The sequence below is a fragment of the Pseudomonas sp. DC3200b2 genome (assembly GCF_049895785.1).
GTDB lineage: Bacteria > Pseudomonadota > Gammaproteobacteria > Pseudomonadales > Pseudomonadaceae > Aquipseudomonas > Aquipseudomonas massiliensis.
Genome location: NZ_JAFCTA010000002.1, coordinates 510890 through 626232, shown reverse-complemented (window position 1 = coordinate 626232; position 115343 = coordinate 510890). Strand labels below are relative to the sequence as shown.

The following is a 115343-nucleotide window of genomic DNA, read 5'->3' as shown; positions in this document are numbered from 1 at the left end:
ATAACGAAAATGGCGTGGACACCGGCTACTTCAGTGTCATCGGCGGCAGCGTGTCGGAAAATGGCGGTGATGGGGTGCGTGTGCGCGGCATCGAGTATGGCGGCGTCTATCGCATGGAGATCCACGACAACGGCGGTTCCGGGGTAGACCTGCAGGGGACGACTCATGTGGAAGTCGCCGACAACATCATCCATGACAATGCCCAGGCCGGGGCCACCGCGGAAGTGGCCATCCGCAGCCAGGGCACGACCAATGGCAGCCAGAACTTCGTCTACGACAACATCATCACCGGCGGGGCCAACGCGACCTGGGGCGTGGCCGAGATCCCTTCCAACAGCGCCGGAGTGGATGGCAGCCTGATCTTCGGCAACGTGATCAACGGGGCCCAGGCGGGCGACATCAACGCGGTCGGTAGCGAGAGCCAGGTCACCAACAATAGCGATGTGCTGATTCTACGAGGCAGCGCGGGTGCCGATGCCCTGAACGGAAGCCGTTCGGCCGAACTCATTTCCGGCGGTGATGGCAACGACCGTATCAACGGGGCGGCCGGTGATGATGTGATCAGCGGCGGCGCGGGGGCCGATCAGCTCACCGGCGGTAGCGGTAGCGACGTGTTCCGCTTCAGCCAGGTCAGTGACAGCTACCGGGCCGGCAACACCTCTTACATCGACCGCATCAGCGATTTCGACGATGCCCGTGATCGGCTGGATCTGACTGCCCTGGGCCTGACCGGGCTTGGCGATGGTCACAATGGGACGCTCAAGGTCACTTATAACGCCAAGACCGATACGACCTATCTCTCCAGCCTGGATGCCGATGCTGACGGCAATCGCTTCCAACTCGCCTTGAGCGGCAATCACCTGGCTACCCTGGGGGCGGACAACTTCTTCAGCCTCACTACGGGCACCGCCCACAATGATACCCTGGTGGGCACCACCGCCGACGATACGCTGGCCGGCGCGGCGGGTCGCGATTCGCTCTCCGGTGATGGCGGCGCCGATCGCTTGCTGGGCGGCAGCGGCGGCGACACCCTCACCGGCGGCTCCGGAGCGGATACCTTCGTCTACACCAGTCTGAGCGACAGCTACCGCAACGATGCCAGTGGCAGCTATGCGCAGCGCGACCTTATCGTCGACTTCAACAGCAACGGCCACGACCGCATTGACCTCACCGCCCTGGGCTTCACCGGTTTGGGCAACGGTTTTGACGGTACGCTCAAGGTGGTCCTGAACCTGGCTGGTGACTATACCGCGCTCAAGTCCCTGGAGCCGGACGCCAATGGCAACCGTTTCGAGATCCTGCTCAAGGGCAATCACCTGTACGACCTTACCGCGACCAACGTCCTGTTCGCTAACCCGGACAGCACCCAGACAGACAGCTCGCAACCGATTCCTCATCTTGACCTGAGTGGCACGTCCACCGCCGATACCCTCTATGGGGACTGGGGCGATGACAGCCTGTATGGGCTGGCGGGCAACGACACCCTTGGCGGCAGCGTTGGTGACGACCTGCTGGTGGGTGGGGCGGGCAGCGATCGCCTCACGGGTGGTTCGGGCGCCGATACGTTCCGCTTCGACAGCGTTGGCGATAGCTATGCCGGCTCCGCGGACCTGATCACCGACTTTTCCGTGCAGCGGGACCTGCTCGACGTTTCGGCGCTGGGCTTCACTGGGCTGGGGGATGGAACCGATGGCACGCTCAAGGTCACCTACAACGCCAGCAGCGACCGGACCTATGTCCGCAGCAGCGAAGCGGACGCCGATGGTCACAAGTTTCAGGTGACCCTGGTCGGGGACTACAGCCACATCCTGAGCGACGACCAGTTCGTCTTCGCGTCGTCCGACACCACTGCGCAAGTGCAGCTGCTGGGCGTGGCGGCCGAGACGGACCATACGGCCTGATCAGCTCCGGACCGTCCGGCGTCGGGTCGCTGGCCTGCCAGCGGCCCGGGCTTGTGCATGTTCCTCGGCGTCAAGAGGCGATCAGGCTACGGATGCGTCGGGCCAGACTGTCCACGGAGAACGGCTTGGTGAGCACATGCATGCCGTCCTGGGGATTGCCGTTCTCGAAGACGCTGGACTCAGCATAGCCGGTGATGAACAGAACCTTCAGGTCGGGCCGTCTTACCCGGGCGGCATCGGCCATCTGCCGGCCGTTCATGCCGCCCGGCAAGCCCACGTCGGTGATCAGCAGGTCGATCTTCAGGCTCGAATTGAGAATCTGCAGACCCGAGCGGCCGTCCGCGGCTTCCACCGCCTGGTAGCCCAGGTCCTCCAGTACCTCGGTGATCATGATGCGCACAGTGGGTTCGTCATCGACGATCAGCACGGTTTCGCCGACTTCGGCCCGCGGCGGTGCGCCCATGGGCAGCGTAGGAACCTCCTGGACCTGCCCGCTATGGCGCGGTAGATATAAGGTTACGACGCAGCCGCGACCCGGCTGGGAGTGGATGCGCGCCTGTCCGCCGGACTGTCGAATGAACCCGTAAATCATCGATAGGCCCAAGCCTGTGCCCATGCCGATGGGCTTGGTAGTGAAAAAGGGCTCGAAGGCCTTGGCCGCCACTTCGGGGGCCATGCCCGTGCCGGTGTCCGATACCGCCAGGGCCACGTATTCTCCGGCCTCCAGGTCGAAGGTCTGGGCGCCACGCTCATCGATGCTGCGGTTGCGGCTGCTGATGGTCAGGGTGCCGCCGTCGGGCATCGCGTCTCGCGCGTTGATGCACAGGTTGAGCAGCGCGTTTTCCAACTGGTGGGGGTCGATCAGCACGTTCCACAAGTCAGTGCTCAGGTCGCTGATGATGCTCACCGACGGCCCCATCGTCCGAGAGATCAGTTCTTCCATGCCCTTGACCAGGCGATTGACCTGGGTCGTCTTGGGCGCCAGCGTTTGTCGGCGGGAAAACGCCAGAAGCCGGTGTGTCAGCGCGGCGGCCCGTCGGCTGGCGCCCTGCGCGGCATTGATGTAACGGTCCAGATCCTGGGTGCGACCCTGGGCGATGCGGCTTTGCAGCAGTTCGAGGCTGCCGGAGATTCCCGTCAGCAGGTTGTTGAAGTCGTGGGCGATGCCGCCGGTGAGCTGGCCCACCGCTTCCATCTTCTGTGACTGCCGCAACTGCTCTTCCGAGCGCAGCAGCTCCCGTGTGCGCTCGGCCACCAGTTGTTCGAGCCGCGCATTGAGTTGTTGCAACTGGTGTTCGGCCCGGCGCCGTTCGATGGCGGTGCGGGTACGTTCGCCCAGCTCGCGGGTGAATTCGATGTCTTCCTGGCTCCAGCTTCGCGGGTGGGCGCTGTCGGCGAACATCAAGGCCACCAGGCGCGCATCCTCCATCAGCGGCACATTGAGGAAGGCCCGCGTCTGGTAGCGTTCGAAACGATCGGGGTAGGGGATGCGCGAGTCATCCAGGACATCCGTGACCGCGATCGACTTGCCCGTCATCAGCTCATCGACGTAGGTGCCCAGGTCATGCAGGTTATGCGGGCCGACCAGGGACGGGCGCCCATCGCTGGACCAGTCCCGCTGCACGTCCACCGTGCCGGACTCGGCGGATATCAGGCAGTAGCCGGCGCGGCTCGCCTCCAGCACATTGCCCAGGATCTCGGCGGCCACGGCGGCGATGTCATCCGGTTCGTCGAGGCCACGGAGCTGGTCGCTCAGATGCAGCAGCCCTTCTCGCCGCTGAGCCGCGCGGCGCAGTTCGCTGACGTCCTGGAAGATCACCATGAAGCGGTCCCCAGGGAGCGGATGGAGGCGGCCTTCATACCAGCGGCGCACATCATCGAGGGGGCGGATGAAAGGGCGCGACTGCCCGCTTTCAGCTACCCGTGCCGCGTCGGCGATCCAGCCTGGCGCCAGGTTCGGGAACAGTTCGCGCAGGGTACGGGCGCGCACGCCCTCCGCTGGACGGCCGAGCAAGGCGCAGCAAGCCGGGTTCACGTCCAGGAAACGCCAGTCGATGGCCTGGCCGGCGTCATCACGGATGACTTCGGCCAGGGCGAAGGCCTCGTCGAAGTGTTCGAACAGGCCACGCCAGTGGCGCTCGCTCTGCTCCAGGGCCTGCTCGGCGAGGCGCCGCTTGGTGATGTCGGTAAAGAGGATGGCGACCCGATGCTGCGAGGGTTCACCGATACGGGCTGCCTGGACCATGAAATGGCGCCCCATGGCCCTGGCTTCGTTTTCGAATTGCGCGGGCTCGCCAGTAAGGGCCACCCTGCCATACATCTCGAACCAATGGGCATCATGGTCCGGTACCAGGTCTCGCATCCAGCGACCTTCGGCCTGAGTCAGGCCGGTATGGGCTTCGAACGCGCGGTTGACGCTGAGAAAACGGTAGTCACTGGCCTGCCCCCTGTGATCGAAGCTGACTTCGATGATACAGAAGCCGATCTGGCTGGCATCGAACACATCACCCTTGAGCGCGCTGACTTCCGCGCGCAGCGTGGCATTCTCCGCCAGGAGCTGATCCCGAATCCCTTGCGCCGCGCGTACGTCCATAGGCTTCAGTGACTGTGCTTTAGCGGGATGCGTTCCCGGGAGTCGGTCGGCCCGCTGTCCTGGCCTACCATTTCGTCATACACGGCCGGCTGAACCACGTAGAGTTCGACCTGGTCGGGAACGTCCATCAGCAGCTTGCGGGCTTCATCCACAGAGGCTACATGGACCGTGTCGTCCTTGTCGTTGAGTATCCGCTGGGATGCGCCATCGACCACGGCATGGAGGGTGTAGGAGCCTCCTTCGACCGAGACCAGGTTCAGTTCCTGCACGGTACCGGCCTTTACCTGGCCTGCCAGATCTTTCAATTTCATCGTGTTGCCTCCTATGGGTGCTTCTCCATTCGAGGCAAGGGCCGTTCGTGAGTTCAGTGTAGCCTCCGTGCCGAGCGTGGCCAGTTCACAAGGCCAGGCGTGAGTCATTCGTCGGGCAGGGAGGGCGAGTTTGGCCAGGTGCATGCCGGACTCCTTTCCATGGTAGCGGCGATGGCCCGGTCATTGTGCAGGGTAAACGGGCCGTCGGCTAGCCGTGGCATGGAGAAAAGCGAATCGGCCAGGGATGGATGGCCGGCCGGCGCCTGGTGTTCGACAGGCACCGGCCGGCGCGGTGAAGCAGGGGTGGCTGGCTAGTAGTAGCGATCGATCAGATGTACCCCGTTTGCTTGCCTGGCGGTCTGCCATTCCTGCTTGAGGGTGTGCAATACCCGACTGACGAACTCTCGGTCCGCCGCGGCCTTGCGCCCCACGTAGCCCAGGCCGCGTCTGTAGGTCCGCAACCGCGCCCGCATGCTGGGGCGCTTGGTCTCGAAGTCCGCCTCGCCAGCATGAGGCGACAGGCCTTCCACATGGACCTGGCCGGACTCGCAGACCCAGAGGATATGGCTGTCGTTGCGGTCTTTGCGCCTGGCCAGCAACTGGGCCAGCTGATCGATGGTAGGTTCGTGGTTCAGATTCATATTCATAGTCCCTTGACCGCTCGTTGGTCTGTCTGGTGGGTGGTTTGAACCTGATGTAGCAAGCGGTCAATGACACTACACGTACATCGCGGGCGCAGGGCTTGACGCGGCTCGAACGGCGAACGGGGCAAAGGCAGAAGGGCCCACAAGAGTTCGAACATGCGCCAATGCCCGTGCCCGGATGCGGGCGCGATGCATCAGCCGAATCATTCTGCCTTGTGGGCAGGTACATCAGGAACAGCCCGGCGGCTCGCCGGACAGGCACAGAGTCGTAAACCTGCTCTCCCGATCAGGGAGACGGCCTAACTATGCAAAAGCCCAGGCGCGCCGTCAACGATTTTGTAGTGATATTTTTCATGCACTACATATTGTCGGACAATAGGGCTCGCTATTGTTCCTCGGGCTTCAGCAATGGGAGCAAGGCATGGCGCAATGGCGCGGGCAGGCCGGCAAGCGGTCGTCGGGCGCCTGCATCCACGTACACATGAATGAACTCTCCCTGGGCGGCCGGCTGATCGCTTCCTTGAACGAAAACCCCCAGCTGGTAGCGAACGCTGCTCGTGCCCAGGCTGCCCACGCGCAATCCGATCTCCAACTCCTGTGGGAAAGCCACCGAGGCGAAGTAGTCACAGTGGGTATGCACCACAAGGCCTACCCATTCAGCGTCCGGCCCTAGCAGGCCGCGCTCGAGCAACAGGCGGTTCACCGCGCTGTCGAACCAGCTGTAGTAAACGACATTGTTGACGTGTCCGTAGCAGTCGTTGTCCGCCCAGCGTGTCTGAACGGGCTGCCAGTAACTGAAGGCGCTACGAGGAAATGGTTGGGCTCGGTCTATCATAAGTGGGCCTTGTCTGCGTTCTTTCCTGCATCAGGTTAGTCGCTCAGGAGGCCCGGACAAGCTGCAAGCGCCAACCCTGAGCGGTAGGGCCAGGCAAAGGCCGGGCCTTTCGTCGCCTGCCATGGCAAACTCGGCCGTAAGCATGGCGGCCAGTCACCGGCTGTGCCAGCTTGAATATACCGGTGGGGGCGCAGATCGCCGCCGGACAAGCCGTTTTCATTAAAGTAGGGTTACCTCGATGTCCGACCTTGAGCTTGCCGCTGCCGCTGTTGATCTTTCCCTGCCAAGCAAGGCGTATCAGCGCCTCGATGAGTTCAGCCATTCCTATGACCGGGGCTCGGGCACGAACCAGGGGCATCCTTCCTATACCGTGGACGAGGCCGCGGCCCAGATAGACCGCTTCGGCTACCGCTTCAAGGACACGAACGCTGACGGTACGGTAACCCTTACCTACAGCTTCACCCAGGTACAACCCGCCAACTTCGATACTCACCTGGGCGAATTCATTGCCTTCAATGCTCAGCAACAGGCCCAGGCGAAGCTGGCGATGCGTTCCTGGGCCGACGTGGCGAACATCACCTTCACCCAGGCTGCCAGCGGTGGCGAGGGGCATTTGTCCCTGGCCAGCTATTCGGTGTCCAGCGGCGAGGCCGCCTTCGCCTACTATCCCACCAATGGCGCCCGGGACGGCGAGTCCTGGTACTGGGTCAGCGACCAGTATCAGTACAACGCCCAGGCCGGACTCAACAACTACGGCGGACAGACGCTGGTTCACGAAATCGGGCATAGCCTTGGCCTGGGGCATCCGGGCGATTACAACGCTTGGAACGGCATCCTCAGTTACCGGGATGACGCGGCCTATGCCGAGGATTCCCGCGCCTACAGCGTCATGAGCTACTGGGATGAATCCAATACCGGGCAGGACTTTGCAGGCGCCTATGCTTCAGCCCCGCTGATGGACGACATTGCCGCCATCCAGCGCTTGTATGGGGCGAACGAAAACACCCGTAGCGGAGGCACCGTCTACGGCTTCAACTCGAACAGCAACCGCGCGGAAAGCACGGCCACCTCGGCGTCAAGCGAATTGATCTTCTCGGTCTGGGATAGCGGCGGGGTGGATACCCTGGACTTCTCTGGCTACAGCATGAACCAGCGCATCGACCTTCACGCTGCAAGCTTCTCGGACGTGGGCGGGCTGGTGGGCAACGTCTCCATCGCCCAGGGGGTGACGCTCGAAAGGGCGATCGGTGGGGCGGGCAATGACTACCTGATCGGCAATGACGTGAGCAATACACTGACGGGTAATGCCGGCAACGACCTGCTGGCCGGCGAGGGCGGCGCGGATAAGCTCTGGGGTGGCGCGGGTGCGGATGTCTTCGTCTACTTCGCTCAGTCCGACTCCACGGCGGCATCGGCAGACCGTCTGATGGACTTTACCAGCGGGGAAGACCGCATCGACCTCTCCGGCCTTTCAGCTGTCGATGGTAGTCCGATCCATTTCAGCAACACCCTGGACGGGGCCGCCGGGGCGGCGGTGCTGCGCGATGCCAGTTATGGGACCCGGCTGTCAGTGGATTTCAATGGCGACCATACGGCCGATTTTGTCATCAAGATCCTTGGGGAAGCTCATAGCAGTGACTTCCTGGTCTGATGGCATCCGCGCCTGGGCAACCAGGGTGATCATGCTGGTCCCGCTGGGCATGACCGGCGCGTGGGCCAGCAGCCTCGCGCCGGCCAGTGTTACGACGATCGTGGGCACTTGGCGCATGGTGCTGGAGCAGCAGGGGCAGGCGTGCATGTTGCATCTGGCCGGTGATGGCTCGGCTGTCGGCGATCCGGCTGGATGTGAGGCCAAGGCCTCGGGGCGCGCGGGCGTGGCTCGATGGCGGAGCAAGCCAGACGGCCTGGCGCTGGTCGACGGTGAAGGGCGGGCCCTGTTGTTTCTCAGCCCGATCCCTGGGGGACGCTACCAGGGTTACACTCGGCAGGAAACGTCCGTTGTGCTGGAGCGCGTGGCGCCGTAACGGCGCTGGCGCTACTTCAGTTCCTGGGCGAAACGGTTGACGGCGTCCAGCACCTGGCGCGCGCCGTCCTGAATGTCGACGATCACCTCCCCGGCCTGGGTGGCCAGGGTCAGGCCCTGGACGGCTTGCTCGTTGCTCACCCCCATACTGCGGATGGCTTCATCCACCAGTTTCTGGTTCTGCTGTACCACCGTCACGATCTCTTCCGTGGCGGCGCTGGTACGGCCGGCCAGCTGCCTGACCTCGTCAGCCACCACGGCGAAGCCCCGCCCCTGTTCCCCGGCCCGGGCCGCTTCGATGGCGGCATTGAGTGCCAGCAGGTTGGTTTGCGCGGCGATACCGCCGATGGTCTGCACGATCGTGGTAATGGCCACGGATTGTTTGCCGATGGCGCCCATGACTTCGGTGGCATCGCGCAGGTCCGAGGAAATGCGCTCCATGGTAGCGACGGTCTCGCTGACTACGCTGGCCCCCTGGCGCGCGCTGACGTCCGTGCGCCGCGAAATGTCATGGGCTACGGCGGCCGCGTCACGCACTTCGACTTCACGAGTGACCTGGTCAGTGATCAGGGTCGCGAACTTGACCACCTTGCAGAGGCGATCCTGGGTGTCATAGACCGGGTTGTAGGTGGCCTCCAGCCAGACCTCTTTGCCTCGGCTGTCCATTCGGCGAAAACGTCCGGAGACGAACTCTCCACGATTGAGCTTCGCCCAGAACGCCTGGTAGTCAGGGGATGTCACTTCATCGGAGAAGCAGAAGACCTGGTGGTGCTTGCCGCGTATCTGCTCGACGGTATAGCCCATGGTGCGCAGGAATTGATCATTGGCGGTGACCACAGTACCGTCGGTATGGAACTCGATCACCGCGGTCGAGCGCAACAGTGCATCAATGAACGCGGCGTTTTCCTTGTTGCGCTCCTGCTCGGCGCTGACGTCAGTGCCGTAGCCTTCCACGTGCAAGAGCTTGCCATGGGAGTCGCGTACCGGCTGCCACTGGAAACGCAGCCAGGCGAGGCTGCCATCAGCGCGCAGGAAGCGGTAGTCGTCGGCGACCATTTCACCCTTGGCCACAGCCGTACGGAAGTTGTGATAGCAAGGCAGGTTCTTCACATAGGGCGGAACGATCTCGGCCATGAGCCGATCTTGCAGACGGTCGGCGGTATATCCCAGGGCGCGTGTGAAACGCTCGTTGAAAGTGATCATGCGAAATTCCGCGTCCAGGGTCACGGCGATCATGCCGGCGCGCATACCGTCTTTGAGTTGACGCAGCTGCGCCAATTCGACGGCCTGGTCTTGCAGCTGTCGCTTGAGGTGTTTGTTGAACATCAAAGTGTCACTCCTGTGCATGGCCAGGCTATCGGCAGGCACAGGAGTTCTTTAGGCGAGGCCCGGTTTTAGTGATCCAATCGTCAGAAAACGTTGCCGCGCTGCCTCAGCGCCGTTGCCCGAAGGTGGCATCCCGCGTATTGACATAGAGCGCATACAACGAATGCGAGCTTGTCATGAACAACCGATTGCCGGCAGCGCCGCCAAAACAGAGATTCGGGCAACGTTCGGGCAAGTGGATATGCCCGATGGCCTTGCCTTGCGGATTGAATACGCGTACCCCGTCAAGTTGCTCGGGCTTGGCTTCGCGCGCGCCCGTGCTACCCCAGCCGCACCACAAATTGCCGTCTTCGTCGCACTTGAGCCCGTCAAGCGCGCCGTAGTCCAGCCCTTCGATGTGCTTGCGACGATCGCCCAGCGTGCCGTCCGGGTTGACGGCGTAGGCCCATACCAGTCGGTTGGGCTTGGCCCGCCCTTCGACCACATAAAGGGTTTTCTCATCCGGCGAGAAACACAGACCGTTGGGGCCGGAGAAGTTTTCAATCACCCGGGTCACTTCAAGTGTCTGGCCATCGATGCGATACACCGCATCCGGCAGTTCAGGTGTGATCTTGTGGCCTTCATAGTTGTTGCCGGTCTGGAAGGGTGGGTCGGTGAACCAGATAGATCCGTCCCGCTTGACCACCACGTCGTTGGGGGAGTTGAAGCGCTTGCCCTCGAACCGCTCCGCCAGGACGGTAGTGCTGCCATCCGGTTCTGTGCGAGTGACGCGGCGACCTTCGCTACTGGTGGTGCTGCCCTCGCATACGATAAGGCGTCCCTGGAGGTCCCGGGTGAGGCCGTTGGAAAAGTTCGAGTTGTATCGGTATACCCCCAAGGAATCGCTGATCTCATCCCAGCGCATGATGCGGTTGTTCGGTACATCGCTGAACAGAAGGTATCTGCCATCGCCAGACCAGACCGGGCCTTCAGGCCAATGCAGTCCGCTTGCCAGGCGCTCGACGCCGGCGTTGAAGACCCGATAGGCCATGAAGCTGTTGTCCAGGATCTCGATCAGCGGGTCAGGATAACGTTGGCTCAGCGCTTCGGCGGCGTCCGCATTGCGAGGAAGCAGCCCAGCCCCTGCGCTGGCTGCCGCCACCGCCAGGGTGTGCTTCAGGAAACGACGGCGCGAGCTTTCCTGCGGGAGCGAAGGGGCATCTACGGAGTCATGCATTGGTAACCTCTGCTGTTGTTTTTATAAGCCACCCAACACTAGCACAGGTTATACGATGTCCTATCAGGGCGTAGAAAGACCAGTCACTCACTGGCACTGCCGGGTCCGGTTCGGCTCTTTTCCTCTGGGGCCGGGTCATCCAGCAGTCCCAGCGCGCGGCTGCGCAAGAGGCTGCCGGCCTGGAAATAGCTCATCACCGTATTGACGCTGCGGTGCTCAGTCATTGCCATCACTTCGCCAAGCGGTACGCCCTGACGACCCGCCTCGGTAACGAAGCCCGAACGCAAGCTATGGGCTGCCCAGTCGCCAACGAGCCCGGCCAGCCGGGCGCGGCGCTGCACAATGCGCGCTACCTGGTCCGCCGACAGGCCGGCGCTGCCCACTCGGCCACCTTTGTAGACCCGCCGAAACAGGGGGCCGGTCTCAGCCGGCGCCGCCGCCAGCCAGGCGGCCAATGCACTGGCGGCGGGGCCCGCCAAGGGTTTCTCCCGACGCCGCCCGCCCGTGTCTGTCTTGGTCACGCCGAGCGCGTAGAGCCAGGTGCTTTCGTCCAGGCGACGCACATCGGTCACTTGCAATCCCACCACCTCCGAGCGTCGACGGCCACCGCCGCTCCAGGCCAATAGCAACAGGGCGCGGTCGCGAATGCCGCGCACGCCGTCGGTGCAGGTGGCGAGCATCGCTTGCAGCGGTTCGCGAGCCACAGCGGTTTTCTTGCGTACTTCACGGCCATTGCGCACCTGGGCCTTATGGGCATCGCGCAGCAGTGTCCTCAGCGCGGCGCCTTCGGTCGGGCTCGGCCAGCCCTTGAGTTGATGCCATTTGCCAAGTACCGCCAGGCGATGGCGCACCGTGTTGTGGGCCAGGGGGCCGGGTCTGGCCTTGACCCCCGCCTGTACAAGGGCTTGGTCCACTACCGGTGGAAGAAGATGCAGCCATTGGCCCTCGCTCGGCCGCGCCAGATGATCGAGTACGAACTGCATTGCCATGTGCTCCGGTACCGGACTGTCGTGGAAGCCGCGGCCGTAGCGCAGTCGCAGCCAGCCCTCCCAGTACGCTACCGCCGACTTGTAACTGCGCAAGGTGTTCGGCGCCGTTCCTGCGGCCACGAAGCCGGCAATCGCTGCCTGGGCCTTGGCGTCCAGTTCCGTGGCCTCGAGAGGCTTTGAATCAGCTTCGAAAACAGGTATCGTATTATTCATTACGTTCAACGTATTTTAATTAAGATCAAATAATTGATGAGTCGGATAATACTTCATTATCAGACCTAATTTATCGAGGGTAGGGGCGTGGCGGTAGGGGTTCCAGAAGAAGACGTCTATGCCGCAGCTGACGCTGTGCTGGCACGAGGGGAGCGCCCCACCGTGGAGCGGGTTCGCCTGGAGCTGGGCCGGGGCAGCCCTGCGCGGGTCGGAGCCTTGCTCGATCAATGGTGGGACCGTCTCGCCCAGCGGCTGCGCGGCGAGACCCGCTTGCCCGCCTTGCCGAGCGAAGTGTCGGAGGCGTTCGTTGCGGTATGGCGTCACGCTGTCGGCTTGGCCCAGGCAATCGCTGAACAAACCCTGGAGCAGCAACGGCAGCTCCTCGCCCAGGAGCGGCTGCAACTCGCCCAAGCCGAGGATCAGGCCAGGCGAGAGGTGGCCGGCGCCCGGCAGCAGGTCAATGCGGCCGAGTCTGCGCGCCGCGCTGTAGAGACCCGCCTGACAGACCTGGAACGCTTGCTGGAAGAGCGACAGGCGCAGATCGACGATCTGCATGCTCAGCGTGAAGCGCTGCAGCAAGGGCAAGCGCTTGCCGCGCAACAGATACAACAGATGCAGGCCACCTTGGACACCGCCCGGCGTCAGGCCGAAGAAGCCCGTCTGGCGCAGGAGGCCTACGTGCGGGGCGTAGAGGAGCGCGCCCATCGGGAGGTCGATCGAGCTCGCGAAGAGAGCAAGGCACGCGCGGCAGAGTTGAAGGAGGCGCGGCTGCAGCTGGCTGATTTTCAACAGCGCCAGGCCTCGATCCTTGTGCAATTGACTGAAGCCCAGCAGCAGGCGGTGATCGCCCAGGGCCAGGCCACGCAGGCGCGAGAGGAGCGGCTTCAGCGCGCGATGGAAGCCGAGCACGCGCAGACGGCCCTACAGGCACGCCTGAGCCAGGCGCAAGAAGCCTTGGAAGCGGCTCGTCGGGAGGCGGCTGTGCAGCACGCTCGCGCCGATACGCTGCAGGCCCAGTTCAGCCAGCTGAGTGAGCGCCTGGCCCGGCGCAAGCCGGCCAGCCCTCGCTCGGGTGGCTAGCACGCACTAGCACTGGCTACCTAAAACGCCGGACAATACATGGCTGCAAGCTATCAATTCACCCTGGGGGACCTATGGCACGTGGCGGTATCGATAAGGCATCGGTGGACAAGGCGCGCAAGGCGCTCTTGGCCAAGGGGCAGAACCCCAGTATCGATGCCATTCGGATCGAGCTGGGCAACACCGGGTCCAAGAGCACCATTCACCGCTACCTCAAGGAGCTGGACCAGGCTGAAGGAACCCTGGCCGAAGGCATGGGCAGCATCAGCGACACGCTGAGCGAACTGGTCGGCGCCTTGGCCCAGCGGCTGCATGATGAAGCCCAGGCGCGCATCGACACGGCCCAGGAAGCGTTCGATACACACCGGGCTCGCCTGCAAGGCACCTTGAACGACCAGGCCGAGCGACTTGCTCAGCTGGAGCGGACTCTCGCCGATCGTGACCTGGCCCTGGCTGGCGCCGGTGAGCAAATCACGCGATTGCAAGAAACCATCCAGGCTGCCCGCCTGGACAATGCGCGGTTGAGCCAGGCCCGAGAGGACTTGCAATCCCGGCTCGCTGACCAGCAAAGTCAGGCAAGCGCCTGGGAGGGCAAGCATCAGCAGGCCGTGGAGGCGTTGCGGCAGGAACGGCTGGACAGCCAGGCACTGCGTGAGCAAGAGCGGCGCCGTCATGAGGCGATTGCGATGGGCTTGCAGGAAGAGTTGCGGCAGGCTCAGGCCGGGCTAAAGGCGGCACAGGAGGCACTCACCCAGCGGGACAGCGACTCTCGGCACCTGCGCGCAGCCTTGGAGCAGGGTGAGGCGCGGGAGCAAGAAGCACAGGCTCGGATCGCTGCGCTCCAGGGAGAATTGGCCAAGCTGGCAGCGTTGCGAGGTCAGGCCGAAGGGTCGCGGGACGCGCTAAGCCAGCAATTGGCGCAAGAACGTGAACAGGCCAGGGAGGCAGCGGCAAAGCACCTGGCGCACACCAGCGAACTGGCTGAAGCGCGCGCGCGTATCGGCTGGCTCGAGCAAGCCCTTGCCCAGGCGCATGCCCAGGCGCAAGCGCAGCGGGCCAGGAAAGGTTCAAAGACCTGAGGCAGAAAAAATAGCCACCGCGCCATGGGTGCGGTGGCCAACTTATCACCAAAGGACGAAGGAGAAAGGCGCCGGACGGCGGGGGGTATTTGCCGGCGACCTCAGCTTCGGGGTAAACCTTAACACTGATCGATCGCCCTACTTAATCAGCCTTGTTGATAGCAGTTATCGGTCGTATGCATGAATTGCGCTAGTATTGCCCGGCATCGAGCAGGCAGAATTCTGGAGAAAAGTGTTTCAAAATCAGTAAATTAAGATCATTCCGATACAACTGGATACAGGTGCGACCTAAAGTGCCTGCCTGTTCTACGGCAAGCCTTCGGCACGGGAAGCATGATCCAGGGTTTCTCCGCTTCGGTCTTCAGGCTAAGCTCTGAAAACAGGAGCTGTCCCGAGCCAAGCCTTCCGGCGAACTCCCTTAAGGAGCGCCTTCAGGGCGCCATGAACCGAAAGTTTCGAGGCTTGGCAGCATGAAAGATTCCGCACCTGTACCGCACACTCAGGGCAGTCCCATCCCAAGGCCGGCCCAAGCGCCTGTTTCGCCGAGGTGGCTCGCATGAAGAAATATGCGGCGCCCCTGCGCCTGATGCTGCTGGATGACCATGAATTCATCCTCCACGGGATGTCGCACCTGCTTGGCGACCAGCCCGACCTCCGCGTTCTGAGCACCCATACCAACAGTCATTCGCTGCTGGCCGCGCTGCGTGCCAACGAAGTGGACATGGTGGTCATCGATTACGCACTAAGCCCTGGTGAAGTCGATGGCCTGAACCTGATAAAGGCCATTCGCACCCGGTATCCCAAGGTGGCGGTGGTGGTGATTTCATCCCTGCACACACCGGCCACGGTCGCGCTCTCGCTGCGTTGCGGCGCTACAGGGTTCGTCGGCAAGGAACTCGGCGCCCAGGAATTGCTCAAGGCCATTCGCACCGTGGCGGGTGGCGAGATCTACCTGCACCCTGACATGGAAGGGGAACTGCTGCGCAACAATGTCGCTACCTTGCCCCTGGCGGCCCAGGACGACACGGAAACCCCACCCGCCGCCGCATTGGTTTCCACCCATTCATTGACCCCCCGTGAACGCGAGGTGTTGCGCTGCTGCCTGGACGGTCTTTCGGTGACGGCCATCGCATCCAAGTTTTCTCGCAGCATCAAGACGATCAGCGCTCAGAAACAGTCGGCCTACCGCAAGCTCGGCCTGCGTACCGACCATGAGTTGTTCAAGATCAGCTCACAGCTGGAAGGCCGGTAAGGTGTTCCGGTGGTGCGGCTGCCTAGCGGCCGCCATTCTCTGGCCCAGCATGGCGAGCGCGCAGCTGTTCACGGAGCAGGAGCAGGCGTGGATACGCGAGCACCCGGTAGTCCGTTATGCCATTGACCCGTACTGGCCCATGGAATACCGCGACAACAAAGGTCGGCATCAAGGCCTGACCCGGGAATATATCGACTATGTGCAGGAAACCACGGGGCTGGTGTTTCAGGAGGTGCCCAGCCCGAACCTGCAGCACAGCCTGGATATGATCGGGCGCGGCGAGCTGGACCTGCTGCCCGCCGTATCGACGCACCTCCTGGATGATGAATTCGGTCACCGCCTGCTCTATAGCGACCCCTATTTCGTCGGGGCTTCGGTCATCATCACCAAGGCGGCCAGCCCCATCGCCTACAGCCCGGCCAAGCTGGAGGGTCAACTGGTAGCCGTCAAGCGGGGCGGCAATTATGAACGCTACCTGAGCCGACACTATTCGGGCATTCATCTGTTGCTGCTCGACGAAGCCGAGGACGCCCTCGCCGCGGTAGACGAAGGCACCGCCGACGCGGTCGTTGGCCTCGATCAGGCGCTACGGCCCCTGGTGCGACGCAAGTACTTCGATCAACTGCACTTGTCCGGCGTGATTTCCGAGATGCCCGCGGTCATCGCCATGGGCATTTCACCGCGCGAGCCTGTGCTCAAGGCGATCATCGACAAGAGTCTTGCCACCCTGACCTCCCGAGCCACTGACCAGATGCAGGCCCGCTGGATCGCGCAGACGGATTTTGGCGCGCCCTCGTGGTCAACCCTGCTGCGTTACTATCGTGGCGAGCTGCTCGGGTTGGCGCTGTGTGTACTGTTGCTGGTGTTGTTCGCTCGCAATGCTACCCGGGCCCGCCGCGAGGCCCAGCGCAGCGAGGAAGCCAAGTCGGCGTTCCTGGCGATGATGACCCACGAGATCCGTACACCGATGAACGCCATCCTGTCGTCCATCGAGCTGCTGAGGCGCACGCCCCTGCAAGCGCGACAGGAACAATTGGCAAGCCTGGCGGCATCCGCCGCTGGAAACCTGCTGGAATTGCTCGATGATGTGCTCAGTCTGTCCCGCTTGCAGGCTCGCCAGGTTCAACTCGACCCGCAACCGACCGAACTCTGGGCCCTGGCCGAAGCTGTCGCCGACATTCATCGGCTCGGCGCGAACCAGAAGGGCGTCGCCCTGGCGTTCGTGCACGAAGGGCCCGCACCGGCCCTGGTGCGCATCGACCCCGTGCGTACCCGCCAGATCCTCAACAACCTGCTGTCCAACGCGGTCAAGTTCACCCATCAAGGGCGGATCGAATTGCGCATGCGCCTCACCTTGGGCGCTATGCCGTGCCTTCATGTGGAAGTCGCTGACACCGGTATCGGCATCGACCCGCAACGCCAGGCCCAGGTATTCCAGCCATTCGTGCAAGCCGAGAATTCCACCAGCCGCCGCTATGGAGGCAGTGGCCTGGGGTTGGCCATCTGTAAAGACCTGGTCGCCTTGATGGAAGGCGATATCGGCTTGCGTAGCCAGGCGGGCGAGGGGACGACCGTCTGGTTCAGGGTGCCCGTGCAGTGGCTGGGCGATGAGAAAGAGCCTGGCAACTCGGTCGAGGTGCCCGCGGATGACGTCGCAACCGTTTCCAGCCAGACGGAGCGCAAGATACTGCTGGTCGAAGACCACGTGGTGAACCAACAGGCCATCAGCCTGCAGCTCGAAGCCCTGGGCTATGGCTGCGAGCTTGTGGCCGACGGGCCTGCTGCTTTGGCCAGGCTGGAACATCAGCCACTGTTCGACGCCATCCTGATGGACTGCCACTTGCCTGGCATGGATGGCTATGAGGTGACCCGGCGGATTCGCGAACTGGAGCGTCGGGCAGGCCGGCGGCGCACCCCGGTGCTGGCCATCTCGGCAGCCACCGATGATGCTCATCGTGAGCGGGTCTTTGCCAGCGAAATGGATGGCAGCTTGAGCAAGCCCTTGCGCCTGGCCGAGCTGGAGTCACTGTTGGACCTCTGGATCAGCGAGCCGGCCTCCGACCTCCCCGGTGTACCGTCGGTGGACAGCCGGCTTGTCCAGGTATTCATCGACAGCACCGAGGCGGACCTGCTTGGCCTGGCGGCCGCCCTCGAGGCCGGCGATGCCGCGCAGGCAGCCCACCAGGCACACCGCATTCACGGCGCGGCGCTGATGGTGGGCGCCAACGAGGTCGCAAGCCTGGCGGCGGCCCTGGAGGCATCTTTGGCCGAGCCTGGGGGCGGCTCCAGCGGCCCGCAGCCTCTGGATGCGCTGCGTGCCGCCTTGCGTCGGTACAGGAAGGTCAGGCCGGCGGAGCAGGTGTCAGCCAGCGAACGGCTGTGATTTCAGGCTGGACAGTACGGTCGCGGCGCCCCTGTCACAGCCTGAAGCGCAGCAGCGTGCCATTGAGGGCTACCGCCAGACGCGACAGGTCATTGCCGGCGGCCGCGGTCTGCTGCGCGCCGGCGGCGGTCTGGATCGACAGATCGCGGATGCTGACCAGGCTACGGTCCACTTCCCTGGCGACCTGGGCCTGCTGTTCAGTCGCCGAGGCGATATTCAGGTTACGGGCGTTGATCTGCGCAATGGCGTGGTTGATATCGACCAGGGCAGCGCCGGCCGCTTCGGCCACGCTTACGCTGATGCGTGCCCGCTCGCTGCTGTCATTCATGGACTTTACCGCCTTGTCGGCACCGGCCTGAATGCCCACGACCATTTCCTCGATCTGCGCGGTGGACTGCTGGGTCCGATGGGCAAGGGCGCGTACCTCATCGGCGACTACCGCGAAGCCACGTCCGGCTTCACCGGCGCGTGCGGCTTCGATGGCGGCGTTGAGCGCCAACAGGTTGGTCTGCTCAGCCACACCGCGAATCACTTCCAGTACGCCGCCAATGCTTCGCACCTGGCCGGCGAGGGCATCGAGTTCCTCGGCGGCGCGGTCGACCGCGCCTTGCACGTCGTTGATCGCATGCACGGTCTGGCCCACCTGACGTTGACCGTGCTCGGCGGCCGTGCTCGAGGCTCGCGCCGCCTCGGAGGCCAGCACTGCATTGCTGGCCACTTCTTCCACGGCGGCCGACATCTGGTTCATGGCGGTGGCGGACTGGGCGATTTCGTCGTTCTGCCGTTGGATGCCGCGCAGAGCATCGTCAGTGACGGCGGCCATTTCCTCGGAGGTGGAGGCCAGGCGGGTCGAGGAATCCCTCAGCTCGCCCAGGGTCACTCGCAGGTTCGCCTGCATCTGTGCCAGGGCGCCCAGCAGGCGACCCGGTTCGTCCTGTGCGTCCGCGGCCACGGGCTGGCTCAAGTCATTGTCGGCGATGCGCTCGGCCACACCCAGGGCACGGCTGATAGGGCTCACCAGGCTACGGGTGAAGAATGTCGCCAGGGCCACGGTCGCCGCCAGCGCGAGCAGGATCACGACAATGGTGACTTCCTTGGCCTGTTGGTAGGTAGCCGTGGCATTGACCTCCTCACGTTTGACCTTGCCGTCGATCAAGCCATTGAGCCGGTCGATCAACCCTTGGACCTGCTCGGCGGCCAGGGTCATCTCGCCACCGCTGGCGGTCAGGGCGACGATGGTCGCGTCCTGGTTGGCCCGCACAGCGGTAAGGTAGCGGTCATGTACCTCCAGGTAGGTCCGGGTCGCGCGTACCAGCTCCGCGTAGGCCGCCTGGCCCTGCTGACTGATCAATAGCGGGCGCAGGACCTCCAGATCGCTGTTCAACGCTGCCCGGGCACCTTGAATTCGCTGCTCGGCGGAGGCGATGGTGGCGCTGTCCTTGGCCAAACGCAGGCTGCTGTTGAACAGGCGGATGGAGAGCAGATCGTTGCGCAGTTGGTCGATGGTCTGCACGCTCGGCAACACATTGAGTTGCAGAACCCGCTGGGATTCCCGTATGGCAGATACCTGTCCCAGGGAGAACAGGCCGAAGCCCAGCACCAGCAGGGCGAAGAAACCGAAGCACAGCAACGAACGTTGAGCGATGCGCAATTGACGTAAGAACATACAACCCCCAGTCGATAAGTACTTCTATTATCGGCTGAAACGCTACAGCTTTAATGTGGCACGGCACACATCTGGATAATAGCTATGTGCCATAGCCGATCGGCGGCTGCGATCATGGAGTCTGGGTTGGGGACAATGCAGGGGCGGGGAGATCCTGAGCCTCGGACTGCGAAGCAAGATAGGCCATCAGATCGGAGAGCTTCTGATCGCTGCCAATCCACCAAAAGTTCATCCGCGTGCCCGGCACCACGCCCTTGGGGTCATCGATGTAAGCCTTGAGCTTGTCCGGCGTCCAGACGAAGCCGGCATTCTTCAAGGCAGTAGAGTACTGGTAGCCCGGGTCGCTGCCGGCCTGGCGACCGACCACTCCGGTGAGGGCCGGGCCGAAGGCCGACTGCGCGCCCGGGCCAATGGTATGGCAGCCACCGCAGCGGCCCTTGAACAGCGCGCGACCGGCTTCCACATCGCCTTCGGCCATCGCATTGGCTTGAACGCCAAGCAGAAACAGCAGTAGGGCAAGGCTACATCGGTTGATCATGGCGGTATCCGTGGCGGAAATCGCAGTCATAAATACGATGGATGCTCGCCGCTTGCAAGCAGCAGGCTCGTGACCGGATGTCGCAGCCGGGCCCGGGAAGGATGCCTGAACCCCTGTCGGCCGCGGATGGTCTACCCAGGGACTCTTGCAATCAGGCATTACGATGGAACGACAGCAATGGATCGAGCTGCTGCAGAAGCTGTTGCTCGCGCGTGGCCCTGGAGGCCAGGAAGATGAAGTGCGCCAAGTCTGCGCTGAGGCGTTGGAAGGCGTCTGTGATGAACTACGAGTGGACCCGGCCGGCAACCTGATCGGGGTTATCCGGGCAGTCGCCCCGGCGCCGCCGGAGTCAGCCATCAAGCTAATGGCTCACCTGGATGAAATCGCGATGGTGGTCAAGCTTGTCGATGCCGATGGCACTCTTCAGGTAACCGCGCTTGGCGGTGCCCAACCCATCAGCTTCGGCGCCTGCCCGGTGGACATCCTCGCCGACGGAGACAGCTTGCCCGGCGTGCTTTCATTCGGCTCCATGCATAACAGCGGCGCGAGCCAGCAGGGTCGCGACGTGCTAAGCGGCCAGGTGGCCTGGAGCGACGTGCACGTGGTCACTCGGCTCAGTCGTGAAGCCCTGGTCGCGCGCGGCGTGCGGCCAGGCAGTCGGGTAGTGCTGAGCCAGCATTGGCGGCAGCTGTTTCGCGTCAATGATGCCTTGGCGGCGCACTTCATGGACGACCGGGCGCCACTGGTGGCCCTCATATTAACGGCGCATGGGCTGGCCAGGCGTCGCGAGGCGCTGCGCCAGGACGTCTGGTTCGTATGTACGACCCTTGAGGAAGAGTCCAATGCCGGCGCCATGTACGCGGCGGCGCGCCTGCCCGGCGAGACCACCATCGCCGTGGAGGTAGGCCCGGTGCTGGAGGAATACGGCACGCGGCTGTCAGCGGAGCCTATCATCAATACCGGGGACCAGAAAGGCTATTACACCCGTAGCCTGGTACAGGGGCTCGTCGCCGCCACGGAGGCGGCCGGCGTTGGCTCGCAGGTCGCCCTGCTGGTGGATTTTGCCTCCGACGCCAGCGCGGTCATGAGTGCGGGGCACTGTGCCCGAGGTGGCTGCATCGCCATTCCCACCGAAAATACCCATGGCTACGAGGTGGTACTGGAAGCGGGCATCGAGGCTTGCGCCGCTACCCTGGTCGAATTCGCGCTGGCCAACCCAGCCGCAACATAAGGAGGTTCAGGATGACCAGGCTACGGTTCAGGTCTCTCCATCACACTCGCCGGCTGGCTTCCATGCTGGGCTTGAGCCTGCTGGTCGGGTGCGCCGGCCATGATACCCATTCAGATGTCACCGCGCCGGGGGCGCCCGCCAGCCCCTCCACCCGCGCCCTTGATGCAGGCGCCGACCTGCTGCAAAGCCGTCCGCCCGTCGACGCCTTGAATGCCTACCTCGATGGCTTCCACTTCTACAATGGCCACCCCGGCATGCAGATGGAGGCTCATCACTATTGCGCCGTGCTCAACGAGGAGCTGATCCAGTGCGTGATCTATGACGGCAACCAGAAGGATGCCAAGCTGATGGGCGTGGAATACATCATCAGCGCCCAGCGCTATGCCAGCTTGCCATCGGCCGAAAAGCCCCTATGGCACAGCCATGTCCACGAAGTGAAATCAGGCACCCTGGTAGCGCCCGGCTTGCCGGCGTCGGCCGAGCATGCGCTGATGGAAAAGCTGGTCGGTACCTATGGCAAGACCTGGCATACCTGGCATACCGATCTGGACAAGCAACTGCCGCTGGGAGTGCCGCAGTTGATGATGGGCTTTACCGCGGACGGGCAGGCCGACCCGGCCATGATCCAGCGCCGCGACCGCCGGCTGGGTATCAGCAGCGTCGATGAGAAGCGAGCCCGGGCCGATATCCCGGCGCCGGCGGTGGACCCGGGCGCTGATGCCTGGCAGCGTGGCAAGGTGGTTCAACTCGATGATCCTACCGGCCAGCACCTCAAGGCCTCGCAGGCCATGGAGCAGTCGCCCGGCAGTAATGCCCATTCCACTCACCCCTGAGGATCGTCGTCGGGAGATATCTCATTACCGTGAAGATGGCGCTTTGCCAAAGCGCCACTTCGTCGTACAGTCAGCCTTACTGTTGCCATGGTTGTCTTCCGTTGTCGTGGCCCTGAACGTTACGAGGGGAATGACATGCAGGACCAGGATCACGGCGCCAACGGCGGTGCCGCGGAAGCGATCAACCGGTTCTTCGACGAGTTGGCGGCGGTGCGAATGCCTCATGGAATAGCCTGGGGACACCAGACCCAGGTCAGCGAGTTGCGTGCCAAGGCCCTGCAAGCCATCGGCACCGATTACCTGAGCGAAGAACTGGTGGGCTACCTCAGCGGCCTGGCCGTGAGCGGCGCACTGACAGCGGATCAGGTAAGTCATTTCTCTCGACATCTGCGCACGCTCAAGCAGCATGGCTGGCTATAAGCCAATTCGGTGATGGCTTTCGTCGAGGCTGACCCCGCCTGACCGTTGGCGACTCCCGCGGTTGCGCTGAACTGGGCGGCCCCGTACCCTGAGCGCACCCGCCTCAATGGCCATTTGCCCTCAAGCGTTATGCCCCTGATACCCTCCAGCGTCCCGGAATGGCGGGCATCCCTGTCTGCGCGTGCCTGCGGTCGCTTCGTCCAGGGTTACGTCGGCGGCCACGTGCTGCGCCTGTGCGCGACCACCACGGCAAGCCTGCTGGCGGTGTTCGCGGTTGATATTCTGACCCTGGTCTATGTGGCCATGCTTCACGACCCCTTGCTGCTCGCGGCAGTGGGCGTGGCCAAGACGCTGGTGTTCCTCAACAGCGGGGTCATGTCCGGGCTGGTGACCACTGCCGGCGCCCAGTGGTCCGGCCGTATCGGCCGGCTGGGGCAGCACGTGAGAAGCCGCTGGGCGGCAAATCTGCTCTGGCTGGCCCTGGCGCTGTCCGGCGCCCTCGGTCTGCTCGAACTGGCCGTGGCGGAGCCGGCCATCGCCTGGTTCGGTGCCGACCCGGCTGTCTGGCAGGCCGGCAAGGCCTTCGCGATCTGCGCGGTACCCGCCGCCGCGCTCAGCTGCGTGATGCAACTGTGCGCCCAGTTGCTTAGGAGCGAAGGGTATCATCGCACCGCCCTCATGGTGGTTCTCAGCGGCGCGCTGAGTCTTGCGGCACTCGACCCGCTATTCATTTTCGCCTTTGGCATGGGCCTGCGCGGGGCTGGCATGGCCTATGCACTGTCGGCCGCCGTCGCTGCGGTCACCGGGATCACTCTCGTGGCTCGCCATATAGGACTACGCTGGGCGTGGCGGCCGGTCCTGTTTGTTGTGCATGCTCGTCCAGCCTTAAGGCTCGCCGTGCCCACGATGTTGGGTACGCTGGCCATGCCCTGCGCCGTTACCTACCTGATGCTGACGCTTTCCGGCTTTGGCGCCCCGGCCCTGGCCGCCATGGCTGTCATCGATCGTCTCCTGCAACTGGGTTATGCCTTCTACTTCGCCTTGCCCAATGCACTGACACCGGTGCTGGCGCAGAATCTTGGCGCGGGCCATTGGGAGAGGGCGCGACAGGCCTCGCGCTTTACACAGGGGCTCGTTGTGCTCTATGGTCTGGCCGCCTGGATACTGTTCACGGCCCTGGCCACCCCACTGGCCCGGCTGTTCGAACTGCCCACGGATGCACAGCCGCTGTTTCTGCTGTTCTGTCACTTCGGCGCCGGCCTGTGGGTGTTCTTCGGCCTGGACTTCGTCGCCCTGGCCAGCTTCCTGGCCCTGGGCAGGCCCTGGTGGGTCGCCGGGTTCGCCTGGCTACGCGCCAGTCTCGGCACCTGGCCGTTCGTGCATTTCGGCGCTCAGGCCTGGGGCGCGGGCGGGGCATTGCTGGGGATGTGGCTCGGAAATGCCCTGGTCGCCGCGCTGGCTGTCATGGCCGCCGGCATACTGATGCGGGCAGTCGCGACGCGCAACACTTCGGTTTCCATTTACTCCTAGCGGATCACCATGGCTGTCAAGGATTCACAAGCTCCAAGCGCCGAGCAGGCGACGCCCAAGCGTCGGCGCGCCCCGAAAGGCGAACAGCGACGGGCGGCCCTGCTGGACGCCGCGACTGTCATAATTGCCCGCGATGGCTTCCAGGCGGCGTCGATGCGCGACATCGCGGAGCTGGCCGGCATCACCACCGTTGGCCTCTTGCATCATTTTCCAAACAAGGTTGCGCTGTTGCGCGCGCTGCTCGACCGCCGAGACCAGCGAGTGGTCGAGCGTTTTGGCGACCTGCTCGACGCGCCCACGCTCGAAGGGTTCATGCGCTTTCTGCGCATGGGCATGACGTTCAGTGTCGAAACGCGGGATGAATGCCAGGCCGCGGTGATGATCAATACCGAGAGCCTGTCGAAGAACCACCCGGCCTGGCCGTGGTACAGAGAAAAGTTCGAGATGACCCATGCCCACGCCCAGGCACACCTGCAGTCGCTGGTGGACCGGGGTGAAATTCGCGCCGGCGTCGACGTCAGAGCCCTGGCCCAGGAAATCTTTTCCGTGATGGACGGCCTGCAGATTCAATGGCTGCGCGGGCCGAAGGACGTGAAAGTACTGGCCGTGTTCGACCAGTACCTTCAGCGATTGGAGCGGGACTTGCGAGGCCCGACCGACGCTCAAGCGCCCCGGCCGGCCCCGCAGGGTGTGACTCAGTAAGTCTGCTGCGCCGTTACCTGCACCGCCTTGCGGATCGGTGCGGGCAATGGGTTGCTGTCGCGGGTGGTCAGTTGTTCAGGATAGAGCGTGACCAGGGTACGCACCAGCGCCAGGTCTTCGGAGTTGGTGCCGACGCGGATCTTGAACTTGCCTGCATCGACGTTCCAGCTGTCGGTGTTTTCGACGTAGTAAGCCAGGGAGCGGGAGTCGATCGGAATACTCACGGTCTTGCTCTCTCCGGCCTTCAGGTACACCTTGGCGAAGCCCTTGAGCTCTTTCTCCGGACGGTCCACGGCCGAGGAAACCGGCTGCACGTACAGCTGCGCGGTCTCGTAGCCTGCCTTGTCCCCGCTGTTGGTCACCGTGAATTTCACGGTCACGGTACTGCCTGGCGTCAACACGTTGCTGGACAGCTTCAGGTCGCTGTAGTCGAAGGTGGTATAGGACAGCCCATAGCCGAAGGGATACAGCGGCTTGGCGTGCTTCTTGTCATATCCGCGGTAGCCCAGGTAGATGCCTTCGCTGTAGGTCATCTCGCTCAGGGCGTTATCGCCACGGTAGGCCGCCGGGTCCGAATAGGAGGCGTAGCTAGGGTTGTCTTCTATCTTCTTGTCGATGGTGATCGGCAGCTTGCCGGACGGATTCACCTTGCCGAACAGGATCTCTGCCAGTGCCTGACCGCCTTGCTGGCCGGGGAACCAGGCATGCAGGGATGCGCCCACCTTGGTTGCCCAAGGCTGCATGTTCAAGGAACCACCGCTATGCAGCACCACGATGGTCTTGGGGTTGGCCTTGGCGGTGTAGGTGATCATGTCCGACTGATACTCGGGCAGGTCAAAGCCGTGATCGATGGACTCGCCCTCGTATTCATAGGTATTGCCAGCGGCCACCACTACCGCGTCGTAGTCTGCCAGGTTCTTCGGCGGACGCAGCGAAGCCCAGCTCATCTGCACCCCAGCCAGCCCGCCGAGGAAGGTGGTGTAGTCGCCGCGAGTGCGACGGTATTCCAGCTTGACGCTGTATTCCTTGCCGGCGGTGAGCTTGGCTGTCTTGCCGGAACGCGATACGGGGTTCAGCAGGTCGGTGGCAAGGGGCACGCCGTCGCTTTCCAGCACCAGCTCATCGTTGACCCAGAGCTTGAACGGCCCGTCCGCGCGGACCTTGAATACCTGCTCGCCACTGATGGTCGGCTTGATCTTGCTGGTGAAGCGGGCGGAGAAGGCTCCGGCGGTCGGGGTGAAGCCCGAGACCGTGGTGCTTCCGGAATTGGTGACGTTGTCGCTGGTGGTCCAGTCCAGGTTGACCCCAGGCTCTACGCGCGTCAGCACCGGATCGCCGGCGAACTCGGTATTGCTGAAGTATTCGGCCTTGACGCCACTGTTGCTAATGCTGTTCTTGCCACTGGTTGGCTGGTACCAGACCGAGGCCTTCGGATTGAGGCTCATTTCGGACAGGTAGGTTACATTGCCGCTTGCCGAGGCCAGTTGCTGCAGGCCGCTGAGTTCGGTCACATAGGTGTTGGGCGGCGAGTTGGCGGTCCCGAACGGCGAAGAGGGCGCTTCCAGGGCCAGGTCACCGATCACCGCGATCCTGGCGGTGCGCGCCAGGGGCAGGAGCGGCTGGCTACCGTCGACCTTCTCGTTGCGCAGCAACACGATCGATTCGCGCGCTACGTTCAGAGAGGCGCGCTGGCCGTACTCCGGGTGCTCGAGGGTCTGGGCGGTATTGAGCTTGGTGTCGAAGCCGTAGCTGACCATGCCGCGCAGGTTGCGCCGGACCTTGTCGTCGATCACGTTCTGGGTCAGCTGGCCGCTCCACAGATAGGGCAGCAGCTTGGCCTCGGTGAACTGCAGGCCGGACGGCATGTCGATGTCGGTGCCGGCCCAGGCCCCTTTGAAAGCATCGGTGACCGAGTTGAAGTCACTGATCACGAAGCCCTGGTAGCCCCATTCACCCTTGAGCACGTCCGTGATCAGATGATGGTTTTCGCAGGCGAAGTCGCCGTTGATCTTGTTGTAGCCGCACATCACCGAGGCCACGTTGGCATTCTTCACCAACGACTCGAAGCCAGGCATGTACAACTCGCGCAGGGTGCGCTCGTCCACCTTCACGTTCAGGTTATGCCGGTTGGCTTCCTGCTCGTTGGCGATGAAATGCTTGGCTCCGGCCTGGATGCCCTGGGCCTGGATGCCGTTGGCGATAGCCGGCCCAAGCGCCGCGCCGAGGAAGGGGTCTTCCCCGCTCACATACTCGGCGGCGCGGCCGCCAAAGGGCGTGCGGAACAGGTTCAGCCCCGGGGATAGCATCTGCTGGCCGCCGGCGATGCGGGTCTCGTAGCCGATGGCCAGGCCGAATTCCTTGGCCCGGTTCAGGCTCCAGGTCGCGGCCAGCGCGGTCTGCGCCGGGTACTGGGCGCCGAAGGTGGCATTGTTGACATGAACCCCCATGGAGGAATCGTAGGCGACCGTTCCCTGCATGCCGAATTTGCTCAGCACCGGGATCATGTGGCCATCATCCACTCGGGTGAAATTGATCTTTTCCGATTGGCTCATGTTGTCCAGCACGGCGCCAACGCGGGCTTCCACGTCGTTGCCGGTCTTGGGCGTCACAGGCGCGGCGGCATGGGCCTGGGCCACGCTGAAGGCGAGCAGGCTCAAGGTGAGTGTCTGTTTAAGTGTTGACAAGGGATACGTCCTTTTAGGCGACAGTCGAAAAGCCGGGCTGCTCAGGGCTGCTGCGCCTGGGCCGGGTCGTCTTCAGTAGCGATGGGAGCATCGAGCACAGCGCTCGGGCCGTTGACCTGGGGCTTGGCGATCTCGCTGACGCCCGACGCCTGATCGCGTTTCTGCTCGAAAGCCTCGCGCGCTGCCTGGCTCACGGACGCCCCGGCGCTCTGCGTCGAATCGTCCGCCAAAGTTGGTAAAGAATGCGCGCACAGAAGTGCAGCGCCTACTACAGACAATAGTCGTCTGGTCATCGATAGGCTCTCGATAATAGTTTGGGGATGAACAGCCAGCAGCGTCCGATAACAAGATGTATCGGAAATACCGCTGCGTAAGTGGGATGATGCCGTTAAAAGTTCAATGGACGCAAAAAAATTTTAGTTTGGGGCCGCGGATCTGAAAGAAAACGGTGGAACTGCCCTTTGCCTGCGCTCTTCTCGCCGAATTTCTTTGGAGATAATTGCTTAGCTATAGGTTTATGTGGTTTCTGATGGCGAATATCTAATAATTTTAGCTATTAAAACCCAGAATAGCGACAATTCTGAGTTAAATGTGCCCTTACTTAAACCTAGTTGCAGGTAGGTTTAAGGTTCTGTTAAGCTGCCGCGGCATCGAGACCCGGTCCGCCTTCGCCTAGTGAAAGTTGCTCCCTTACTTAGCCCTTGAATACTCCGTGAGTTTGAGGTGAATAGGCCTGGTCAGGCCGTTGATCACGGTTTTAAGTCCGCCCGACTATTACTGGTCTTGAGCGCGGAAGCATTCAACGAGAGAAAACTCGCCAGAGTCTTACGGTATGTTCAACTTGGATATCGCGACATGGCCCAAGACCAGTTCCGTTCTGGACTGGCTGTTGGAACATACCGACCTTGCCAGTGGCGACATTGCCCGTGCGCGTAAGCTGGCCGAGCGTTCAGTCGACCATGATGACGAGGTCGTGCGGGTCCTGCTGCGCCTGGGCCTGCTCAGCGATGAGCAAGCCGCCACGGCCTATGCCCAGGTACTGGGCGTACCGCGCTACCAAGGCGGGATGCCTGATGAGGCCCCGGCGATAGGCACCGAACGCTTTCTTCGTCAGTACGCGGTGGCGCCGGTCGAGCACCGCGAGGCCGGGCTGCTCGTCGCCGCCGCCGCGCCCGTCAGCGCCTATGCCTTGCGCGCCCTTGAACACTGTGGCGGTCGGCCCGTGTCGTTGGTGGTCGCCACGGGCCAGCAGGTGCAGGCGCTTATCGAACGCAGCCACGGTCAGGGCCGCAGTGCCATGGACGCGCTGATCGACAACCTGGACGAACCCGGTGACCGGGATGACGACGTGGAGCACCTGCGGGACCTGGCCTCCGAAGCGCCGGTGATCCGGCTGGTCAACCTTATCTTGCAAAAGGCCGTGGAATATCGCGCATCCGATGTGCATGTGGAGCCCTTTGAAGACCAGTTGCAGGTGCGCTACCGGGTCGACGGCCTGTTGCTCAACGGTGAATCACCGCCCCCCGGCTATGCGGCGGCGGTTGTGTCACGGCTCAAGATCATGGCACGGCTGGATATCGCCGAGCGACGGCTGCCTCAGGACGGTCGCATCATGATGCGCCTGCAGGGCCGTGAGCTGGACCTACGGGTATCCACCGTTCCCACCAGTTTCGGCGAGTCTGTGGTGATGCGCCTGCTGGACCGGCAGAACGTACGCTTCGATTTTTCCCACCTGGGTATCGACGGCCCGCGTTTGCAAGCCTTGCTGGACCTATTGGAGCACCCGCACGGCATTCTCCTGGTGACCGGGCCGACCGGTTCCGGGAAAACCACCACCCTGTACACGGCGCTGTCGCGGCTCAACACCCCCGAGCGCAAGATCATCACCGTGGAAGACCCGGTCGAATATCAGCTCGAAGGCATCAATCAAATTCAGGTCAAGCCTGCCATCGGCCTGGATTTTCCGACGGCCCTGCGCTCGATCGTACGGCAAGACCCGGACGTGATCATGATCGGGGAGATGCGCGACCTGGAAACCTGCCGGATCGCTATCCAGTCGTCCCTGACCGGTCATCTGGTGCTCTCCACGCTACACACCAACAGCGCGGCCGCCAGTATCACCCGTCTTTTGGACATGGGCGTGGAACACTACCTGATCGCCTCCACGGTGCAGGGCATCCTGGCCCAGCGGCTGGTCAGGCGCCTGGACCCCGCCACGCGGATCGCCTTCCAGGCACCGCCAGAACTCATTGCCCGACATGAGCTGCACCGTCATACGGACGAGCGCCCGATTCGGCTCTACCGCGCCGATCCCACCGCGCCCGGCGGCGGCTACCTGGGCCGCAGCGCGATTACCGAGCTACTGGTGATGAACGATGAACTGCGTCAGTTGCTGACCCGACAGGCCGACGCCGCCACCCTTGAGGCCTGTGCTCAGCGCCACGGCCTGGTGACCCTCTACGAAGATGGCCTGCGCCAGGCGCTGCAAGGCATCACCGCCCTGGAGGAAGTGCTGCGCGTCACGCGTGGCGATTGATATGCCGGTCTATTCCTTCAAGGCCCTGGCTGCCGATGGCAGCATGCACAGGGGCGAAATCGACGCGGCCGATCCTCAGCTCGCGGCCACCCGCCTGCAGGCCCGCGGGCTGCTGCTGCTCAGCCTCAAGCCGGGTATCGGCGGTTCGGTACTGGGGCGTAGCCGTCGGGTGTTCAAGGCCGCCGCCCTGGTCAGCTTCACCCAGCAGCTGGCTACCTTGCTAGGTGCCGGCCAGCCGCTGGAGCGGGCCCTGGGCAGTCTGCTGCGCCAAGCCAAGGAACCACGGGTACAGGCATTGGTACAAAGGGTCCGCGAACAGGTCAAGGGTGGCAAGCCCTTCTCCCAGGCCCTGGAAGAGGAGGGCGGCCAGTTCTCCACGCTCTACCTGGGGCTGGTGCGCGCCGGGGAAGCCGGCGGCACCCTTGACACCACCCTGGCCCAGTTGGGTCAGTACCTGGAGCGCAGCCAGGCCCTGCGCGCCGGTGTGGTCAACGCGCTGATCTATCCGGCTTTCCTGGTCTTCGGCGTCTTGGGCGCGCTGGGGCTGTTGCTGGCTTATGTGGTGCCACAATTCGTGCCGATCTTCCGCGACCTTGGCGTCCCGATTCCGTGGATCACTGAAGCGATCCTGGCGCTCGGCACCTTCATGAGCCAATACGGGTTGGCCCTGCTCGCGGTCGCGATAATGCTGCCCTGGGCCGTGTCGATGAGCCGCCGCCAGCCAGGGCTTCGCGAGCGCCAGGACCGCTGGCTGCTGCGTGCGCGGGGCCTGGGCCTCCTGCTGGGCAAGATCGAAGCGGCGCGCCTGGCCCGCACCCTTGGAACCCTGCTTGACAACGGCGTGGCGCTGCTGCCGGCGCTGCTGATCGTACGGCAGCTGAGCGCCAACCATGCCATGCGTGCCCAGGTAGGCGAGGTCAGCGAACGGGTCAAAGGCGGCCAGCGGCTGACCGCGGCCTTCGAGCACGACCCACTGCTGCCCGAGCTTGCGTTGCAGATGATCGCCGTGGGCGAGGAGTCTGGCCAGCTCGCCGCCATGCTGCTCAAGGCCGCGGATGTCTTCGATGTCGAGGTCAAGCGCGGTATCGACCGTTTGCTGGCGGCGCTGGTGCCCAGCCTCACCGTGGTCATGGCCGCCCTGGTGGCCGTGATCATGCTCGCCGTCATGCTCCCCCTGATGAGCCTTACCAGTCATATCTGAGGAACCTCCATGCAACGCTTCCGTTCTCGTCCAGCGCATCAGCGCGGCTTCACCCTTCTTGAAATGCTGGCGGTGATCGTCCTGCTCGGCATAGTCGCCACCATCGTCGTTCGTCAGGTAGGCGGCAACGTGGACAAGGGCAAATACGGCGCCGGCAAGGCTCAATTGGCCAGCCTTGGAATGAAAGTCGAGAGCTACGCCCTGGACGTGGGCGCGCCGCCTGCCAACCTGAACCAACTGGTCACCCGCCCGGCCAACGCCCGCCAGTGGGCCGGCCCCTACGCCAAGGCATCGGACCTGCAAGACCCCTTCGGCCACGGTTTCGGCTACCGCTACCCAGGTGAACATGGCAGCTTCGACCTGATCTTCTATGGCCAGGACGGTGTTCCGGGTGGTGAAGGCTATAGCGCAGACCTGGGTAACTGGGAATAAGCCACATGCCGAGCCTGCCTGTCTCGCTGCCGCGTAGCCGCGGCTTCACCCTGTTCGAACTGCTGGTCGTCTTGCTGCTGACAGGGGTCGCCGCGGGGCTTGCCGGCATCGGGATGCAGCGAGGGCTGGCGCGGGCAGCGGAACAGAACGCCCTGAATCAGATGGTCAATGCCCTGCGCGCCGCACGGGTGCACGCCATCGTGACCGGTCAGCCAGCACAGACACGCTTCGACCTTGACGCCCGCACGGTACAAGGCCCGGTTGGCCCGGCGAGCCAATGGCCGGCGTCGTTGCACCTGCGCCTGCACACTGCCCAGGCCTTGGGCGCGGCTTATGAGTTCTATCCTGATGGCGGCGCCAGCGGCGGCAATATCGGCGTCAGCGATGGCGCCCGCGCCTGGCGTATCGATGTGGCCTGGCTGACCGGCTCCGTGAGGCTGCGCGAGCTGCCATGAAGCATGTACGCGGTTTCACCCTGCTGGAGATGCTTGCCGCACTGACGGTATTGGCCCTGTGCGCGGCTGCCGCGCTTGGTGGCTTCGCCCAAGGCGCCCGCGCGCTGCAACAGAACCAGGGCAGTGATCGCCTGAGCCTGGCCGCGCGCTCGCTGTTCGAAGCGCTGGCTGAAGGACCCCTGCAGCCAGGACAGCAACAAGGCATATGGGACGGTGTGGAATGGACCCTGCAGGTTCGCCGCGAACCGACGGCACCCGGCCCCGCGCTTTACCGTCTGGAGCTGAGCGTAGCGGCCCAGGGCCGACAGCAGGTCTTTTCCAGTTTGCGCGTGCGTACCCAAGGGGTGAGGCCATGAACGGCCAGCGGGGTTTCACCCTGTTGGAAATCCTGGTGGTCCTGACCCTGATGGGCTTGTTCCTTGGGCTGGTGGGCGTGGCCATCGTGGGCGCCAATCGTGCCCTGGCCAGGGTCGAGGCCTACGGCACACAGTTGGACGAGGTCCGCGCGACCCAGGCGTACCTGCGCCGAGCGCTGAGCCAGGCGCTCCCGCTGAGCGCGTCGGCCGGTGAAGGCAGCCAGCCCCAGCGCTTCCTGGGTGACGCCACCACCGTGATGTTTTTCGCCCCCATGGCCGGCACAGTGGTGGCCGGCTTGCAACAGCAACGCGTTTTCCTTGACGACCAGTGCCTGATGGTGAGCTTCGCGGAATTGACAGGAGGGGGCCTGACGCCTCTGGGCGATGCCCAGGTGCTGCTGCATGGCGTCACTGACTTGGCGTTCAGTTACCAGGGTATGAACCCCTTGGGCCAGCCTACCGGCTGGATAGCGCAATGGCCTTGGCCGGGACGGCTGCCTCGGGCGGTGCGTATCGACCTTCGCCTGGCCGGCGCCGTGCCTTGGGTGCGCCAGCAGGTCGGCCTGCGCATGGACCTTTCCAGCGAGCCGGGCCTATGAGCAGGCAAAGGGGCATGGCGCTGCTGGTGACGCTCTGGGTAGTGGCACTGTTGAGCGGCGTGCTGGCGGCGGTAGCTGGGACGGTGCGCCTTGAGCTGCGCCAGGCCCGCTGGCAGCGACAGTCCACCCAGGCCGTGCTCGCCGCGGAAGCCGGAATCAGCCTCGCCGTGCTTGGCCTGCAGGCGAATTCACCGCGGCTTCGTTGGCTGGCGGACGGCCAGGTTCATGAGCACGCTTTCGATGGTGCCATTCTGCGGATCAGTGCGCGCAGTGAACGGGGCAAGCTCGACCTCAACAGCGCCCCGGCCTCCACCATGGTGCGTTTTCTCCAGGCCTTTGGCGCTGACGGGCCCAGCGCTGCCCAGCTGACGGCCGCGCTGGCCCACCAGCGTGAACACAGCCCCCTGCGCACGCCTGAAGAGCTGCGCCCGCTGCCAGGCATGAGCGCAACGCTCCACGAACGCATCGCCCCATTCATCACGGTGTGGTCGGGTCAGGCGCAGCCGGATGCTGCCCTGGCGGCAGCGCCCTTGGCGCGGGCCCTGGGCCTGCCACGGGTCGCCGGCATGGCCTTGGAGCCAGGGCAGATTTTCACCATCACCAGCCGTGCCCACCTGCCCAATGGAGCCCGGGCCACTGTGCGAGCCACCTTGCTCATGATCACTGCGAAGGAGGGCGCTAAGCCTTATCGGGTTTTGCGCTGGCAAACATGACCTCACTGTTTATCGCCTGGCGCTCGTATCGCGCCGCGCTCGGCACCTGGTGGCAAGCCAGCACCGCGCGTCGTCTCTATCACGCCTGGCTGGCGGAGCTATGGGCGTTGCTGCCAGCTTTCCTGCGCGCCAGGCTGAATGTGGTTCCCGACACAAGGCGCATCGACTGGCCGCTGGGCGAGGCACTGGAGCCGGGCACGCGGGTCACCCTGGTACTGCCCGCTCGCGAGGTATTGTGCCCGCCGGTCAGCTTGCCCGCGGCGGCCGCTCCAGACCTGGGAGCCGTACTCAGGTTCGAGATGGATCGTTATGTCCCGTACCCGGCGCAGCAGCTTTATTACGACGCCCGGGTGGTAGAGCGGCAGGGCGACAGGGTGCGCGTTCAACTGGTCGTCATCCCGCAGGCGCGCCTGGATACGATCATCCAGGCCTGCCACGGGCAGGGCCTTACCCTGGCCGGAATCGACGCGCGCGCCGATGATGGCCGCCTCCTGGCGGTTGACCTGCTGCCGCCCAGTCAGCGCCCCCGACCAGCGCCCGGCCGGTTCCTGGATCGCGGCCTGGCCCGGCTGGCGGCCGCGCTGCTGTTGCTGGCAATGCTTGCGCTGTTGCACCAGCGTGCCGCCGAGCTGGAGCGGATGCAGCAGGCCGTCCAAGCGCAGCGTCAGGCCTTGGCAAAGCTGGAGGCCGTGCGCCGGGAACTGCTCAATACCCAGGGTGCCGCTACCTACCTGGCCGGCTTGAAAGCCGCTCGCGCGCCCTTGGCCAGTGTCTTGGCCGATCTCAGCCAGTGCCTTGACGATGACACCTGGCTCGAGCAGCTGGAAGTCAGCGAAAACGGCGAGCTCTCCATGAGCGGACAAAGCTCGAGGGCCAGTGGCCTGATCAGTCAGCTCAAGCAATGCCGGACCCTGGGGGAGGCACGCTTCCAGGGTGTCATCCAGCCGGACGCCGGCACGCGCCGGGAGCGCTTCTCCCTTATCGCACAGCTCACCAAGGAGCCCAGCCATGGCGCGTCCCCTGACCAACCGTGAACGCAAGGTAGCTGCGCTGCTGGTGGTTCTCGTCGTGGCCTGGCTGGCGTGGACGCTGTTGATCGATAGCTGGTTCAGCGGCCCGCTGCGCGCAATGTCCGCGCAGGCGGAGCAGTTGCGCGAACAGCAACGGCGCTATGCCCGCCAGCTCAGCCAGGTGCCGGAGCTGCAGGCCCGGCTGGAACGTGCGCGCCAGCAACCTGCCGCCCAGGGCAGCCTGCTGGCCGGTAATGATCCTAGCGTGGCCGCGGCTGAGCTGATGCAGCTGGTGATGGACCAGGTCAAGGCCGCCACTACAGCCGGCCTCGGCTGCGAAGTGACCCAGCGGATGCCGATGGTGGCTCCGCCCGAAAGCGGCGAGCCCTACCAGGCGGTGAAGGTTAGCCTGACCCTGGAATGCGCCATCGAGCCTCTGATGAAGCTGTTCCAGGCCCTCGAGTACCGCCGGCCCTATCTGTTCATCGACGCCCTGAGCATCCACCGCCAAGCTGGCGCTGCCCAGGGCAGCCCAGGAAAGCTTCAGGTTCACCTGCTGGTACGTGGCTACCTGGCACCCACCGCCGGGGAGGCAAGTCCCGAATGAAGCCAACTCCGGCCCGCCTGGGCCTGCTCGCTCTCAACGCCCTGTTGGCCCTGACCCTCGCCCAGCTATGGGCGGATGGCGCTGGGCCTCTTCGCTGGCTGCCTCAGGGCACGGCCGATACTGGCGCGAAACAGGTGGCGGACCCGGTGCCAGCCTTGCCGGTCGCCACGCTGGCGGATCTGGCCGTTGCCTGGAGACGCCCGCTGTTCAGCCCGACGCGCCAGCCCGACCCGGGCCCCGCGGCGGCTGTCGCGCCAGGCCTCGAAGGCCTCAGCCTAAGTGGCGTGATCATCGATGGCGATGCTCGCTGGGCGTTGCTGCGACAGCACGATAAACGCCCCTTGCGGCTAAAGCGTGGCGACCGCCTGGACGGCGATTGGCTGCTCGCCGAACTCGACGCTACCAGCGTCACCTTCACCCGCCAAGGCCAGGTTCGCCGCCTGAGCCTGCCCTTCGCCCGCTTGCCGGTGCCAGGGGCCTGGCCAACACCCAAACTCTCAGATGTACAGCAACCATGACCGAACACAGTCGCGCTTCTTTTTCCTCCCTGCGCTTACGGGCGCCCTTGATAAGCCTGGCCGCCGCGCTGGCGTTGGCCGGCTGCGCCGCCGACCATGGCCTGGAGAACGACCCCGGGCTGATGGGCGAAGCCCTGGCCGGCACCGGAGCCTCGCGGCCAGCTTTGCCGGTGGACAGCGAAGAACCTCCGCTGGTCGCCGATGCCACCACCAGCGTGCCGACCCCGCCGCAGCGCCAGGTCAGGGCCGGCACGCAACGCTTCGTACGGCCGGCCAAGGCCGTGTCAGCGTCGACGGACAGCGAGCAGGGCGAGGTGGTCTTCAACTTTACCGACCAGCCCATCGAAGCGGTGATCAATACCGTGCTCGGTGACCTGCTGCACGAGAACTACAGCATCACCCAGGGGGTGAAGGGCAACGTGAGCTTCTCCACGTCCCGTCCGGTGACCAAGCGGCAGGCGCTGTCCATCCTGGAAACCCTGTTGTCCTGGACCAACAACGCCATGATCCGCCAAGGTACGCGCTATGTGGTGCTGCCAGCGGACCAGGCGGTGGCCGGCAAGCTGGTCCCGGAAGTGGCTGTCAGCGCGCCCGCCAGCGGGCTTTCAGCGCGGATGTACCCGCTGCGCTACATAGGCGCGGCGGACATGCAGAAGCTGCTCAAGCCGTTCGTGAGGGAGAACGCCTTCCTGCTGGTGGACCCCGCGCGCAATCTGCTCAGCCTGGCGGGTACCCCAGAGGAGCTGGCCAATTACCAGGACACCATCGACACCTTCGATGTGGATTGGCTAAAGGGCATGTCCATCGGTGTGTACGGGCTGCAACGGGCATCGGTGGCCGAGCTTATGCCGCAGTTGCAGAAGCTGTTCGGCCCCGACAGCGGCATGCCCCTGGCCAGCATGGTCAAGTTCATGCCCAACGAGCGCACCAACTCCATAGTCGCGATTTCGCCACAGCCCGAATACCTGCGGGAAGTCGGGGACTGGATTCGTACCATCGACGAAGGGGGCGGCAACGAACCGCAGCTGTACGTCTATGATTTGCGCAACATGAAGGCCGCGGACCTGGCCAGTTATCTGCGGCAGATCTACGGCAGCAGCCAGGCCAGGCAGGAAAGCGCTGCCAAGGTAGCGCCCGGCGTCAAGACCACCACGCTAGGTTCGCTGAACGGTACTAACGGCACTACCATGGGCGCCAGCGCCGACACCTTGAATGGCGCGGCCACCACGGCAATGTCGGGCGGGCTATCCGGGGCCGCGGACGAAAGCGCCGACCAGGACAGTGCCGAGCAGGACGGCCAGGACGCCAGCAAGTACAGCGGTACCAGCCAGGCGTCCCAACAGACCCACGGCTTGCAGGAGGCCGTACGTATCAGCGCGCAGAAGGGCACCAACCAGTTGCTGGTACGCACTCGGCCGGCTCAGTGGAAGGAAATCGAAGCCGCGATCCGGCGTCTGGACACCTTGCCCCCGCAGGTCCAGATCGAAACGCGCATCCTGGAGGTCAAGCTCACCGGCGAGCTGGACCTGGGGGTGCAGTGGTATCTCGGCCGTCTGGCTGGCAACTCGTCGAGCACCACCGTGGCCAACACCGGCGGCAGCCAGGGCGCGCTCGGCAGCGGCGGGGCGGGGCTCGGTTCCAGTGACTCGTTGTTCTATTCCTTCGTGAGCAATAACCTGCAGGTCGCCTTGCATGCGTTGGAAACCAGCGGTCGCACTCAGGTGCTGTCGGCACCGTCCCTGGTGGTGATGAACAACCAGCAAGCGCAGATCCAGGTGGGCGACAATATCCCCATCAGTCAGACCACCGTCAGCACTACCACCTCGGATACCACCTTGAGCAGCGTCGAATACGTGCAGACCGGCGTCATCCTGGACGTAATCCCGCGCATCAACCCGGGCGGGCTGGTGTCCATGGAGATCCAGCAGCAGGTCAGCGACGCCGACAGCAGCAATGTCACCACCAGCCAGCCGAATCCCGTCATCTCCACCCGCTCGGTGTCCACCCAGATCGCCGTACAGAGCGGCCAGACCATTCTCCTGGGCGGATTGATCAAGCAGGACAACAGTGAAAGCGTATCGAGTGTGCCCGGACTTGGCCGGGTGCCTGGCCTGCGCTGGTTGTTCGGCAGCACCAGCAAGAGTCGCGATCGCACCGAGCTGATCGTGCTGATCACGCCGCGGGTGGTCAGCAACACCAGCCAGGCCCGGCAGATTACCGATGACTACCGGCAGCAACTGCAATTGCTCAAGCCGGGAGCAAGCGCCCAGGCCTGGTAAGGAGTCATTCAAGCCCGCCTCCAGCCCGGACCCTAGCCAGGCGTTCGACCTGAAGATCCCGCTACACCGGTTGCCTCGACGTTGTCCGAGGCAAGCGCCTGGGGTAGCGTTGCTCCTTTGTCCATGTCTTTGCGAGGAACTGCAATGAGCGCCGCTACCTGGCACGCCGAACCCCTGACCTGGGGCCACGGCCCGCGTACTTTCGAAGTTTTCCTGGAACCGACCTGCCCATTCTCGGTAAAAGCCTTCAACAAGCTTCAGCCGTTGCTGGCCCTGGCAGGCGAAAACCGACTGACCATCAAGGTGCGCTTGCAGTCGCAACCCTGGCATCTGTATTCAGGCGTGCTGGTGCGCTGCATCCTGGCGGCGTCCACCTTGCCCAATGGCAAGGCGCGCGCCTGGGACGTGATGGCGGCCATTGCGGCCCATCGGGAGGAATTCGAGTTCGAACATCATGCCGCTGGCCCCAACCTGGATGCCACGCCAAACCAGATCATCGAGCGCCTGGAAGGATACAGCGGGGTACCGCTCAAGGCAGCCTTCGCCATTCCCGACCTGGATCGGGAAATCAAATGGCACTGCAAGTACGCCCGGCAGAACGGCATCCATGTGTCGCCTACCTTCATGATCGATGGCCTGGTCCACCCAGGGTTGAGCAGTGGCAATTCGCTCGAAACCTGGCTGGAGCACCTGCGCTTGAGCTGATCCGCGCGTCCTTGGCTCATGTACCCCGCAGTGTTGCCGATATAGGGACATTACACCGAGGCAGCGGCTGCCCGGTGTGCTCCTACTCCAAGGTAAAGCCCAGCCATGCGCGACGCGTCATCCGTTCGTTCCAATCACATTCACGCCACAAGGCGGTTCGCTTGGGGCTTTGTAGCCTTGATGGCCGCGCTTTTCGTCATTGCCGCGGTGGCCCTTGTAGCCATCGCCCGCGAGCAGAACGCTCGTCAGGCGGAACATTCGGTGGCCGACGTCGGGCGGGCCTTCAAGAGCAACGGACGCTTGCTCAACACCGCCTTGACAGACTATGCCTTCTGGGATGATGCCTATCGCTATGCCGGCCAGCGCTCGGTGGACCTGGACTGGGCGTTCGAGCGCGATAACATGGGGGCCTCTCTGTTCAGCAACTATTCGCTGGAAGGGGTATTCATCCTCGACACCACGCTCAATACTCGCTATGCCGTGGTCGATGGCAAGCTGAGCGACACCACCGCCGCCCGCTACATCAACGCGGACCTGACCGCGCTGGCGAGCCTGGCGCGGATCCGGGCCGAGGATGACCAGACAGCCCACGGCTATTACCTGATCCAGGGCCGCCCCGCACAGGTCTACGCCGCCGCCATCAAACCCTCCGAGATGGACGACCCCAGGGCCCTGGCCAAGACCTGGGTGCTGGTCTACGTGGACATACTGGATCTGCCCCGCATGGCAACCGATGAATTCGCCGTGCAGGGGCTGGAAGCGCATATCGGCCAGGCGCATCCGGCGACGGCAACGTCCTTGCGGGTCAAGGGCGACCTTGACACCCAGCTGGAGCTTGGCTGGACGGCCGAGCGTCCCGGCGATGCCTTCATCCGGCCCCTGCTGCCGGCGCTGGGGTTGATCCTTGCCGTGTTCGGCCTGCTCATGGGGGTATTGCAACGGCGCATGCTGCGCTCGGCGGTCGCGTTCGATGCGGGACAGGCCGCGCTGCTGCGAAGCGAGGAGCGGTTTCGTTCGATTACCGAAGCGTCCTCGGACTGGATCTGGGAAACCGACGGCAAAGGCCTGCTTACCTATCTTTCCGAGCGCTTCAGCGTCATGACCGGGTTCCCCCGAGAGCAATGGCTGGGCCGGCCACTGTGCGACCTGCTCCAGGTGCCCTGGGAGCAGTTCTGCCGGGCGGCGGGCCACGAAGCCGATGCCGCGTTACCGGCAAAGCGGCAGTTGGAGTGCAGCTATGCCGATAGCGAAGGGCGCCTGCGCGACTGCATGCTTTCGGTACGTGCGCTCGGTCACCCGACAGGCGCTTCGGGCTATTGCGGGACAGTGAACGATGTCACCCAGGAGGTGGAAGCCAAGCGCCGGATCAAGCACATGTCGCAACATGATGCGCTCACCGGCCTGGCGAACCGCGCCTACCTCTATACCCACCTGCAGACATTGCTGGCTGATCGGCGCGAGCCGCTGTATCTGCTCAGCCTGGACCTGGACCGTTTCAAGCCTATCAACGATACCCTGGGCCACCCCACGGGCGACCGTGTGTTGTGCGAGATCGCCAATCGCCTGCGCCTTTGCGTGCGTGACCGCGACCTGGTCGCCCGACTCGGTGGCGATGAATTCGTGGTGGTCGTCGAACATCTGCCTGCGGGCTATTCGGTGGAAAATCTATGCGCGCGCATCCGCGATGCGCTGGGTCAGCCGATCATGCAGGGAGAGCACGAGCTCACCGTGGGGGTAAGCATGGGCGTGGTGGTTGCGCCTCGAGACGGCACTCATCCAGGCGACCTTTTGCGTTATGCCGACATCGCTTTGTACGAAGCCAAGGCTGCCGGCAAGAACAATTGGCAGTTCTACGCCTCGGAGATGAACGAGCGCGTACTGGAGCGGCGCCAGGTTGAAACGGACTTGCGCAATGCCTTGCGTCGTTCGGAGCTGCTGCTTGAGTTCCAGCCTCGCTATGCAGTCAACGGCCAGACCCTGAGCGGCGCCGAGGCCCTGGTGCGCTGGAACCATCCTGGCCGCGGGCGGCTGCCACCGGCGCAGTTCATCGGGGTGGCCGAGGAAACAGGGCTGATCGTCCCGCTCAGCGACTGGGTGCTGCACACGGCCTGCCAGGCAGCGCTTGGCTGGAGCGGCGAGTTGGTGGTATCGGTCAACCTTTCGCCGGTGGAGTTCCAGCGTGGCGACCTGGTAGCTCGTATTCATCGGGTGTTACAGCAGACAGGCCTGCCAGCGGCCCGGCTGGAACTGGAGATTACCGAAACCGTGTTGCTGGAGGATTCCGCGGCGGCCTTGACCATCATGCACAACCTGAAGCAGTTGGGCGTGCGCCTGGCCCTGGACGATTTCGGTACCGGCTATTCATCGCTCAGCTATCTGCGCACGTACCCCTTCGACGGCCTGAAGATCGACCGCAGCTTTATCGCGGACCTGCACGGCGAGCGTCGCGGTACGGGCTTGGCGATCGTCGAATCCATCATCGGCCTGGGCCGCGCGCTGACCATGACGGTGACGGCCGAAGGCGTGGAAACCGACAGCCAGCTCAGCGACCTGGTCCAGGTGGATTGCGACGAAGCCCAGGGCTATCTTCTCGGCCGGCCACTGCCGATGGCGGATTTCCAGGCCCTGGCCGAGCAAGGCCAGCCTACGCCGGCGTAAACGTCGATAGCGGATGCGCGGGAGCCCGGGTTTCAGGGCCTGGCGCTCGTGCCTTCCCCGCGCCGGCCGGTGGCTACCAGGCTGAGCAGTTCATCCAGATCCGCCGGCTTGGTCAGATGCATGTCGAAGCCGGCACTCAAGGCTGTGTGCACGTCCTCGGCCTGGCCCCAGCCGGAGACCGCGATCAGATAGGGCACATGGCCGTCGGGCAGGGCTCGGATTACCCGGGCCGCCTGATAGCCATCGAGGCCTGGCATGCCAATGTCGAGGATGGCCACCTCGGGCATCGCCGCCTCGCAGAGGCTTACGGCCTGCGCGCCGTCGAACGCCAGACGAACCTGGTGGCCCTCCATTTCCAGCAACGCCTGCAAGGTGGTGGCGATGTCGGTATTGTCGTCGGCTATCAAGACCTGCCGGCTCGCTGAGCTCCGCGAGGCCGAGGGCGGCGGAGCCTGGACCTCGACAGGCGTGCCTCGCAGCGCCGCCAGGGGCAGCCTGGTCAGGAACTCGCTTCCCTGCCCAAGGCCCGGGCTATGGACACTCAGTGTTCCGCCATGCAGCTCCACCAGGCGTCTGGCCAGAGCCAGGCCGACGCCAAGGCCACCGGCGTCGGAGCCAAGACTGGCGACACGTCCGAACAAGCGGAAGATCTCTTCCATCTGTTCGGGCGCCAGACCGCGGCCGCTGTCGACCACAGCCACCTCGACCTGCCCGGCGCTCACCAGGGCAGTCAGCATTACCTGCCCACCCGGCTCGGTATATTTGACAGCGTTATCGAGCAGGTTCACGAACAGCTGTTGCAGACGAAGGGCGTCGCCGTCCACATAAGCTGCCGCTTGTGGCAGGCTCTCGCTCAGCAGTATGTGTTTTTCCATCGCTTTTTCGCGGACAAAGCCCAAGGCGTCGCGCAACAGCGCCACGATGTCCAGGCGCTCGAGCCGCAGGGAGATATCGCCGAAGTTGAGCCGAGCGGCGTCGAGCAGGTCGTCCAGCAAGCGCGCCATATGCCCGAGTTGTCGGTCGATCACCGCCAGGTTCCGCGCACGGGCAGGCTCGCTCTGAGGGTGGCGTAGAAGCGCGGCGGCCTGGCGAACAGGCACCAGGGGGTTGCGCAACTCGTGGGCCAGCGTGGCGATGAACTCATCCTTGCGGCGGTCCGCCTCCATCAGTTCCTGGTGAGCGGCGGCAAGGTGCGCCAGGGCGTCGCCACGCGCCTGCTCGCTTGCTGCCAGGGCCTGGGCCGAATGCTCCAGCGCCTCGCCGACGTCACGAACCTCCTTGATGTCGCTGGCAATGGCTGTTGGCGTTTCGCCCCGGCCCACCGCCTTCGCCGCCTCGCGCAATTGCGCCATGGGCCGGCTGATGCCCCGCGCGGCGAACCAGGCGGCCAGACTGGCCAAAAGCAATGACAGCGCCAGGCCGCCGCCATAGAGCAGCATCGCCCGGCTGACAGTGGCGGAAACTTGCCGGGTGGGGATGCCGGTGGCGAGGGTCCAGCCACTTTGCGGCAAGCGAACATAAGCGGTATAGACTTCTTCACCGGCGGAGGTATGGGTGATCCCACTGCCTTCCTCGGCCTGGCTGCGCCTGACGAGCGCAAGCAGGTCCGGTGATACCTGGTCGCCCAGGGCGAAACCCCGTTCGGGTACCCTGGCGATGCGCCGCCCATTGTTGTCGAACACCACCACTGTCCAGCCTTCAGGAAGCTTCTGTAGCCCCAACACCTCTCCCAGGGTCGTCGGCAACAGCGGGGTGGTCAGTACATAGCGCAGCTTGCCGTCGCGTATCACCGGCACCCGCAGAGGGATGGCCCAGGTTCCGGACGGGCCCTGGTCAAGCTGCCCGACCGTCGGAGCGGGGCGCTCCACCATTTGCGCGAAGCTGGTAGGCTCCGCGGGCCGGCGGAAGGTCACTTGCGGGCCAGGGGATGCCCTGAGCAGCAATTGCCCGTCTGGCGCGGCCAGCAGCAGCGAACGGGAGCCAGGCATCACGGGCAGTACCCGCTCCAGCATGGCGGCAAAGGGGGCCAGATCCGTTCCGTCGAGCAGCGGTGACTGGGCCAGCGCGTCGAGCACCGCGAATGAGCGATTCAAGGTGACCTGGACCGCGATCGCGGTTTGCCGGTTGGCTTCCAGGGCTCTGGAAATGGCCTCGGACTCTTCGTTGCGCAACAGCACGGCCAGGGCCATGGCCGCGCAGCCAGCCAGGGGCAGGGTGCTTACCAGTACGAGGGTTGTCAGACGACCACGCAGAGAGGACAAAGGATGGCGCAAGCTACAACTCCGGGTGGGCTGGGACAGCACTGTCCGCGATGGGCAGCGCGAGCATAGCAAAACGCTTGCTCGGGCACGACTGGGCAACCGACAGACACTGCAACCTACAGCGGTCCGTCGGCCTAGTCAGCGCGTTGACAGCTATGCCAGAGGCGTTTCCTGAACAGAACAGGGTGGGCAGACGCCGATAATCGCCCCATCCGCTATCAGGAGCATGCCCATGGAAACCGCCGCCAACACAGAGGCAACACCGGCCACCCTTCGCAAAGTCGTCGCCGCCTCGGCCATCGGCAACTTCGTGGAGTGGTTCGACTTCGCCGTCTATGGCTTCCTGGCCACCCTGATCGCCAATCAATTCTTCGCCAGCAGCGCGCCCGGGGTGGCGCTTCTCAAAACCTTCGCCGTATTCGCGGTGGCTTTTGCCCTGCGACCACTGGGTGGCCTTGTGTTCGGGGCGCTGGGTGACCGTCTTGGCCGTAAACGCGTCCTCTCGCTGACCATCCTTTTGATGGCGGGCTCGACTACCCTCATCGGGCTATTGCCGACCTATGCCAGCATCGGCGTCTGGGCACCGGTGCTGTTGACCCTTGCCCGCTGCGCCCAGGGCTTTTCCGCCGGGGGCGAATATGCCGGCGCGGTGGCCTATCTGATGGAGCATGCGCCCAGACACAAGCGCGCCTGGTATGGAAGCTTCGTGCCAGTGTCGACTTTTTCGGCCTTTGCCGGGGCGGCCGTGCTGGCCTATGCATTGGAGGCCAGCCTGGCGGCCGAGGCCATGGCGGACTGGGGCTGGCGGGTTCCCTTCCTGGTTGCCGCGCCTCTGGGCCTGGTCGGCCTGGTGCTGCGTTGGCGAATGGAAGAAACCCCAGCGTTTCGCGTTGCCCAAGCCCAACAGGCCGGCCAGCATCACTCGCCGCTGCGGGAAACCTTCACCCGGCAGGCCGGCACCATGTGCTGCCTGGGCGCATTCATTTCCCTGACCGCCTTGTCCTTCTATATGTTCACCACCTATTTCTCCACCTACCTGCAGTTGGTAGGCCACCTGAGCCGCGCACAATCCCTGGGCGTGACCACGATAGCGTTGATCTTCGCGGCCATTGCCTGCCCCTTGGCAGGCGCGTTTTCCGACCGGGTCGGACGGCGCAAGACCATTGGCTTCACCTGCCTGTGGCTGATGCTGACCGTATTTCCGGCCTATTGGCTGGCAGGCAATGGTAGTGCGGGGCCAGCGATCGTCGGAGTGCTGCTGCTGGCCGTCGGGGCCGTGCTCTGTGGCGTGGTGACCGCCGCCTTGTTGGCCGAGAGCTTTCCCACCCGCACCCGCTACACGGCGTCGGCCATAACTTACAATGTCGCCTATACCCTTTTCGGCGGCACGGCACCGCTGGTGGCGACTTGGCTGATCGGTGTCACGGGCAGCAGCCTGGCCCCAGCGTTTTATCTCGTAGTCATCGCCTTGCTGGCACTGGCGGGCGGGCTGGCGTTGCCGGAGACTTATCGCATTTCTCTGCACGAGGAAGGCGACTGTAATGATGCGGTCATGGCCAACAACGTCCGGGCCCTGAGTCGAAGCGGCCTGACTTGAAAGTGCCCGGATGGCTTGGCATCCACAGGCCTTTTTGCCAGGCGCGTCGGGCGGGACTCGACGCCTGGTGACTCAAGAAAAAATGTGAATAATGGGCGAAACTCAAGATTTTCCTGGAAGGCTCAAGAAAAATTGAGCCCTGGGAGCTTATCTCAAGGATTCCTGTTGTGAGTTCCGTTGGTTACGCCCATCTGCAAGCCGCTTTGTCACTCTCGGTTTTCCCGCTCTCGTGCCCGGCGCGCATACAGCCTGTAACGCGTATTCACCGGATAGGCGACATATTGGCGGTGCCGCAGCAGAGCGCGCCTGGTCCAGAAGATCTGATTGGCCACGTTTTGTTCGCCCTCAAGCACGAGGGCGTCCATCTGGGTATTCTTGCCCAAGCCCTTCCCAAGATCCCGCCCCTGGCTTTCGAGACGCAGCTGGAACTTGCTCCAAACGGCGTCTACGTACGCAAGGCATGTTTTCTACGCGAGGCGTTTACAGCTGAGAAGTTGCATCAGAAAATGCCCGTGCGTGGCGCGTTTATCCCGTTATTCGACCCCAGGAGTTACATCACGATGCCCGGCGAGCGCAACTCCCGCTGGCGGGTCGAATTCAATGGGCTGGGCAACCTGAGCTACTGCGCCACAGTGATGCGCACGCCAGACATCGTTGCGTTGTTGGACTATGACATCCTCGGCCGCGCGCGGGAGTTCATCGATAACCTTCCGGTTGCGATGATGGATCGGGCAATCAATTGGGCCTACCTCCATGAAACGCAAGATTCATTCGCCATCGAAAAAGAAGCCCCAAGCGAAGACAAGGCCAGGCGTTTCATTCAGCTTTTGCGTCAGGCACATGAGGGCGCCGCGCTGAGTGAGGAATATCTGGTACAACTGCAAAACGCGACGGTCTCCAACCCGCTCGATGAAGCCGTCGCTTTCCGCCATGAACAGAACCATCTGGCCAACGGGCTTCAGGGCGCTGTCGGAGTGACCTACATTCCCCCAGCGCCCGGTCTGTGTCGTGAACTGATGGAGGCGTTAATGGCCTGGGCCAATAAAGCGGGCGATGGAATCGACCCCTTGGTGGCGGCAGGTGTGATTTCCTTCGGGTTCGTGTTTCTACATCCCTTCATGGATGGCAACGGTCGGCTTTCAAGGTTCCTGATCCATCAAACCCTTTGCCGGGCAGGCGCCCTGGATAAAGGGCTGGTCCTGCCTGTATCGGTGGCAATGAAGCGAGAAGAGCGGTTCTATCTGGAAACCTTGCAGGCATTTTCCAAACACGCCCGTGAATGCTGGGATGTGAGATGGATCGATTACGGGCAATATGCATTGGACTTCACTGGCGATGCCGCCATCTACCGCTTCTGGGATGCGACGCCAGCCGTTCGATTCACCATGGAGATGGCCAAACGCGCACTGGAAGTCGAGCTGCGTGAAGAAACCATTTTTCTTCAGAACTACGATCAGGTTATCCGGACGGTAAACGAGGCCTATGATGTACGCGGCAGTGACCTGGCTACGCTGGTCATGATGTGCCTGTCGAACGATGGGGTGGTGTCCAATAATCGTCGTAGACAGTTTCGGTATACGGTGCCAGCGGCAGTGATGGACTACATCGAGCAGGTTGCACAGGCCTGTCTTCGGCAACAGCATGAACAACGAGACGGTAGAGCTGACATAACGCGGGCTGATATTTGAGATAAATTTTCAGGATTGGCGTGATATCAGCGGATATCGCACCATTGGGCTCCTTTCCATCATGAAGATTTGACCATGCACGCAATCATCTGGCCTGAAGGCTACACCCCCGGCTTCACCGATAACTTCGTCTCCAACGAGGTGATAGTCGCCGGGCTGAGCGCCATTGAAGTCTGGCCATTGCTCGCCGTCCCCGCTCGCTGGCCCACCTATTACGCCAACTCGGCCAATGTCCGTTTCGTAGGTAACGCCGGGCCAGAGCTGTTTGAAGGTGCCCATTTCTATTTCGAAACCTTCGGTTTCCCGGTACATGCCCGCTGCACTGAATATGTGGCGCCTGCTCCGGGCCAGGCTGGGCGTGTCGCCTGGCACGGCTGGGCTGGGGAAGAGGGTAGCGAGGACCGCTTGGATGTCCATCACGCCTGGCTGATCGAGGACCTGAGCGGAGGCCGTGTGCGCATTCTCACCCAGGAAACCCAGATCGGTCGGCCTGCCCAGGAGCTGCGCCTGGCCAAGCCAAACCCCATGCTCAACGGCCATCAGGATTGGCTGGACGGCCTGGTGTTGGCCGCCCAAGGCACCGTCTGAGCACTAAGGCGTGACCTGGTCACAACTGGCGAATAAAAGCTGGCGCAGCCAGCGGTGGCCAGGGTCGGCATGGGTACGTTCATGCCAGGCCGCTACCTTGGTGAAACCTGGTACCGCCAGTGGCGGTTCCACCCAGGTCAAACCTTCCAGGCCCACAACCAGACGGCTTGGCAGCACGGCTACCCGATCGCTGGCGCGCAGAATCTCCGGCAGGATCAGAAAGCTTTTCACTGACAGGCTTACAGCGCGGCTGCGACCTAGGCGGGCCAGGGCCTCGTCAGTCACGCCTTCGAAGGCGCCGGCGGTATACGACACCAAGGCATGGTCCAGCGCGCAGAAGGCATCCAGCGTCAGCGGCGTGTCGGTATCAACTACAGGATGCCCCTGCCGTGCCACACACACGTAATGCTCGTCGAACAGCACCCGTGCATGCAGGTCGGCCGGCGCGCTCTGCGGGGTGACCAATGCAAGGTCCAGGTCGCCGCGTTCGAGCTGACGCTGCAACCGATCCTCTTCGACAGGCACCAGCGCAACCCGGATGCCTGGCGCCTCTGACTTGAGGCGAGCCAGAAACGGTACGGTGATGGCACGCAGGGCATAGTCGCTGGCGGCCAGGGTGAACGTCATCCGAGCACTGGAAGGCGTGAAGGTCGCGGGCGCCAACAGGCCCTCGACCCCAGCCAGGGCCGCCTTGAGCGGGGCGGCCAGTTGCTGCGCCCGCGCAGTAGCGACCATGCCGCGCTGGGCGCGCACGAAGAGCGGATCGTCGAAGGTTGCCCGTAACCGTGTAAGCATCCCGCTCATGGCCGGCTGGGTTACCCCCAGCCGCAGCGCCGCCCTCGTGACATTGCGCTCGTCAAGCAAGGCGTCCAGGGCCTTGAGCAGGTTGAAATCCAGAGCTTTCAGGTCACGCATGGAGAATGGCGTCAGATTGAAAGGGGCCAGCTTAGCATCACCCAGGCATTGCCTTGCCAGAGACCGCGCTGCTGCTCAGCCCCTGGCTTCAAGACAGGCCGGGGCCTTAGCGGTAACGCTCCAGCCAGTGGGCGTAAGGCGCCGGCAGGGTCCAGGAGGCTTTCTCGACGCCCAGTTCCTTGGCCGCGAAGTAGGCCCAATGGGGGTCAGCCAGGTGAGCGCGGCCTACCGAGACCAGGTCCAATTGGTTGGCGGCGACGGCCTGCTCGGCCAGCTGTGGCGTGCCGAAGCCCCAGGCGGAAGTGACCGGCAGGCCCGCTTCGCGGCGTACACGCTCAGCGACCGGCCCCATGAACGCCGGGCCCCATGGAATATTGGTGTCGGGAATGGTGAAGCCCACGCTGACGCTGAGCAGATCCAGCCCGCCGGCCTTGAAGCGGCGCGCCAGCTCGATGGATTCTTCCAGGGTCTGCTCGTCGCGACCATCGTATTCGATCACGCCGAACCGCGCAGTCAGGGGCAGGTGCTCAGGCCATACCTCGCGCACCGCGGCCAGAGTTTCCAACAGGAAGCGGCTGCGGTTTTCAAAGCTGCCGCCGTAAGCGTCGGTGCGCTGGTTGGAGTGCTCGGAGAAGAAGCTCTGGCCCAGGTAACCGTGGGCGAAGTGCAGTTCGATCCACTCAAAGCCTGCGTCCCGCGCGCGGCGGGCGGCATCGACGAAGTCCTGGCGAACCCGGGCAATGTCATCCAGGGTCATTTCCCGAGGTACCTTGGGCAGGTTGGCGCCGAACGCGATCGGGGAGGGCGCTATGGTCTGCCAGCCTTGCGGCGCGCCTTCAGCGATATGGTCATCGCCCTCCCAGGGGCGGTTGGCGCTGGCCTTGCGCCCGGCGTGGGCAATCTGGATGCCGGGCACCGAGCCTGCCGCCTTGATGGCTTGCACCGCGGGCACGAAGGCCTGGGCCAGCTCGTCGCTCCAGATACCGGCGCAGCCGGGGGTGATGCGTCCTTCAGGCGCAACCGCAGTGGCTTCGACCACCAACAGGCCGGCGCCGCCACGGGCCATGCTGGCCAGGTGAACCAGGTGCCAGTCGTTGATCAGTCCGTCCTTAGCCATGTACTGGCACATCGGGGGAATGGCGATGCGGTTGCGCAGAGTGACGTCTTTAAGCTTGAACGGTTGGAACAGCGCGGACATGGATAGGCTCCATCGGTTAAGTACGATAGTTCGATAGTATTCGAAATATAGCCGTGAGCGATAGCCCCCGGTATCATGTTCGTCATGCGAGCCTACAAACACCCGGAACCTGAAGCCTTTGTCCTCGAGCGTGTGCTCTACGCCTTGAGTGACCCCGTGCGCCTGGAAATAGTTCGACATCTGGCCGCCGTGGCGGAGGCCAGCTGCGGTGAACTGGACGGCGGAAGGCCCAAGTCCAGCGTTTCGCATCATTTCCGCGTGCTGCGGGACGCGGGCCTGGTGCATACCCGCAGCCTGGGCACTACCCATATGAATTCGCTGAGGCGTGATCAAATGGAGGCCAGGTTCCCTGGCTTGCTCGACGCCATCCTGGCGCAACGCGGCTAGGCGTCGGCGCCAGCTGGGAAAGCCTTGAATCAAAGCCTGCCCGTCAGTGGATATTCCACGGCCAGGCGGAGCTGATTCGTATCCAGCTCCGCCTGGGCCCTGTTTCCCCTGTGCACGTTGTGCCGCAGCGAGAATACGGCACCCTTGGCCTTGCCGCTCTGGACCACATAGCGGGCTTCCAGGTCACGCTCCCAATGCTTGCCGCCTTGACCATAGCCCAGATAGGCATAGCCGCCCCGCGGGTCGACCTGGCTGCCATCGATACCGAAACCGCGCACATAGGCCGCGCTCAGTTGTAGCCCGGGGGCGCCATACAGGCTCATGTCCAGGTCGTACCGCGCTTGCCACGACCTTTCATGAGGCGCGTTGAAGTCGGACAGTTGCACGGCGTTGGCCAGGAAGATCGCGCCCCGGGTGACATAGTCGAAGGGGCTGTCGCCGTTCACTTGCTGCCATCCCAGGCTCAGGCCATGGGCCCCTTGGCTGTAGCGCGAGAGCAGGCTCCAGGTGGTATTGTCGATACGCCCGGACAACGCCCGTCCGGTGTCCTGCGTTCGGTAGAGGTTAAGGTCAAGGCTGAGGCTGCGGCGGTCGTCCAGGGCCCGCACCAGGGTGGCGCCCAGGTAATGCTGGTTCCAGCTATCCTGGTAGCGGGCGCTGTAGAAGCTGGCGCGTAGCCCGGGGGATGGGTTCCATACCATCCCGGCGAGGTCGAAGGCATTGCCTTTGGGCGCATTGGAATAGTTGACTACCAGGCCCTGGTCGTGACTGCTGGCGTTGCGATCCGTGCTTTCGGTGAAATGGCCAGCCACCAGTCTCAGCGAATCCACTGGCTGGCTATTCAAGAACAAGCCTGTGGCGGTCTCGGGCAGCAAACGGCTGTCAGAAGAACTGAACACAGGCGTTTTCACCCGCTGTTCCCCATAAGTCAGCACGGTGTGCGCATAGCGCAGCTTGAGCGCGGCGCCGCCGCGGCTGTACTCGCCCTTTGGATGGCCCTCATTATCCAGCGCCAGCAGGCGCGCCTTGCCGGCCCGCCCGCCGCCGCTGTCCAGGCTGGCACCCAGATAGGCATGGGCATCGAGGCCCACGCCTAGTACCCCTTGGGTAAAGCCGGACTGAAACTGACCCATCAGGCCATATGCCCATTCCTCGGCTTTTCCATTGCGCTCGCGCCGAGGCTTGTAGGCATTGCGCGCGCCACCGTTGACGCCACCGTGGCGGTAGTCGCGATGATCGAACACGCTGCGATTGAGCAGGCTCCAGGTACTGTCTTCGAGCCAACCGTTGCCCCCGGGCGGTGCTGCCTCAGCAAGGGCCACCGGGCTGAACAATAGCGCAACGCCGAAGTTGCGAGCTGAATTCACGTTCATACAAACCTTACCGGGCTGGACTGCAGAAGGGTACGTCCCCAGCGGGCGAGGCCTGATCGACGGGGCGCTGCGCAAGGGCGCCCAGGTGTAGACGCTGGTCAGACACCGCCTCGATCAGCGCCTGGTCATGGCTGACCAGCAGCAGGGCCGTGCGGCTCTCCCTGACGGTTTCCACCAGCAGTTCCAGCATTTCCCGTTGGGTGATCAGGTCCAAACGCGAACTGGGCTCGTCAGCGAAGATGAACGCAGGCTCTACCAGCAGAACGCGCAGCAGCGAGAGCCGCTGCAGTTCGCCACCTGATACATTGCCGGGCCGGCGGTCGAGCAGCGCCGGCTCCAGGCGTAGGCGCTCCAGCAAAACGGCAATGCGCCGTGGGTCCAGGCGATGTCGCCGCACCAGGTCCGCCAGGGTACGACCGAGGGTCACGCTTGCAGGGAAAGCAGCGACCGGATCCTGGAACAATTTCTGGAAGGCGATCCGAGGCGCCCCGGGCAGGCGCGTGACGGTGCCTGAATGAGGGTGGATCAGCCCCAGAAGCGCATCGCCCAAGGTGGACTTTCCGCACCCGGACGGCCCAGTCACGCCAAGAATCTGCCCGCGATGCAGGCTGAAATGCAAGTCACGGAACAGCGTCTTGCCGCCGCGCGCCAGCGCAAGATCGCGCACCGCTATCACGGGCTCGCCTTCGGGTGTTCGAACCGGCGAGCGTGGCCACTGGGCGGGCTCCGCAGCCAGGAGGGCGCGGGTATAGGCGTGACGAGGTTCATTGAGCACCTGCTCAGCGCTGCCGGTTTCGATGACCTTGCCTTTGAGCATGATCATTACCTGGCCGCCCAGCCGGCGGGCCACCTCCAGGTCATGAGTGATGACCAGAAGCGCGCCGCCGGCTTCGGTGCCGGCCTTGAGCAGGTCGACGACCTCGCCGATGCGGGCGCTGTCCAGGCCCTTGGTGGGTTCGTCGGCGACCATGATGGACGCGCCGCCGCCATGGGCGGCCACGAAGGCCAGACGCTGGGCCATCCCGCCGGACAGCTGAAAGGGAAATTGCCGCCCGGCCTTTTCCAGGCCCACTTTCGCCAGCGCCTCGCGGGCAGAAGCTCGGGCCCTCATCCTCGGTTGGCCCAGCACATGCTGGTAGGTTTCGGTCACTTGCTCCAGGGCGGCCATGGTTGGGTCCAGGCTTAGCCAGGGTTCCTGGGGTAACACGGCCACTTGCCGGCCCCATAACGCCCTGCGGCCCTGATCGCGTCCGTCCTCGCCGAAGCCATCGGCGAATTCGACCCGGCCTTCGGCATACAGGCCTGAGGGAAGATTTCCCACTACCCCTTGGGCGAACAAACTCTTGCCTGAGCCCGTCTCCCCGATGATGGTCAGTACCTGGCCCGGTAGCAATTCGATGGACAGGGGCTCGACCAATTGCGAGTGCGCGGTGCGGATCTCCAACGCCTGGGTTTTCAACAGGGGCTTCATGGCTTTTGCCTCCCGGCAATCAAGAGCAAGGACAGGACGATAAGAAAGATCACCGCGATGGGCAGGGCCAGAGCCTGGGGTGCTTCAGCGAAATAGGGCAGCAACTCGGTGATCATCAAGCCCAGCTCGGCGGTCGGTGGCCGCACCCCCACGCTGACGAAGCCCAGGGCGGCGATCGCCATGATGGCCGAGGCCGCGCCGAACGCCGCCAGGGTGGTGATCACTGGCGCCAACTGCGGCCACAGGTGGCGCTGGAAGATGTACAGCGGCCCGAACCCGAGCAGGCGACTGGCGGTGACTGCCTGGGAGGCCAGCACGGTACGCGCCAGCGCCCGGGTCATGCGGAAGTACTCGATCCACAGCACCAGCGCCACAGCCCCATACAGCGCCAGGAAAGAGCCCGGATAGATAGCGACCACCAGTAACACCAGCAGCAGCCCAGGCAGGGCGAGAAACATTTCAGTCAGCAGGCCCAGGCATTTATCGGTCAGCCCGCCGCGCCAGGCCGCCAGAAGGCCCAGCAGGACGCCCGGCACGGCCGCGCTGGCTACGCTGACCAGGGCCAACCCCAGGGACAGGCGCACCGCGGCCGCCAGGCGGGCAAGCATGTCGCGTCCCAGATGGTCAGTACCCAAGGGATGGGCGCCGCTGAAAGGTGAGAGGATGGCGTTGTAGTCCTGGCGGGCGATATCGCCCTGCCACAGCAGCGGAACCAGGAAGCCGAAGCCCGCAAGGGCCACGAGCAACGCCATGCCTGCGATCCGCGCCGTGCCATGGGCGCTGTCACGCACATTGCCCAAGGGTTCCGGCGTTGGGTCCAGCGTAAGGGATCGAGTGTTCATGCCGCGCTCCGTCGAGGGTCGATCAGGTGGTTGGCCATATCCACCAAGGTGTTGAGCAGCACGAACATCAGCCCCATGGCCAGGGCCGCGCCCTGGACCATCGGCACGTCGCGCTGGACGATGGCGTGTACCAGGCCGTGGCCGATGCCCGGCCAGGCGAACAGGGTTTCAACCACCACTACACCCTCGATCAGGTACACCAGCTGGACGCCGAGATAGGTGACCAGCGCAACGCCGATGTTGCGCAGGCCATGGCGCAGGAACAGTCGTGCCTCCCCCAGGCCCTTGAGCCGGCCAAAGGCATAGAAGGGAGACGCTGCGACCTGCACCGTGGCGTCCCGGGCGACGCAGGAGGACACCGCCGCCAGGCCCAGCCCCAGGGTAAGGGTGGGCAGTACGGCATGCGCCCAGGTGCCATGGCCAGCGGAAGGCAGCAGCCCCCAGGACACGGCGAACAGCAATACGAGGATCACCCCCAGCACGAAGTGTGGCAGGGCCCGGGTGGCGGTGCTGAGCATGAGCAGGGCACGGTCCAGCAGGCTTCCTGGGCGCAGCCCGGCCAGCACTCCCAGGGGTGGGCCAAGGATGACGGACAACAGTACCGCGCCGAGCGCCAGGCGAACCGAGCTGCCCAGTTCATGCCGGATCACCTCGCTGACGGCCATGCCGGAGACAAGGGATTTGCCCAGGTCGAGGCTCATGAGGTTGCCGATCCAGTTCAGGAAGCGCCAGGCCACGGGCTGATCCAGCCCCAGTTCGGCCCGTACGGCTTCGGCGGCGGCGCCGCTGACCATGTCGTAACCGTAGCGGCCGGCCGCGATCCGGTATGCCGCGTCGCCGGGCAGCAGCGTCATCAGAAGGAAGGTAAGGGCGCCTACCAACAAGGCAACCATCGCCGCTTGCAAGAGCCTGAAGCCCAAAAGTCGGATCATGGTGCCCACCTCATGGTGCTCAGGCCGAAGGTCCGCTCCAGGGGATCGATGGCAGCGCCTTCCACGGTCTTGGCTACCGCGATGGATTGGCGGTACCAGGCCACGGGTATGATCGGCAGTTCGTTCTGTACCTGACCGACGAGTGCATAGCGCAGGCGTTGCTGCTCGGCGGGGTCGCTGCTCGCCAGCAGGGCATCGAGCGTTTGATCGAAGCCTGGGCTTTTCCAGCCCAGCGGGCCCCATTCAGCCCCACCGTTGGCGAAATCGCCGTAGAGGGTGACCAGGGGATCTGGCGCCAAGGCGTAATTGCGCGAGAACAGTGCCAGCTGCAGGCTGCCGTCCTGGTACGCGGCGGGGATGGCGCTGGCGTTCTCGACCGCCACTTCCACCTCTACCCCCACCTCGCGTAGTTGGGCCTGCAAAGCGGTGGCAATCAAGGGAAGCTCTGGGCGGTCGGCGAAGGTCAGCAATTTCAGGCGCAGGGGCACGCCGTCCTTGTGCAGCACGCCGTCGCTGCCAGGCTGCCAACCCTCGGCCTTGAGCAGCTCGCGCGCCGCGGCCGGGTCGTAGGCCAGAGGGGGCAGGCTCGGGTCATGCCAGGCTGCCAGGTTGCTGGCGAACATCTGGGTCGCCCCCGTACCTGGCGCCCTCAATACCGCAGCAGCGATGCCCTCACGCTGTATGGCCAGGCTCAGCGCCCTGCGCGTCTGGGTCGAAGCGGTGGCACCCTGGCCGGCGTTCAGCGCCAGCATGACCACGCGCGGCACCGGCCCCATGAGCACTTGCAAGTTCTCGGCGCGGGACAGGCGGGCAATGCTGGGTGGGTCCAGCTGGAACACCAGTTCGGCACCGCCGCTTTGCGCCATCAGCGCGCGGGTTTCCCCGCGACCGGCACCCAGGTAGGTGGCTTTCTCGATGCTGGGCTTGGTGCCCCAATACTGTTCGAAACGTTGCGCGGTGAGCCTTTGCGGCGGCTGCACCAATGTGGCCTGGTAAGGCCCGGTGCCGACGATGCTTCGCACGGCGCCGCTGGTGTCATAGGCGCTGGCGGCCAGGATGCTGGTGGAAGAGTGGGCAAGCAGCGCGGGCAGGGGCGGGAAGGGCTGAGCCAGGCGGATGACCAGTTCGTTGCCCTCGGCGCCGATGGCTTCGATACGCGCGCTACGCAGGATGGATGCCTTGTCCCGTGCCAGCTTCAAAGAATGAGCCGCCGTCTCGGCGGTGAGCGCCGTGCCATCGTGGAACCTTACATTGGGCCGTATGCGCAGGCGCCAGATTCTGCCAGCGTCCGAAACGCTCCAGGCTTCGGCCAGTCCCGGCATGGGACGGCCGTTGGCATCAGCTTCCAGCAACGTTTCGGTGATCTGCATGCGTTGGAAGATGTAGCCGGATACGGAGGGGTCCAGCCCGACGATTTCGAACGGGGCTACCACATCGAAGACCCCATCGTGGGCCTGAGCCTGCCCAGAGGACACGGCCAGCCAAGCCGCGAGGGAAACCGCGAGCAGCTTCAGGGGCCGCTTCACTACCATTGCCATGACATTCCTTATGACGACCTAGATGAACAAGACTTCACCTGATGAAGGGGGTCGGCATCAAAAGCAATGTGATAATGTAACGTCCATTGGGGAAACGTTTTGTAACAACGGAACGGCTAGCGAGGAAGGCATGACAGCGGCGAAGCCGGCCCGTGGTCCAGGCCGGTTCGCTGCAAAGGCAGGGCGCTAGCCAGCAGGGAAGATCAACGCCCGCCTTTCATCCGGCGGGCCAGCCCGTATACGGCCAGGCCGACCAAGGCTGTGGCTGCGCCTATATAACCTGTGCTGGTCCAGCCGAAGCCCGCGGTGATGGCCATCCCGCCGAACCAGGGGCCCAGGGCATTGGCCAGGTTGAAGGCCGCATGGTTGGAGGCCGCGGCCAGGCTGGGGGCCTCGTGGGCGATGTCCATCAACCGGATCTGCAAGGGCGCGGCGAGGGCCACCATGGTACCGACCAGGCCGATCGCCAGCAGAACCGACCAAAGCGCGCCCGCCGCTACCGTGAAGAACAGCAGCACGGCGACCGACCAGGCCAGCACCAGGCCCACTGCGCGGAACCCGAAGCGATCGAACAGTTTACCGCCAGCCAGGTTGCCAGTGATGCCACCGACGCCAAAGGCCGCCAGGCCGAAGGGAATCCACTGGGCGGATACGCCCGTCACCTCCAGCATGGTGGGCGCGAGATAACTGAACACGCAAAACATTCCGGCAAAGCCGATGGCGGCAATGGCCAGGGCCATCCACACCTGGGGCAGGCCAAAGGCTTGCAGTTCCTTGCGCGGGTCGCTGCGAGGCTCGTCCGCCGGCTGCGGTACGAAGCGCCATACCAAGGCAATGGTGCACAGTGCCAGCCCCCCGACCAGGATAAAGGCCGAGCGCCAGCCGAAGAACTGGCCCAGGAAGGTCGCTACCGGGTTGCCCAGCAGCATGGCCAGGGTAAGCCCCATCATGACTCGGGCTACAGCACCGGCACGTTGGTTGCTTGGAACCATGCTTGAAGCGACCACCGCGGCGATACCGAAGTAGGCGCCATGGGGCAGGCCGCTGATGAAGCGGAAGGCGACCAGGCCAGCGAAGGAAGGGGCGAAAGCCGTGGCCAGGTTGCCCAGTGCGTAAAGGGCCATCAACAGCAGGAGCATGTGCTTGCGCAACAATTTCGCGCCCAGGATGGCCAGGCCAGGCGCGCCCACCACCACGCCCAGGGCATAGGCGCTGATGGCGTGGCCCACTTCCGGCTCACTGAGTTGAAGGTTATGGCCGATGTCAGGCATCAAACCCATGATGGCGAACTCGCCGGTACCTATGGCGAAACTTCCCAAGGCCATGGCGGCTTCCATTTTTCCCACCGAGGTTCTTGACGCGGCGACGGGTGACGGTTGTTGGAGGGACATCGGGTTCCTTAAGGTGTGCTGAATCGATAAAAACCCGTAAGTTTAATTAATATGTGTTCATCGGCACAGCTTTCCTAAGTGACTGCCCAGCCTCCTTGAAAGGGCCGAAGCTCTCGAATGGGCGGGCATTGATCTGGCGCTGCCCCCCTTTCCGAGCTACGCCTTTGAGCTCCTTCCGCGTCGTACCTGTGTTACTAAACGGCTGTGTCAGCCGCCAACTTCGAACCCCATCTTCACCGCATCGGGCCGCCAGTACTCCAGGTCGTATTCCACGGGCGTGCCCTGGGCGTCGCGGCATAGCCGCTCGAGCATGAGGCCACTGGAACCGGCGGCCAGCTCAAGTAGCTGACCTTGAATTTCATCGAGCACGCAGGGCTTGAACGTGATCTCACTGCGCGCCTGAACGCGCCCGTAACGCTGGCGGAGCAATTGAGTCAAGGAACTGCCCAGCGGCTGGTCCAGCAGGCCTGGACACCACTGTTCGGTAAGGATGTTGGTTTCCAGCAGCACCGGGCGGCCATCGACCCAACGGCGACGCTCAAGGTGATACACCCAAGCGCCCACGTCCACTTGCAGCCGAACGGCCAGCCAGGCGGGCGCCTGGCGACGCTCGGCCAGTAAGTACTCGGTACGGGGTTCACGGCCCTGGGCCGTGACGTATTCCATGAAGCTGGTGACGCGGCTAGGGTCATAAGCGACAGGCGCGCTGGAGACGAACCAGCCGCGCTTGTGGCCACGGTAGATGGCACCCTCGGCCTCCAGCCGGGCAAGTGCCTGGCGCAGGGTCACCCGGGTGCAGCCGAAGCGCTCGGCCAGCTCGCGTTCGGTTGGGAAGCGTTCGCCGGCCTGAAGCCTGCCTGAGTCCAGGTCTTCAGCCAGGGCATCATGGATGCGCAGGTACTGTGAGTTGGCGGGCTTGATTGTCATGGCAGGGCGGGCGCTGCTTCGGTGTGTTGCTTTCCAGCCTGCAGGTTTCGCTGCCAGGCGCGCAGCCCATATAGTGCCAGAATGATGAAGCCGCCATACAGGGCCGCGGTCAGTGGCAGGTCCTTGTGGTAATAAAGCCCGGTGTAGACCGCGTCCAGCACGATCCACAACCACCAGCTCGCCACATACTTGCGCGCGGCCCAGTAGCTGGCCACTAGGCTGTAAACCGCGAGGGCCGCATCCAGCCAGGGGACCTGGGCGTCGGTGAACTGGGCCATGCTGGCGCCTAGCAACAGCGCCAGGAGGCCGCCGATGACAAGGCCCTTCCAGGCCAGGGGCATCGGCAAGCGCTCCACGTGCACGCGGCCGGCCTCCACCTTGCCGCAGCGCCACTGCCACCATCCATACCCCTGCATGAACACGAAGACGATTTGCAGCAGCATGTCCGAATAGAGCTTCACGTCGTAAAAGATCCATACGTACAGCAGTACCGCGATCACATTGACCGGCCAGCACCAGGGCGTGCGCCTGGCCGTAAGCCAGACGCCGAGCATATTGATGATCACCGCGATGATTTCCAGGTCGGACATGGCCGTGCTCCTTAAAAGTTGACGGTTGCCGACAAGCGCGCCGTACGTGGCGCCCCGGGGAACAGGTAGCCGTCGCCCATGTACTCGCCCACGTCCCGCCAGTATGCCTTGTCGAAGAGGTTGTCGATGCTTAGCCTGAACACAGTTTCATAGCCGTCGATCCGGGTGCTATAGCGGCCGCCGGCGTTGAATACCGCATAGTCCCCGACCTTCACCGTTGCGGCGCGGTTGGCGTAGCGGCGCCCGCTGTACTGCACGCCCCCAAGCAAGGACAACCCTTGGACGCCAGGCACGCTGTAGTCGCCGTAGAAACTGGCCTGTACCTTGGGCACGTTGATCGCCTGGTGGCCGTCATAGGCCTCGGTGCCGCTACCGCTCACCCGGGCGCGGATCGCCGCCATGCTGGCGGTCAGCTGCAAGTGTTCGCTGGCCCGGCCGGTAGCGGTCAGTTCCAGCCCCGTGTTTTTCTGTCGGCCTTGCTGTACGAAGGTAAGGCTACCGTCGCCGTTATCGCGCGAGTACTGGTAACCCTGCTGCAACTCAAAGAGCGCCGCGCTCAGGCTCAGGCGTTGCCATTGCTGCTTCACGCCCAGCTCCAGCTGACGGGAGATCGTCGGGGCCAAGATATCGCCAGCGTTGGTGGTGTACCAGTCCGCTTCCCGGCCCAGCGCCAAGCCCTTGCTGTAGCGGGCGTAGAATGAGGTATCGACCCAGGGCTGGTAAATGACGGCGACGTCTGGCAGCCATTTCCACTGACGGGTATGGCGGGTGGTATCGCCGTCGCTATCGAAGATCTTTTCATCCAGCAGCACCTGTCGACCGCCCACTACCAGTTGCCACCGGTCATCGAGGTGCAGGCGGTCGCTGATTGACAGGCCGTACTGGCGGCTGTCGAGGTGACGATAGCTGGGCGCCAAGCTTGCACTCGAGGGTGACACACGGGTTGCCGCGCCATGGATATTGCCGCTGCCGACCCACTCGTTGATCTCCGGATGGCTGTCCAGGGTCCGGCGCTGGGCACTCAGGCCCAGCGTGAGTTCGTGCAACAACCCCGCTGTGCTGAACCGGCCGTCCAGAGAAGCCTGGGCTTCGTCCACCCGCCGCGTGTCGCTGGGGCTGCGGAAGTCGTAGATGTCATAGTCACCCTCGCGGCTGAAATGGTTGGGCACCGCGTCATTGGCGCAGCTGACCGCCCCGTAGCAGCCCCAGGGAAATGCACTGTAGTCGTCGATCACAACCTGGCTGTGCGCCAGGCCCAGGTGGGCTGACCAGTCGTCGTTGAGCGTATAGGTATAGCGGCCGCTGGTGTTGAGCGAGTCCATACGTACGGGCTTGGCCCAGCCCTGGTCGGCCAACAGGTCATGAGGGTCGATGCCATGGGGCACCTCGGTGCCGCCGAGCAATTGGTAACCGGGGACCGAGCGCTGTTCCCGGGCCTGGTACTCGAAGTCCAGTTGTAAGGTGGAGCGAGGGTCGATCATCCAATCGACGGCCAAGGAGGCGAAGTCCCTTTGGCCGTCGGCGTGGTCCACATAAGAGCGCAAGTCGTCGTGGGCCAGGTTGGCGCGCACCCCGACCTGCTGCTCGACGCCAAACCAATGACCCAGGTCCAGCGCCAATGAGCGTTCGCCGTCCTGGTTGGTGGCGACGCTGACCGACCGCACTTCCCGAGGGCGCTTGGTCACGTAGTCGATGAGGCCCCCGGGTTCGCTCACCCCGCTTTGCAGGCCGGCCAACCCCTTGAGCACCTCGACCTGTTCCTTGTTTTCCAGGGCAACGTTCTGCTCGCCGGCGATGGTGAAACCGTTGATCTTGTAGCTGCTGGCGGCATTCAGCGAAAAGCCGCGCAGTACGAAGTTCTCGTAATAGCCTACAGGCGCATAGCTTAGGCCCGCGGCGGCCTCGTTGCGCAGCACGTCGCTGAGCAGCCGGGCCTGCTGGTCTTGCAGCAGGGCGGCGTTATAGACCGATACCGAGGCCGCGGTATCCAGCAGGGGAGTATCAATGCCCCCGGCCACCGACGCCGTAGGGGTTTCATACCCGTCGCCGGCATTGCCGACCACCGTAACGGTGCCAAGGGTCGTAGTCTCATCCGCCGCCGCAGCGCCGGCCGAGGCCAGGGCGATACCGGTAAACAGCAGACGGGCCGGAAAAGGAAGTTGATGCAACATCGAGGCAGCTCCAGTGAACGAGTCGTTGCGGTGCGCGCACGCCGGCCCCCGTGGGCGGGGGCGAGTGAGGGTGCGAAGTGTACGCGTGCCTGTGGCAAGCGGTCAGGCCGGAGCTGCTCCGGTGGACATTGGCAAAGCGGGGTCGGCGCTCCACTGCTGCAAGGAGCCGTCATACAGGGCCACGCGCTCGCGGCCGAGCAGGATCAGCGCCAGGGCGGTGGCGGCTGCGGAGATGCCGCCGCCACAATACAGAACCAACGGGGTATCGCTGGCCAGCACGACCTCGCCCAAGGCGGCCCGCAGGCCAGGTGCGGCCTTGAGTCGGCGGTCGGCCTGATAGAGGTCGCGAGCCGGTCGGCTCAGGCTGGCGGGAATGTGCCCTCGGCGCGTGTAGCGGGTAACGGCGCTGCCCTCGAAGACCGCCGTGGACAGGGCGCACAGCAGCTGCCCCGGCGCCTGCCCTTGGGCAATGGCCAATACCTGAGCCTGGCTCGCCCAGGCCTGGGGTCGCGGCCGGGCGACGGGTGCCGTGGTCGCAGGCACGGGCGAGCCTTGCCCACGCTCAAGGGGCAGCCCCGCTTGCCGCCAGGCGTGTAACCCGCCATCGAGGACAAAAGCTGGGATGCCGACGCTATGCAGCATCCACCACAGTCGCGCGGCCCAGAAGCCTTCGCTGCTGTCGTAAACCACCAGGGTGGCGCCAGGCCCCACGCCAAGCGCCTGCAGCTTGCGTGCGAAGGCGTCAGCCGCTGGCATGGCGAAGCTGTAGCCCGCTGCCGGATCGCTCAGATCGTAGAGCAGATCGGCGTGACCTGAGCCAGGGATATGGGCTTGGAGCCAGCCGTCCTGGCCGCTGTGAACGTGGTAGTCACCGTCAAAGGACGGAGCGCGCAGGTCCACAGTGGCGTCCAGCAGCACAAGGTCCGCAGTGCCGAGGCGCGCGTAGAGCTCGGCCGCGCTCATCAACAGGTCCAGGGCATATCCGCTCATGCCCAATCCCCTCGGCGCTCGCGCAAATGCCCCAGCAGGCGCTGGCCGTCCTCCGCCTCGAACCAGCGTGCGTGACGCAGAAGATAGCCCTCCCAGGCCAGGTCTGCATTGGCGCGATCTTCCAGCAAGCCTTCAAAGTACGCGACTTCCGAGAGCGCGAAGTCCAGATGCACCATAGGCAGCACAGCGACCAGCGCATCGACCTGCGGCCCGGTCAAGGGCCGGGCCTGGGCGTAGCCTGCGAGCAGATGGTCGACGGTGGCCAGGTCGGCCCTGGCCGCCCTGCCATGGTCGAGCTCCAGCCACGCAATAGCGTTGCGCTCCAGAGCGGTGGCCAAGTCGTAAATCGCGCAGGTGCGATCGCACAGGCCGAAATCGAGAACGCTGGCAACTCCGTCAAGGTCGCCTTGCCGGTTCCAGAGCAGGTTGGAAGCATGCCAGTCGTTGTGGGTCCAGAGCGGCGGCTGGCGCCGCAGGTGCTCACGAGCGACCCGCTGCAAGGGAACCAGAAGCGCTAACTCGCAGCGCCAGTCACGCCCGGCCAGGTAACGGCCCAAGGCCGGAGAGCGCTCGGCCTGAGCCTCCACCGCGTCGAGCAGATTCACACTGTTCAGGCAGCTCGGTCGGCTCACCAACGCCTGGGCTTGGCGCCCGGGGGCCAGGTAGCCCTGAGCGGCCTCGTGCAACCTGGCCAGGGCCAGCCCCGCCGCCTGAGCATGAGCCGGCCGCTGGAAGGGTTCCCAGGACTGAGTGTCACGGTAAAGGTCCGCGCCTTTGGCCCGGGCGTGGACCTCATAGGTCCAGCCGTCACGTTCGATGGCGCTGTGGCCATCGCCGTCACGCTCCACCTGGGGGACGGGGCAGCCCTGTCGATCCAGGTGGGCGATAAAGCCATGTTCTTCCTGCAGCTCGGCGGCTGTGCGTACCCGGCGATGATGTCGCTTGACGAACCATTGGCCACCGGTCGTGGTCACCAGCGCGGCGGCGGAGAACGGCCGCGGGCTATGCCATTGCACGGCTTGCAGCGAGCCTACCTGGGGAAAGCCGCGCAGTAACTCGCAAAGCTCTTCCTGCCTGAGCAACGGCCAGACGGGTGGGACCGAGTCGCCGCTCATGCCATGGCTGTGGGGCGCTTGACTCATGGTCGCGGCTCCGGAAGGAATTCGTTGGTATAGGCATCGGCCCAGACGGCGGCGTCCGCCAGAATGCCGTGCTGGTGCAGCCATCGGGCATAGGGCTCGATCAGCGGCTGACGTTGTTCGCCCCAGCGACCTTCGTGAAGCCAGGTCGGGGCTATCCGCGTCAGGGATTGGTCGATCAGGTTCCGCGAGAAGTAGGGGATGACTCGCTCATAGGCCGCACGGGCAATGCTCGGTTGTTCAGCGGCGGCGAGAAAGCCCCGGGCCGTGGCTTCCAGAAACGCGCGCAGCAGGTGCGGATGGCGTTCGACCCAGCCTTCATGGCCCCCTAGCTGATAACTGTGATAGGCCGGCGCGCCCCATTGGCTGACTGGCCAGACTCGACGCCTATGGGTGGCGATCGGGCTGTCCATCAAGGCTTCCCACGCCCAATAGCCACCGAAGCTGGCGTGCGCGAGCCCCGCCGCCAGGTCTTCCGGGCGTAGCTCGCGGCTGCCGGCATCGACGATCGACAGGGCATCGGGGTCGCCGCCATCCTGGCGCACCAGGTGCCTGACCATGGCCAGGCCGCGGGGTGTGGGGTTCATGGCAAGACGCTTGCCCACCAGGTCTCGGGGACGTTCGATGCCGAAGTCGGCCAGGGTCTGTATGGCTTCCAGCCCGGTGTGGTTGATGGCGGCGACCCCGAGCAATGGCTGACGCTGGTCGCGGCGCACTAGCAGGCGATTGCCCGGAAAGATCGCCAGGTCCACCTGGCCGTCGAGCAGGTATTGCAAGCTATCACCGCGCTCGGGGTCCGGCACTCGCAATTCGACGTCCAGGCCCGCTTCGGCGTACCAGCCGCGTTCACGTGCGACATAGAAACCGGCCGAATTGGGCCAGGGGTGGAAGTACTCCAGCATGACTTTGAGCGAATGCATCGAACGGCAACCTTGGGTGGCGAGGTGCCGTCTTTATACGATGAGGATTTGGTATAGACCAAATACGGAAAAGGTCTATGCTTAGGCCGGGTTCTCTGACTGCCCGACAGATCGCGACCCTACCTTGCTTAGGGAATCAGCCGACGCTCGCGCATGCCTTCCAGATGCCTCAGCAATACTTCGTCCGAGCGCAGGGTCATGCCATTGAAGCCGGCCTGGCGCGCCTTGGTGACATCGAAGATCGCGTCGGTCTGTACATGGAAGATGAAATCCCCAAAGGCCCCCAGGGCAACCCTGTCCGGGTCCGGTTCGGCCAGTTTTCGCTCTTGCGCCAGCGCTTTCCATACCGGTTGCAAGGCCTTCAACCGCTGCTGGAGAGAAATCGGCTGCGGTTCACCGACCTCCAGCCCGAACCAGTCGGCCAGCTTCGGCCAGATGTGGCTCCAGCGCATCACATCCCCGTTGGTGATGTTGAAGGCGCCGTCTGCTTGGGCCTTGACGGCCCACAGGGCAGCTTCGCCAATCAGCGGCGCGGCGGTGAGGTTGACCAGGGCGTCGCGGTAGGCGCGGTCGGGGCCGGGGAACTGCATGGCGGTGCCGGTCCTTTTGCAAAGCGCGCCGTAGAGGCCGATCAGGTTGCCCAGGTTCATCGGTGACCCCAGCGAGTGGCCGATGACGATGTCCGGGCGCAGGGCCGTCCAGCGCACGCCTTTGCTTTCGAGCGTACGAGCGAAATCTTCATGGCGGAAATAGAGGTTGGGTGGGAAATGGCGGCTGTCGTCTTCTCGGGCTGGGGTTTTATAGACGCCCAGGTGTGCGCCGTACACTTTGCCGCCCTGAACGAAGGTCACCCTGCCTAGGGGCGCACCCGTCTTGAGCAGTCGATTGACCAGGTGCTCGAACATCGCGGCGTTTTCGTCCGCCTCGATGCCGGGGTCCGGGTTGGGTTTGAGCGCGCTGTAGAACAGGTGTGTGACGTCCTTGAGCCCCGCTTCGGCGCCGTCCAGCGACGCGCTGTCCAGAAGGTCGGCCTGGATATGCCCATGTCCTGAGGACGGGGCAGTGGCGCCCCGCCCGACCGTGGTGATTCTCCAACCGTCGTTCTCAAAGGCGCTAAGAACAGCTTTGCCGATGACGCCGGTGGCGCCTGCGATCAATACATGGTTTTCAGCCATCTCAAGTCTCCGCGATGTTCGGTTCGTTCAGCAGTGACAGTCCCGGTGGATCAAGGTGCGTTCGGGCAGATACGGCGCTCGGATGACGACGCCTGTGCGATCATGTACAGGCGCCGGGTTCTCAGCCTTCCAGCCCAGCGCCAATCCCTTTGGCTTGTGTCGAGGAAACCTGATGTCAATGCACGCTCCGAGGCTTGAAGCCCATACGTTCAAGCAGCCATGTCCGGCATGAAGCCCCTGTTGTTCGTGTCCCTGGACGGGCCCAAGGGCACCGGCAAGACGACCTTGCTGGAAGCGGCTACTCAGAGGTTGAGAGCGCAGGGGCACAAGGTGATCCGTCTCTGCGAAAAGAAAAGCGACCCTTACAGGGGCCAGACCATGGCATTGGTCAACCAACTCGCCAGAAGCCCCTCGCTGGCGCTTGAAAGGCAGGTGTGCGAGCGCCTGGCCGAGAGCCGCCGCTGGATCTCGCAGCAGATGCTGCCTAAACAGCCGCCAGGCAGCGTGATTCTGATAGACCGGTGGTACCCCTCGGATGCGGCGTTCCGTCGGCTGGTTCCGTTCGAAGATGTCTTGGCGCTCAACATGGCGAAAAACGTGCGGGTGCCGGACCTCCACCTGGGAGTGACCACCGCCGCGACCGTCTCCTGGGGGAGGGCGGCGGCCCGGGGACGGGGCCTCGGTAGCACCGTGTTGCGCGGGCTGGACGAGCACGTCGCCTCTACCGAGGCGTTCGAACAGGCTTTCAGCGGCCGCGGCTGGGTGCTCTGTCGCAACGAAGGCACGCTGGAAGCGGCGACCGAGCAGGTGGTCGCGCATATCCGGCGGTTGCTGTGAAGGTGAGCAAGCCGAGCGACAGTGACGCACCCGCCATGCCCCAGCCAGCCGGCTCAGGCCTCTACCGCCATCCAAGGTCCACGCGTACGGGGAGTGAAGCGTTGTGGCACGGCCGTGAAGCCCGCTTCCTTGATGGGATCGGGCGCTACCCAGTCTCGCGGCAGGCTCTCGAAATCCCGGCGCCTACCCAGCCGCGGAACGGGAACCGCTGCCAGGAGCCGCCGAATATAGGGATGCTGGGGTTGTGCAGAACCTGATCGCGCGCGCCGATCTCGACCAGCCTGCCGGCATACATGACCGCGACCCGGTGGTAGATCCGTTCTACCAGTGCCATGTCATGGGAAATGAACAGGTAGCTCAAGCCATGCTCGGCCCGTAGCCGTTCGAGCAAGTCCAGCACCTGGGCCTGTACCGAGACTCCAGGGCCGAGACGGATTCGTCAGCCATGATGACCTCGGGGTCCAGGGACGTCGTCGGTTCCTGGAAAACCATACCGATGCGACCTCGCTGAGTCGGTGTCGAGCGCCTAAACGAGAAATAAAGGATGAGTATCACCGGCACGCGCAATGAAGCTTCGCCAAAGACGCGACACTGAATGTTGCGCACTTCGCACAGCTTCTTTGCTTGGGCTTTGTATTCTGTAATTAAAACAGGGGGAATAGGCTTGGCCAGAACTTCATACCCACGTAGAGATGCCGCCATGTCCAGCAGCCCTCAAGTTTCAATCTCCGCGCAGACCCAGGCCGACGCAACACCTGTTCTATCCAGGGCGCTTATTGCTTTCCTGGCGTTTTGCTGCGGCGCTGTGGTTGCCAACCTGTACTATGCCCAGCCTATCGTCGAACTTATCGCGCCCAGTATCGGACTGTCGCGTGAACATGCGAGCCTGATCGTATCGCTGACCCAACTGGGTTATGCCGTGGGTCTGTTGTTCCTGGTGCCGCTCGCAGACCTGCTGGAAAACAAGCGCCTGATCATCGGTTTTACGCTACTGGTGGGCGCGTTCATGGCCTGGGCTGGGTTTACGCAGTCGCCTTCGCTCTTTCTCATAGCCTCGTTGATGATCGGCCTGACCTCGGTGGCCGTGCAGATCCTCGTGCCGCTGGCCGCGCACATGGCGCCTGAGCAAAGCCGGGGCAGGGTAGTGGGGAACATCATGAGCGGCCTTCTGCTCGGCATCCTGTTGGCACGGCCGGTTTCGAGCCTGTTGTCCCAGTACCTGGGCTGGCGCGGCCTGTTCTATAGCGCGGCGGGCCTGATGGTAGTCATCGCGCTGCTGGTGGCATTGCTGTTGCCCAAACGGGTGCCCAATCACCACACCACCTATTCGCGCTTGATCGGTTCTGTGTTCGGCTTGGCCACGCAACATGCGGTACTGCGCGAGCGCTCGCTGTATCAGGCGCTGTTGTTCGCAAGCTTCAGTCTGTTCTGGACCATTGCGCCCATCGAGCTGATCCGGCATCACGGTTTCACCCAAAACGGCGTGGCTCTGTTCGCCCTGGTCGGCGCGGTAGGGGCTATCGCGGCGCCCGTCGCTGGCCGCCTTGCCGATGCCGGTCACGGCCACCGGAGTACCCTGGCGGGCCTGATACTGGCTCCCGTCGCCTTGCTGATCGCAAGCATTCCAGGCGTGGGCTATTTCGGGCTGGTCGCCGCAGCGATCATCCTGGACTTCGCGGTGCAATTGAATATGGTTCTGGGGCAGCGGGAGGTGTACGCGCTGGATCCGAACAGCCGCGCCCGACTCAATGCCGTGTTCATGACCAGCATCTTCGTGGGCGGCGCCCTGGGTTCGCTGATCGCCAGCCCGCTCTATGAACAGCTTGATTGGGCTTCGGCCATCGGCATGGCGGCCCTGATTCCCGCCTTGGCCTTGCTGACCTTTGTGCTGAAGCATACCGGCCGGCTCTGATCATCGAACGCAAAAAACAGCCGCGAGCCCAGGCACAGGGTTCGCGGCCAAAAGGGAGGATCATCCAGAGTTCAAGGGCAGGGCCACGTCATGCAGGCGACCCTGCTCCATCAAGTTTAACGCTCTCCTTGCATCGGCTCTTGTACCGTCGTGCTCAACCCGTCGCACCAGCGTGCTATCCCCGCGATCACTGCCTTCCTATACTTGGAATGCCTGATGAGCGGCTAGCGGGTCGCCACACACCGCATCCAGCGGAGCATCGACCGAGCCGGAAAAATGGATAAATTCCTCGCATTGACCATGTTCGTTGAAACAGTACGCTGCGGAGGTTACTCAGCCGCGGCGCGAAAGCTCGGAGTCGCCGCCTCTTCGGTGACACGACAGGTCGCCGCCTTGGAGGCAGAGCTTGGCACCACCCTCATTACCCGCAGCACGCGGCAAAACCGGCCCACGGACCTTGGGCAGGTCTACTTCGACAAGGCCGTGGCCATTCTCGATGCCCTGGCCTCGGCAGACAGCCTGATCACCGACCGGGGCAGCGAAGCCAAGGGCAAACTCAGGGTCAGCGTGCCGGTGGAGTTTGGTCGGCGCCTCATCTGCCCACATCTGGACCGTTTTCTCGCACGTCATCCTTTGCTCGAGATCAGCCTCAACCTGAACGATGAGATGGTCGACCTCTACAAGGATCGCGTCGACCTGAGCGTGCGCCTGGGCTCGACCGTTTCGAGCGACGAAGTGATCTGCAGCACCGTTGGCCATTTCCAGCGCTGGCTCGTGGCAAGCCCTGCCTATCTTCAAAGGCAGGGGACACCGACTCAACCGGCGGAATTGGCCGAGCACCAGTGCCTAAGGTTCGACTATGGCGGCACTCCGCGGGATTGGCACTTCAAAGTGGGCGATGAAACCTTAGCGATATCGGTACAAGGCCAGATACAGAGTAATAACGCTGATGTTCTTCGTCAGGCGGCGGTTGCCGGACAGGGCGTTGCACTGCTGGCGGACTGGCTAGTGGCCGACGATGTTCAGCAGGGGAGGCTTCGCCGTTTGCTCGCTGATCATGAAGTCAACCCGACGGCCATTGATTCATCCGTTAGCATCGTCTATCTACCGGTTAATCGTGAATCGGCACGTATCAGGGCCTTCGTGCAATTCATGAAAGACATATTGATGACGCCGTAGCTGGCCTGAGTTCGCGCATGATGGTGCGTTGCGTTCCTATCGGATTTCAACGGGACAGCTCACGGTTTAATCTTGGGCAGTAATAGGCGCCTGGCAGTACGCGCGCAACCTTAGATATCGCCACCGCACCGAGGAGCTACACAATGCGTGAACCGTCCACTCAAGCGCCCATCGTTCTCTGCGACCAGGGCCGAACAGCCGCTTTGCTGGATTTCCAGCAGCTGGTCGACGCGATCGCACGCGCGGCTGCGCAAATGGAGGAGGGTACGATCGCAAGCCCTGAACGGAAGGTGGTGCCCTTGGGCGACGGCGGTGTCATGCTTAGCATGCCCGCTACGGCCAAGGATGTCGGTATCCATAAACTGGTGAATGTTCAGCCAGCCAATGTTCAACGCCAACTGCCCACCATCAACGGCATCGTAACGGTTTGCGATGCGGCTACGGGCCGCGTGATTTGCCTGCTGGACGGGCCCGAAGTCACGGGGCGCCGCACCGCGGCCGTGACACTGTTGGCGATTCGAACATTCCTGGCACAGCCTCCCGAACAATTGCTGCTCTTCGGCACCGGCGTGCAATCGCGCTATCACGTGCAAGCAATCAATGCGGTTTATCCGGATGCCCGGGTCTTCGTTCGCGGACGCGATCTGCGCGCGGCCACCGACTTCTGCGAGCGCCATCGCGGGCTGCACCCCCATCTGGAGCCGGTAGGCGCGGTTGTTCCGGAGGTGGAAGTGGTCATCACCCTGACCACCAGCACGGCACCGGTGTATGACGAACTGGCCAAGCCGGGTCGTCTGGTGATCGCGGTAGGGGCCTTCAAGCCCGAAATGGCCGAGATCGGCCAGGTCACCCTGGGCGGCAGCCTCATCTACGCGGACGAGCCCGAGGGCGCGCGGCATGAAGCAGGGGACTTGATACGTGCCGGTGTGGATTGGGCCCAGGTCAAATCCCTCGCTCACGCCTTGAGACAAGGTGCCGATCAATCACGCCCGATCGTATTCAAAAGCGTCGGTACCGCGGCCTGGGACCTGGCGGCAGCCCGTGTCGCGCTGGCGGCGCTCAGCGCGAATTGATCCGCGCCAAAGCTTTGTGTCATGGCCCGGCCAGCCGGCAGGGCCGCTGCCTAGGCCTTGGTATAGCGCAGCCACACCGAGCCATCGTCCTGGGCCTGGGCCGTGCTCAGCTTCAAATAGTTGGGCTGCTTCCAATCGCTGGCGGAAATTTCGAAAGAGGCCGGATGCTCGCCACGGCCGTCGATCAGGGGCAGAATCACCACGCTCACCTCGTCTACCAACCCCGCGTTGACGAAAGACCCACTCACATGCGGCCCGCCTTCGACGATCAGCCGCTTGCAGCCCAGCTCTTGGGCCAGAATGCTCAATACCCGCTCCAGGTCGATTTCATCCTTGCCCGCGAACAGGTAGGAGACCTGTACCGACTGCAGGTAGGCGAGATAATCGTCCGATACCGCTTCGGTGAGCACCTCGACCACGTGAGAATCCAGCGCTTGATTGGTTTTCCAGCCGACCTTGCCTTGAGGGTCGATAGAAATGGCATAACGTTTGGCGTCGCGGTCGGCAAAATAAGGGGTACGCGGGACAGGGCCCGTGGCAAGCCCCTTGGCATAGCCCTCGTCATGAGCGATTTCCTGCATGGTCACGCGGCCGCAGATCCAGGCATCGAATTCGAAGGTTTGCGCCAGGGTTTCGTAGCGTTCGTCGGCAGCCTTCTTGAATGACCGATCCCAGCCATCGGTGAGGGCACGGCCGTCCAGGGAGGACATCATGTGGCAGATGACGTAGGGTTGCATTGGGGCTTCCTCGGAGGGATAGGGGACCTACAGCCGACCGGGGATTAGATCGCAGGTTCATCAAAGAGAGGGTCAGGCGCCATCGAGGGGGATCAAGCGTTCGGCCTCTGCGTGTTCAAGCTATCAGCGACCCAGGCCAGTTCAACTCGATCCCGGCCATTTTCCTTCGCTTTATAGAGCGCGCTGTCGACCTCCCTTAACAGGCATTCCGATTCGATACCGTGGCGGTTCATGACCAAGCCCGCGCTGAACGTGAAGGGGTAGGAGGGTGGTACGCCATCGATGCGCGCGTTTCTCAAAGCCTCCCGCAACCGTTTCAGGAAGACCAAACCATCCTGCGTCTCGCAGTCCTGCAACAGTAGAATGAACTCTTCCCCACCGAAACGGGCGATCAGGTCGCCATGGCGTGCCTGGGATTTTATCGCTTGAGCGAAACTGATCAAGACGCGATCCCCAATGGCGTGTCCGAAACTGTCGTTGAAGCGCTTGAAAAAATCGATGTCCAACATTATCAAGCACTGAGGAACGTTTCTCGCCCGGGTTATTTCCCATTTCTCGTGAAAGGCGCGTCTATTAAGAAGACCTGTCAGAGGGTCGTGGTTCGCCATTTCCCTCAGCTTGAGTTCAAGTTCATTCTGCTGGGTGATGTCCCTGATTTCTACCAGGTAGCTACTACCGTCCATGGCTGAAAGCACGACCCTTGCCAGAAAATCGGGGCCGCCATTTCGTATGCCAATTGCAGTGAACTCCGAGGCCCCCCAGTCGATACGAAATTCTGAATGCGCCTGCTGCGACCTGAAAAGCCTTTCGAGGGCCGTGCCCTGGAGATCATCATCCGTCGCGCCAAACATCTCTCCCAGCTTGTTATTGCTGAGCCTGATCCTGCCTTGCTCGACCAAAAGCATAGCGCTACTACTGATCTGCATCAGTTGTTCAAATCGAGCCAGACTGGCGCGCGCCTCATCTGCAAGTTCGGCGGTTTCAGCGATGGAAAAGTGCAGGCTGATAGCAGTCAAGGCAACGAGCGCTATCACGAGGAAGGGCAGGCCGGTATATAGGGTGAGATAGGGTATGGAATCCGGATACGCAGGAAAAAACCAAGGTTGATCAGTCAAAGCACAGTAAATATCCACTACAGCTCTAGCACAATGGACTAACGCAAAAGCGCTCAAGGCCACCAGGATGTAGTTTCGAACCGCGGAAACCTGGTTGCGGCCAAATTTTCGACTCAACTTGGTAACGCCCCAAAGTGCACATCCAGCCACAAGCATTGAATAAAGTGCATCCTGTAGGGAAGGTGCAACGCTGTAGCTATTGCAAAGATGGTCAAAACCTGCCTGAACTAACCCGGTGAAAAAGATCAAGCTTAACGGCGTACTGTTGTTCAAGAATCGAGAAATGCCCAGCATCATCGTGGCTTGGGCCATGATCAAAATAGGGTGCGTCAGCCATGCCAGGGATCGCGGTGCATTGGCCAGTTCGAACAGGTAAATGCCATAGGCAATCAAAAGCAGCCAGCAACAGGTTGCCCAGAAGCCAGGCCCAGGTTGTGATCGGCAGAAGTAGAAAATGCTTGATCCAGCTATCCCGCAGGAAAGCAACATCAGCATTCCTAGTAGCAAAGGCGAATGCAATATCAAATGCTCGATCATTCTACTTCCCCGTGGGATCTCAGCATAGGTAGAGCTAAGGCCATCGATAGCTGGAATCCTGACTAATGCGACCTCACGAGTGCTGTCTTTAAGCATCGCTGGATACCAGGGCGCAGGTCCTGGGCACCTGAGCAAGGGTTAGCACTGCGGTGTGTACAATCTGCGTCGGACAGACAGTCTGTCTGGCAGTCTATCGGCACTGGGGAACGATTCTTTAGATGGACCGGACGAGCTGCAGCTGTGACAGTCACCGGTTTATCGTAATTCCATAGGCCATTGATTTTATCGGTCGAAATGAATATTGCTGGCCATCGATTGGAAACAGATTTTTTGTTTTCTGGTTAAAGTTTGCAATTCTTGCCTTTTTTCCACCCAACGACTGCAATGAACCGGTGCTAAGTCGTGCGGCTCTACGCTAACCTGAAGCACTGCTCACTGCTCAACTACGGACCAAGGGCAGTTGCCTTTGAGGTGCTCATCTATTTTGTGAATCATGTGATTACTTGAGCCGGACACCTAAGCCGGTATTGCAGCCTGCGCAAGCACACGTCACAGGATGGTACGCAAGGCCTGTGCCACTTTGATGAAGCGCTCCAGAACAGACGAGCAGCAGTCCCGGCGCCATACCAGTTCCCACTCCTGCCGGATCGTCAGGTCTTCTAGAGGCATGAAGGCGACAGAGGCCGGCGCCCGAGTTCGAGCGCCTTCCGGCAATACCGTGCAACCCATGCCTGCCGCAACCAAGGTCAGCATTGACGATGCATCGACGCCCAGCACGCTGGTCCTTGGGACGAAGCCGGCAGCGAAGAAGCAGTGGATCAGCCGGTCATGCCATGCTGGCGCAGCGCTGCGCGGCAGCCAGACAAAATCCAGCCCCTGAAGGTCCTTGAGCACCGCCGGGGCCTTGGCTTTGGGCCATTGCCAATCGGCAGGGTAGGCAAGCAGCAAGCGTTCTGAAAATAGTGGGACACCGTCCAGCGACGGGTCATCCTGGGGGCGGAAGAGCATGAACCCTGCGTCCAGACGGCCGTCTGCCAACTGGCGTAGTTGTACGTCGGACAGCAGGTGATGGAGCGTGATACCCACACCAGGAGTCTCGGCGCGATAGGCCCTCAGCAGCTCTGCGATCATGGGGGCGAGATTTTGCATGACTGGCAGCGCGATCGACAGATGCCCGACCTCGCCACGGCCTGCTCTGCGCGCCCGTTCGCCTGCAGCTTCGACATCCTCCAGCAACCGGCTTGCATCGGCCAGCAGCTGTCTGCCTGCATCTGTCAGGCTGACACCGCGGGTGCTGCGGGTAAACAACTGTGTGCCCAGTTCCTGTTCCAGCCCCTGGATCTGGCGGGTCAGTGCTGGCTGCGCGATATGCACTTCCTGGGCGGCAATGCTGATGCTCGCATGTTTGGCTACCGCACTGAAATAACGCAGTTGACGTAGATCCACAGCTATACCTTCAGAGCATCGCAGAGATGAATTTATAGTATTTTACGGTATGGCACGCGGCTAATTAACATCCCGGCACACCTGTTGGCAAGCTTGGTCTGCCAGCAGCGTGAACGTAACCAGCCGCGGACCTTTTATGCCTCATGACAATCACGCCTTGGATCTCGATCGCCTTCGTGCTTTCCGTCGCGACCTTCATCGACATCCTGAACTGCGCTACCAGGAGCACCGTACTGCTGAAAAAATCAGCCAGTACCTGACCTCGCTAGGCATTGTCCATGTCAGCGGAATCGCCAGCACCGGCATCGTCGCCAGCGTGCATGGCAAAGGCCGCTCAGCGGCCAACCCCGGCCCTGCCATCGGCATTCGAGCCGATATGGACGCCTTGCCCTTGCAAGAGTCGAACGCGTTCGACCATGCCAGCTCAGTGCCTGGCTGCATGCATGCCTGCGGCCACGACGGGCATACGACAATGCTGCTCGGCGCAGCGGCGCTGCTGGCAGTCAATCGCGATTTCGATGGCACCGTACATTTGATTTTCCAACCCGCAGAAGAGGGCGGGGCGGGTGCGCGCGCCATGCTGGACGAACAACTGTTTGAGCGCTTCCCTTGCCAGGCAGTATTCGCCCTGCACAACTGGCCTGCTTTACCTCAAGGGCAGATGGCGGTGCGGGTCGGGCCGATCATGGCGGCAGCCCAGCAGTTCGGCATCATCGTCAAGGGCCGGGGCGGACATGCCGCACTGCCGCATGAAACGGTCGATCCTTTGGTGGTCGCCTGCTTCATCGTGACCCAGTTGCAGACCTTGGTTTCACGCCGGGTCGACCCCTTACAGGCGGCAGTGCTGACCATTGGCCTGGTAGAGGCGGGGACCTCGGCCAATATCATCCCCGGCGAAGCGCGCATCCAGGGCACCTGCCGCAGCCTCGACAACCAGGTCCAGCGGACGTTGCTCGAGGGGATCGAGCGCGTGGCCTGCCTGGTGGCCCAGGCGCATGGCGCTACTGCTGAGGTGGTCATCAAGCCAGGTGGGTACCCCGTGACAGACAATCACGCGGACCAGGCCCGGCTGATGGGGCAGGTCATGGCAGAGATGGTCGGCGAGGACCATGTCGATACCCGTGTGGCACCGGCAATGACCTCCGAGGACTTCGCATTCATGTTGCAGGAAGTCCCCGGCGCTTACGGCTGGATCGGTAACGGCCACGCAGAGGCGGGCTTGCACCATCCCGAATACGACTTCAACGACGAGAACCTGTCCCTCGGCGCGCGGTTCTGGGATCGCCTTGCCCGCCGCTGGTTTGAGCGAGCCTGACCGAAACACCTGCAAACCCCGCACGCGCTTTTCTGGCCGGTGTACTTCAGGCCCCGGAGAGTTGCGCCCGGCATCTTGAATGCGTGGAGATAATAATGAACAAGAATATCCAGTTGACGTGCTCCGCAGCCGCACACGCTGCGTTGGAAAAACCGACGAGGCAGCGCTTCGTCTTGTTGGCGATCCTCTTTCTGGGCATATCGATTGCCTACCTGGACCGGGTCAATGTGGCCGTCATCGCAGCGAACGAGCAGTTTCTTCAAGACATGGGCATCGCTGGTGACCCGGTCAGTATCGGGTTGATGATGAGCGCATTTCTGTTCGCCTACGGGCTGGCGAACGTGCTGCTGAGCCCGCTCGGGGACTACCTGGGGCCGCGCAAGGCGATGATCGCGGCCTATCTGATCATCTGTGCGGCATTGCTGATGGGCGGTCTGGCAGCATCGTTCGGGGTGCTGCTGGCCTCTAGGGTTCTGTTGGGCGTCGGCGAGGGGTTGTACTACCCGATGCAGAATACCTTGGTGAAACACTGGTTCCCGCCGGCCGAGCGCGGCAGGGCGAACACAGTCTGGCTGCTTGGCCAGTCTATAGCCCCCGCACTGGCCATGCCGGTCTTCACCTTCTTTGTCAGCCTGTACGCGTGGCAGTCGACTTTTCATCTTTCCTTTGTGCTGAGCCTGGTGCCGTTGGTATTGATCACCTGGCTGACCGCCGACAGGCCTGCGATGCACCGGCGGGTCAATGTCGGCGAACGAACCTACATCGAGCAGGCACTGGCCGCTGCCGAGCCCAGGCAAGGCGAGGTGAGAGCAAGGCTTTCAGCTGGCGGCAGGGACTTCCTGGTGGATTACCGTTTCTGGCTGCTCATGCTGATCCTGGCTAGTAACTCGATCCTGTCATGGGGCCTGTTGTCATGGTTCCCGACGTACCTCAAGCAGGCGCGGGGGTTTTCCTGGGACTCGATGGGGATGCTCTCTGCATTGCCCTTCGTGTTCGGCCTGGTTGCAAAGATAGTCGCCGGCGTCGTGATTGATCGCTCAGGCCGAAGTGCAACGGTCATCATGGTCTCGGCAGCACTGTGTGCCTTGGCGTTGTACCTGGGGGTGCATCTGGACAACCGCTACATGGCCAGTCTGTCCATTGCCATCGGGATAGGCATGTCGTCCATGCAGATCCCGGCGGTCTTCACCTTGCTTCAGGGCCTGGTGCAGGCCCAGGCTATTTCATCCGCTGCTGGGGTACTCAATGGTGTTGCAGTCGGCCTCGGGGCACTTTCGCCCGTATTGATTGGCCTGAGTAGCCGCCTGAGCGGCGGGTTTGACGCGGCGTTCTACCTGATGATTTCCACCGTGCTCGCAGGCGGTGGACTGGCGGCGATCCTTGCCAAGCACCGACTCTGAATTCACCTGCTGTTCGCTTACCAATATGGATGAGCCCACCTACAACAATAACAACAAGGAAACCAACTATGCGCTTCACTGTAGCGTCGACGCTGGCCCTGTCACTTGCATGCGAGTCAGTTCCGGCAGCCGAACCTGGCCCCGGCGGTTTCTTTGCAGACGCCAAGGCCAACCTGAGCCTCAGAACATTCGGTTTCAGAAACGATAACCTGGACGGTACCGGTGCCCCTTCTCGAACAGAAGAGTGGGCACAGGGCTTCGTGGTGAAGTTCCAGTCAGGTTTCACACCAGGCGGCATCGGATATGGGCTGGACGCTCTGGGGCTGGCAGGCGTGACGCTCGATAGCGGGCTGGGTCGGCATGTCGGCAGCTCGATGATACCGAGCGACGGCGGTCGAGCCGAGAAGACCTGGGCACGTCTTGCGCCCACGTTCAAGGCGCGCCTGGCCAGCACCGCACTGCGCTACGGTGCGCTTGTACCGCAACTTCCAGTACTGATGGCCAATGACGGCCGGGTGCTGCCGCAGACCTTCGAAGGGCTGCAAATCAACTCTGAGGCCATTGATCGGCTGTTGTTGACTGGCGGGAGAATTAGCCGGGCGGTGGGGCGCGGATCCACTGACCGGACCGGTTTGTCTGTGGCAGGCGCCGCCCGGCCATCTGACGGCTTCTACTATGGCGGTGCAGACTGGGCGGTGGACGACTCACTCAAGGCGCAGTACTACTTCGCCAGGCTCGATGACTACTATCTGCAGCATTTCTTTGGTGCGATTCATCACCTGCCACTGGGGAAGTCCAGCGAACTGCTCACCGATGCGCGCATCTTCAGCACGCGCTCATCGGGTGCCAACAGCACTGCGGCAGGTCGAGCCGGCGGATATGTCGTCGGCGGGTATACCAAGGGCGACACCGGCAAGATCGACAACCGGACCTGGTCGATCAGCAGCGAGTATCGGCATGCCGGGCATGCCTTGATGATCGGCTACCAGGCGGTATCCAGCGGCAGCAACTTCGTCCAGCCCAACCAGGGAAGCCTCGCAGGCAAAGGTGCCGGAGGCGCCAGTACCTACCTGCTGACCGACCGTTTCATACAAAGCTTCAACCGCGCTGGGGAGCGGACGGCATTCGCCCAGTATGGGTTCGATTTTGCTGCAGTCGGCGTTGTTGGGTTGAAAGCCTCTTTGATGTATCTAAAGGGTACAGGTGCCGGTACCTTGGGTGGAGGCTCTGCATCGGAGTGGGAGCGAGATCTGGTTGTGGATTACGTGTTCCAGAGCGGGTCGTTCAAAGGCCTCGGTCTTGGTTGGCGCAACGCGCTATCGCATAGCGAGCTGTCGCGCAATCAGGATTTGAATCGTCTCTTCGTGACATACAACATACCGCTGTTGTAAACCCGCCTGGCCTGTTGGGGTGACAGGTAGATCGTGACGTACCACCCGCTCTGAATGAGGCCTGTGAGAGGGTGTTTCCTCCCAGAAGCTGGCCAAGGGTATAGGTGTGTCCTTTGGCCTGAAACAAACGGTCATCATCAATCACGCCAATCTAGCCTGGTAAGCAATCCGGGAGGCCCGCTTCCCGATCAATGCTATTTGGCGCGCCGCCATAGCCGGGCACCAAACAAAGATAAATGCGGTGTGGCGAAGAAAATCTTTTCCATTCGCCGCAAGGTTTTCCGCGCTGAGAAAGCGCTGGCGCGTAGATCTTGGTCGCATGGTGAGCAGGCCCGGACGGCATGAAAGATTTGCTTCGTCCGGACAATAGTTTTACTCGTTTGGCTTGCGGCCTTTTCTCCACCGAAAATCCATGCTGGTCCGGGCTTGGCTTGGGTTCACGAGTACGTCGGGAGGATGCGGCAAATGGCAGGCAAGACCTACAAGGCGATGCAGGTTACCCAGCCGGGGAAGCTACAGTTGGCCGACTTGGAGATTCCAGCGCCGGGTGCTGGTGAAGTGCTCATTCGCGTCGAAGCGTGCGGTATTTGTGGTGCCGATGCGGGTGTCATTGAAGGCACAGAAGTGGGGCTGAGGCTGCCACGCACGCCCGGCCATGAAGTGGTCGGCCGGATAGCGGCCGTCGGCGGCCAGGTCCCTTCGATCTGGCGTATCGGACAGCGCGTAGGGGTTGGGCGGCTCGGTGGGCACTGCGGTTTCTGTGAACAGTGCCAGCAGGGCCACTTCAATCTATGCCTCGATCAGCCCGTGGTAGGCAGCTCGCAAGACGGCGGATACGCGCAGATGATGCTCGCACGCGCCACTGGCCTGGTCGCTATCCCAGACGAACTCAGTGCGCTGGAGGCTGCCCCGCTGCTGTGCGCTGGAATAGCCACATTCAATGCGTTGCGTAAATCGGGCGCCCTTGCCGGTGACCGGGTGGTGATACACGGCATCGGTGGGCTCGGCCATCTGGCATTGCAATATGCTCGACGGATGGGGCTTAGGGTCATCGCGGTCGGCCGCGGTGTTGATATCGAGCAACAAGCGTTGGCGCTGGGCGCGCACATTTATATTGATGCGCGTGCGCAAGACCCGGTGGCCTGCCTGAAAAGTATGGGCGGTGCGCAGGTCATTCTTACCACCATCACCGACAGCACTGCAGTGTCGCCGTTGATGGGAGGGCTGGCACCGCAGGGTACGCTGTTAATCGTTGGCGTTGGCCGGGAACCGCTCAGCATCATGCCCGGGGCAATGGTTGGCGGCGAGCGGAGTGTCCGCGGCAACATCACCGGTACACCCTACGAGGTAGCAAGGACGCTGGACTTCAGCGTGATGACAGACGTACGTGCGCGTATAGAGACCATGCCGCTTGAAAGGGCATGGGACGCCTATCAGCGCGTGCGCTCCGGGGACGTCGAGTTCCGCATGGTCGTGACCATGAACGACGCCTGATCGAAGCGTCGTCGTTATCCCAGGAGGAGTTTCAAGATGATGTCCAAGCTGGTCGCTTATGGTCCATGCGCGGTACTGCTGGCTCTGCCGCTTGCCGGCGTGGCAGTCGAAGAGCGCACCCCTCAGGCGGTGCCCTTTCAGCAAACTACCAACTACATCATCGTCAAGCAGCTCGGTACCACTCATGTACGGGTCCCCAACGACGGGCAGGCGTATCAACTCTGAACCTGCCTGACCATTCGACCTATCCATAAAAGGCCATTCCATGTTCATTGGATTCATTCCTGTCCTATTCGCATTCGTCGCCACTTTGGCGTCATTCAGACACCTGGCGCTGGCTCGCGCTTTATGGATCGTGTGCGCCATCCTGGTGGTGATCTGGTCCACCTGGCACGGGGCCCACCATCTGTCCGACCTCAAGCAACTGGGATCCTGGTAATGAATATGCAACTGACCGAAAGTCGCCTGGGCCAACTCGAACTGGCTGCGATCGCTGGCATCTGCTTCCTGCTACTGGATGCCTTCCTCTACCAATTGGTGCTCGGGGAGTTGCCGTGCGCATTCTGCAACCTCATCCGCGTGTGCTTCATGCTGCTCGGGTCTGGGCTGTTGCTCAATCGGGTGTTCGGCATCAACCCTTGGAATTACGCGCTCAGCGCTTTCGGCGCCCTGATCGGTAGTCTGTTGAGCCTATTGTTCATGTTCGCCAAGGCACCTCCTTGGACCAAACCGACGGGGTCAGCCATCCTGGGCCTGCACATGTACACCTGGACATTCATGGTGTTCACCTCGGCCATCATGTTCTGCCTGATCATGGCTGTGCTCTACGCGCAGCGCGATGTGCGGCCTGGCAGAACAGCGGATTCAAAATCGACGCTGCGAAAATTAATCATCGGTCTTTTTGTAGCACTGGTAGCGGCCAACTTGCTGTCAGCCTTCCTGCAGAACGGCTTCGACCATTTTCTGGCCGGCGGGCAGCAGCATTACCGCATGCTTTACGAAGGTGACGTGATGAAACCCTGACCTGCCATCAGCGCCTGTACATGGAGTGGCACAGGCGCTGGTTCAGGCTGGCCGGTGATTGCGTGCGATTTCCAGAAAACCGGCAAGGTAGTCGACATGTTCCTCTGCCTTGCGCACGCCCAGGTGAATGCTCTTGTGCAAACCATGTTGCCCGATCCGAACGGCCCGTAATGGCAAATGTTCACCTTCTTCATGCAGCAGCCATTCCGGCAACACACTGATGCCGCGCCCGGCGGCACTCAGTTGCAGCATCAGCTCGGTGGTTTCGGCTGTGATGCGGTGATGAGGGCGGCAGTTGGCCGGAACCAGGAAACGGCTGTAGACGTCCAGGCGCTCCAGGCTGACCGGCACTGTGATGAGAGTCTCCGGCACCAGGTCGCGCGGGTCCGCCCAGGGCTTGCCTGCCAGGGCATGGTCCTCATGCAGGATGAGCACCAGTTCATAGTCGAAGACGGGCGTAAAGAGCAGCTCCGGCTGGTCGATGGGATCAGGCGTGATCAACAGGTCGATTTCGTGGCCGAGGAGGGCGGCGATGCCGTCAAAGCGGAACGCGGTGCACACTTCGAAATCGACATCCGGCCAGCGCCGCAGGTAAGGGCCTGTCACGCCCATGAGCCACTTCTGACACGGATGGCATTCCATGCCCGCGCGCAGAGCACCACGGCGCCCATCCGCGAAGTCCGACAGCACCCGCTGCGCATGGTCCAGCTGCGGCAGCAGCCGCTCGGCAAGGCCCAGCAGGTAGTTGCCCGCTTGCGTGAAGCGCAGGCTGCGGCCGTCCTTCATCCAGACCTTAATGCCACTGCGTTCCTCGAACTTCGCGATCGCGTGCGACAACGCCGACTGGCTTACGTTGAGGCGTTCCGCAGCTGCAGTGACGCTGCCTGTCCGGGAAACCTCACGCAAAATAGATAGGTGCTGCACCTCGATCATTGATGTAATCCGCTCATGGTTCGATGAAGTAATAACATTTCTGTTCATGATGGGATGTTGCTACAAATATGGCAAGACGCTCGAGCCACTACGGCAATGAACCGGCTGGATACCTAAAATAATGTCTACCCAAGCACATTTCCCGACTTCCCTGGAGCAGCAACCATGCCTGTTTGATGAAGTCATCGAACGGCGGCACACTAATTCCATGAAGTGGGATTACGCGCACAATTTTCTCACCCCAGAGGAGCGTGCCGCCGATCCACTTCCAATGTGGGTCGCCGACATGGATTTCCGCTCCCCGCAGGCGGTCATCGATGCGCTCAGCGAGGCAGTCCGGTTCGGGGTATTTGGTTACGCGGGTGGTGCGCGAAAGACGTACGTCGATGCCGTGATCGGCTGGCAGGGCAAGCGCTTCGGCTGGGACGTTTCTCGCGACTGGCTGATGCAGGCGCCTGGCATCATCACCATCATGAAACTGGCGATCCAGGCGTTTACCTCGCCGGGTGATTCGGTACTGATTCAGCCGCCGGTGTACGTGCACTTTCATGACGATGCCCGCATCAACGGTCGCCATCTAGCGCTGGCGCCACTGGATTTCGATGGTGAGCGTTATCATTTCGACGAGTGCAAGTTCGAGGCTGCTATCGAACCCAATACCCGGTTATTCATCTTGAGCCACCCGCACAACCCGACCGGCAATGTGTGGTCGGAGGCGGAGCTGCGCGCCATGGGCGAAATCTGCGCGCGGCATGACGTGCTGGTGCTTTCCGATGAAATCCACCAGGACTTCATTCTCAACCCGCGCAAGAAACATATTCCCTTCGCGTCCCTGGGTGAAGCCTTTGCCCAGAACAGCATCACCTGCACCGCGCCGAGCAAAACCTTCAACATGGCGGGCTTGCAGACCGCCAACATTTTCATCCCGAACAAGCGTATCCGCGAAGAGCTGGGGCGCCAGTACGATCGCAATCTTTATCGCTACGTGAATGCGCTTGGCATGGTTGCCGCCGAGGCGGCCTATACCCACGGCGAGCCCTGGTTGGAGCAAATGCTGAGTTATGTGCGTGGCAACCAGGCCCATTTCGCAGAGGCTATCCACTCGGCAACACCCCAGATCAAGGTGGTTCCCACCGACTCGCTGTACCTCAGCTGGATGGATTGTCGAGGGTTGGGGATGGACGCCCAGGCGCTCGATCGCTTCATGCTGACCAAGGCGCGTGTGTGGCTCGACAAAGGGCAGAAATTCGGCTTGGAAGGTCAGGGCTTCATGCGAGCCAACCTCGGCTGCAGCCGGGTCACTGTCAACGAAGCCATCCAGCGAATCACTCGCGCCGTACAGAACCGCTGAACCCACGATAGCTCGCCTAAGGTCCATCGCCTCGGACACGACACATAGTGCTTGTGCCATGCACGCAAGCCTTTTGCTGCTCCTTTGCTTGAACTGCCGCCTTGATAAACATCACAACAATAAGGTGAATACGATGAGTAAGTCTGCACTGGTTCAGGTGGTATGCCTGGCTGCATCACTGGCTACCGGTTTCACATATGCTGGCACGCTCAAGGATGTGCAAACTCGTGGCAAGCTCAACTGCGGGGTCTCTACCGGTAACACCGGCTTATCTGCGCCGGATGCCAAAGGTGCCTGGCAAGGGTTGGACGTATCCATGTGTCGGGCTGTCGCCGCTGCAGTGCTCGGTGATGCAAACAAGGTCAACTTCGTGCCCACCACAGGCCAGACGCGCTTTACCGCACTGGCGTCGGGTGAGGTCGACTTGCTGGTGCGCAACAGTTCGTGGACGTTCACGCGCGATGTCGATCTGAAGCTCACGTTCGCCGGCATCAACTACTACGATGGCCAAGGCTTCCTCGTTCACAAGAATCTAGGTGCCAGCTCGGTCAAGGACCTCGATGGTGCCTCGATCTGCGTGCAGACCGGCTCAACCCATGAGCTTAATCTGGCCGAGTACGCACGCAACCATGGCATCAAGTACCAGCCCGTACCTATCGACTCCACCGCCGAGGGGGAGCAGAAATACCTCGCCGGTGCCTGCGATGTGTTCACCAACGACGTGTCCGGCCTGGCGGCCTCGAAGGCGAGCTTCGCAGCCGCTGACGAGCATAGGGTCTTGAAGGAGCTGATCTCCAAGGAGCCACTCGGCCCGATGGTACGCCAGGGCGACGATCAATGGGCCGATGTGGTGCGCTGGACACTCAATGCGTTGGTGGCGGCTGAAGAACTCGGTGTGGATTCGAGCAACGTGGCGAAGATGACGGCCGGCTCCAACAATCCGGAAATCAACCGACTGCTCGGTAGCGAGGGCAATTATGGCGAGCAGCTGGGGCTGGATGCCAAATGGGCCGGTCGTGCCATTGCTGCAGGTGGCAACTACGCGGAAATCTTCGACAACTCCTTGGGCAAGAACACGCCTATCGGCCTAGAGCGCGGCCTGAACGCCCAATGGAACCAGGGCGGGCTGCTTTATGCCGAGCCGTTTCGCTGATCCGGCGCGTCTGTCGCCGCGTCGTTCGACCTTTGTTGCGAAGGACTGATCGAAGTGTAGAAGCCGCTTCGGTCGGTCACCCTGTCCGGGAGTGATTCACAATGTCCACCCTCATATTGACCGACAAGAAAACGGCCCAGTCGGCTTTCTCGTTGGGCATGCTGCTGCACGACAAGCGCTACCGCGGCTACACCATCCAGATCATTGCCTTGATGTGTCTGATGCTGACCGCCGCCTGGCTACTCGACAACACCGTGCGAAACCTTGCTGCACTGGGCAAGGACTTTTCCTTCAGCTTTCTAAGGTCTGCCGCAGGCTACGACATCAACCAGCAGCTCATCAGTTATGACAGCCAGATGAGCCATGGTCGGGCAGCGCTGGTCGGCCTGCTCAATACCCTGATCCTTGCTGTTCTGGCCTGTGCCACTGCGACGGCAATCGGCGTGGCGGCCGGGGTGTTGCGGCTGTCCAACAACTGGGTCGTGTCCCGCTTGATGGCCGCCTACATTGAGGTGTTCCGCAATATCCCGGCACTGCTGTGCATCCTGGTGATCGGCGCCATCATGGCTCAATCGATGCCGGCGCCCAGTAGCTACAGGGGAGCTGCGCAGACTGCAATCGCAGTAACCAATCGCGGCATCTACATACCGCAGCCGCTGTTCGAGCGCGATCTGGGTACGCTTGATCTGGGTATGGTGGCGCCAAGCCTCAACGCCCTGCTAGTCCTTGCCGTGTTCGGCGCAAGTCTTTGGGCTGACCGATCCCTGCGCAGACACGCAGACCGTTTGCAGAGCGCGACGGGAAAGCGCCCGACACTTTGGTGGAAGCGTCTGCTGATCCTCCTGCTACCCACAATCGCGGTGCTGTACGCATTGGGTATGCATCTGGGCTATCCGCAACTGCATGGGTTCAATTTCCAGGGTGGCTTGCAGCTCGGCAATGCCCTGATTGCGATGTGGATTGGCCTGAGCGTATACACCGGCGCCTTTATCGCCGAGATCGTGCGCAGTGGCATTCAGTCCATCGCCCGCGGGCAGACCGAGGCTGCCAACGCGCTTGGATTGCGATCGGGCCGGACCATGCGCCTGGTGATTCTGCCTCAAGCATTGCGTGTCATCGTGCCACCGCTGACGTCGCAGTACCTGGACATCACCAAGCACACCTCGCTTGGGCTGGCTGTAGGTTACATGGACCTGCGTTCGACCCTGGGCGGCATCACCATCAACCAGACCGGCAGAGAGCTGGAGGGGATTGTGCTGATGATGCTCATCTATCTTGGCATGAGCCTGCTGATCTCAAGCGCAATGAACTTCTACAACAACCGCGTCAAACTGCAGGGGCGCTGACATGAGCCAATCTTCCATTGCCTGGTTCCGTGACACCTTGCTGCAGCCGTCCGAGCCACCGCGCGGGCAGACGGGCGTCAGGCACTGGCTGCGTGCCAGGCTGTTCAACGGTTGGCTCAGCAGCGTGCTTACGATCATGGCTTTGCTGGTCATCGCCGCTGCGGTGAATGCGGTTCTGCCTTGGCTGGCCAATTCGGTGTGGCAAGCTGACTCTCTGGGTGAGTGCCGGCGCCTGATGAATGGCGAGCCCGGTGCCTGCTGGGGCGTGATTCGCGAGCGTTGGCCACAGCTGCTGTTCGGTTTCTACACACAGGATGCTTATTGGCGGCCTCTCGCTTCGTTCGTGCTGCTATTTGCAGCCCTGGGACCGATCCTGTTCAAGTGGGTGCCGCGTCGGGCGCTGTGGTTCACTGCGGTTTATCCGGGGCTCGCGTTCTGGCTGATCTGGGGCGGATCGCTCTGGCACCCGGTTTCGGCCTATCTCGGACTGGCCATCGCCTGGTTGCTATTTCGGATGATGCTACCTCTGGGCGGCGGTGTCGCCGTAGCTTGCGCATCGCTCGCAGCGACAGCCTGGTGGCTGCAAGGCATGCAGTACCTGGTGCTTGCGGCCAGCAACCTTTCGCCGGTGGCCCTGACTGCGGTGAGCTCACGTGACCTGGGAGGCTTCCTGCTGTCGTTCGTGGTGGGTGTCAGCGGTATCGCCATGTCGCTGCCACTGGGCGTCCTGCTGGCACTGGGGCGGCGGTCATCGATGCCGTTGATTCGGGTGATGAGCGTTACCTTCATCGAATTCGTGCGCGGCGTACCGCTGATCACGCTGCTGTTTACAGCTTCGCTGCTGCTCAATTACTTCCTGCCACCCGGCACCTCGTTCGACTTGATCCTGCGGGTGATCATCATGGTGACCATCTTCTCGACCGCCTATATGGCTGAAGTGATCAGGGGGGGCCTGGCTGCGCTGCCACAGGGACAGACCGAGGCCGCGCAGGCGTTGGGCCTGGACTACTGGAAGGCGCAGCGGCTGGTGATCATGCCGCAGGCCTTGAAGATCTCCATTCCAATGATCGTCAGTACCTTCATCGGCCTGTTCAAGGACACCACGCTGGTGGTGTTCATCGGGCTGCTCGATCCCATTGCACTGTCTACAGCCATTCGTGCCAGTACTCAGTGGCAGGGTGTGTACTGGGAGCTGTTCCTGTTCATCGGCGGCGTGTTCTTCGTCTTTTGCTTCGCCATGTCGCGTTATTCGATTCACCTTGAGCGTCGGCTCAAGACCGATCACCGCTGAGGAACCACAACAATGAAGAACGCGACACTCGACGTCTTGCAGGCGTCCGGCCAGGAAATTGCGATCCAGATTACCGGCATGAACAAGTGGTATGGCAACTACCACGCACTGCGTGACATCAATCTCACAGTGACCCGCGGCGAACGCATCGTGATCTGCGGGCCATCAGGATCAGGCAAATCGACCATGATCCGCTGCATAAATCGGCTGGAAGAGTTTCAGCAGGGCCGCATCGTGGTAGACAGTACAGAGCTCACCAGCGACCTGCGCAAGATCGATGAAGTGCGCCAGGAAGTTGGCATGGTGTTCCAGCACTTCAACCTGTTCCCGCACCTGACCATCCTGGAGAACTGCACGTTGGCGCCGATCTGGGTGCGTCAGGTACCGCGCAAGCAGGCTCAGGAGCTGGCCATGCACTACCTGAGCAAAGTCCGCATTCCAGAGCATGCACACAAGTTTCCCGGGCAGTTGTCCGGTGGCCAGCAGCAGCGCGTTGCGATTGCCAGGGCGCTGTGCATGAACCCTAGGGTCATGCTGTTCGACGAGCCGACCTCGGCACTGGACCCGGAAATGATCAAGGAAGTGCTCGATACCATGATCCAGCTGGCGGAGGAGGGCATGACCATGCTGTGTGTCACCCACGAAATGGGCTTCGCCCAGGCGGTGGCCAACCGGGTCATATTCATGGACCAGGGGCAGATCGTCGAGCAGAACGAGCCCAGGGCTTTCTTCAGCAATCCACAATCCGAGCGTTCCAGGGCATTCCTCAGCCAGATCTTGCGGCACTGATCCCAGATATCTCCGGCGTCATCACATTCGAGGAGGTGGGTTCGTCCCTCTCCTCGCTTTTTTATGAAAAGGAGCACGCACATGAGTGCATTTCTATTCATCATCAACGATGCGAGCTACGGTTCAGAGCGGGCCTACAATGCGTTGCGTCTCGCTGGGTCGCTATCGGCTCGCAAACAGGCGCAGGTGCGGGTTTACCTACAGTCCGATGCGGTCAGCTGCGCCCGCGCAGGCCAACTGGTACCCACTGGGCACTACAACCTGGAGCTGGTTTTGGTCAAGATCTTGCGCAAGGGCGAGGTCGCTCTGTGTGGCGACGGAATGGATGCTCGGGGCATGCGCGAGGCAGAACTGGTCGCCGGGGCCCGGCGAGCGGCGCCTGGAAAACTGGCAGACTGGACCATGGAAGCTGAGAAAGTGCTAATTTTCTAAGCCTCCGGGTCGCCCTGGCGCTGTGCGCAAAGGCGTCCTGGCCTCATTGCTTCAGGCCTCACGCGGCGCTTGTGCATGGCGCTGAGCGCGCTGCAGCCAACCCAGGCCGGCCATGGCAATCAAGACAGGAGGCAGGATTAGGCCTGAAACCACAGTCCATCCGAACGCATCGAGCAACCCGCCGGACAAGAATGAACCCACCACCATCGTGCCGAAAATCACAAAATCATTGATCGCCTGAACCCTCGGGCCATCTTCGGGTGCGTGGCATGTCAGCACCAATGCCGAAGCACCAAGGAAGCCGAAGTTCCAGCCGATACCCAGGAGTATCAGCGCGAGCCAGAAGTGGCCGATGCTCATACCGGAGATACCCACCAGTGCCGCCAGGCCAATCAACAGCAGGCCACACTGGATGATCGACGGTGCGCCAAATCGGCTGATAAACCGCCCGGTAAAGAAGCTCGGTGCATACATCGCAATCACATGCATTTCGATGCCGGTATTCGAATGCGTCCTGGCAATGCCACACAGATCCATGGCCAGCGGGGCAGAGGTCATCATGAAGTTCATCATCATGTAGCTGACCACGCCACACAGCATCGCGATGATGAAGCGGGGCTGGCGAACTATTTTAAACAGGTCGCCGGCCGGCAGAGCGGCGGGACGGGGCGCAGGGCGGTTGAACCTTACACCGATAAGCACCAGGGCAGACAAAACCGCGACGATGGCAGCGGCAAGATAGGTGACGACATATGCCTGGCCAGACATGCCCATGGTGCCATTTACCAATTGCGGGCCAAGTACGCCCGCCACCACGCCACCGGCCAGCACGGTAGACAACGCTTTGGGGCGCTGCGCCTGGCCGACGCATTCTGCGGCAGCAAAGCGGAAGGTAAGCACCACCGCCGCGTATGCCCCGCCGAACAGCATGGCTACGCAGAACAGTGCAAATGAACCCACCGTCAGTGCGTATGCTGAAAGCAGGCCCATCACAGTTCCGCAGGCATTGCCAATCATGAACGCCACGGTGCGGCCCCAGCGACGGCCCACCATGCCGATGGGCAGGGTAGCCAGTGCCATGCCGACGACGAATACCGTAATTGGCAGCGTCGCCAAGGACGCCGAAGGCGCCAACATGTTGCCGATGATGGCGCCAGTGGCATACACCACCACGGAATTAGCACCGGAAAGCGCCTGGGCTATGGTCAGGCGCCAGACGTTCGGGTTTGAGATCGACAGGAACATTACAATTTTCCAAGCATTAAAGAGTTGATGCGCACCGCGCATTCTCTTCAGGCCAGTGGACCCCAAGCAATGCAGAAATTGTTTAGGGCTGACAATGAAACCTTTGTTCACTGCCTTGTGTTTACCGTCTTACCCTTCATGTATGCCTGCGGACTGCTACCCAGCTCTTGGCGAAACGCATAGATGAATGCAGAAGTGGAACCATAACCAAGCTCCAGGGCGGTACGGGTAACGTCCAGCCCACTGCCCAGCATTTCAATGGCTCGGAACAAGCGCAAGCGCCTGCGCCAGGTTCGTAAGCTCATGCCTGTTTCAGCCAGGAAGCGCCGCGCCAGCGTGCGTTCAGACATGCCAAGCACACTTGACCATGCCGCCATTTCTGTCGGAACGGCAAGATCGGCGTACAAGGTTTCGCATAACCCCACCAGCGAGGCACTTGATGGCCAAGGCAACGCAGTGGATATGGGGCTCGCACGACGAAGTTGATCAAGGATAAGTTGCGTGATGCGCGCCGCGTAGCCGTCATCGTCCTGTTCATGCTCGATGCGTGCGGCTTCGACGATCAATGCTTTGAGCAAGGGCGAGACGCCAAACAGCGTCGGCTGACCTGAAGGCAGGCCGGAAGCGATCCGTTCATCGATCCACAAGCTGCGAAACTCGGCGCCAAACATCGAGCCAACCTTGTGATCGAGCCCGGTCGGCAGCCAGGCCGCCTGCTCAGGAGAGATGACGAACGAGCCTGCCCGGGTGGTAACGGTCAGCACGCCGGAGATGGCATACACCATCTGATGCCAGGCATGCGAATGCTCAGGGAAGGTGTGTCTGGCAGGTATTGACTGAGCGCGAACCTTGAGCGGATCGGGGGGCGGCAGGTCATGAGGGGCTTGGATAATGTCCCATTTCATTGTGGGCTCGTCCGGAACTGTGAGGGCGCAGGATAACGAATCATGCGCACGGTCAACTGGAGCAAATCTCATGCGCACTGCAAATTTACTCATGATACGGCGCAGTCTGTCTTTTGTTCTACATCGCCTGTCGGTTAGTCGAAAGTCTGCCACTTCCGAATGGGTTCTAATGCTGCAACGAGATGGCCCGCCCGCCGCGCACAGGGTATTACCGTAAAGCGGCCATCTCGTACCCTTTAGCTTCAACCCATAATAGGAGTGGCGAACACCATGGCCTGTGTTGACCGTTACAACATGCCCCTTTCGACCGCATCGGAGGTCGCAGCAGAGCGCTACCGTGCAGGCGTGGATCTTTTGCTCTCCCTTTGGACCGGTATCGCCGAAACGCTCGACGAAGCGATTGCCGCAGATCCTGATTTCGCCATGGCTCATGCAGCTCGTGCACGCTTTCATGCCATCCGCGCCGAGATTGCAGATGCCAAGGCCAGGATCGCCAAGGCCCAGGCGTTGGTTCAGGCTAGGGGCACCGAGCGCGAGCGCAGCCATATCCAGACGCTGTCTTATGTCATCAATGGTGAACCTGCGAAGGCCTTGGCCAACGCGTTGCAACACCTTGATCAGTGGCCGCTGGACATTCTGATCATGTCCCTACCACTGGGGGCGTTCGGCCTGTTTGCCTTCTCTGGCATGGCAGATCACGACCAGGCGCGCGTCGAACTCTGCGACCGTCATGCGCGGCATTTCCCTGAAGACGACTGGTGGTTCCTTAACTACCGCGGCTGGGCGCACGGCGAGAATGGCGATGTATCGCTTGGGCGTGCCTTGACCCAACGCTCGCTGGAGCTGCGTCGTAACAACGTCAATGGTGTCCATGCGGTGGCCCATGTGCTGTACGAAGCGGGCGCCAATGACGAAGCGGGCGCAGTGATCAAGGGCTGGCTGCCCGGCTATGACCGCAGCGGTACCTTGCACAATCACATCGCCTGGCATGGGGCGCTGATCGCGCCTGAGCGTGATGACCTCGAAGGGGCGCTGGGCATGTATGCCGAACATGTCGCCCCGGCCGTCGCCACCGGGCTGCCGATCAACGTGATCAGTGATACTTCCTCGTTCCTGTGGCGCTTGCAGGCCTACGGGCATACGGTACCGGCGGGCCTGTGGGAGGAGGCGGCGCAGTACGCAGCGAGCTACTTCCAGCAACCTGGTTTCCCGTTCGCCGACTTCCATATGGCGCTGCTGGCTGCGGCAACCGGCAATCAGGCTGCGCTGGAGCAGCGGGCGGCGGTACTGAATACGCTGGTCAACGATGGCAAGCTCAAGGCAGGACCGGTGGTGCCGGCACTGTGCCACGCCGTTATGGCTTTTGCTGAGGGGCACTATACCGATTGCGCGCGCATTCTGGAGCCGCTGGCGCACGAAGTGGTGCGTATCGGTGGTAGTGGTGCGCAGCGGGAAATCGTTCAAGACACCCTCTTGGTATCGTTGATGCGCGCCGGTGAAGCCGAGAAGGCGAGGGCATTGCTGGACCAGCGCCTGCACCGTCGACCATCCCCACGAGATAGCCGCTGGCTGGCGAGTCTGGCAGCGCACTGATCCACTGACGTTACGTCGATGCAATAGAGACTGGCTGATCTGTTCACGGATCAGCCGGCTTTTGCTCACCCTCAAAACGGGATTTGCGCAATGAGCATTACCGTCACCGCCGCCCCGCACGGGCTGCGCGGGCTGTTGTTAAAGTGGTTGAGTCCGGTGGGCGTCATTGCCATCGCGCAGTTGTTCGGCACCTCGTTGTGGTTCAGCGCCAACGGTGCCGCTGACTCATTGATGACGGCCTGGCAGGCGTCTGCTGCCGATATCGGTTGGTTGACCAACGCCGTACAGCTCGGGTTCATCGTCGGCACCTTGAGCCTGTCCCTGAGCGGCATGGCTGACCGCTTTCGTGCCAGTTCGCTGTTCTTCTGCTGTGCTATCGCAGGGGCGCTGTTCAATCTGGCATTCGCCTTTGTCGCTGACGGCCTGGCCACAGGGGCTGCCTTGCGCTTCTGTGTAGGGGTGACCTTGGCCGGCATCTATCCCATGGGGATGAAGCTGATCGTCGGCTGGGCTCCGGAGCGTACCGGGCTTGCGCTGGCTCAGCTGGTAGCCATGCTGACGCTGGGTACGGCTTTGCCGCATGCCTTGCGCTTGATGGGGGCCGAGTGGTCGTGGCAGTCCATCATTGCCGCGTCATCGGTACTGGCGCTGACAGGCGCGGTGCTCATCGGCCTGCTAGGTGATGGTCCGCACGCGCGCGGTGGGCGGCCTGCCGGTAATGGCCCCCATAAGCGTGCTGGCGCCATCCTGAGTGCGTTCAGAATTAGCCGGTTTCGCGCAGCGACCCTCGGCTACTTCGGCCACATGTGGGAGCTGTACGCGTTCTGGACCGTTGTGCCTTTGATTGTCGATCGTTCTGGGCTGGCTCAAGCTTATCCCACCCTGGGTGTTGCCGGTCTTTCGTTCTGCATCATGGCCGTGGGCGCGTTGGGCTCGCTGATCGGAGGTGTGCTCTCTCAGCGAATCGGCAGTGACCGGGTCGCATTGACGGCACTTGGCACTTCGGGCCTCTGCGGGCTTTTCTTCGTGCTGGTCCAGGCACAGATGCAACCGTGGTTGTTGCTGTTGTTGCTTGCGCTATGGGGCGCCAGCGTAGTGGCCGATTCCCCTCAATTTTCGGCGCTCGCCGCTAAAGCGTGCCCGCAGGATGCTGTTGGCAGCGCACTGGCCATTCAGAACAGCATCGGCTTTGCCATCACCGTGGTGTCGATCGCCTGCATAAGCTGGCTGTTCGAACGGGTGGGTATCGATGCCTTGTGGATCCTCATACCCGGTCCGCTGTTGGGCTTGCTGGGTTATGTCGGGTCGCTCAGGCAGGCGCACGCTTGACGTAACGCTTGCTCAGTTCCTTTTCAAATAAGAACAAAACGTGAGGTCTTTGCGATGCATGAAATAGGCGTATGGGGGCTTCTCTCCCCAGCGGTAACCATTTGCCTGGCCATTTTTACGCGTCAGGTGATTTTGTCACTGATGCTAGGTTGTTTTGCCGGTTTTCTGGTGCTGTCGAATTTCCATATTGGTCAAGGGCTGGAAAGCTCGGTACAGGGCGCCATCGATGTTTTCAAATCTGATGGTGTAGTCAGGACGCTGATCTTTACCGTGATGATCAGCGGCGTGATTCACCTGGCCAGAATCACCGGTGGCATGCAGGGGCTGGTCAATCTGATCTCCGAGCGTCTGAGGATCGTGCGCGGCCCCGTCAGCACGCAATTGCTGGCAGGATTGCTGGCCATCCTGATCTTCATCGACAGCTACCTGGCCATGCTCACTTCGGGCGCCGCGACCGCCGAACTCGCCCGCAAGCACCGCATCGCCCGTGAGCAAGTCGCCTATGTGATCAAGAACGCGGGCATCAGTGCCTGGTCTTCGGTCATGTTCAATGGCTGGGGCGCCATGATGCTCGGCATCGTCGCCGTACAGGTCGATAATGGCAGCATTGCCGGCAACCCCTTCAACATCCTGGCGCATTCGATTGCCTATAACCTATTCGCCTGGGCGAGTATCGGCCTCGTCCTGCTAAGCATTTTCACACCGTTTGCCTTCCCCGCGATGCGCCGTGCCAAGCAACGCGCCGCCGAAGGGATCGAGCTACGACCAGGGGCCACACCTCTGGCAGTGGTGAGCGAGCAGCAGGTCTCGCAAAAGGGTGGCGTTTCGAACCTGCTGGTACCGTTGCTGGCGCTGTTCCTGTTCGTCCCGGTTGGGCTCTTGATAACCGGCAAGGGCGTCATCGGCAATGGTTCGGCTTCGACGGCGATTCTGTGGGCGGTCATCTTCGGACAGGTCGTGGGGTGCATCCACTACGTGTGGGTTCGGCGGGTCATGCGCATTGGGGAATACATCAATCATCTGGTCGAAGGTTATCAGGCGATGGTGCCGCTGGTAGTTGTACTGACGCTGGCATTCCTGATCGGTGACCTGTCCAGCCAGCTCAAGATCGGGCAGTACCTGTCGTCCCACTTCAGCATGATCGTGCCGGTGGGGCTCGTGGCGGCCTTCGTGTTCGTCGTTGCGGCGGTGATTTCTCTGTCCACGGGGACGTCCTGGGGTACGTTCTCGATCATGATACCCATCGGTATCCAGCTCGCCGTGTCGTCGGGGGCGGACCCTTATCTGGTCATTGGCGCTGCGATTTCTGGCGCCATCTTCGGTGACACTTCGTCGCCTATCAGCGATACCGGGATTGTCACCGCCACCGCCACCGGCAATGACATGATGGATCACATCAAGACCCAGCTTCCGTACTGCCTGACGGCTGCAGCCATTGCGCTCACAGGCTTTGTCGTAGTCGGCATGAGCGGGCATTGACGCTCCATGAATTCCTGGCCGTTGAGCTGAACGCCAGCGGCTTGGCTTATCGATTGAGGAAAATGGAATACCTGACATGGCAACTCCGGCCTACCTGAATGCGCTGCGGGCATTCGAAGCGTCTGCCCGACATGGAACCTTCACAGCTGCTGCGGCCGAGTTGAACGTCACCCCAGCAGCGGTGGGCCAGCAGGTCAGAAACCTCGAGGCATGGTTGGGCACCTCATTGTTCATCCGGGCAGGCCGCGGCACCGGCCAACTCGAACTGACAGCCAATGCGCAGCTTGCACTGCCCGATATCCGGGCGGCATTCGATCGGCTGGCGATCGGTGTAGCGCGCTTGAGGGAGGGGAGTGCACATAGTGGCTTGACGGTCACGGTCAGCCCGGCTTTCGCCTCCAAATGGCTGGTACCTCGGCTTGAACGGTTTCAAAGCGCTTATCCAACGCTCGATGTGCAGTTGGACACCGACGCCCGTCCACTGGATTTCACGGTCGAGCGGGTGGACATCGGTGTTCGCTACGGCAGTGGTCAATGGCCAGGCTTGACGTCTGAACGGCTCATGGAAGAGTCATTGTTTCCGGTTTGTGCGCCGGACTATCCGCTGCTGCGCAACGGCCAGCTGGAGCCTGGTGCGCTGCACAAGTGTACGCTCATTCACGACCTGTCCATGCTCAATGATGCCGCATTTCCGGGCTGGAGGAGCTGGCTTGATCGCGCGGGTTACCCCGAGGTGGACGCAGGCCATGGCTTGCGAATCAACAACTCTGCTGCCGTGCTGCAGGCTGCCGTCGAGCGTCAGGGCCTGGCGCTGGCACGCAGCATCATGGTGCAGGATGACCTTAACGCCGGACGCCTGATTCGTCCGCTTTTGGCAGGTGCTAGTGAATGGCCTTTGCAGCAGGCTTATTATATCGTCTACAGGACAGATCACGGTGAGCTGACCAACGTGCGGCTGTTCCGCGAATGGTTGATGGCCGAGGCCGATAACTGTCGCGCCTGAACTATGGGCCGTACTAATAGCGCGACATAGCGCGACTGACGCAACCTCTCCATAGGAAGACCCATAGGGCAGGGAGAATTTGTCTCGGTATAGCCTGGCCCGAAATCGATACGCGGGTGGGCAAGTCTAGAAAGGGATCCTCTTCGACAACTTTGGATGTGATGCTCGGTTTGGTAGGGCTTCAGACCAGCCCGTTTCAAGGGACGCCAGTCTTCATTGATTTCCAGAAGCTCATCTGGGGCGCCCACCTAAATTTGTGCCGTCGATAGAATTTAGCAGAGCCCAGGTCGGTGGAGGATCAGATACGAAAGCGAGGTACGCTTCCCGGTGAGCTACATCCCCATTCGCAGATCAGACGATTCCGCCGAAATCTTGGCTTTGGGTCGCCAGGCGGCAGTAGCTTTTTTCGGATGTATTCAGACATTGTTCGGCAGGCCGAAAGCGGGAAGCATGCCGGGTTTGCCGTAACGAGAGCGCCTTCGACGTATCTACATTCAAAAACAAGAAGTCCACTCTGCGAAGCGTCCTGACAGCACCGGCAAACCTCCAGCCTAAACTAAGATTTAACATAATGTAGATTATCGGTAATCAGATATTTCCGTTTCAAGCCATGGGTCAGCCATGGCAGACGCACCAAGCCCAGGGGCCGAACGTGATCCCCTGAATGCACAACACCACCACTCCCTGACGACCACCCGCGCGTCAGCGGATGCTTCATTAACGTCGGTCATCAAGTCTCACGCCACCTCTAGCGGTTGAACCTGATCCTCACTGAGGCAGATGCTTCGTGCATTGAGTTCAGGTGAACCTGGTTCGGACAACAAGCCTCTGCGCTGAGGCTCTGTCTGGACCCACGGTGAATCCCGTCGCGAACTCGCTTCAGCGACCCGCTATTGAGATCGCTGCTTGGCGCCTTCACTGGCACCGGCGTGCTCAGCGTAGCTCGACAACGTCATTACAATGAGCGCGGTGCGCTTGGCGCCCATCCTGTTCATCTCGGCGGGCGTCACGCTGTATCGGGCTTGAATTCACGAATCAACGTGGTTGGCACGGCCGGTTGCGGGCTTTTGAGGCCCATACCTGAAGGCCGTTGGTATAACGTCGCCTGTTGTCATGGCTGCCCAGGCTGGATGCGCTCCTCATAGGTCAGGTCCAAGCCTGTATGAACCGCCCGACACTGGGCCTGTGCTTTTCAACGGGAAAGACGCCTTATATCCAGGCACACGTCTTGCGTTTGGGGGGCTGGCTTCACAAGACAGAATGTTAGAGAATCCCGTGACCCGCCTTTATATACCATGCATTTTTCACGGTAGTTGATTGTCCCGCCCCCCTGAGCAGTAACGAACTGACACGCTGTCAGGATTGTAATATCCGATAACTACCAGACCCGGATATTACGGTCCTTCAAAGCGAAGATCCAAACGCCCTGCTTTTTCGTGGTCTCGCCGGCTTGCGCTTACAAGTTGGCCCCGCCAATAAACTGACAACCAGGCATTCCATGTCTAAGTGCGCGACCTCTGCCCCTGGTACTCAGAACCACACTTTTCGCCTACCCATGCCTATTCATAAGTCCCTGAACGGCAATGAAAATCCGTCCGAAATCAACTTGCTCCCTGGCGCTTGTTTAAGGCACCCTACTTTCAGATCCGCTCCGCCCGAGACACCACCCCATGGCTACCCGACCGCAGCCCTTGTTCGACACCTACGACCGTTTCCTTGACCTGCACTTCATGAGCCTTTGCGCGGAACGTGCCGATGTACGCGCCTTCCTCGATGGATGCAGTCCAGAGGCGCGACCAGCCGAAAGTTACCAGGCCGTGCGCGGTTTCCTGAAGTCTTACGCGGGCAATGAGGCTACCTTTACGTCCTACCGTACTCATGTGGAGCGGCTTCTGTTATGGGCCCTGCTCTCAGCCAACAAGCCATTGCTTGAGCTGCGCCGGCGTGATGCCGAGGCCTTCATGGAGTTTTGTCTGAACCCACCGGCCGATTGGGTGGGGCCGGTGGTGAAGTCTCGCTTCCTGCGCTGCGGAGGCCGCAAGGCTCAGCACGATGATAGGTACGAAACCAACCCGGCGTGGCGGCCGTTCAGCACCACCGTGGCCAAGCGCGAACGCAAGATCGCCGCCGAACACAACCTGCCGCTGCCCTCGCCCAGCTACAAGATGAGCCAGGGTTCGGTGGCGCAGGTGTTCGCGGTATGCGGCAGCTTTTTTCAGTACGCCATCGATGAAGGGCTTACGGAAGTGAATCCCTTCCGGGCGGTTCGGCAGAAATCCGTATACAAGCAGCGCAACACGGTAGACGTGGCCTCGCGATCCTTGACCCAGCTGCAATGGAATTTCGTCATCGAAACAGCGGAACTCATGGCCGCTGAAGAGCCTGAGCACGAGCGCACACTGTTCATCGTAGCGACACTCTATGCCATGTACTTGCGCATTTCAGATCTTGTAGGCCGGGAAAATTGGGTGCCGACCATGGGCGACTTTCGTCGTGACACTCGCGGCCACTGGTGGCTGCATGTCATTGGCAAGGGGAACAAGGCAGCGAAGATCAGCGTGCGGGATGACTACGTCCAAACCTATTTGGTGCGCTACCGCACTTACCGTCAACTTTCGCCGCTGCCCTCGCCCCATGAGAAGTTACCCTTGATCAGCACGCTCAAAGGCCGAGGCGGACTGTCCGACAGGCATGTTCGCTCGCTCTTGCAAGAAGTATTCGACCGCTCTCTGGCGCGCATGCAGGCCGAAGGCTGGAGCGAAGACGAGATCGATCAGCTACGCTCCGCGTCTCTGCACTGGCTGCGGCACACGTCGGCGACGTTCGACGCCAAACATCGTGACATGAAGGACCTTCAGGCGGACCTGCGCCATAACAGCTTGAGCACTACACAAAATACCTACTACAACTCGCTCGATGAGCAGCGCGCGCACTCGGTAAAGGATCTGAAGGTCAAGCTATAACCGGCGCGCCAATAGTTGACTTGCTGTCAATCGACGATGCAAACCCAACGGTGATTATGCCGATAGGGCGCCCGGGTGAAATGGATATCGGACACCAGCATAAGGCCGCGTTGTTGAAGGGTGCGGGTCAGTTGTTCCAGAGTATCAGCTTCGATGGTCATGTGAGTTACCTCTGTAATGTTTACCGCCTACAGAGTTCTTGACCGGGTCGCTTTTACCTTGATTCCCTTTTTAGTGCGAGATCGCCGTAAGCTCTGGACGAACGGCACTTGCGATAAGGTTCAACCCGAAATCGCCTTCCTGTATTGGCCAGGTGTGAAACCCGTCAACATCTTGAATTGCCGAGTAAAAGCACTGTGGTCGGTATAGCCACAGCGCAGGGCGACCTCGATGATCGGCATTGGGTCTTGCAGCAAGCGTCGGGCGTGCTCCAGGCGCGCTTTCTGGATCATCTGACGTGGCGTCAGGTGAAATACCCGCTTGCAGTAACGTTCCAGCTGTGCCACCGAGATGCCAGCGATGCCCGTTAGGGTTGCCAGGCTGATGGGTTGGGAGAAGTGCTCGCGAATATGAGCGTCCACCGCCGCCAGACGCTGGTAGGCCGGGTGGCTGTGCCCCGCTTGTTGCAGGTCCAGGGAGATCCCTGCCAGGCCGTAGATGGCACCCGCGGCATTGCTCAGCGGCCATTTATGGGTCAGGCACCAGCCTGGCTCCTGGCTGCCGTACAGATGCAGCTCCAGTTGACCTTCCAGCACCAGCCCTTGCTCCAGCACCCGCCTGTCCTGCTCCGTATAGCCGGGACCGAAGCGGGCCGGGAAAACCTGCGCGCTGGTCTTGCCTAGTAACTGGCGAGCCATCTTCAGGCCGCAGCGTTCTACCAGCGCCTGGTTCGCCAGCACATAACGCGCCTGGTCATCCTTGATGAAGATAGCCGCGTTGGGCAGCACATCGAGCAAGGGGCCAAGGGGCGCCACGGCGGCCAACAGCGCGTCAAGGGTAGGTGCGCCCTCTCCTGCCATGCCGTGAATCAGGTTGCTCAGGCTTGCTGGGCTCATGGTCGTTGCGGCCTCCGTTGAACGAAGTGAGCCAGCTTGGGCCAGCACTGGTCGGCTGTCCAGCCAGGTCGCACGTTGGGACTGTGCCGATTTCGTCATCGCCGTCGCCTAAAGGCATCAAGCCTGGGAAGAAAAGCCGCGGCACTCTAAGCACGCTTGGCACAGCCCTTAGACGTGCGAACAACAGCAAGCCAAGCGCTTCACACCTGCCTATTCCAATAACCCCAAGAAGGCGATCCCATGTCAGCCCAAGGCAAGTTCAAAAGACAGCTCTCGTTGCTGGACCTCACCTTTATCGGCCTCGGTGCCATCTTTGGCTCCGGGTGGTTGTTCGCGGCAAGCCACGTCTCGGCCATCGCCGGTCCGGCGGGCATCTTTTCCTGGCTGCTGGGGGGCTTCGCGGTACTGCTGCTCGGCATCGTCTATTGTGAGCTGGGCGCGGCGTTGCCTCGGGCCGGGGGCGTGGTGCGTTACCCGGTTTACTCGCATGGCCCCCTGCTCGGCTACCTCATGGGCTTCATTACCCTGATCGCCTTTTCCAGCCTGGTGGCCATCGAAGTGGTCGCCGCCCGCCAATATGCGGCGGCCTGGTTTCCCAGCCTGACTCAGGCCGGCTCCAGCGACCCCACCCTGTCCGGCTGGCTCGTCCAGTTCGCCTTGCTGTGCCTGTTCTTCGTGCTCAATTACCGCAGCGTGAAGACCTTCGCCAAGGCCAACAATCTGGTGAGCCTGTTCAAGTTCGTTGTACCGTTGCTGGTGATCGGTGTGCTGTTCACCTTCTTCAACCCGGAAAATTTCGCGGCTCACGGTTTCGCGCCCTTTGGCCTGTCAGGCGTCGAGATGGCAGTGTCGGCCGGAGGTGTGATCTTCGCCTACCTGGGCCTTACCCCTATCATTTCGGTGGCCAGCGAAGTGAAGAATCCTCAGCGCACCATTCCCATCGCGTTGATTCTGTCAGTATTGCTGTCCACCGCCATCTACGTACTGCTGCAAGCGGCATTCCTCGGCGGCGTGCCGGTGGAGATGCTGGCCGAAGGCTGGGCCAACATGGGCAAACAGCTGGCGTTGCCCTACCGCGACATCGCCCTGGCCCTGGGCGTGGGCTGGCTGGCTTACCTGGTGGTGGCCGATGCGGTGATTTCACCCAGCGGCTGCGGCAACATCTACATGAATGCCACGCCTCGAGTCATCTACGGGTGGGCCCGCACCGGTACCTTTTTCAAGGTGTTCACTCGCATCGACCCTGAATCCGGCATCCCCCGCCCTGCCCTCTGGCTGACGTTCGCGCTCTCGGTATTCTGGACACTGCCATTCCCGTCCTGGGAAGCCTTGATCAATGTGGTATCCGCCGCCCTCGTACTCAGCTATGCGGTGGCCCCGGTGTCGGTCGCCGCCCTGCGGCGCAACGCGCCACAGCTGGCGAGGCCGTTCCGGGTCAAGGGCATGGCCGTGCTCGGGCCCCTGTCGTTCATCATCGCCGCGCTGATTGTGTACTGGTCTGGTTGGAAGACGGTGTCCTGGCTGCTGAGCCTGCAGATCCTCATGTTCGTGGTGTACTTGCTGTGCGGCCGACTGGTGCCGATCCGGCCTCTGAGCCTTGGCCAGCAGGTCCGGTGCTCCGCCTGGCTGATCGGCTTCTATGCGGTGACCATTCTGCTCTCTGGTCTCGGCAGTTTCGGCGGGCTGGGGGTGCTCGGCCATCCGCTGGATACCCTGGTAGTCGCCGGCTGCGCCCTGGGCATCTATTACTGGGGGGCCGCTACGGGTGTACCGGCCCATCTTGTGCAGCTACAGCCTGAAGAAGAGGAAAACGAGGGCGCCGCCGAGCCGCTGGGGCCCCTCGCCTGCTCCGGCAGAACGCCTGACTTACAGCCGCACTGACAGCCTCCCACAACGAATGGACATTCCCATGCATCAGGTTCATGTCATCGATTCCCACACTGGCGGCGAGCCGACACGCCTCGTGCTCAGCGGCTTTCCTGAGCTGCCCGGCGCGACCATGGCGCATAAGCGCGACGCCCTGCGCCAGGGCCATGACCGCTGGCGCAAGGCGTGCCTGCTCGAACCCCGCGGCAACGACGTGCTGGTGGGTGCGCTCTACTGCGAACCCGTCTCCGCCGATGCCACATGCGGCGTGATCTTCTTCAACAACGCGGGCTACCTGAACATGTGCGGCCACGGCACCATCGGCCTGATCGCCTCCCTGCATCACCTGGGGCGTATCGCGCCTGGCGCGCATAAGGTCGACACACCAGTGGGCCAGGTGGAGGCGACCTTGCACGCCGACGGCGCGGTGACGGTGCGCAATGTGCCCGCCTGGCGCTCAGCGCGGCATGTGGCGGTAGAAGTTCCAGGTTACGGTATCGTTCACGGAGACGTGGCCTGGGGCGGCAACTGGTTCTTTCTGGTGGCTGATCATGGCCGGGACCTGCGCCTGGCGAACGTCGAGGCGCTTACCGCTTATACCTGGGCCATGCTCAAAGCCTTGGAGGCCCAGGGCATCCGGGGCGACGATGGCAGCCTGATTGACCACGTGGAGCTGTTCGCCGATGACGAAGTCGCCCACAGCCGCAATTTCGTGATGTGCCCCGGAAAAGCCTACGACCGTTCACCTTGCGGCACGGGCACCAGCGCCAAGCTGGCGTGCCTGGCCGCGGACGGTAAGTTGGCGCCCGGCCAGACCTGGGTCCAGGCCAGCATCACCGGCAGCCAGTTCCAAGGGCGCTATGAATGGGACGGCGACCGCATCCGCCCATTCATTACCGGGCGTGCCTACCTCACCGCCGACAGCACCCTGCTTATCGATGACAGCGACCCCTTCGCCTGGGGCATCTGAACGCATTTCCTTTTCCCGACATCATCACTTGGAGGCTTCGTCATGAACACTTCGATCTTTACTGGTTGCATTCCCGCCTTGATGACCCCCTGTACAGCGGACCGCGTGCCCGATTTTGACGCCCTTGCGGCCAAGGGACGCGAGCTGGTGGAGCTTGGCATGAGTGCGGTGGTGTATTGCGGGTCCATGGGGGACTGGCCGTTGCTGAGCGAGGCTCAGCGCCAGGAAGGCGTGGCCCGGCTAGTGGCCGCCGGGGTGCCGACCATCGTCGGCACCGGCGCGGTGAATTCACGTGAGGCTGTGAGCCATGCCGCCCACGCGGCCAAGGTGGGTGCTCAGGGGCTGATGGTGATTCCAAGGGTTTTGTCCCGTGGCTCCTCCGCCGCCGCGCAAAAAGCCCATTTCGCTGCCATTCTGGGGGCGGCTCCCCAGCTACCGGCGGTGATCTACAACAGCCCCTACTATGGCTTCGCCACCCGGGCGGACCTGTTCTTCGAGCTGCGGCACGAACATCCCAACCTGATCGGCTTCAAGGAGTTCGGTGGTGGCGCGGATTTGCGCTATGCCGCCGAGCACATTACCTCCAAGGACGACGCGGTAACCCTGATGGTCGGAGTGGATACCCAAGTGGTTCACGGTTTCGTCAACTGCAACGCCACCGGCGCCATCACCGGCATCGGCAATGCGCTGCCTCGGGAAGTGCTGCAATTGGTCGCGCTCAGCAAGCAGGCGGCCCGAGGCGATGCCAAGGCCCGCCGCTTGGCGGGTGAGCTGGAAGCTGCCCTGGCCGTGCTGTCGTCATTCGACGAAGGCACCGACCTGGTGCTGTATTACAAGTACCTGATGCTGCTCAACGGCGAAGAGGCCTATCGCCTGCATTTCAACCCCACGGACAGTCTCAGCGATGCCCAACGCCGTTATGCCGAAACCCAATACCGGCTGTTCCAGACCTGGTACGCCGACTGGTCACGCGAGCAGAACCTGCTCTGAACCTTCAGCCATCAAGGATGCTTGATATGACGGCGATAACGCCTGCTGCCGACCGGACAGCCCCGGGGGTGGACATGCTTGTGATAGGCGCCGGAATCGTGGGCGTGGCCTGTGCTCTGAGGCTCGCCCGCCAGGGCCTGCGAGTGCAGCTGGTCGATGCCCAGGCGCCTGGGCACGGTGCCTCCTATGGCAATGCGGGACACTTGGCGACCGAGCAGGTGTTTCCCATCGCCGATGCTTCTTTATTGCGGCGGTTGCCCGGCATGCTGATGGATCCCCTGGGGCCTTTACGTCTGGACTGGCGCTACCTGCCCCGCGCGCTGCCCTGGCTGAGCCGCCTGCTGTGGAACCTGCGACCTGAGCCGTTCCGGCAAACCGTGGCAGGGCTGCGTGCGCTGAACGAGCGCAGCCTTGGGGCCTGGCAGCGCCTGCTTGGCGAAATCGGGCAAATGACGCTGCTGCGTCTGGAGGGCTCATTGTTGATGCATGAGCATCCTGGTTCCGCTCTTGGCATCGAGGGCCTGGAAAGGCGGTTGGGCGAACAGGGTGTCAAGGTGGAACCTTGGACCGCCACGCAGATATTGCAGGCCGCGCCAGCGCTGGCGCCAACGGTCGCGGGCGGTCTGTTCTTTCCAGATACCGGTCATGTCCTGGACCCGCTGCGGGTGGTGAACGAACTGGCACGCGCCGCTCAAGCCTACGGCGCGCGAATACTGCGCGGGCGAGTCAGCGATGGCTGCGTCCACCCGGCGGGCGTGACTCTGAACACTGACCAGGGCGCCCTGAGCGCGAGACGAGTGCTGATCGCCTGCGGCGCTCACTCGGCGCCCCTGGTTACAGCCTTGACCGGGCGACGCGTGCCTCTGGATACGGAGCGTGGTTATCACCTGATGCTGCCGGCCGAGCGCAATCGTTTGCCCTTCGCGGTGACCTCATACGAGCGCAAATTCATCATGACGCCCATGAGCGGCGGATTACGCTTGGCCGGCACGGTGGAGTTCGCCGGGCTCAGGCGCCCTCCTGACATGCGCCGCGCCTGGCAACTACAGTCGCTCAGCCAGGGCTTGTTTCGCGCGCCCTTGAACTTCGAGGGGGCCGAACCCTGGATGGGCCTGCGGCCTTCCCTCCCCGACTCCTTGCCGGTGATCGACCACGCCGCCGGTGGCAAAGTGTTGCTGGCCTTCGGTCACCAGCACCTGGGTCTGACCCAGGCGGCGATCACCGCCGAGCTCATCGGTGAGCTGGCCAGCTCGGAAAGGCGTCCTGTGGTGCTGGAGCCTTACCGCCTGGACCGCTGGTAGGTGTCCTCTACGTGAGCAATACAGCAGCTATTGGATTGCTTGGTCGCGTTCGCCCGCTGAAGCGGCTACCCACAAGGCTGCTTTTACAGGAAAGGGTCCGGCAGCCGCTGCCAGGCGCCTGGTCCCCCGATCATCTCCTCGTCCGTCAGTAGGCAGCGCTCCAGCATGGCGGTCAGGGCGGGCCGGTCCATGTCCATGCCGATCAGTACCAGCTCCTGACGAGCGTCGCCCACCTGGCTGTCCCACAGGGCCTCGATTGCGGCCCGTTGTGCGGGCTCGATCGGCCATTGAATCCGGGGCACCTCCACCCACCATACCCCGGCTGGGCCGTGACGGCAGAGCCCGCCGGCCTGGGACCATTCGCAGGCCTCGCTTGGGCGGCTGGCCAGCCAGAAAAAGCCCTTGGAGCGAATGACACCGGGCCAGGACTGACTGATAGCGCAATGGAAGCGCTCCGGGTGGAAGGGCCGTCGCGCGCGATAGACGAAGCTGCTAATACCATAGGTGTCGCTTTCAGAGACTTCTTCGCCCCTCAATGCGGCTAACCACCCTGGCGCCGCGGCGGCTTGCTCCAGATCGAACAAGCCTGTGTCCAGTACTCGCTCCAAGGGCACCCGGCCAAAATGCGCCGGCTCGATACGCGCCCTTGGATTGAGCCGGTGAAGGATCGCTTCGAGCCGCGCCTGCTCGGCGAATGAAACCTGATCCAGCTTGTTGAGCACGATCACGTCGCAGAATTCGACCTGCTCTACCAGCAGATCGACGACGCCCCGATCATCTTCTTCACCCAGGGACTCGCCTCGAGCCTGAAGGCTGTCATCGCTTTCATAGTCCTTGAGAAAATTACAGGCATCGACCACCGTCACCAGGGTGTCGAGCCGGGCGACATCGGAAAGGGAGCGCCCCTGCTCATCGGCGAAGGTGAAGGTTTCAGCCACGGGCAACGGTTCGGAGATCCCCGTGGATTCAATGACCAATTGGTCGAAGCGCCCCTCCCGGGCCAGTCGACCCACTTCCAACAACAGGTCTTCACGGAGTGTGCAGCAGATGCAGCCATTGCTCATTTCCACCAAGGTCTGCTCCGTACGAGATAGCACCCCGCCACCGCCTCGCACCAGCGCGGCATCGATGTTCACCTCGGACATGTCATTGACAATGACGGCCACACGGCGACCTTCGCGGTTATCGAGAATGTGGTTAAGCAAGGTGGTCTTTCCGGCGCCCAGAAAGCCGGACAACAGGGTAACCGGTAAACGAAAAGCGGTACTGGCGGCGCCAGGATGCACAGAGGACATGAGAGCGGCTCCATCAAAGGAGCCGAATGTTACGTTATAACAATGTTTACAGCCACCCCTGGCCTCGCGCTCTTGCGGACCGGCACCTTCACACTTTGAACCGCTTGACCAGGCTACTGAGTTCGGTCGCCAACTGCGACAGCTCGCCCGTGGCGATCGTCGTCTGGCGCGATCCGTCGGACGTTTGTCCAGACAGGTCGCGAATGCTCACCAGGCTCTGATCGACCTCCCGCGCCACCTGCGCCTGTTCTTCGGCCGCCGTGGCAATCAGCAGGTTACGCTCGTTGATTTGCCCGATCGATGCGGTGATGGTGGTCAGCGCCAATCCCGCCGCTTCGGCTTTGTGCAGCGTCTGCTGGGCCTGCTCGCTGGTCTGATGCATGGACGCGACGGCATTGTGGGTTCCGGACTGTATGACATTGACCATCTGCTCGATCTCCAGGGTCGAAGACTGCGTGCGATGAGCCAGGGCTCGCACCTCGTCCGCCACCACGGCGAAGCCCCGCCCCGCTTCTCCGGCCCGGGCAGCTTCGATGGCAGCATTGAGCGCCAGCAGATTCGTCTGTTCGGCGATGGTCCGGATGACTTCCAGCACCTTGCTGATGGCCTTGGCGTTTTCGGCCAGGGTTTCTACGCGGCCAGAGGTCGCCGCCACGGTGGAAACCATCGAAGTGATAGCGGCGACGGTCTCGCTGACCTGGCTACGCCCATCGAGCGCGGCCCGAGCGGATTGGCTCGCGGCATCCGAAGCCGCGGCGGCATTGCCCGCTACCTCGTCCACCGCTGCGCTCATCTGCGTCACCGCCGTGGCGGCCATCTCGATTTCGCCGTTCTGCCGGTGCAGCGCGCCAGCGGCATCTTCGGTAACGGCATGCATCTCTTCCGAGGTGGCAGCCAGGCGGGTGGCCGAATCCCCGATCAGGGTGACGGCGGCACGTAGGTTTTCCTGCATGTTGGCCAAGGCGGCCATCATCCGCGCCGGTTCGTCCTGGCCTTCGACCTCGATAGCCTGGCTCAGGTCGTTGGCGGCGATGCGCTCGGCCACGAGCAGCGCCTGCCGCACCGGACGCGTCAGGCTACGGGTGAACAGTACCGCCAGGGCGATGGACAGCAGTACCCCTACAACGATAAAGCCCACGACCAGGGCGATGGTTTGGCCATAAGCTGCGCGCGCTGCCAGGCCCGCATTGGCTGCCTTCTTGGTATTGACCTCCAGCAGGCGCGTCAGCGTCGCATCTATCTCCTCGGCGGCCTGACGCATCTCGCCGGCCGATAGCGCGGTGGCCGCGGCCATGTCCTGCTGAGCGACCAGGGCGGCGTAGCGATCGAGGTGGACGTCGTAGCCACGCGACAGCGCCTTGAGTTCGTCCAACCCCTTGCGCCCCTGCGGAGTAACGATCAGTTGCTCCAGCTGCTGGAGGGCCTGCTCGATGTGGGCACGGTTCCGTCGCACGTCGGCGCTGGCTCTGGTGCGGGCTTCAATCGGCTCGCCAAGGTTGCGCAGGCGCGCATTGTTGCCCCGTATTTCCGCGAATTCCTGGCCGAGGATGCCCAGCACGCGCATGCTCGGCACTACGTTTTCCTCAACGAACCGCTCGGACTCATCGAGCACCTTGGCCTGTCGCAAAGCGACCAGCCCCAGCAACACCAGCAGCAAGCACATCAACCCGAAGAACAGCGCCGAGCGCGGCCCTATATTGAGTGAACGAAGGCTCATCCCATCCTCCATGAACAGCTTGGTCAATACAGAGCGAGCCCCTGCTCCGCTCCTCTACAGTTTTTCGACCAGGCCGGCGTCCACGTGAGGCTAGGGATTTGTAAGCAATTACTACATTTCTGGGCCCGCCGCTGCGCTGATCAAGTGGCTTCCTGAAAGTCCATTTCCGGTGGCTGTCGACGAAAACCGCCCGTCAGCCACGCGAGGTAGACACACCCCAGCGCCAGCCAGGCCAAGCCCAGCATCACAGCCAGCTTATCCAGGCTGACCATCAGCCAGAGGTCTGCCGTCAAGCCCATCAGCGGACATATCAGAAATACCGCGAACGCCCGGGCGCCGCGTGCCTTGCCGGCTATCCAGTAATGGAAGATCACCGCCAGGTTCACCAGGCTGAACGCCAGGAACGCGCCGAAGTTGATGAAGGACGTGGAGGTGCTCACGTCCAGCTTCAGGGCCAGGAGTGCCACCAAGGCGCAAAGCAGGATGCTGTTCACGGGAGTGCCGAAGCGTCCGCTCAGGCGGCCGAAGATCGAGGCCGGCAACACCCGGTCGCGGCCCATGGCATAGAGCAATCGAGAGCCGCTGGCCTGGGCCGAGAGCCCCGAGGCGAATTGCCCGACCACCAGGCCGATGAGGAACAGGCTGACGAACAGGTCACCACCAATGTTGCGAGCGATCTCGTAGGCCGCCGAGTCGACACTGCTGAACTGATCTCCCGGGTGCGCCAATTGAACGAAGTAGGAGACACCCACGAAGATCACCCCGCCTACCAGGGTAATCAGCAGGATAGCCTTGGGAATGGTGCGCCGCGGGTCGCGGGTTTCTTCGGTCAGAGTGCTCACGGCGTCGAACCCCAGGAAGGAGTAGCAGGCAATGGCGGCGCCGCTCATGATCATTGGCAGCTGAAGATCCCCATTGCTGAAGGGAGCGAGGGACCACAGCGGCATGCGAGGGTCGCCGCCCAGGTAATGAATGCACAGCGTCACGAAGGTCACCAGCACCAGGAACTGGATCGCCATCAACAGGGCATTGACCGTGTTGGCCAGCTTCAACCCTACGATGTTGATGGCGCTGGTCACCAGGATGAACGCCAGCACCCACACCGGCTGGGGCACGGAAGGAAAGGCCGAGCCCAGGTAGGCCGCGCCTATGAGCCAGATGGCCATGGGCAGGAACAGGTAGTCCAGCAGCACCGCCCAGCCGGCTATGAAGCCCAGCTTCGGGCTGATCGCCTTGCGCACGTAACTGTAGGCCGAGCCCGCCACCGGAAACGCCGCGGCCATGCGGCCATAACTCATCGCCGTGAAAAGCATGGCCACCAGCGCCGCCAAATAGGCTGCCGACACCCGCCCGCCGGTGGCCTGGGCCAGGATGCCGAAAGTGCCGAGCACGATGATGGGCGTCATATAGGCGATGCCGAACAGCACCACCGCCCCTAGAGAAAGGGTAGGTTGCAAACGAGCCATGAGCGACTTACTCCGAAATTATAGGTGTTATGGCAGAGGGTGTTTCAAGGAACAGCGGGGGGGTCATGTTCTTGTTCTAACCGGTCGCGGCGCCACCCGTTCGGCGACTGACGCCCCTCTTCAGGCGGGAATCAGCAGCTCGCAACGGCCATCCGGGTGCTCGATCACCTCGCCTGGCAAGCGCAACCGCTGGTCTTCGAGATAGCGGTAGTCCCGGCGAGCGAGCGCCAGCTGGGCCAGGTCGAGCTCCACTGTGAACTGACACGGCTCCCGCCCGGCTTCGTGCAACAAGCGCCCGAGCGGATCGACCAAGGCGCTGCCCCCGGCGAACACCAGGCCGCCGTCGCCCTCGCCTACCCGGTTCACCATCAAGGCGAACGCCTGGTTTTCCTGGGCCCGAGCCATGATGGCCGTGCGATGGGTTGGTCCGTATGGGTCCATATTTCCGTTGGTGACCAGAATCAGGTCAACGCCCAATTGGCCAAGTGCCCGGGCAGATTCCGGGAATTCGATGTCGTAGCACACCAACAGCCCCACCCGCAGGCCCTGCCAAAGGCAGGTCACGTAGCGATCACCCGGGCTGAATACGCCTCGGTCGGATGCCCACAGGTGTGTCTTTCGGTACTTCAGGGCAACGCCTTCCGGCGTAATCAGCAAGGTGGTGTTATAGAAACGGCCGCGGTCGTTTTCGGCCAGGCCGATGGCGACGCTCAGGTTGCGCGCCTTGGCGGCCGCCTGAATGGCGCCGACGCTTGGGCCGTCCACCGGCTCGGAAACCCGGGCCACGGTCTCGGCAGAGGGGAAGCCCATCAGATGGGTTTCCGGGAACACGATCAGGCTGGTGTCGGGCGCGCAGGCTTCGATGGCCGCCAGGGCCTGTTCGAGGTTATGGGCCGTGACATTATCCTGACCCGCCAACTGGGCAAATTCGACCTTCATGAAAACTCCTTGGGCGAGGCTGCCTGTGCGAAAGCGCTAGCGAGCCTTTGAACGGTGCTGCAGTATGCGCACCGGCATTGTTTACGGGGTATTCCGCAGCTGGGGTACCCCATTGAGGGTAGTTCGATGAGCGTCTCGCTCGAAGACATGGCCTGGCACCGGGCGATAGGGCAATTGATCGAGGCTTTGGAGCGGCCCAATTTCTGGGCGCACCTGGTGCGTCTCATTCACCAGCAGGTACCCTTCGATAGCTGGGTGGCGTTGCAGTTCTCATCCGCGGCCAGGCCCTTGGTGTTCGCCGAATCGCCCACCGAAGACGGGGGCGCCGATGCTTTGTTCCAGGATTACCTGCACGGGCTTTATCTGCTGGACCCTTTCTATTGCGCGAGCCGGGAAGGCCCTCGCAGCGGGCTGGTCAGCCTGGCGGAGGTCGCGCCGGAACACTTCGAACTCACCGAGTACTACCAACGCTACTTCCGCCTGAACGTGGTCGCCGACGAGGTGCAGTTCAATTGTCAACTCGACACGGACCATACCCTTTGCCTGTCCCTTGGGGCCAAGCGGCCATACACACCCGCGCAGCTCTCCCTGCTTTCCCTCATACAGCCCTGGGTCCTGGCACTGATGCGCCAGCGAATGGCCCATGAACGCGCCGAGGCTGACGGCACGGCCCAGGATGCGCGGGCCGATGGGCTGGATTGGCGTGTGCAGCTGGAAGCTTCGGTACAGCGCAGTCGAGGCGCGCAGTTGACGGCGCGAGAACTGGAGGTGGGCCGCTTGATGCTGAGCGGATGCTCGAGCAAGGAAATCGCGCGCAAGCTGGCGATTTCCGCCGAGACGGTGCGCGTTCACAAGAAGCACATGTACAGCAAGCTGGGCATAAAGTCCCAGTCCGAGCTGTTTTCCATCTTCCTGCAGGCACAGAGCGAGAGCGGTGACGGTCAGTTCTCCCCCTGAATGAAGCGCGCGGCTTCGCTCAAGGCCCGCTGGCCCTGCTCGAGGTTATGCGGCGCCTGATAGAACTGCACGAAGCCGTGTTCCATGCCAGGGCATTCCACATGCCGGGCGAAGACGCCGGCCTGGATGAGCTTATGGGCATAGGCCTGCCCTTCATCCCTCAGTGGGTCGAGCTGCGCCGTGATCACCAAGGCGGCCGGGAGCCCACTCAGCTCACCGCGCAAGGGCGCGGCCAGAGGCTGCAGCCGATCTTCTGCGGGCCCCGGCAGGTAGCAGCGCAGCGTCAGTTCCATGGCTGCCTTGGTAGGAAAATAGCGGTTCCCCAGTTCGGCCCAGGATGGGGTATCGCAGGTGCCATCGAGGTTCGGGTAAAACAATACCTGCCCCGCGGCCTGAGGGCCGCCGCGCTGCTTCGCCAGAAGACAGACCGCGGCCGCCAGGTTGCCGCCGGCGCTGTCCCCGCACAGGAACAGACGCGCCGGGTCAGCACCCCAGTCGGCGGCGCGCTCCGCCAGCCAGCACAGCGCGGCATGGCAGTCTTCCAGCCCCGCGGGGAATGGCGACTCCGGCGCCAAGCGGTAGTCCAGCGACAGCACCGGCGCGCCGCTTCGGTTGGCCAAGGCGCACAGCATGGCCTCATGGGTGTCCAGGTCGCCGCAAAGAAACCCGCCGCCATGAAAGAACAGAACCATGGGCCCTGCGTTGGAGCATCCGGCGGTAGCGGGAACATACAGTCGCGCCGGGATCCGCCGCTCGGGCTGCCTGGCCGGAATGCTCAGCTCGCGGACCTCGGCGACGGGCTCAGGGATGCCCGCCCGAGGGATCATCCCCCGGTAGCTGGCACGACCCTGCCGCGCATAAGCGAGCAGATCGGGATTGGGCACATAGGAGGCGCTGGACATGGCTGAGGCTCCAGTGTGGCCCTGGGCAGGCCGCGCGCCAGGGGTCATCGGTTCATATAAGCCAGGCTCGTAAAAGGAGGGCTTCCAAAGGCCGGGGACCTTAACCCAGGGCGGGGTCGCATGCAATGCAAGCACCGCCACCAACCTGGGGTTGGTAGCGGTGAGTAGCGATGATCCTCAGTTGGCCAGGTGCGCCTTGAGTTCACCCGCGGCCTGACGCAGAGCGGCTTGTACCTCGGGCACGTCGCTCAAGGGGTTTAGCAGGCCATAGTCGTGGATCATGCCGTTGTAGCGAACCGCGGTCACAGGCACTCCGGCCACGTCCAGCTTGCGGGCATAGGCCTCGCCTTCATCACGCAGCACGTCCAGGGCGGCAGTCTGTACCAGGGCCGGTGGCAGGCCTTTGAGCTGATCCAGGCTGGCACGCAGCGGTGAGGCATGGATATCGGCCCGCTGGGCAGTGTCCGTGGTGTAGTTGTCCCAGAACCACTTCATCATGTTGCGGGTCAGGAAATGCCCTTCGGCGTATTGCTGGTAGGAGCCCGTGTCGAAGTTGGCGTCTGTCACCGGCCACAGCAGCGCCTGGAAGCGGAGCCTGGGCGCGCCCTGCTCCTTGGCCATCAGGCTGACCACTGCGGCCATGTTGCCGCCCACGCTATTACCCGCCACGGCGAGCCGGCTGCCGTCCACGTTGAGCTCCCGGCCATGTTCAGCTACCCAGCGGGTGGCCGCGTAGGCCTGATTGATGGCAGTGGGGTAATGGGCCTCTGGAGAGGGGGTGTAGTCCACATAAACCGCCACCGCGCCAGAACCTACCACCAGGTCATGGATCAGCCGGGCATGGGTAGGGTAGTCTCCCAGCACCCAGCCGCCGCCGTGGAAGAACATGAAGGCGGGCAGCGCGCCTTTCACACCCGCCGGGCGCACAACGGTCAGCTTGATGGACTGGCCGTTCGCCTCGATGCGTCGCTCACTGACCTCGGTGCCTGCCAGATTGACCTTCACGGAGTTCTGGGCGCCAGTGAGCACGGCCCGGGCGTCCTTGGGCGGCAACTGTTCCAGCGGCTTGCCGCCACCGGCGTTGAGGGCATCCAGGAATGTCTGGGTGCGCTGGCTGGCGATGGCGTCGGGGCTGGCGGCGAACGCATTGCCGATGGCCAGGGTAAGCGCGGTGGTGACAAGGGCGTGGCGCAAAAGGGTCATGGTGTATCTCCTTATATCGAAATGGGAGCCGGGTCTGAGTGGATGTCGCTCGGCATGGGTGTACTCTAGGGGTAGCGTTTCACTGCAACAATCACCTAAGATCCAGACTCTTTGATTCAATTTTGGGGACAATTTCGTGGATCGTATTGAATGCATGCGCGCTTTCGTCGCCACCGTCGATGCCAACGGCTTTGCCGCGGCGGCCCGGGCAATGCGAGTGCCACGTTCAAAAGTGAGCAAGCAGATCCAGGCGCTCGAGGAAAGCCTTGGGGTGCAGTTGCTACTGCGTACCACACGCAGCCTGCATATGACCGAAGCAGGCGCCGAATACTATGAAGCGTGCCGGGAGCTGATTAGCGCGTTGGATGAAGCCGAACAACGCGCCCGCAGCGGCCTGGCCGAGGTCCAAGGGGTGTTACGGGTGAACGCGCCCATGTCGTTCGGCCTGACCCAACTGGGAGCCCTGCTCCCCAAGTTCCATGCCCAGCACCCGAAACTGGAGCTGCAACTGGTGCTCAGTGACCAACAGGTAGACCCGATCAAGGGCGGCTTCGACGTCACCATCCGTATCGCCAGCCTGGCCGACTCCTCCATGGTGGCTCGCCAGCTGGCGCCAGCGCCGCGGGTATTGGTGGCGTCCCCTGGTTACCTCCAGCGTGCCGGCACGCCGGAACATCCCAAGGAGCTGGCCGGCCATGCCTTCCTCAACTATGGCTACCTGCAAAGCGGCGTCAGCCTCCAGCTAAGCAATGGTCGCGAAACCCAGAGCGTGCATGTCACCGGCCCGCTGCATGCCAACAATGGCGACCTTTTGGCTCAAGCCGCTGAGGCTGGCATGGGTATCGCCCTGCTGCCGACCTTCATCGTCGAACAAGCCTTGGCCCATGGCACCCTGGTCGCCTTGATGTGCGACTGGCAGGCGCCGCCCATTTCCATCAACGCTGTCTACCCCACCGCGCGAAGGGTGCCGATGAAGACCCGGGCGTTCCTGGATTTTCTCAAGAACGAACTGGCCCCAAGCGCAGCCTAACCTGCTTCCGCCATTCAATCCTGGAGTTCCAGCATGAGCGACAATGCCTACGTTCCACCCAAGGTCTGGAAACACGAAGCCCCATCAGGCGGCCACTTCGCCAGTATCAACCGCCCCATCGCCGGCCCGACCCACGAAAAAGAGCTGCCTATGGGCAAGCACCCGCTTCAGCTGTACTCCCTGGCCACGCCCAACGGAGTGAAGGTGACGGTCATGTTGGAGGAATTGCTCGCCCTGGGCCACCAAGGCGCCGAGTACGATGCCTGGCTGATCCGTATTTCCGAAGGGGACCAGTTCTCCAGCGGCTTCGTGGAAGTGAACCCTAACTCCAAGATTCCCGCCTTGCTGGATGTCAGTGGGGATGCGCCGATACGCGTATTTGAATCCGGTTCTATCTTGCTCTACCTGGCCGAGAAGTTCGGCGCCCTCCTGCCCAAGGACCTGGCCGCGCGAACCGAAACCCTGAACTGGCTGTTCTGGCAGATGGGCGCGGGGCCCTACCTGGGCGGCGGTTTCGGGCACTTTTACGCCTACGCGCCCGAGAAGCTGCAGTACCCCATCGACCGCTTCACCATGGAAGCCAAGCGCCAGTTGGACGTGCTCAACCGTTGCCTGGCCGACCGGCCATACCTGGCCGGCGCTGAATACAGCATCGCGGATATCGCCGTCTGGCCCTGGTACGGCGAACTGGTGCGCGGCAATCTGTATGGCGCGGCGGAGTTCCTTTCAGTGCACGAGTACAGCCATGTGCGTCGCTGGGCCGATGAGAT

Annotated in this window: 98 protein-coding genes and 4 pseudogenes (2 of these 102 running past the window's edge); 57 read left to right on the top strand and 45 right to left on the bottom strand. The window is 62.5% G+C overall.

Going from position 1 to position 115343, the window contains the following annotated elements; all coding sequences use genetic code 11:
- On the top strand, positions 1–1901 hold the 3' portion of the coding sequence (locus ACP691_RS08580) for a glycosyl hydrolase family 28-related protein (protein WP_426199417.1). The gene continues 667 nt to the left of window position 1, outside the view; the window shows 1901 of its 2568 coding nt (coding positions 668–2568); the start codon falls outside the window, past its left edge; the stop codon is at positions 1899–1901.
- A 70-nt stretch (positions 1902–1971) separates the two neighbouring features.
- On the opposite strand, the gene ACP691_RS08575 is transcribed toward ACP691_RS08580, so the two are convergent.
- From ACP691_RS08575 to ACP691_RS08560, 4 genes are all read right to left on the bottom strand, one after another.
- Positions 1972–4494, bottom strand: coding sequence for a response regulator (locus ACP691_RS08575; RefSeq protein WP_426199415.1), 2523 nt, complete (start codon positions 4492–4494; stop codon positions 1972–1974).
- 5 nt (positions 4495–4499) lie between these two features.
- Positions 4500–4805 (bottom strand): DUF6482 family protein, encoded by a 306-nt coding sequence (locus tag ACP691_RS08570; RefSeq protein ID WP_426199413.1) that lies wholly within the window; start codon positions 4803–4805, stop codon positions 4500–4502.
- A gap of 311 nt (positions 4806–5116) precedes the next feature.
- A complete protein-coding gene (locus ACP691_RS08565) occupies positions 5117–5446 on the bottom strand; it encodes a hypothetical protein (RefSeq protein WP_426199411.1) in 330 nt (109 codons plus the stop codon).
- Between the two features lie 388 nt (positions 5447–5834).
- On the bottom strand, positions 5835–6284 hold the full coding sequence (locus ACP691_RS08560; protein WP_426199410.1) for an acyl-CoA thioesterase: 450 nt from the start codon (positions 6282–6284) through the stop codon (positions 5835–5837).
- A gap of 238 nt (positions 6285–6522) precedes the next feature.
- Here ACP691_RS08560 and ACP691_RS08555 point away from each other — a divergent pair, with 238 nt between their 5' ends.
- Both ACP691_RS08555 and ACP691_RS08550 read left to right on the top strand, forming a co-directional pair.
- Positions 6523–7935 (top strand): serralysin family metalloprotease, encoded by a 1413-nt coding sequence (locus tag ACP691_RS08555; protein WP_426199408.1) that lies wholly within the window; start codon positions 6523–6525, stop codon positions 7933–7935.
- Positions 7919–8308 (top strand): AprI/Inh family metalloprotease inhibitor, encoded by a 390-nt coding sequence (locus ACP691_RS08550; protein ID WP_426199406.1) that lies wholly within the window; start codon positions 7919–7921, stop codon positions 8306–8308. Before ACP691_RS08555 ends, ACP691_RS08550 begins: the two co-directional genes overlap by 17 nt.
- 11 nt (positions 8309–8319) lie before the next feature.
- On the opposite strand, the pseudogene ACP691_RS08545 reads toward ACP691_RS08550, so the two are convergent.
- From ACP691_RS08545 to ACP691_RS08530, 4 genes and pseudogenes are all read right to left on the bottom strand, one after another.
- A pseudogene (locus ACP691_RS08545) lies at positions 8320–8757 on the bottom strand (methyl-accepting chemotaxis protein); the annotation flags it as partial.
- 105 nt (positions 8758–8862) lie between these two features.
- A pseudogene (locus tag ACP691_RS08540) lies at positions 8863–9633 on the bottom strand (PAS domain-containing protein); the annotation flags it as partial.
- A 106-nt stretch (positions 9634–9739) separates the two neighbouring features.
- Positions 9740–10849, bottom strand: a complete 1110-nt coding sequence (locus tag ACP691_RS08535; RefSeq protein WP_426199404.1) for an SMP-30/gluconolactonase/LRE family protein — start codon at positions 10847–10849, stop codon at positions 9740–9742.
- Positions 10850–10932: 83 nt separating this feature from the next.
- A complete protein-coding gene (locus ACP691_RS08530) occupies positions 10933–12051 on the bottom strand; it encodes a site-specific integrase (RefSeq protein WP_426199402.1) in 1119 nt (372 codons plus the stop codon).
- Between the two features lie 87 nt (positions 12052–12138).
- Between ACP691_RS08530 and ACP691_RS08525 the strand changes: the two genes are divergently transcribed.
- From ACP691_RS08525 to ACP691_RS08510, 4 genes are all read left to right on the top strand, one after another.
- The gene (locus tag ACP691_RS08525; protein ID WP_426199400.1) at positions 12139–13131 is read left to right on the top strand and encodes a DNA-binding protein; all 993 of its coding nucleotides are present in this window, start codon (positions 12139–12141) and stop codon (positions 13129–13131) included.
- A gap of 74 nt (positions 13132–13205) precedes the next feature.
- A complete protein-coding gene (locus ACP691_RS08520) occupies positions 13206–14210 on the top strand; it encodes a DNA-binding protein (RefSeq protein ID WP_426199398.1) in 1005 nt (334 codons plus the stop codon).
- 556 nt (positions 14211–14766) lie between these two features.
- A complete protein-coding gene (locus ACP691_RS08515) occupies positions 14767–15462 on the top strand; it encodes a response regulator (protein ID WP_426199397.1) in 696 nt (231 codons plus the stop codon).
- Positions 15463–15511: 49 nt separating this feature from the next.
- Positions 15512–17845: an ATP-binding protein gene (locus tag ACP691_RS08510; protein WP_426199395.1), complete on the top strand. Its 2334-nt coding sequence runs from the start codon at positions 15512–15514 to the stop codon at positions 17843–17845.
- A gap of 34 nt (positions 17846–17879) precedes the next feature.
- Here the strand turns inward: ACP691_RS08510 and ACP691_RS08505 are convergent, their stop codons facing one another.
- The 3 genes and pseudogenes from ACP691_RS08505 to ACP691_RS08495 form a co-directional block, all read right to left on the bottom strand.
- A complete protein-coding gene (locus ACP691_RS08505) occupies positions 17880–18668 on the bottom strand; it encodes a methyl-accepting chemotaxis protein (protein WP_426199652.1) in 789 nt (262 codons plus the stop codon).
- 69 nt (positions 18669–18737) lie between these two features.
- A pseudogene (locus ACP691_RS08500) lies at positions 18738–19511 on the bottom strand (MCP four helix bundle domain-containing protein); the annotation flags it as partial.
- Positions 19512–19623: 112 nt separating this feature from the next.
- Entirely contained in the window at positions 19624–20049 is a 426-nt protein-coding gene (locus tag ACP691_RS08495) for a c-type cytochrome (RefSeq protein WP_426199393.1), read from the bottom strand.
- Positions 20050–20212: 163 nt separating this feature from the next.
- Between ACP691_RS08495 and ACP691_RS08490 the strand changes: the two genes are divergently transcribed.
- From ACP691_RS08490 to ACP691_RS08470, 5 genes are all read left to right on the top strand, one after another.
- The gene (locus ACP691_RS08490; RefSeq protein ID WP_426199391.1) at positions 20213–21280 is read left to right on the top strand and encodes a M42 family peptidase; all 1068 of its coding nucleotides are present in this window, start codon (positions 20213–20215) and stop codon (positions 21278–21280) included.
- A 62-nt stretch (positions 21281–21342) separates the two neighbouring features.
- Positions 21343–22113 (top strand): OBAP family protein, encoded by a 771-nt coding sequence (locus tag ACP691_RS08485; RefSeq protein WP_426199650.1) that lies wholly within the window; start codon positions 21343–21345, stop codon positions 22111–22113.
- 135 nt (positions 22114–22248) lie between these two features.
- The gene (locus ACP691_RS08480) at positions 22249–22533 is read left to right on the top strand and encodes a hypothetical protein (protein WP_426199389.1); all 285 of its coding nucleotides are present in this window, start codon (positions 22249–22251) and stop codon (positions 22531–22533) included.
- A 129-nt stretch (positions 22534–22662) separates the two neighbouring features.
- The gene (locus ACP691_RS08475) at positions 22663–24063 is read left to right on the top strand and encodes an MATE family efflux transporter (protein ID WP_426199387.1); all 1401 of its coding nucleotides are present in this window, start codon (positions 22663–22665) and stop codon (positions 24061–24063) included.
- 9 nt (positions 24064–24072) lie between these two features.
- The gene (locus ACP691_RS08470) at positions 24073–24765 is read left to right on the top strand and encodes a TetR/AcrR family transcriptional regulator (RefSeq protein WP_426199385.1); all 693 of its coding nucleotides are present in this window, start codon (positions 24073–24075) and stop codon (positions 24763–24765) included.
- On the opposite strand, the gene ACP691_RS08465 is transcribed toward ACP691_RS08470, so the two are convergent.
- Together ACP691_RS08465 and ACP691_RS08460 are read right to left on the bottom strand one after the other, a co-directional pair.
- Entirely contained in the window at positions 24759–27449 is a 2691-nt protein-coding gene (locus tag ACP691_RS08465; RefSeq protein WP_426199383.1) for a glycoside hydrolase family 3 protein, read from the bottom strand. The two genes, ACP691_RS08470 and ACP691_RS08465, sit on opposite strands and share 7 nt — an antisense overlap.
- Before the next feature lie 41 nt (positions 27450–27490).
- Complete coding sequence (locus tag ACP691_RS08460) at positions 27491–27643, bottom strand: hypothetical protein (protein ID WP_232430946.1); 153 nt, start codon at positions 27641–27643, stop codon at positions 27491–27493.
- Positions 27644–28281: 638 nt separating this feature from the next.
- Here ACP691_RS08460 and ACP691_RS08455 point away from each other — a divergent pair.
- From ACP691_RS08455 to ACP691_RS08395, 13 genes are all read left to right on the top strand, one after another.
- Positions 28282–29985, top strand: coding sequence for a GspE/PulE family protein (locus ACP691_RS08455; protein ID WP_426199381.1), 1704 nt, complete (start codon positions 28282–28284; stop codon positions 29983–29985).
- A 1-nt stretch (position 29986) separates the two neighbouring features.
- On the top strand, positions 29987–31186 hold the full coding sequence (locus ACP691_RS08450) for a type II secretion system F family protein (protein ID WP_426199379.1): 1200 nt from the start codon (positions 29987–29989) through the stop codon (positions 31184–31186).
- 9 nt (positions 31187–31195) lie between these two features.
- Positions 31196–31618: a type II secretion system major pseudopilin GspG gene (gene gspG / locus ACP691_RS08445; protein WP_426199378.1), complete on the top strand. Its 423-nt coding sequence runs from the start codon at positions 31196–31198 to the stop codon at positions 31616–31618.
- A gap of 5 nt (positions 31619–31623) precedes the next feature.
- Positions 31624–32073: a pilus assembly FimT family protein gene (locus ACP691_RS08440; protein WP_426199376.1), complete on the top strand. Its 450-nt coding sequence runs from the start codon at positions 31624–31626 to the stop codon at positions 32071–32073.
- On the top strand, positions 32070–32429 hold the full coding sequence (locus ACP691_RS08435) for a prepilin-type N-terminal cleavage/methylation domain-containing protein (protein WP_426199374.1): 360 nt from the start codon (positions 32070–32072) through the stop codon (positions 32427–32429). The genes ACP691_RS08440 and ACP691_RS08435 overlap by 4 nt, the downstream gene beginning before the upstream one ends.
- The gene (locus ACP691_RS08430) at positions 32426–33028 is read left to right on the top strand and encodes a prepilin-type N-terminal cleavage/methylation domain-containing protein (protein ID WP_426199373.1); all 603 of its coding nucleotides are present in this window, start codon (positions 32426–32428) and stop codon (positions 33026–33028) included. Before ACP691_RS08435 ends, ACP691_RS08430 begins: the two co-directional genes overlap by 4 nt.
- Positions 33025–33741, top strand: a complete 717-nt coding sequence (locus ACP691_RS08425) for a general secretion pathway protein GspK (protein ID WP_426199371.1) — start codon at positions 33025–33027, stop codon at positions 33739–33741. Before ACP691_RS08430 ends, ACP691_RS08425 begins: the two co-directional genes overlap by 4 nt.
- The gene (locus ACP691_RS08420) at positions 33738–34775 is read left to right on the top strand and encodes a PilN domain-containing protein (RefSeq protein WP_426199369.1); all 1038 of its coding nucleotides are present in this window, start codon (positions 33738–33740) and stop codon (positions 34773–34775) included. Before ACP691_RS08425 ends, ACP691_RS08420 begins: the two co-directional genes overlap by 4 nt.
- Positions 34750–35358, top strand: a complete 609-nt coding sequence (gspM, locus tag ACP691_RS08415; RefSeq protein WP_426199368.1) for a type II secretion system protein GspM — start codon at positions 34750–34752, stop codon at positions 35356–35358. The genes ACP691_RS08420 and gspM overlap by 26 nt, the downstream gene beginning before the upstream one ends.
- The gene (locus ACP691_RS08410; protein WP_426199367.1) at positions 35355–35876 is read left to right on the top strand and encodes a hypothetical protein; all 522 of its coding nucleotides are present in this window, start codon (positions 35355–35357) and stop codon (positions 35874–35876) included. Before gspM ends, ACP691_RS08410 begins: the two co-directional genes overlap by 4 nt.
- Positions 35873–38155: a type II secretion system secretin GspD gene (gene gspD, locus ACP691_RS08405; RefSeq protein ID WP_426199365.1), complete on the top strand. Its 2283-nt coding sequence runs from the start codon at positions 35873–35875 to the stop codon at positions 38153–38155. Before ACP691_RS08410 ends, gspD begins: the two co-directional genes overlap by 4 nt.
- A gap of 144 nt (positions 38156–38299) precedes the next feature.
- Positions 38300–38860 carry a DsbA family protein gene (locus ACP691_RS08400; RefSeq protein ID WP_426199363.1) on the top strand — a complete coding sequence of 187 codons (561 nt, stop codon included), beginning with the start codon at positions 38300–38302 and terminating at the stop codon, positions 38858–38860.
- A 180-nt stretch (positions 38861–39040) separates the two neighbouring features.
- A complete protein-coding gene (locus tag ACP691_RS08395) occupies positions 39041–41518 on the top strand; it encodes a bifunctional diguanylate cyclase/phosphodiesterase (protein WP_426199361.1) in 2478 nt (825 codons plus the stop codon).
- A 32-nt stretch (positions 41519–41550) separates the two neighbouring features.
- Here ACP691_RS08395 and ACP691_RS08390 read toward each other — a convergent pair whose 3' ends face one another.
- Positions 41551–43791, bottom strand: a complete 2241-nt coding sequence (locus ACP691_RS08390; RefSeq protein ID WP_426199359.1) for an ATP-binding protein — start codon at positions 43789–43791, stop codon at positions 41551–41553.
- A gap of 220 nt (positions 43792–44011) precedes the next feature.
- Between ACP691_RS08390 and ACP691_RS08385 the strand changes: the two genes are divergently transcribed.
- From ACP691_RS08385 to ACP691_RS08375, 3 genes are all read left to right on the top strand, one after another.
- The gene (locus ACP691_RS08385; RefSeq protein WP_426199357.1) at positions 44012–45376 is read left to right on the top strand and encodes an MFS transporter; all 1365 of its coding nucleotides are present in this window, start codon (positions 44012–44014) and stop codon (positions 45374–45376) included.
- A gap of 167 nt (positions 45377–45543) precedes the next feature.
- A complete protein-coding gene (locus ACP691_RS08380; RefSeq protein ID WP_426199355.1) occupies positions 45544–47064 on the top strand; it encodes a Fic family protein in 1521 nt (506 codons plus the stop codon).
- Between the two features lie 75 nt (positions 47065–47139).
- Complete coding sequence (locus tag ACP691_RS08375; protein ID WP_426199353.1) at positions 47140–47652, top strand: SRPBCC domain-containing protein; 513 nt, start codon at positions 47140–47142, stop codon at positions 47650–47652.
- A 3-nt stretch (positions 47653–47655) separates the two neighbouring features.
- On the opposite strand, the gene ACP691_RS08370 is transcribed toward ACP691_RS08375, so the two are convergent.
- The gene (locus ACP691_RS08370) at positions 47656–48567 is read right to left on the bottom strand and encodes a LysR family transcriptional regulator (protein ID WP_426199351.1); all 912 of its coding nucleotides are present in this window, start codon (positions 48565–48567) and stop codon (positions 47656–47658) included.
- Between the two features lie 106 nt (positions 48568–48673).
- Positions 48674–49765 carry an NADH:flavin oxidoreductase/NADH oxidase gene (locus ACP691_RS08365; RefSeq protein WP_426199349.1) on the bottom strand — a complete coding sequence of 364 codons (1092 nt, stop codon included), beginning with the start codon at positions 49763–49765 and terminating at the stop codon, positions 48674–48676.
- Between the two features lie 75 nt (positions 49766–49840).
- Here ACP691_RS08365 and ACP691_RS08360 point away from each other — a divergent pair, with 75 nt between their 5' ends.
- Positions 49841–50152, top strand: coding sequence for an ArsR/SmtB family transcription factor (locus tag ACP691_RS08360; protein WP_426199347.1), 312 nt, complete (start codon positions 49841–49843; stop codon positions 50150–50152).
- 29 nt (positions 50153–50181) lie between these two features.
- On the opposite strand, the gene ACP691_RS08355 is transcribed toward ACP691_RS08360, so the two are convergent.
- The 13 genes from ACP691_RS08355 to ACP691_RS08295 all read right to left on the bottom strand — a co-directional run bounded on the left by ACP691_RS08355 (position 50182) and on the right by ACP691_RS08295 (position 65611).
- Positions 50182–51525, bottom strand: coding sequence for an OprD family porin (locus ACP691_RS08355; RefSeq protein WP_426199345.1), 1344 nt, complete (start codon positions 51523–51525; stop codon positions 50182–50184).
- A gap of 7 nt (positions 51526–51532) precedes the next feature.
- A complete protein-coding gene (locus ACP691_RS08350; RefSeq protein ID WP_426199343.1) occupies positions 51533–52996 on the bottom strand; it encodes an ABC transporter ATP-binding protein in 1464 nt (487 codons plus the stop codon).
- Positions 52993–53838, bottom strand: coding sequence for an ABC transporter permease (locus tag ACP691_RS08345; protein ID WP_426199341.1), 846 nt, complete (start codon positions 53836–53838; stop codon positions 52993–52995). The genes ACP691_RS08350 and ACP691_RS08345 overlap by 4 nt, the downstream gene beginning before the upstream one ends.
- The gene (locus ACP691_RS08340; RefSeq protein WP_426199339.1) at positions 53835–54770 is read right to left on the bottom strand and encodes an ABC transporter permease; all 936 of its coding nucleotides are present in this window, start codon (positions 54768–54770) and stop codon (positions 53835–53837) included. The genes ACP691_RS08345 and ACP691_RS08340 overlap by 4 nt, the downstream gene beginning before the upstream one ends.
- A complete protein-coding gene (locus ACP691_RS08335) occupies positions 54767–56308 on the bottom strand; it encodes an ABC transporter substrate-binding protein (RefSeq protein WP_426199337.1) in 1542 nt (513 codons plus the stop codon). Before ACP691_RS08335 ends, ACP691_RS08340 begins: the two co-directional genes overlap by 4 nt.
- 203 nt (positions 56309–56511) lie before the next feature.
- Positions 56512–57645 (bottom strand): MFS transporter, encoded by a 1134-nt coding sequence (locus tag ACP691_RS08330; RefSeq protein WP_426199648.1) that lies wholly within the window; start codon positions 57643–57645, stop codon positions 56512–56514.
- 261 nt (positions 57646–57906) lie between these two features.
- Positions 57907–58626 (bottom strand): GntR family transcriptional regulator, encoded by a 720-nt coding sequence (locus tag ACP691_RS08325; protein ID WP_426199335.1) that lies wholly within the window; start codon positions 58624–58626, stop codon positions 57907–57909.
- A complete protein-coding gene (gene pnuC / locus ACP691_RS08320; RefSeq protein WP_426199333.1) occupies positions 58623–59216 on the bottom strand; it encodes a nicotinamide riboside transporter PnuC in 594 nt (197 codons plus the stop codon). Before pnuC ends, ACP691_RS08325 begins: the two co-directional genes overlap by 4 nt.
- Before the next feature lie 11 nt (positions 59217–59227).
- The gene (locus tag ACP691_RS08315; protein WP_426199331.1) at positions 59228–61387 is read right to left on the bottom strand and encodes a TonB-dependent siderophore receptor; all 2160 of its coding nucleotides are present in this window, start codon (positions 61385–61387) and stop codon (positions 59228–59230) included.
- 102 nt (positions 61388–61489) lie between these two features.
- Entirely contained in the window at positions 61490–62377 is an 888-nt protein-coding gene (locus ACP691_RS08310; RefSeq protein ID WP_426199328.1) for a sulfurtransferase, read from the bottom strand.
- Positions 62374–63519, bottom strand: a complete 1146-nt coding sequence (locus tag ACP691_RS08305; RefSeq protein WP_426199327.1) for a phosphotransferase enzyme family protein — start codon at positions 63517–63519, stop codon at positions 62374–62376. Before ACP691_RS08305 ends, ACP691_RS08310 begins: the two co-directional genes overlap by 4 nt.
- Positions 63516–64436, bottom strand: coding sequence for an ABC transporter substrate-binding protein (locus ACP691_RS08300; protein WP_426199325.1), 921 nt, complete (start codon positions 64434–64436; stop codon positions 63516–63518). The genes ACP691_RS08305 and ACP691_RS08300 overlap by 4 nt, the downstream gene beginning before the upstream one ends.
- 128 nt (positions 64437–64564) lie before the next feature.
- Complete coding sequence (locus ACP691_RS08295; protein ID WP_426199323.1) at positions 64565–65611, bottom strand: SDR family oxidoreductase; 1047 nt, start codon at positions 65609–65611, stop codon at positions 64565–64567.
- A 228-nt stretch (positions 65612–65839) separates the two neighbouring features.
- Between ACP691_RS08295 and ACP691_RS08290 the strand changes: the two genes are divergently transcribed.
- On the top strand, positions 65840–66448 hold the full coding sequence (locus tag ACP691_RS08290; RefSeq protein WP_426199321.1) for a dTMP kinase: 609 nt from the start codon (positions 65840–65842) through the stop codon (positions 66446–66448).
- A 145-nt stretch (positions 66449–66593) separates the two neighbouring features.
- On the opposite strand, the gene ACP691_RS08285 is transcribed toward ACP691_RS08290, so the two are convergent.
- Positions 66594–66839 carry a hypothetical protein gene (locus tag ACP691_RS08285; RefSeq protein WP_426199319.1) on the bottom strand — a complete coding sequence of 82 codons (246 nt, stop codon included), beginning with the start codon at positions 66837–66839 and terminating at the stop codon, positions 66594–66596.
- A 309-nt stretch (positions 66840–67148) separates the two neighbouring features.
- On the opposite strand from ACP691_RS08285, the gene ACP691_RS08280 reads away from it, so the two are divergent.
- From ACP691_RS08280 to lhpI, 3 genes are all read left to right on the top strand, one after another.
- Positions 67149–68360 (top strand): MFS transporter, encoded by a 1212-nt coding sequence (locus ACP691_RS08280; RefSeq protein WP_426199317.1) that lies wholly within the window; start codon positions 67149–67151, stop codon positions 68358–68360.
- Between the two features lie 276 nt (positions 68361–68636).
- A complete protein-coding gene (locus ACP691_RS08275) occupies positions 68637–69539 on the top strand; it encodes a LysR family transcriptional regulator (protein WP_426199315.1) in 903 nt (300 codons plus the stop codon).
- 143 nt (positions 69540–69682) lie between these two features.
- Positions 69683–70612, top strand: coding sequence for a bifunctional Delta(1)-pyrroline-2-carboxylate/Delta(1)-piperideine-2-carboxylate reductase (gene lhpI, locus ACP691_RS08270; protein WP_426199313.1), 930 nt, complete (start codon positions 69683–69685; stop codon positions 70610–70612).
- Positions 70613–70662: 50 nt separating this feature from the next.
- Here lhpI and ACP691_RS08265 read toward each other — a convergent pair whose 3' ends face one another.
- The 3 genes from ACP691_RS08265 to ACP691_RS08255 all read right to left on the bottom strand — a co-directional run bounded on the left by ACP691_RS08265 (position 70663) and on the right by ACP691_RS08255 (position 74447).
- Positions 70663–71349, bottom strand: a complete 687-nt coding sequence (locus ACP691_RS08265) for a dihydrofolate reductase family protein (protein ID WP_426199311.1) — start codon at positions 71347–71349, stop codon at positions 70663–70665.
- Positions 71350–71441: 92 nt separating this feature from the next.
- Positions 71442–73001, bottom strand: coding sequence for a GGDEF domain-containing protein (locus ACP691_RS08260; RefSeq protein ID WP_426199309.1), 1560 nt, complete (start codon positions 72999–73001; stop codon positions 71442–71444).
- 549 nt (positions 73002–73550) lie between these two features.
- Entirely contained in the window at positions 73551–74447 is an 897-nt protein-coding gene (locus ACP691_RS08255) for a LysR family transcriptional regulator (protein ID WP_426199307.1), read from the bottom strand.
- Between the two features lie 136 nt (positions 74448–74583).
- Here ACP691_RS08255 and ACP691_RS08250 point away from each other — a divergent pair, with 136 nt between their 5' ends.
- The 6 genes from ACP691_RS08250 (at position 74584) to ACP691_RS08225 (ending at position 81070) form a co-directional block, all read left to right on the top strand.
- Complete coding sequence (locus tag ACP691_RS08250) at positions 74584–75762, top strand: amidohydrolase (RefSeq protein WP_426199306.1); 1179 nt, start codon at positions 74584–74586, stop codon at positions 75760–75762.
- Between the two features lie 95 nt (positions 75763–75857).
- Complete coding sequence (locus ACP691_RS08245) at positions 75858–77162, top strand: MFS transporter (protein ID WP_426199304.1); 1305 nt, start codon at positions 75858–75860, stop codon at positions 77160–77162.
- Between the two features lie 68 nt (positions 77163–77230).
- Complete coding sequence (locus ACP691_RS08240) at positions 77231–78553, top strand: OprD family outer membrane porin (RefSeq protein WP_426199302.1); 1323 nt, start codon at positions 77231–77233, stop codon at positions 78551–78553.
- A gap of 465 nt (positions 78554–79018) precedes the next feature.
- A complete protein-coding gene (locus ACP691_RS08235; protein WP_426199300.1) occupies positions 79019–80047 on the top strand; it encodes an alcohol dehydrogenase catalytic domain-containing protein in 1029 nt (342 codons plus the stop codon).
- 36 nt (positions 80048–80083) lie between these two features.
- Complete coding sequence (locus tag ACP691_RS08230; protein WP_426199298.1) at positions 80084–80272, top strand: hypothetical protein; 189 nt, start codon at positions 80084–80086, stop codon at positions 80270–80272.
- A 213-nt stretch (positions 80273–80485) separates the two neighbouring features.
- Positions 80486–81070, top strand: a complete 585-nt coding sequence (locus ACP691_RS08225) for a disulfide bond formation protein B (RefSeq protein WP_426199296.1) — start codon at positions 80486–80488, stop codon at positions 81068–81070.
- Between the two features lie 42 nt (positions 81071–81112).
- Here the strand turns inward: ACP691_RS08225 and ACP691_RS08220 are convergent, their stop codons facing one another.
- Positions 81113–82003, bottom strand: coding sequence for a LysR family transcriptional regulator (locus ACP691_RS08220; protein ID WP_426199294.1), 891 nt, complete (start codon positions 82001–82003; stop codon positions 81113–81115).
- Between the two features lie 121 nt (positions 82004–82124).
- Between ACP691_RS08220 and ACP691_RS08215 the strand changes: the two genes are divergently transcribed.
- The 6 genes from ACP691_RS08215 to ACP691_RS08190 all read left to right on the top strand — a co-directional run bounded on the left by ACP691_RS08215 (position 82125) and on the right by ACP691_RS08190 (position 88365).
- The gene (locus ACP691_RS08215; protein WP_426199292.1) at positions 82125–83354 is read left to right on the top strand and encodes a MalY/PatB family protein; all 1230 of its coding nucleotides are present in this window, start codon (positions 82125–82127) and stop codon (positions 83352–83354) included.
- A gap of 133 nt (positions 83355–83487) precedes the next feature.
- Positions 83488–84507 carry an amino acid ABC transporter substrate-binding protein gene (locus tag ACP691_RS08210; RefSeq protein ID WP_426199290.1) on the top strand — a complete coding sequence of 340 codons (1020 nt, stop codon included), beginning with the start codon at positions 83488–83490 and terminating at the stop codon, positions 84505–84507.
- Positions 84508–84608: 101 nt separating this feature from the next.
- The gene (locus ACP691_RS08205; RefSeq protein WP_426199288.1) at positions 84609–85853 is read left to right on the top strand and encodes an amino acid ABC transporter permease; all 1245 of its coding nucleotides are present in this window, start codon (positions 84609–84611) and stop codon (positions 85851–85853) included.
- A 1-nt stretch (position 85854) separates the two neighbouring features.
- The gene (locus tag ACP691_RS08200; protein WP_426199287.1) at positions 85855–87144 is read left to right on the top strand and encodes an amino acid ABC transporter permease; all 1290 of its coding nucleotides are present in this window, start codon (positions 85855–85857) and stop codon (positions 87142–87144) included.
- A 78-nt stretch (positions 87145–87222) separates the two neighbouring features.
- Entirely contained in the window at positions 87223–87933 is a 711-nt protein-coding gene (locus tag ACP691_RS08195) for an amino acid ABC transporter ATP-binding protein (RefSeq protein ID WP_426199646.1), read from the top strand.
- 81 nt (positions 87934–88014) lie between these two features.
- On the top strand, positions 88015–88365 hold the full coding sequence (locus ACP691_RS08190) for a DsrE/DsrF/TusD sulfur relay family protein (RefSeq protein WP_426199285.1): 351 nt from the start codon (positions 88015–88017) through the stop codon (positions 88363–88365).
- 51 nt (positions 88366–88416) lie between these two features.
- Here ACP691_RS08190 and ACP691_RS08185 read toward each other — a convergent pair whose 3' ends face one another.
- Positions 88417–89610, bottom strand: a complete 1194-nt coding sequence (locus tag ACP691_RS08185; RefSeq protein ID WP_426199283.1) for an MFS transporter — start codon at positions 89608–89610, stop codon at positions 88417–88419.
- A gap of 107 nt (positions 89611–89717) precedes the next feature.
- On the bottom strand, positions 89718–90515 hold the full coding sequence (locus tag ACP691_RS08180) for an AraC family transcriptional regulator (protein ID WP_426199282.1): 798 nt from the start codon (positions 90513–90515) through the stop codon (positions 89718–89720).
- 270 nt (positions 90516–90785) lie between these two features.
- On the opposite strand from ACP691_RS08180, the gene ACP691_RS08175 reads away from it, so the two are divergent.
- The 5 genes from ACP691_RS08175 (at position 90786) to ACP691_RS08155 (ending at position 98882) form a co-directional block, all read left to right on the top strand.
- The gene (locus ACP691_RS08175) at positions 90786–92108 is read left to right on the top strand and encodes a tetratricopeptide repeat protein (protein ID WP_426199280.1); all 1323 of its coding nucleotides are present in this window, start codon (positions 90786–90788) and stop codon (positions 92106–92108) included.
- Positions 92109–92198: 90 nt separating this feature from the next.
- Positions 92199–93437 (top strand): MFS transporter, encoded by a 1239-nt coding sequence (locus tag ACP691_RS08170; protein WP_426199278.1) that lies wholly within the window; start codon positions 92199–92201, stop codon positions 93435–93437.
- A gap of 54 nt (positions 93438–93491) precedes the next feature.
- Positions 93492–94916 carry a Na+/H+ antiporter NhaC family protein gene (locus ACP691_RS08165; RefSeq protein WP_426199276.1) on the top strand — a complete coding sequence of 475 codons (1425 nt, stop codon included), beginning with the start codon at positions 93492–93494 and terminating at the stop codon, positions 94914–94916.
- 76 nt (positions 94917–94992) lie between these two features.
- On the top strand, positions 94993–95919 hold the full coding sequence (locus tag ACP691_RS08160; protein WP_426199274.1) for a LysR substrate-binding domain-containing protein: 927 nt from the start codon (positions 94993–94995) through the stop codon (positions 95917–95919).
- Positions 95920–97589: 1670 nt separating this feature from the next.
- The gene (locus ACP691_RS08155; RefSeq protein ID WP_426199272.1) at positions 97590–98882 is read left to right on the top strand and encodes a tyrosine-type recombinase/integrase; all 1293 of its coding nucleotides are present in this window, start codon (positions 97590–97592) and stop codon (positions 98880–98882) included.
- Positions 98883–98908: 26 nt separating this feature from the next.
- On the opposite strand, the gene ACP691_RS08150 is transcribed toward ACP691_RS08155, so the two are convergent.
- Together ACP691_RS08150 and ACP691_RS08145 are read right to left on the bottom strand one after the other, a co-directional pair.
- Positions 98909–99043, bottom strand: a complete 135-nt coding sequence (locus ACP691_RS08150; protein ID WP_267904448.1) for a hypothetical protein — start codon at positions 99041–99043, stop codon at positions 98909–98911.
- Between the two features lie 120 nt (positions 99044–99163).
- Positions 99164–99901, bottom strand: a complete 738-nt coding sequence (locus ACP691_RS08145; protein WP_426199644.1) for a helix-turn-helix domain-containing protein — start codon at positions 99899–99901, stop codon at positions 99164–99166.
- 276 nt (positions 99902–100177) lie between these two features.
- Here ACP691_RS08145 and ACP691_RS08140 point away from each other — a divergent pair, with 276 nt between their 5' ends.
- The 4 genes from ACP691_RS08140 to ACP691_RS08125 are packed head-to-tail and all read left to right on the top strand — an operon-like array spanning position 100178 to position 105064.
- Positions 100178–101818, top strand: coding sequence for an APC family permease (locus tag ACP691_RS08140; RefSeq protein ID WP_426199269.1), 1641 nt, complete (start codon positions 100178–100180; stop codon positions 101816–101818).
- 28 nt (positions 101819–101846) lie between these two features.
- A complete protein-coding gene (locus ACP691_RS08135) occupies positions 101847–102773 on the top strand; it encodes a 4-hydroxyproline epimerase (RefSeq protein ID WP_426199268.1) in 927 nt (308 codons plus the stop codon).
- A gap of 42 nt (positions 102774–102815) precedes the next feature.
- Positions 102816–103763 carry a dihydrodipicolinate synthase family protein gene (locus tag ACP691_RS08130; RefSeq protein ID WP_426199266.1) on the top strand — a complete coding sequence of 316 codons (948 nt, stop codon included), beginning with the start codon at positions 102816–102818 and terminating at the stop codon, positions 103761–103763.
- A gap of 26 nt (positions 103764–103789) precedes the next feature.
- Positions 103790–105064: an FAD-dependent oxidoreductase gene (locus tag ACP691_RS08125; RefSeq protein WP_426199264.1), complete on the top strand. Its 1275-nt coding sequence runs from the start codon at positions 103790–103792 to the stop codon at positions 105062–105064.
- 83 nt (positions 105065–105147) lie between these two features.
- Here the strand turns inward: ACP691_RS08125 and zigA are convergent, their stop codons facing one another.
- From zigA to ACP691_RS08100, 5 genes and pseudogenes are all read right to left on the bottom strand, one after another.
- Entirely contained in the window at positions 105148–106359 is a 1212-nt protein-coding gene (gene zigA / locus ACP691_RS08120) for a zinc metallochaperone GTPase ZigA (RefSeq protein WP_426199262.1), read from the bottom strand.
- An 88-nt stretch (positions 106360–106447) separates the two neighbouring features.
- Positions 106448–107176, bottom strand: a complete 729-nt coding sequence (locus ACP691_RS08115; RefSeq protein ID WP_426199642.1) for a methyl-accepting chemotaxis protein — start codon at positions 107174–107176, stop codon at positions 106448–106450.
- A gap of 126 nt (positions 107177–107302) precedes the next feature.
- Positions 107303–108076 (bottom strand): annotated as a pseudogene (locus ACP691_RS08110) (MCP four helix bundle domain-containing protein); the annotation flags it as partial.
- Between the two features lie 140 nt (positions 108077–108216).
- Positions 108217–109542: an APC family permease gene (locus ACP691_RS08105; RefSeq protein WP_426199260.1), complete on the bottom strand. Its 1326-nt coding sequence runs from the start codon at positions 109540–109542 to the stop codon at positions 108217–108219.
- A gap of 120 nt (positions 109543–109662) precedes the next feature.
- A complete protein-coding gene (locus ACP691_RS08100; RefSeq protein ID WP_426199259.1) occupies positions 109663–110481 on the bottom strand; it encodes a carbon-nitrogen hydrolase family protein in 819 nt (272 codons plus the stop codon).
- Positions 110482–110607: 126 nt separating this feature from the next.
- On the opposite strand from ACP691_RS08100, the gene ACP691_RS08095 reads away from it, so the two are divergent.
- The gene (locus ACP691_RS08095) at positions 110608–111438 is read left to right on the top strand and encodes a response regulator transcription factor (protein WP_426199258.1); all 831 of its coding nucleotides are present in this window, start codon (positions 110608–110610) and stop codon (positions 111436–111438) included.
- Here the strand turns inward: ACP691_RS08095 and ACP691_RS08090 are convergent.
- Positions 111423–112340 carry an alpha/beta hydrolase gene (locus ACP691_RS08090; protein WP_426199256.1) on the bottom strand — a complete coding sequence of 306 codons (918 nt, stop codon included), beginning with the start codon at positions 112338–112340 and terminating at the stop codon, positions 111423–111425. The two genes, ACP691_RS08095 and ACP691_RS08090, sit on opposite strands and share 16 nt — an antisense overlap.
- A 177-nt stretch (positions 112341–112517) precedes the next feature.
- Positions 112518–113543, bottom strand: a complete 1026-nt coding sequence (locus ACP691_RS08085) for an alpha/beta hydrolase fold domain-containing protein (RefSeq protein ID WP_426199255.1) — start codon at positions 113541–113543, stop codon at positions 112518–112520.
- A gap of 136 nt (positions 113544–113679) precedes the next feature.
- On the opposite strand from ACP691_RS08085, the gene ACP691_RS08080 reads away from it, so the two are divergent.
- Complete coding sequence (locus ACP691_RS08080) at positions 113680–114573, top strand: LysR substrate-binding domain-containing protein (protein ID WP_426199253.1); 894 nt, start codon at positions 113680–113682, stop codon at positions 114571–114573.
- Between the two features lie 33 nt (positions 114574–114606).
- A protein-coding gene (yghU, locus tag ACP691_RS08075; protein ID WP_426199251.1) for a glutathione-dependent disulfide-bond oxidoreductase crosses the window boundary here: on the top strand, positions 114607–115343 show its 5' portion. Its footprint extends 109 nt past the window's final position; only the first 737 of its 846 coding nucleotides appear in the window; its start codon is at positions 114607–114609; its stop codon lies beyond the right edge, outside the window.

What these genes read in the sequence shown, in the direction of transcription:
- ACP691_RS08575 (WP_426199415.1), bottom strand. Translation starts at nt 4,494, where the DNA reads ATGGACGTACGCGCGGCGCAAGGGATTCGGGATCAGCTCCTGGCGGAG.
- ACP691_RS08570 (WP_426199413.1), bottom strand. Translation starts at nt 4,805, where the DNA reads ATGAAATTGAAAGATCTGGCAGGCCAGGTAAAGGCCGGTACCGTGCAG.
- ACP691_RS08565 (WP_426199411.1), bottom strand. Translation starts at nt 5,446, where the DNA reads ATGAATCTGAACCACGAACCTACCATCGATCAGCTGGCCCAGTTGCTG.
- ACP691_RS08560 (WP_426199410.1), bottom strand. Translation starts at nt 6,284, where the DNA reads ATGATAGACCGAGCCCAACCATTTCCTCGTAGCGCCTTCAGTTACTGG.
- ACP691_RS08555 (WP_426199408.1), top strand. Translation starts at nt 6,523, where the DNA reads ATGTCCGACCTTGAGCTTGCCGCTGCCGCTGTTGATCTTTCCCTGCCA.
- ACP691_RS08535 (WP_426199404.1), bottom strand. Translation starts at nt 10,849, where the DNA reads ATGCATGACTCCGTAGATGCCCCTTCGCTCCCGCAGGAAAGCTCGCGC.
- ACP691_RS08530 (WP_426199402.1), bottom strand. Translation starts at nt 12,051, where the DNA reads ATGAATAATACGATACCTGTTTTCGAAGCTGATTCAAAGCCTCTCGAG.
- ACP691_RS08520 (WP_426199398.1), top strand. Translation starts at nt 13,206, where the DNA reads ATGGCACGTGGCGGTATCGATAAGGCATCGGTGGACAAGGCGCGCAAG.
- ACP691_RS08515 (WP_426199397.1), top strand. Translation starts at nt 14,767, where the DNA reads ATGAAGAAATATGCGGCGCCCCTGCGCCTGATGCTGCTGGATGACCAT.
- ACP691_RS08510 (WP_426199395.1), top strand. Translation starts at nt 15,512, where the DNA reads ATGGCGAGCGCGCAGCTGTTCACGGAGCAGGAGCAGGCGTGGATACGC.
- ACP691_RS08505 (WP_426199652.1), bottom strand. Translation starts at nt 18,668, where the DNA reads ATGGCCGCCGTCACTGACGATGCTCTGCGCGGCATCCAACGGCAGAAC.
- ACP691_RS08495 (WP_426199393.1), bottom strand. Translation starts at nt 20,049, where the DNA reads ATGATCAACCGATGTAGCCTTGCCCTACTGCTGTTTCTGCTTGGCGTT.
- ACP691_RS08490 (WP_426199391.1), top strand. Translation starts at nt 20,213, where the DNA reads ATGGAACGACAGCAATGGATCGAGCTGCTGCAGAAGCTGTTGCTCGCG.
- ACP691_RS08485 (WP_426199650.1), top strand. Translation starts at nt 21,343, where the DNA reads ATGCTGGGCTTGAGCCTGCTGGTCGGGTGCGCCGGCCATGATACCCAT.
- ACP691_RS08480 (WP_426199389.1), top strand. Translation starts at nt 22,249, where the DNA reads ATGCAGGACCAGGATCACGGCGCCAACGGCGGTGCCGCGGAAGCGATC.
- ACP691_RS08475 (WP_426199387.1), top strand. Translation starts at nt 22,663, where the DNA reads ATGCCCCTGATACCCTCCAGCGTCCCGGAATGGCGGGCATCCCTGTCT.
- ACP691_RS08470 (WP_426199385.1), top strand. Translation starts at nt 24,073, where the DNA reads ATGGCTGTCAAGGATTCACAAGCTCCAAGCGCCGAGCAGGCGACGCCC.
- ACP691_RS08455 (WP_426199381.1), top strand. Translation starts at nt 28,282, where the DNA reads ATGTTCAACTTGGATATCGCGACATGGCCCAAGACCAGTTCCGTTCTG.
- ACP691_RS08450 (WP_426199379.1), top strand. Translation starts at nt 29,987, where the DNA reads ATGCCGGTCTATTCCTTCAAGGCCCTGGCTGCCGATGGCAGCATGCAC.
- gspG (WP_426199378.1), top strand. Translation starts at nt 31,196, where the DNA reads ATGCAACGCTTCCGTTCTCGTCCAGCGCATCAGCGCGGCTTCACCCTT.
- ACP691_RS08440 (WP_426199376.1), top strand. Translation starts at nt 31,624, where the DNA reads ATGCCGAGCCTGCCTGTCTCGCTGCCGCGTAGCCGCGGCTTCACCCTG.
- ACP691_RS08435 (WP_426199374.1), top strand. Translation starts at nt 32,070, where the DNA reads ATGAAGCATGTACGCGGTTTCACCCTGCTGGAGATGCTTGCCGCACTG.
- ACP691_RS08430 (WP_426199373.1), top strand. Translation starts at nt 32,426, where the DNA reads ATGAACGGCCAGCGGGGTTTCACCCTGTTGGAAATCCTGGTGGTCCTG.
- ACP691_RS08425 (WP_426199371.1), top strand. Translation starts at nt 33,025, where the DNA reads ATGAGCAGGCAAAGGGGCATGGCGCTGCTGGTGACGCTCTGGGTAGTG.
- ACP691_RS08420 (WP_426199369.1), top strand. Translation starts at nt 33,738, where the DNA reads ATGACCTCACTGTTTATCGCCTGGCGCTCGTATCGCGCCGCGCTCGGC.
- gspM (WP_426199368.1), top strand. Translation starts at nt 34,750, where the DNA reads ATGGCGCGTCCCCTGACCAACCGTGAACGCAAGGTAGCTGCGCTGCTG.
- ACP691_RS08410 (WP_426199367.1), top strand. Translation starts at nt 35,355, where the DNA reads ATGAAGCCAACTCCGGCCCGCCTGGGCCTGCTCGCTCTCAACGCCCTG.
- gspD (WP_426199365.1), top strand. Translation starts at nt 35,873, where the DNA reads ATGACCGAACACAGTCGCGCTTCTTTTTCCTCCCTGCGCTTACGGGCG.
- ACP691_RS08400 (WP_426199363.1), top strand. Translation starts at nt 38,300, where the DNA reads ATGAGCGCCGCTACCTGGCACGCCGAACCCCTGACCTGGGGCCACGGC.
- ACP691_RS08395 (WP_426199361.1), top strand. Translation starts at nt 39,041, where the DNA reads ATGGCCGCGCTTTTCGTCATTGCCGCGGTGGCCCTTGTAGCCATCGCC.
- ACP691_RS08385 (WP_426199357.1), top strand. Translation starts at nt 44,012, where the DNA reads ATGGAAACCGCCGCCAACACAGAGGCAACACCGGCCACCCTTCGCAAA.
- ACP691_RS08375 (WP_426199353.1), top strand. Translation starts at nt 47,140, where the DNA reads ATGCACGCAATCATCTGGCCTGAAGGCTACACCCCCGGCTTCACCGAT.
- ACP691_RS08370 (WP_426199351.1), bottom strand. Translation starts at nt 48,567, where the DNA reads ATGCGTGACCTGAAAGCTCTGGATTTCAACCTGCTCAAGGCCCTGGAC.
- ACP691_RS08365 (WP_426199349.1), bottom strand. Translation starts at nt 49,765, where the DNA reads ATGTCCGCGCTGTTCCAACCGTTCAAGCTTAAAGACGTCACTCTGCGC.
- ACP691_RS08360 (WP_426199347.1), top strand. Translation starts at nt 49,841, where the DNA reads ATGTTCGTCATGCGAGCCTACAAACACCCGGAACCTGAAGCCTTTGTC.
- ACP691_RS08355 (WP_426199345.1), bottom strand. Translation starts at nt 51,525, where the DNA reads ATGAACGTGAATTCAGCTCGCAACTTCGGCGTTGCGCTATTGTTCAGC.
- ACP691_RS08350 (WP_426199343.1), bottom strand. Translation starts at nt 52,996, where the DNA reads ATGAAGCCCCTGTTGAAAACCCAGGCGTTGGAGATCCGCACCGCGCAC.
- ACP691_RS08345 (WP_426199341.1), bottom strand. Translation starts at nt 53,838, where the DNA reads ATGAACACTCGATCCCTTACGCTGGACCCAACGCCGGAACCCTTGGGC.
- ACP691_RS08340 (WP_426199339.1), bottom strand. Translation starts at nt 54,770, where the DNA reads ATGATCCGACTTTTGGGCTTCAGGCTCTTGCAAGCGGCGATGGTTGCC.
- ACP691_RS08335 (WP_426199337.1), bottom strand. Translation starts at nt 56,308, where the DNA reads ATGGCAATGGTAGTGAAGCGGCCCCTGAAGCTGCTCGCGGTTTCCCTC.
- ACP691_RS08330 (WP_426199648.1), bottom strand. Translation starts at nt 57,645, where the DNA reads ATGGAAGCCGCCATGGCCTTGGGAAGTTTCGCCATAGGTACCGGCGAG.
- ACP691_RS08325 (WP_426199335.1), bottom strand. Translation starts at nt 58,626, where the DNA reads ATGACAATCAAGCCCGCCAACTCACAGTACCTGCGCATCCATGATGCC.
- pnuC (WP_426199333.1), bottom strand. Translation starts at nt 59,216, where the DNA reads ATGTCCGACCTGGAAATCATCGCGGTGATCATCAATATGCTCGGCGTC.
- ACP691_RS08315 (WP_426199331.1), bottom strand. Translation starts at nt 61,387, where the DNA reads ATGTTGCATCAACTTCCTTTTCCGGCCCGTCTGCTGTTTACCGGTATC.
- ACP691_RS08310 (WP_426199328.1), bottom strand. Translation starts at nt 62,377, where the DNA reads ATGAGCGGATATGCCCTGGACCTGTTGATGAGCGCGGCCGAGCTCTAC.
- ACP691_RS08305 (WP_426199327.1), bottom strand. Translation starts at nt 63,519, where the DNA reads ATGAGTCAAGCGCCCCACAGCCATGGCATGAGCGGCGACTCGGTCCCA.
- ACP691_RS08300 (WP_426199325.1), bottom strand. Translation starts at nt 64,436, where the DNA reads ATGCATTCGCTCAAAGTCATGCTGGAGTACTTCCACCCCTGGCCCAAT.
- ACP691_RS08295 (WP_426199323.1), bottom strand. Translation starts at nt 65,611, where the DNA reads ATGGCTGAAAACCATGTATTGATCGCAGGCGCCACCGGCGTCATCGGC.
- ACP691_RS08290 (WP_426199321.1), top strand. Translation starts at nt 65,840, where the DNA reads ATGAAGCCCCTGTTGTTCGTGTCCCTGGACGGGCCCAAGGGCACCGGC.
- ACP691_RS08280 (WP_426199317.1), top strand. Translation starts at nt 67,149, where the DNA reads ATGTCCAGCAGCCCTCAAGTTTCAATCTCCGCGCAGACCCAGGCCGAC.
- ACP691_RS08275 (WP_426199315.1), top strand. Translation starts at nt 68,637, where the DNA reads ATGGATAAATTCCTCGCATTGACCATGTTCGTTGAAACAGTACGCTGC.
- lhpI (WP_426199313.1), top strand. Translation starts at nt 69,683, where the DNA reads ATGCGTGAACCGTCCACTCAAGCGCCCATCGTTCTCTGCGACCAGGGC.
- ACP691_RS08265 (WP_426199311.1), bottom strand. Translation starts at nt 71,349, where the DNA reads ATGCAACCCTACGTCATCTGCCACATGATGTCCTCCCTGGACGGCCGT.
- ACP691_RS08260 (WP_426199309.1), bottom strand. Translation starts at nt 73,001, where the DNA reads ATGATCGAGCATTTGATATTGCATTCGCCTTTGCTACTAGGAATGCTG.
- ACP691_RS08250 (WP_426199306.1), top strand. Translation starts at nt 74,584, where the DNA reads ATGCCTCATGACAATCACGCCTTGGATCTCGATCGCCTTCGTGCTTTC.
- ACP691_RS08245 (WP_426199304.1), top strand. Translation starts at nt 75,858, where the DNA reads ATGAACAAGAATATCCAGTTGACGTGCTCCGCAGCCGCACACGCTGCG.
- ACP691_RS08240 (WP_426199302.1), top strand. Translation starts at nt 77,231, where the DNA reads ATGCGCTTCACTGTAGCGTCGACGCTGGCCCTGTCACTTGCATGCGAG.
- ACP691_RS08235 (WP_426199300.1), top strand. Translation starts at nt 79,019, where the DNA reads ATGGCAGGCAAGACCTACAAGGCGATGCAGGTTACCCAGCCGGGGAAG.
- ACP691_RS08230 (WP_426199298.1), top strand. Translation starts at nt 80,084, where the DNA reads ATGATGTCCAAGCTGGTCGCTTATGGTCCATGCGCGGTACTGCTGGCT.
- ACP691_RS08225 (WP_426199296.1), top strand. Translation starts at nt 80,486, where the DNA reads ATGAATATGCAACTGACCGAAAGTCGCCTGGGCCAACTCGAACTGGCT.
- ACP691_RS08220 (WP_426199294.1), bottom strand. Translation starts at nt 82,003, where the DNA reads ATGATCGAGGTGCAGCACCTATCTATTTTGCGTGAGGTTTCCCGGACA.
- ACP691_RS08215 (WP_426199292.1), top strand. Translation starts at nt 82,125, where the DNA reads ATGTCTACCCAAGCACATTTCCCGACTTCCCTGGAGCAGCAACCATGC.
- ACP691_RS08210 (WP_426199290.1), top strand. Translation starts at nt 83,488, where the DNA reads ATGAGTAAGTCTGCACTGGTTCAGGTGGTATGCCTGGCTGCATCACTG.
- ACP691_RS08205 (WP_426199288.1), top strand. Translation starts at nt 84,609, where the DNA reads ATGTCCACCCTCATATTGACCGACAAGAAAACGGCCCAGTCGGCTTTC.
- ACP691_RS08200 (WP_426199287.1), top strand. Translation starts at nt 85,855, where the DNA reads ATGAGCCAATCTTCCATTGCCTGGTTCCGTGACACCTTGCTGCAGCCG.
- ACP691_RS08195 (WP_426199646.1), top strand. Translation starts at nt 87,223, where the DNA reads ATGAACAAGTGGTATGGCAACTACCACGCACTGCGTGACATCAATCTC.
- ACP691_RS08190 (WP_426199285.1), top strand. Translation starts at nt 88,015, where the DNA reads ATGAGTGCATTTCTATTCATCATCAACGATGCGAGCTACGGTTCAGAG.
- ACP691_RS08185 (WP_426199283.1), bottom strand. Translation starts at nt 89,610, where the DNA reads ATGTTCCTGTCGATCTCAAACCCGAACGTCTGGCGCCTGACCATAGCC.
- ACP691_RS08180 (WP_426199282.1), bottom strand. Translation starts at nt 90,515, where the DNA reads ATGAAATGGGACATTATCCAAGCCCCTCATGACCTGCCGCCCCCCGAT.
- ACP691_RS08175 (WP_426199280.1), top strand. Translation starts at nt 90,786, where the DNA reads ATGGCCTGTGTTGACCGTTACAACATGCCCCTTTCGACCGCATCGGAG.
- ACP691_RS08170 (WP_426199278.1), top strand. Translation starts at nt 92,199, where the DNA reads ATGAGCATTACCGTCACCGCCGCCCCGCACGGGCTGCGCGGGCTGTTG.
- ACP691_RS08165 (WP_426199276.1), top strand. Translation starts at nt 93,492, where the DNA reads ATGCATGAAATAGGCGTATGGGGGCTTCTCTCCCCAGCGGTAACCATT.
- ACP691_RS08160 (WP_426199274.1), top strand. Translation starts at nt 94,993, where the DNA reads ATGGCAACTCCGGCCTACCTGAATGCGCTGCGGGCATTCGAAGCGTCT.
- ACP691_RS08155 (WP_426199272.1), top strand. Translation starts at nt 97,590, where the DNA reads ATGGCTACCCGACCGCAGCCCTTGTTCGACACCTACGACCGTTTCCTT.
- ACP691_RS08150 (WP_267904448.1), bottom strand. Translation starts at nt 99,043, where the DNA reads ATGACCATCGAAGCTGATACTCTGGAACAACTGACCCGCACCCTTCAA.
- ACP691_RS08145 (WP_426199644.1), bottom strand. Translation starts at nt 99,901, where the DNA reads ATGGCAGGAGAGGGCGCACCTACCCTTGACGCGCTGTTGGCCGCCGTG.
- ACP691_RS08140 (WP_426199269.1), top strand. Translation starts at nt 100,178, where the DNA reads ATGTCAGCCCAAGGCAAGTTCAAAAGACAGCTCTCGTTGCTGGACCTC.
- ACP691_RS08135 (WP_426199268.1), top strand. Translation starts at nt 101,847, where the DNA reads ATGCATCAGGTTCATGTCATCGATTCCCACACTGGCGGCGAGCCGACA.
- ACP691_RS08130 (WP_426199266.1), top strand. Translation starts at nt 102,816, where the DNA reads ATGAACACTTCGATCTTTACTGGTTGCATTCCCGCCTTGATGACCCCC.
- ACP691_RS08125 (WP_426199264.1), top strand. Translation starts at nt 103,790, where the DNA reads ATGACGGCGATAACGCCTGCTGCCGACCGGACAGCCCCGGGGGTGGAC.
- zigA (WP_426199262.1), bottom strand. Translation starts at nt 106,359, where the DNA reads ATGTCCTCTGTGCATCCTGGCGCCGCCAGTACCGCTTTTCGTTTACCG.
- ACP691_RS08115 (WP_426199642.1), bottom strand. Translation starts at nt 107,176, where the DNA reads ATGGCCGCCACGGCGGTGACGCAGATGAGCGCAGCGGTGGACGAGGTA.
- ACP691_RS08105 (WP_426199260.1), bottom strand. Translation starts at nt 109,542, where the DNA reads ATGGCTCGTTTGCAACCTACCCTTTCTCTAGGGGCGGTGGTGCTGTTC.
- ACP691_RS08100 (WP_426199259.1), bottom strand. Translation starts at nt 110,481, where the DNA reads ATGAAGGTCGAATTTGCCCAGTTGGCGGGTCAGGATAATGTCACGGCC.
- ACP691_RS08095 (WP_426199258.1), top strand. Translation starts at nt 110,608, where the DNA reads ATGAGCGTCTCGCTCGAAGACATGGCCTGGCACCGGGCGATAGGGCAA.
- ACP691_RS08090 (WP_426199256.1), bottom strand. Translation starts at nt 112,340, where the DNA reads ATGTCCAGCGCCTCCTATGTGCCCAATCCCGATCTGCTCGCTTATGCG.
- ACP691_RS08085 (WP_426199255.1), bottom strand. Translation starts at nt 113,543, where the DNA reads ATGACCCTTTTGCGCCACGCCCTTGTCACCACCGCGCTTACCCTGGCC.